Source organism: Caballeronia sp. GAWG2-1, assembly GCF_023631405.1.
Lineage (GTDB): Bacteria > Pseudomonadota > Gammaproteobacteria > Burkholderiales > Burkholderiaceae > Caballeronia.
Genome location: NZ_JALQDD010000022.1, coordinates 56,257 through 171,599, shown reverse-complemented (window position 1 = coordinate 171,599; position 115,343 = coordinate 56,257). Strand labels below are relative to the sequence as shown.

Genomic DNA, 115,343 nt, shown 5'->3' with positions numbered 1-115,343 from the left:
GTCGCATGCGTAGCCGAACATCAGGCCCTGGTCGCCCGCGCCTTGATCGAGGTTGTTGTCGTGCGCCTTGTTCACGCCTTGCGCGATATCCGGCGACTGCTTGTCGTAAGCGACGAGCACCGCGCAGCCGCGATAGTCGATACCGTAGTCGGTGTTGTCGTAGCCAATGCGCTTGATGGTGTCGCGCGCAACCTGGATGTAGTCGACATTGGCCGTCGTGGTGATTTCGCCCGCAAGGACGACGAGGCCGGTGTTACAGAGCGTTTCCGCTGCGACGCGCGAGTATTTGTCCTGACTCAGGATTGCGTCGAGGATGGCGTCGGAGATTTGATCGGCGACCTTGTCCGGGTGGCCTTCGGAAACGGATTCGGATGTAAACAGATAGTCGTTCGACACGCTTCAGACTCCAATTAAAGTACGTTGTGGTTTGCTCACGTAGCCGACTTCGTTCGGAGTCTGAAGCGGCGACGCTTTAGCGGATGTCATTAAACTCCAGCCCTTCTCCACAGATTGCATGAAGGCCGGCCGGCTTCGCCCCGCAAGTTGTCCATTAACTCGGCGAAGGTCTTATTATACCGGTTTCCCGTGTTTTTACTGAGCCGAACGCTTGTCCCCATTCGTCCCGAAACAATCTTCTGTCCATAGTTCACCTCCGTCTGTTCGCTGGAGCACCTCATGTTAGGGCGCATTGGCGTGGCGCTCGCCTTCGGCTTTCTCAAGTTTCTGGCGCTCATCCCTTACGGCATCACGGCACGTTTCGGCGACGGACTCGGCTGGCTGCTCTATCAGATCCCGAGCAGACGCAAGCGCATCGTACATACGAACCTCGCGCTCTGCTTTCCGGACTGGTCGCCCGAGCGCCGCGAGGAAGTCGCACAGCAGCATTTCCGCCACGCCATCCGCAGCTATGTGGAGCGCAGCGTGCAGTGGTTCGGCTCGGCCAAGAAACTCGAAAAACTGATCGAGGTGGACAGCGCCGTCGATCTCTCCGACCCGAACCTGCCGCCCACGCTCTTTCTCGGCCTGCATTTCGTCGGCATCGAGGCGGGATCGATCTTTCTGAACTACTCGCTGCATCGGCAATGCGGGTCGTTGTATCAACCGTTCTCGAATCCGCAGGTCGAGGAAATCGCGAAAGCGCAGCGCGCCCGCTTCGGCGCGGACATGGCGAGCCGTGCGGACAGCGCGCGTATCGTGCTGCGCTGGCTGCGCGACCGCAAACCGGTGATGCTCGGCGCGGACATGGACTACGGCATGCGCAATTCCACCTTCGTGCCGTTCTTCGGCATTCAGGCGTGTACGTTGACGGCCGTCGGCCGGCTGGCGAAAGCGGGCAAGGCGCAAGTGGTGCCGTTCATCGGCGAGGTGCTGCCGAACTACAAGGGATATCGGCTGAAGATTTTCGAGCCGTGGCAGAACTACCCCACTGGCGACGACGAAGCCGACGCGCGCCGCATGAACGAGTTCCTCGAAGAGCAGATTCCGCACATACCGGAGCAGTATTACTGGGTGCACAAGCGTTTCAAAACGCGTCCGCCGGGCGAGCCGGGCTTCTATTGAGCGCGCATAGCGCCGTGGTGGCGCAGATCGTCGCGAAACGTCATGAAACGTGACGGTGAGGCTCACATACAATAGCGCCATGAAACTCAAATTCACCAAGATGCAAGGCGCGGGCAACGACTTCGTCGTGCTCGACGGCTACACGCAGGCGCTCGATCTGAGCGCGCAGCAAGTGCGTGCGCTCGCCGACCGTCATTTCGGCGTGGGCGCGGACCAGTTGCTGCTGGTGGAAAAGCCGACCATCGAGGGCGTCGATTTCAAATACCGCATCTTCAATTGCGACGGCGGCGAGGTCGAACATTGCGGCAACGGCGCGCGCTGCTTCGTGAAGTTCGTGCGCGACCGCAAGCTGACCGACGCTGCAACCGTGCGCGTGCAGGTGCAAAACGGCGTCATCACGCTGACCATGCAAGCCAATGGCGAAGTGACGGTCGACATGAGTACGCCGGTGTTTCATGCGCCCGAAGTGCCTTTCGACGCGCACGGTCTCGAAGGCCGCAACGAAGGCAACGACACGCTCTGGCCGCTCGATCTGAACGGCTATGCGAATGAACCGCGCTGGATTTCCGTCGTCTCGATGGGCAATCCGCACGCCGTGCAGATCGTGGATGACGTGGAAGCGTATCCCGTGCTCGTCGAAGGTCCGCTGATCGAGCGTCACGCGCGCTTTCCGAAGCGCGTCAACGCGGGCTTCATGCAGATCGTCGATCGTCATTCGGTCAAGCTGCGCGTCTACGAACGCGGCGCGGGCGAAACGCTCGCGTGCGGCACGGGCGCGTGCGCGGCGGTGGCGGCAGGCATCCGGCGCGGCGTGCTCGACACGCCGGTGCGCGTCGAGACGCACGGCGGCACGCTCACCATCAGCTGGGACGGCGCACGCGACGAATCCGCGCCGCTTTTCATGGCCGGACCCGCCGCGACGGTTTTCGAAGGCGAGATCGACCTCGACCGCATCGCCGGCTGAGTTTGCATACGCATCGCATCATTACGACCATCGACCATGAATCCACGCGAAGTCGCCGATTATCTGCTCGACAACCCCGATTTCTTCATCGAGCACGCTGAACTGCTCGGCACGATCCGGTTGTCCAATCCGCATGGCAAGTCCGCCGTGTCGCTGCAGGAACGCCAGATGGAAATGCTGCGCGACAAGAACAAGCAACTCGAACGGCGCCTCGCCGAACTGCTGCGCTACGGCCACGAAAACGACAGCATCTCGACGAAGTTCAACCGCTGGACCGTGCGCGTGATCGCGCAGCGCGATCCATACGCGTTGCCCTCGACCATCAGTCGCGGCCTGTGCGAAGTCTTCGACGTTCCGCACGCCGCGCTGCGCGTCTGGGATGTCGACGAAGGGTATCGCCAGGCCGACTTCGCACGTCAGGTCGGCGAGGAAGTGCGCATCTTCGCGAATAACCTCGAAGTGCCGTATTGCGGCGCGAACAGCGGCTTCGCGGCGGCGCAGTGGCTTGGCGCGCCGAACTCGGCGTCGGCTACGACCGTTGCCGGAGAAGGCGCCGCGCAGCGCAAGATCGAATCGATCTCGCTGATCGCCCTGCGCGATCCGCAAGCCGGTCCGGATGCGCCCACCTTCGGCCTGCTCGTCATGGGCTCGCCCGATCCGCGCCGCTTTCACGACGGCATGGCGACCGACTTCCTCACGCAGATCGGCGCATTGGCCAGCGCGGCTTTGAGCCGTCTGATGCCTTACTGAGATCGCCATGGACACCGCCGAAGCCATCGCCACGTATCTTTCGATGCTCGAACACGAGCGGCGTCTGTCCGAACACACTTTGCGTGGCTACACGTACGAACTGAGCGAACTGCGCGCGCTCGCCAAAGACCGTCCGCTCGAATCACTAACCGCGCTCGATATGCGCGGCGCGGTGGTCAGGGCGCATTCGGCGGGGCTGTCGTCGCGCTCCATCGCGCATCGGCTGTCGGCGTGGCGGGCGTTTTATCGATGGTTCGCGCAGCAAGTCGACATGCCCGCGAATCCGGTGGCGACCATTCGCGCGCCCAAGCGCGAGAAGAGCTTGCCGAAGGCGCTTTCCGTCGATGACGCCATGGCGCTCATGGACGCGCCCCAGGCCGGCACAACCGAAGCCGCGCGCGATCACGCGATTCTCGAACTCTTCTACTCGTCCGGCTTGCGACTCGCCGAACTAGTCGGGCTGGACGTGCATTTCGTCGAGACCGCCGAATACCGCTCGCAAGGCTGGCTCAATCTCGCGCACGAGGAAGTGACGGTGCTCGGCAAGGGCAACCGGCGGCGTTCGGTTCCGGTCGGCCGCAAGGCAGTCGATGCCTTGCGCGCGTGGATCGCGGTACGCGGCGAATTCGTCAAGCACGACCCGCACGCGCTCTTCATTTCGGTGCGCGGCAACCGCATGGCGCCCGGCGTGGTGCGCGAGCGCGTGAAGCGCATGGCGCTGCTCGCGGGCATTCCGTCGAACGTACATCCGCACGTGTTGCGGCATTCGTTCGCCACGCATGTTCTGCAATCGAGCGGCGACCTGCGCGCCGTGCAGGAGTTGCTCGGTCACGCGAGCATCACGGCCACGCAGGTCTATACATCGCTGGATTTTCAGCATCTCGCTCGCGTCTACGATTCAGCGCACCCGCGCGCGAAGAAGCGCGATTAACCTGCGGGCGCTTGCATGAGCGCCCGCGCCTGACATTCTCATGCATACCATCACGCTCAAAGCGGCGAAGGACAGGTCGCTCGTTCGCCGCCATCCGTGGATTTACGCCAACGCCATCGCGCGGATCGACGGCAATCCCGCGCCTGGCGCGACCGTCGCCGTGCGCGCGGCCGACGGCCGCTTTCTGGCGCGCGCGTCGTATAGCCCGCATTCGCAGATTCGCGCGCGCGTCTGGTCTTTCGACGAAGCCGAACCTGTGGATCACGCGTTCTTCAAGCGTCGCGTGCAGCGCGCGGTCGCGCATCGGCAGACGATGGTGCGCGATACCGGCGCCACGCGTCTCATTTTCGGTGAAGCGGACGGCTTGCCCGGCTTGATCGTCGATTACTACGTCGCCGACGAAGGCGCGCGCGCGCAACTCGTTTGCCAGTTCATGGCGACGGGCGTCGAAGCTTGGAAAGAGGCGATCGTGCAGGCGCTCATCGACGCCACCGGCTGTCCAAATGTCTACGAACGCTCGGATGTGTCGATTCGCCAGAAGGAAGGTCTCGAGCAAACCACCGGCGTGCTCGCCGGCGACGCGCCGCCCGAGACGCTCATCACGAACGAATGCGGCGTGCGCTATCACGTCGATGTCATGCACGGCCACAAGACAGGCTTCTATGTCGATCAGCGCGACAACCGCGTACTGGTTCAGCAAAACGCGGAAGGCCGCGAAGTGCTCAACTGCTTTTGCTACACGGGCGGCTTTTCGCTCGCGGCGCTCAAGGGCGGCGCCACGCGCGTGGTGTCCGTCGATTCGTCCGGCGACGCGCTCGCCCTGGCGCGCGCCAACGTCACGGCAAACGGCTTCGACGCCGAACGCGCCGAATGGCTCGACGCCGACGCGTTCAAGACCTTGCGCCGTCTTTACGACGAAGGCCAGCGCTTCGACCTGATCGTGCTCGATCCGCCAAAGTTCGCGCCGTCGAAGGAAAGCGTCGAGCGCGCCGCGCGCGCTTACAAGGACATCAACCTCAGCGGTTTCAAGCTGCTACGTCCGGGCGGGCTGCTCTGCACGTATTCGTGTTCCGGCGCGATCGATTCGGACCTCTTCCAGAAGATCGTCGCGGGCGCGGCGTCGGACGCGCGTGTCGATGCGCGCATCCTCAAGCGGCTCGGCGCGGGCGTCGATCACCCTTTGCTGACGGCTTTTCCCGAAGGCGAATACCTGAAAGGGCTGCTGTTGCAAATTGCGTGAGCGCCCTTATCTAGCGGCCACGTAACCGGGTCGCACGGAGCACCGGTTCGGCAAATATGTTTCAATATTCGACTCATTGCGCCTGCCGCGGCCCGCGCAATCCCCGAACACAGACAAGGACACAGGCGACACCATGATTCCCGTAACCATCCTGACCGGCTTTCTGGGTAGCGGCAAAACCACGCTGCTCAAGCGCATTTTGAACGAGCAGCACGGCATGAAGATCGCCGTGATCGAGAACGAGTTCGGCGAAGAGAACATCGACAACGAAATCCTCGTGCAGGAAACGAACGAGCAGATCATCCAGATGAGCAACGGCTGCATCTGCTGCACGATTCGCGGCGATCTGGCGCGTGCGCTGGAAGACCTCGCTAACCGCAAGAAGGCGGGGACGCTCGATTTCGACCGCGTGGTGATCGAAACGACGGGTCTCGCGAATCCGGGCCCCGTGGCGCAGACGTTTTTCATGGACAACACGGTTGCCGACGAATTCCTGCTCGACGCGATCATCACCCTCGTCGATGCAAAGCACGCGAACGCGCAGCTCGACCAGCACGAAGTGGTGCAGCGGCAGGTCGGTTTCGCAGACCGCCTGTTCATCACCAAGTCCGATCTCGTCGATGCCGCCGCGCTCGAAGCGCTCAAGCATCGCCTGCTGCACATGAACCCGCGCGCGGCCATTCGCGTCGTCAATTTCGGCGATGCGGACATCAAGGAAATCTTCGACCTGCGCGGCTTCAATCTGAATTCGAAGCTCGAGATCGACCCGGATTTCCTCGCGGAAGACGACCACGAACACGATCACGGCCATGACCACGCGCACGATCACGGCGACGACCACGATCACGCCACTTGCGGTCACGATCATAGCCACGACCATGAGCATCATCATCACCATCACGCGCATCACGACGACAAGATCAAGTCGTTCGTGTATCGCAGCGACAAGCCGTTCGATCCGAACCGCCTCGAAGACTTCCTGGGCGGCATCTTGCAGATCTACGGCGAGCGTCTGTTGCGCTACAAGGGCGTGCTCTATATGAAGGGCGTGGATCGCAAGGTCGTGTTCCAGGGCGTGCATCAGATGATGGGCAGCGACCTCGCCAGCAAGTGGATGCCGATCGAGAAGAAGAACAGCAAGATGGTGTTCATCGGTATCGAGTTGCCGAAGGATCTAATTTTCGACGGCCTCGACGCCTGCCTCGTCAAGTAGATTGGCATGCATATCGCTTGATAGCCGCGGTTCCCGTCTTCAGGAAGCGTGCGCGAAAAGCTGGAAACGCCGCCGCGGCCTATCGCGCGCGGCGTTTTTCGTAGCGTGACTTTCGTGCGGCGTGTGTAGTCGCGACCACGAAGCAGCATCGCTTTTTGTACGTCCACGCGTTATATTTTTGAAATTCCGACATAAATTGACAGGGTTTTCTCGTTGTCGTCGGAAATTGCGGTTCAGTTACAATACAGCCCCACTGGAGAAGGGCAAATCCGTTTGGCGCATGGCTTGAAGTCACATCTGAGCCTTACGCTGTCGGATGTCAGGAGAAGGGATGGCCTGTTTTGCGTTATCTCGATTTAGCGGGGGAAGGCGAATCGAAACAACGCAGGAAGGCCCGGAACGCGGACATGCAAAAAAATGCCCCGCGTACCGGACACATCCGTAATCGGTTTCCAGAGGAGTTCGGCCCCGCATCGACGTGTCGTGTGATGCCATGACGCTGCATGCGGGTAATGTAGTCGGGGCGTTGCGGAAGACTTCGCCTTACATTGAAGAAGCAAGCAGATGACAACGAAACTCTTGACCGAAGCCGAAATCCTGAAGATGAGCGAGAAGGACTACATGAACGAGGAACAGCTCGCCTTCTTCAAGAACCGGCTCGAACAGTTGCAAGCCGACATTCTCAAGAATGCCGGACAGACGACCGAGAACCTGCGGGAAACGGTGATCGTGCCGGACCCGGCGGATCGCGCGACCATCGAGGAAGAGCATGCACTGGAACTGCGCACGCGTGACCGCGAACGCAAGCTCCTGAAGAAAGTGCAGCAGTCGCTCGCGCGCATCGAGTCCGGCGATTACGGCTGGTGCGAGGAAACCGGCGAGCCGATCGGCATTCCGCGTCTCATCGCGCGCCCGACCGCCACGCTCTCGCTCGAGGCACAGGAACGCCGCGAACTGCGTCAGAAGCTGTTCGGCGACTGAAGCGCGTCTCTCTCGGCGAACGTCGCGGGGCCGCCCGCCACGGGGAAGACGCCGCCGCGAAATTCGCATGTTCGAACGCTCCGGTACACGCAAGGCACACGCATCCGCGTGTGCCTTTTTGTTTGCGCGGCGCGTCCTGCGCATCGCGTGTCTTGATAAATTCCCCATCGCCCTAAAATGAATCCGACGCGCCCGTTCACGACGACGGCGCGTGCGCGGCGCCGGACGCTCGTCTTTTCGAGTCGGGCGGAACCCCGCGCCGTGCACTCCATCGAATTCTCGACTGCGTGGCGGTTCTTTAGATCGAGCCGCCCGCGTCCTTCGTTTTCTCAAGGAACGCACATGGAACAATTTCACGGCACGACCATCGTCTCCGTGCGAAGCGGCGGCAAAGTCGCGTTGGGCGGCGATGGTCAGGTGACGCTCGGCAATATCGTCATGAAAGGCGGCGCGAAGAAAGTGCGCCGTATCTATGGCGGCAAGGTGCTGGTCGGCTTCGCCGGCGGCACGGCCGACGCGTTCTCGCTGCTCGACCGCTTCGAAGCGAAGCTGGAAAAGCATCAGGGCAATCTCACGCGCGCAGCCGTCGAACTCGCCAAGGACTGGCGCACCGACCGCATGCTGCGACGTCTCGAAGCCATGCTGATTGCCGCCGACGCGCAAGCCACGCTCGTCATCACCGGCAACGGCGACGTGCTCGATCCCGAAAACGGCATCTGCGCCATCGGCTCGGGCGGCGCGTACGCGCAAGCCGCGGCACAGGCGCTCGCCGAAAACACCGAACTCTCTCCGCGCGAAATCGTCGAGAAGGCGCTGACCATCGCCGGCGACATGTGCATCTACACCAATCACAATCGCGTCATCGAGACGATCGAGTAAGCGCACGCGCGCAAAGGACCAACGATGACCACCATGACTCCCGCCGAAATCGTCTCGGAACTCGACAAACACATTATTGGCCAGGGCCGCGCGAAGAAAGCGGTCGCGGTCGCGCTGCGCAATCGCTGGCGCCGTCAGCAAGTCGCCGAGCCGCTGCGTCAGGAAATCACGCCGAAGAACATTTTGATGATCGGGCCGACGGGCGTCGGCAAGACCGAGATCGCGCGACGTCTAGCGAAGCTCGCGGACGCGCCGTTCATCAAGATCGAAGCGACCAAGTTCACCGAAGTGGGCTACGTCGGCCGCGACGTGGACAGCATCGTGCGCGATCTGATCGAGATTTCGGTGAAGCAGACGCGCGAATCCGAGATGAAGAAAGTCCGCACGAAGGCCGAGGATCGCGCCGAAGACCGCATTCTCGATATTCTTCTGCCGAGCGCGCGGCCGGTTGGCTTCGGCGCGTCGAGCGCGGCGGAATCGGCCGAGGACAGCAACAACGTCACGCGTCAGACCTTCCGCAAACGGCTGCGTGAAGGCGCGCTCGACGACAAGGAAATCGAACTCGATGTCGAACAGCCGCAAGTCGGCATGGACATCATGGGTCCGCCGGGCATGGAAGACATGACCGAGCAGATTCGTTCGATGTTCGCGAACATCGGCGGCGGCAAGAAGACGCGCCGCAAGGTGAAGGTGAAGGAAGCGCTCAAGTTGCTCACCGACGAGGAAGCCGGCAAGATGCTCAACGACGAAGAGGTCAAGAGCCGCGCGGTGCAGAACGTCGAGCAAAACGGCATCGTGTTTCTGGACGAGATCGACAAGATCGCGTCACGCAGCGAAACCGGCGGCGCGGAAGTGTCGCGCGCAGGCGTGCAGCGCGATCTGCTGCCGCTCGTCGAAGGCACGACCATCAACACGAAATACGGGATGATCAAGACAGATCACATTCTGTTCATCGCGAGTGGCGCGTTCCATCTGGCCAAGCCGAGCGATCTGATTCCCGAACTGCAAGGGCGTTTTCCCATTCGCGTCGAGCTGGATTCGTTGTCCGTGCAGGACTTCGAGTCGATCCTGAATTCCACCGATGCAAGTCTCGTCAAGCAATACAAGGCGCTGCTCGCGACCGAAGGCGTGGAACTCGATTTCGCCGATGACGGCATCCGGCGTCTCGCCGAAGTCGCATTCTCGGTGAACGAGAAGACGGAGAACATCGGCGCGCGGCGGCTTTACACGGTAATCGAAAAGTTGCTGGAGGAAGTGTCGTTCGCGGCGGGGAATCACGCGGGCACGCCGGTGCGAATCGACGCGGCGTATGTGGATCGCGCACTGAACGATGTGGCGCAGGACGAGGATCTTTCTCGCTACGTGCTGTGATGTAACTCGGTAAAAACGAACCGGGCGAGCTTCAGACGCCCGGTTTTTTTACGCCCGAAAGCCACGCGGTGCGCGGCATCGCGAAAAACGACAGACGAAAAAAAGCCCGCCTAGTTGGCGGGCTGAATCCATATCAGGAGGAGACATGGAGGAGACAGTTCCAATACTACACAGCCACTTGATGCGACGCAATAGTTTTTTTAGTAAAAACCCCTATGGCGCCGAAGTGTGGCATCTGTGCGTCACAATTCTGAAATTGCTGGACGCGGCGCGCGATGACAGCGCAAGAAACGGCGCGTAACCTTTCTCACAGGGCCTTACAGTGGATTCACGCCCTTCCACTGGAGCAGCCATGAACATCGCGGAAACCTTTCATATCGTCCCTGATTTCGATACCGACGCCGGCCGCTGGCAAGCCGTGGTCGATCGCGACGCGCGCGCCGACGGCGCTTTTTTCTTCGCGGTGCGCACCACGGGCGTATTCTGCCGTCCGTCGTGCGCGTCGCGGGCGCCGCGACGCGAGAACGTCGAGTTCTTCCAGACGACGGATGCCGCCGCCGAGGCGGGTTATCGGCCATGCAAGCGTTGCCAGCCGACCGGCCTGCCGCGCGAACTCGCGATTGTCGAGCGCGCGTGCAAGGTACTCGACGCCGATCCGCAGCGGCGCCTGACGCTCGCGCAACTGAGCGATGCCGTGCACGTCAGCCCGTTTCATTTGCAGCGCTTGTTTTCGCGCATCGTCGGCGTATCGCCGCGGCAGTATCAGGCGGCGAGGCGCGCAGGCGTGCTGCGTGAAGCCTTGCAGCACGGCCGGGACGTCACCCGTGCGACCAACGACGCCGGTTTCGGCTCGCCTTCGCGTCTGTACGACGCCGTTCCCGCCGAACTCGGCATGACGCCATCGGCCTACAAGCGCCGTGGCGCGGGCTCGACCGTGCGCTATACGACGGCCGACACGCCGCTCGGCGTCGTGTTGGTCGCGGCAACCGACAAGGGCATCTGCAAGATCGCTTTCGGCGACGATGGCCGCGCACTCATCGATCAATTGGCGGTGGAATTCGCCATGGCCGAGCGAATCGAGGATGCCACGCGACTGCAGCCCTTCGTCGCGCAAGTTCTGGCCTACGTGCAGGGCACGCGCAAACGCTTCGATTTGCCGCTCGACATCGGCGCCACGGCGTTTCAAGGGCGCGTCTGGGAAGCGTTGCGCAACATTCCCTACGGGCAGACGCGCACCTATTCCGAGATCGCCGAAGCGCTCGGCGCGCCGCGCGCGGTGCGGGCGGTGGCGAACGCGTGCGCGTCGAATCCGGTGGCGCTCGCGATTCCCTGCCATCGCGTGATTGGCAAGGACGGCGCGATCACGGGGTATCGCTGGGGTGTGACGCGCAAGGAGGCCCTGCTCGATACCGAACGCGCGCAAAGGGACGCGAAGTCCTGAGCGCGGCCGCCCCGCAAACCCCGGAAATCCCCGCAAATGCCCGTCGCCATTGGGCCCAAGCACATCGAACACCGAGATGTTAAAGTGCCCGCTACCCGAAAATAAGACCGGGCGCGAAACACCTGCGCTCCTCGCTCAACGGCTTCAATGGCAAACCAGCAATCCGCTCACCCCAAGGCCGGCGCCTATCAGCGCCGGCTCGCCGCGCTCGCGTCCGGACCGCACGCCAACGCGTTGCGTCAAGGCTTGCGCGGCATCGAGAAAGAAAGCCTGCGCGTGACGCCCGAAGGCAAGCTCGCGACGACGCCGCATCCGCGTTCGTTCGGCTCGGCGCTGACGCATCCGCTCATCACGACCGACTATTCGGAAGCGCTCGTCGAACTCATCACGCCAGCGGAAACGGATATCACGCTGACGCTCGATCGTCTCGATCTGCTGCATCGTTTCGCCTACGCGCATCTCGGCGACGAGTTGCTGTGGAACGATTCGATGCCCTGTTCGCTGCCGCCGGAAGACGACATTCCGCTCGGGTTTTACGGCACGTCGAACATCGGTACGCTCAAGCACGTGTACCGGCGCGGGCTGGCGCTGCGCTACGGCCGCACGATGCAATGTATCGCGGGCATCCACTACAACTATTCGCTCGACGAAAACGTCTGGCGCGCGTGGCAAGCGCTCGATCCGTCGAGCACGCTCTCGGCGAAAGACTTCCAGTCGGAGCGTTATTTCGCGCTCATCCGCAATTTCAGGCGCACGAACTGGCTGCTGATGTATTTGTTCGGCGCATCGCCCGTGCTGAACCGGCGCTTTATCGAAGGCAAGGCACATAGCCTGGAAGCGCTCGACGCGGACACGTTCTATCTGCCGCACGCCACCAGTCTGCGCATGAGCGATCTCGGCTACACGAACAATCCCGCGCAGGCGGATTTGCTGCCGAGTTACGACAATCTCGCCGCGTATGTCGACGTGCTCGCGAACGCCGTGAGCCAGCCATATGCGCTTTATCAGGCCATCGGCACGCAGCGTAACGGCGAGTGGGTGCAGATCAACACCAACGTATTGCAGATCGAAAACGAGTTCTACTCGACCATTCGGCCTAAGCGCGTCACGCGTTCGGGCGAGCGTCCGCTGCATGCGCTGGCCGATCGCGGCGTGCAGTACATCGAAGTGCGATGTCTGGATATCGATCCGTTCGAGCCGACCGGCATTTCCCTCGTCACTTCGCGCTTTCTCGACGCCTATCTGCTTTACTGCGCGCTCGAAGACAGCCCGTTGCTCTCGCGCGAAGCGAATCTCGAAGCGAACGGCAACTTCACCAAGGTATCGAAGGAAGGGCGCAAGCCAGGACTGACGCTTACGCGCGACGGCGCGTCCGTGTCGATGCAGCAATGGGCCGAGGAATTGTTCGACGCCATTGCGCCGGTTGCGAAGATCCTCGATCAACTCGACGGCACGAACGACACCACACGCGTGCTCGAAGCACTGCGGCCGCGCATTCGCGATGCATCGCTAACGCCTTCGGCACGCGTGCTTCAGACGATGCGCGACAAGCAGCAATCGTTCGATGCCTTCGCGCTCGACTTGAGCCGCCAGCATGCGGAGTTCTTCCGCGAGCGTCCGCTTTCGCCCGAAGAAGCAGGCGAGATGGCCGCGCTTGCCGCGAAGTCGCTGGAAGAGCAAGCCGAGATCGAACGCAATCAAACCGAAACGTTCGACGAATTCGTCACCGCGTATCGCGACTACAAGGCGGGCGCGCGCTGAACCGGCGCGTAGTTTTACCTTGCCCGCGCCTCGTGCGCGTGGCAAGCGTTACGCGTGTTTGAAACAACCCGAAACGCGCAGAAACGCCGCCCGGCGGGATCAGTCAAAATGATCAAGGACTTATCGACTAGCGGGGATGCAATGAGCACCAAATTACTGAAGGCCGTATCGGCGACGGCAGCGCTGGTTCTGCTCGCGAGCTGCACGAGCGAAGGCCAGGTCAGCAGTCAGACGATGGAGCAGGCCACCGCGCCGCTCACCTGCATGAGCAAGCTGGAATGCGACGCCTGGTGGGCGCGCGCGCAAGTCTGGGTGACGAATCATTCGGAGTACAAGCTTCAGGCAATCACGGATTCGATCATCCAGACGGCAGGACCGTCGAGCGGCAAGCGCGCGCTTGCTTATCAAATCACCAAGACGCCGAGCAACGAAGGCACGGCCACGATCGGTTTCGCCGCGCATTGCGACAGTCCGCTCGGCTGCCAGCCGGGTCCGTGGCAGGCGGGCGCCGATTTCAAGCAGTTCGTGCGCAATGGCGCGACGCGCCCCGTGAGCGCAACGCCGCAAGCCGTGCAGACGAATCCGCAGCCTGTACCGCTCAATCTCGACAGCCAGCCGGGCCAGTCGGGCGAACCGCTCACGCCGCAATAGGCGTCAGTGTCCCGTCGTCGCCGACGCGCCTTTCCTCGGGCGCGTCAGCCAGACCATCGCGGCGAGCACGAGAAACGCATAGAAGGAAATGCGGAAGAAGTCGTTGGTCGACATCATGTACGCCTGCGCCGACACCACGCGGTCCAGTTGCGCCGTCAGTGCCTGCCCTGAAAGCCCCAGTCCCGAGAGAAGGTCCGAATAAGCGGTCGTGCCCTGGGAATAGGCGCTCACCGACTCCGTGAGCACAGAATGATGGCGGATCATGTCGTTCTCCCAGAAGGTCGTGCTGACCGCCGTGCCTATCGCGCCCGACAAGGTCCGCAGAAAATTCGACAGCCCCGCCGCGCCCGCGAGCCGTTCGTCGGAGACGCTCGATAGCGTGATGGTCGTCATCGGTACGAAGAAGCACGCGACGCCAATGCCCTGAATCAGACGAGGAAAGATGATGTGGCTAAAAGGCGTATCGAGCGTGAAGGTCGAGTTCCAGTACGACACGAACGCAAACACGATAAACGCGAAGCTCGCGACCACGCGCAGATTCATGCGATGCATGTTTTGCCCGATCATCGGCGAGAGCACGAGCGCGAGTATGCCGACCGGCGCGGTTGCAAGACCCGCGAGCCACGGCGTATAGCCGAGCACGGTTTGCAGCCACAGCGGCAACACCACGACCGAGCCGAAGAACGCGAGAAAGCCCAGCGAAGTGATCATCACGCCCATTGCGAAATTGCGGTCGCGGAACAGCGACAGGTCGATCACCGGTTCTTTTTCCGTCACTTCCCACGCGAACATGACCGCGAGCGATACCGCCGCGACGAGCGCCAGCGTGACGATGAACGTCGAGTTGAACCAGTCGCGGTCCTTGCCGAGATCGAGCATCATCTGCAGGCTCGCGACGCCGATCACGAGCAAACTGAGCCCGACGGCGTCGATGCGCTGTCGCGTCGTCTTGGTCTCATGTCCGCGCAGGAGAAAGTACGCAATCGCCGCCGAAAAGATGCCGATCGGCACATTGATATAGAAGATCCATGGCCACGTGTAGTTGTCGGTGATGTAGCCGCCCATCACGGGACCGAAAATTGGCGCGACGATGACAGTCATTGCCCACAAACCGAGCGCGAGTCCGCGTTTTTCCGGCGGATAGCTGCGCATGAGGATGGTTTGCGACAGCGGCACCATGGGGCCGGATACGAGGCCTTGCAGCAGCCGAAAACCGATGAGCGATTCGAAGTTATGCGCGAAGCCGCAAAGCGCCGACGCCACGGAAAACAACAGCACGGAGATAGTGAACAGTTTCACTTCGCCGACGCGGCGCGCGAGCCAGCCGGTGAGCGGCACGGCGATCGCGGATGCAACCGAGTACGAGGAAATTACCCACGTGCCTTCGCTCGTCGCGACGCCCAGACTTCCTGAAATGGTCGGCACGGCAACATTGGCGATGGATGTGTCGAGCACTTCCATGAAGGTGCCGAGCGCCAAGCCCATTGTCAGCAAGGCGAGGATGCCGCCCGTGAGCGGACGCGGCGCGGGCGTGGCGGGTTCGGCAGTCGCGGTCGTCGACATATCTTTTCTCTTATGCGTTCGAAAGTCCGTGCCGCGGCATTCTCTGCCCAGACAGCGAAATGCGCGGCTTTTGGCGGCTACGTTGCCGCTGCTTGGTCACTCCTCGGCGTCTTCCGCACATCCGACACAACCTGCGCGGCCAGCACCAGGCGAATTGCCGATGATGCGCGCTAGCATCGACGTCAGAAGATCGAGTTCGGCCCGGCTGAAGCCTGCCAACTGCTCGTTCAGCACCGCAGCGCCAAGCGCGGGCAGTTGCGCGGCGGCGGCGCGGCCACGGTCCGTCAGATTCAGTTCGACGATGCGCCGGTCCGCGTCGCTACGCGTGCGGCCGATGAAACCCTTCTTCTCCAGCCGGTCTAGCATGCGCGTCATGGAACCGCTGTCGTAAGACATCTCGCGCGACAGTTCCAGCGGCGTGCGCGCTCGACCCGCTGCCAGGAAAAGCAGCACGCCGATTTGTTGCGACGTCAGATCGAGCGGCCGCAGCGCTTCGTCAGTTCGCGCGATCAACACGTTGCGAGCCTTCGCAAGGTAGTAGCCAAGGCTGGTGTCGAGTTGAATCGTGGCCGGATCGTAAAGCGGTTCGCTGGTCATTCGACAGTCCGTGGGACGACGCGCAAAGCCATGCAACGTCCCGGAAAAGCAACATTCCGAAAAAAGCAATCGGTAGTATCTTGAAAACTACTTGCATAGTCAATATTATTTAACGCACCGAGTTACGCGCGACATGCGCCACCCGAGACCATGTTCTGATCGCCCGATGCGTCGTTCGCGACGCCCCAAGGACCCTTCGATGACCCGCTTTGCCCGCACCGCCGGCCGACGTTTCGGCCAAGTCAGCAGCTCGATCGCCAACGCATCCCGTCAGTTCGTTCCGCCGAATCTGAACTCGTGGAAATTCGCGTTGTATCTGATCGTGTTCCTGATGCCGGGCGGTTCGTTCATCGTGCTGGCCATGGGATGGTTCGAGAATCGGCAGCGGCGCAAGACTGAAAAGCCGGCGCGTGCATCCAACCGCACCTTGCTTCCCGCGCCGTGCGCTTGCTCCAGTAGCGGCGGAGCAGGCGGCGCCTGAAGCGCGTAACGCGTCGTAACCGATTTCCGCCACCGCGTAACACCCACCTTACGCCGAAGCCGTTACCCTAACGTCTGCCTGACGCTCGCACGCAAATCCCACGACCTGCTTCGCGAGCGTTCCGTTACCATCTCGGCAGTCGCATTCGTCGTATCGGACGAAGCGCCGCCGACAGGAATTTCGAAAGCAGATGCCGTCTCGCCTCGCTGTTTCATCCTCGCTGCGCCTTTCCGCCACTGCGCTTGCGGCCACGCTGGCGTTGTCATTCGCCGGTTGCGCGGTCGGCCCCGACTATCAGCGCCCAACCACGGCAATGCCCGCGTCCTATAAGGAAGCGCCCGAAGGCTGGAAAGTCGCGCAGCCCGCCGATCAAACCGATCGCGGAACGTGGTGGACCATTTACGACGACGCAACGCTCAACGACCTCGAAGCGCGGCTGAATCAGTCGAACCAGACGGTTGCGCAATATGCGGCGGCCTATCGGCAGGCGCGGGCGCTCGTCGGCGAGGCGCGCGCGGCATATTTCCCGACCATCGGTGCGTCGGCTTCGGGATCGCGCTCTGGGCAAGGTGCGGGCACGCGTTCCACGAGCACCTCTACGTTCGGCAACAGTTCCAGCACCGTCGGCAACAGCTTCAGCGCGTCGCTCGATGCCACTTGGGAGCCTGATCTCTGGGGCAGCGTGAGCCGCACGGTATCGGCGCAGAAGGCCGGCCAGCAGGGCGCGGCAGCCGATCTTGCGAACGCGCGTCTGTCCGCGCAAGGCACGCTCGCGCAGACCTACTTCCAGTTGCGCTCGCTCGACGCGCAACAACGGCTTCTGGACGATACCGTCGCCGCTTATCAGCAGTCGCTGAAGCTCACGCAGAATCAGTATGGGCAGGGAATCGTCGCGCGCTCGGACGTGATTCAGGCGCAGACGCAGTTGCAGTCGGCGCAGGCATCGGCAATCGATAACGGCGTCGCGCGCGCGCAGTACGAGCATGCCATCGCCGTGCTTATCGGCGAGGCGGCTTCGACCTTCTCGCTGGCGCAGATGCCGCTCGAAGCCACGCCGCCGACCGTGCCCGCGCAGATGCCATCCGCGATTCTCGAACGGCGGCCGGATATCGCATCGGCCGAACGGAAGGCTGCGGCGGCGAACGAACAGATCGGCGTGGAAATCGCGGCGTACTTTCCCACGCTCACGCTCTCCGCGCAGGGCGGCTTCGAAAGCTCGGTGTTGTCGCAATTGCTGCGCGCGCCGTCGCGTTTCTGGACGCTCGGCCCGGACATCGCCGCAACCATTTTCGATGGCGGTTTGCGCGCCGCCCGCACGGACGCCGCGCGTGCCGCTTACGACCAGAATGTCGCGACGTATCGGCAGACGGTGCTGACGGCGTTTCAGGATGTCGAAGACAATCTCGCTTCGCTGCGCATTCTCGAGAAGGAAGTCGTCGTGCAGCAGCAGGCGGTGGAGTCGGCGCAGCAGGCGCTCGCGATCATCAACAATCAGTACAAGGCGGGGACGGTCGCGTTCATCAACGTGCTGACCGCGCAAACCACGGCGTTCACGGCGCAGCAGAAGCTGGCGAATATCGCGGGACAGCGGATGGTCTCGTCGGTGGGATTGGTGAAGGCGCTAGGCGGCGGGTGGGATGTCGCGCAGATGGATCAGGAAACGGGGGCGGCGCAGGCGCCAGCTTCGGCTTCGGCTTCGGCTTCGGCTTCCGATATCGTCAGTCAGACGCTATCGGCTAACGACAAGCGCGCGTCAGCCGACTAAAACGCCCGTGCAAGCTCGAACGCATGCGTGTTGCCTGGTGCGCCGCGTTGCGGGCAAGCAAGCACAAGCCAGCTGAGCAAAAAATCTCGCGAGCGCAAGCGGTGCGCTCAGTGCGCCTTCGTTGTTCAACGTGCGCGCACGAACCGCTCAATCCGAAGCGCCGTTGGAAAGACAACTTGCACAACCGCACCGGCACTAAAGACATCGGAAAGCCAGCACCGCCTCACCGCACCAAGGTCAGCGCCACCGTATCCTGATCCGTATGCCGGCCTAGCAGATTCAACAGTCCCGCCAGATTCTCGCGCTGCTCGGGCGCCGCCGTCGCGGTGCCGTTGAACGCCGTCGATCCCTGCGACACCGTGCCGTTTCCCTTCAGCAGGAGCGGGCCACGCGTAGTCGTGAGATCGATTTCCGCCGATTCACCCTGCGCCTGCAACGCCACCCGATACGACCCGAGCGGCTTCACCCGCGATACTCTCGACGACATGTCGTCAAGCGTGACGACCACCTGACCATACGCATTCCTGCCGAGCACGCGGAACTCGGTCCATGTGAGCCGCACCGAACCATCGAAGTTCAGCGTGTTGAACGGCGCGCCGAGCCCGGAAAGCAACGTAGCCGGCACGGCGATCCCGCCAGCCGAAAGAAACGCGCCGCGCGGCGTGGCATCGACGATCACGGCGTCGGGCATCGCTTCGCTCTGGCGCATGCTCATGTGAACGCGGCCCGTGAAAAGCGGCCAAAACGCCGTCGTCCACTCGATACGCCCCGGCAGCAGCGTCGCGCCGGAAACGTCGCCGCCCGTCGCGAGCATGAGCGTGGCTGAACCGCGCCAGAGCGAACCCGCCGGATCGACGAGATTCACGCGGCCGCCCGTTACGCGCGCGAATTGCGGCGTGATCCAGGCGGCGGGCAGCATTACAAGCAGCGTGCCGGCGACCGACAAGATCATCACAAAAAAAGCCGGCAGCGCGTACCGGATTCGGCGAGTCCAATAGCTCATGTCACTTCACGCTCGCCGGTTGCAGCGATGCCGTCAGATCCACCTGGCCATCCGGCTGAAGCGCCGTGACATGCGCCTCCGACACTTGCACCTTGAACTGCTTGCGGGCGTCGTCGAGCCACAGCGTCCAGTTCGGAAACGACGTGTTCTTCAACTGAATCTGCACCGCCGCGCCGATCACCTGCACCTGCGTCGCCTGCATGCCGCTGTCCGCCAGCGACTTGGTGAGCGCATCGCGCAAGGCGCCGCCCGTCGGCGTCACGCTATCCGAATTGCCCGCGAGCGAGCGCGCCTCGTTGGCTTGCGCGGTCATCGTCGCGAGCTGGCGTTGCATGGCGGGCAGCGTGTCGCGCAAGCGGCCGCGTCCTTCGAAGGCAGGCGCCCACAGCACCAGATACACGAGCGCGAGTCCGAGAACCAGTCCGCCCCAGAACAGCAGGGCCTTTTCGCGTGCCGTGCGCGCCTCCCAAAACTCCCCGAGCGAACGTCCGAGTTCCGCTTTCATTGACCGCTCCTGATCGTCCACTTACCCGTGTTGCTGTCGATTGCACCGTTCAGCCCGTTCGCCGAGAGACGCCGGGAAAGATCGCCGTCGACCTTCGTCTCTGGTTTGAACGTCACTTCGAGATGCCGATCGCGATAATCCAGCCCCGCGATGCCGTTCACCGGCACCGGCCCGAGCGAACGCGCGAGGCCATCGGCGAGTGTCAGAAAATCCGATGGCGACAGCTCGCCCGACGCCACGCGCAGACGATCGAGATTGCGCGTCATCTGATCGGGCGCGTCGAGCACGACGGTGGTTTTAGGGAAGGCGTTGAGCAGCAACTCCGTCATCTGCGCGCTGATCGCGTCGCGCTGACGCGCAAGCTGAATCCACTGCACGTTGATCCCGATGATCGACACGACGATCGACGCCACCACGAGCGCGATCGGCACGCGCAGACGGCGCATCGTCGTGCGGTCGAGCCGCCACGGCTGCGCGGCGAACTCGAACTGGCACAGATCGAAGCGGCTCGCGAGCGCATTGCGTGCGAGCGACTCGAACGCGAGCGGCTCTGCGCCGACGATGCTCGCCGCCGCCCGCGACGATGCGAGACGCGGCTCGTCGCCCGGAAGATCGAGAAGCGAATACACGGTGACCGGCTGATCGCCCGCGAGAGCGTCGAGCGTCGCGGCTATGGAGTCGGACGGCAAGGCGAGTCCCTCGCCGAGCGCCGCGTGTTCGCCGCGCGCAATCGCCACTTCCATGCGCGGCGTGACAAGCGCGGCCGGCGCGGCCACTTCGCCGATCAGCGCGGGCGCGGTCGAAACCACATGCCCGAGCAGTCCGGCGACGAACGGTGGCGCGGCAAGCGTTTCATCGGCTTCGCGGGACGGAATCGGCAGGCAACGCATGGCGGGCACCGCCTTCACATTGCGATGCCCCGCGCCAGAGAATGCCTCGCGCACGAAGCGGAACCAGCCGCGATCGATGACCGCGAGCACGCGCCGGCCATCGGCGAGCGCGACGGGATCGACGGCGATATGGCAAGTCTGCGCGTCCTGGATCACCTGATCCTCGATCACGTTCGGCAGCGCCTGACGCAAGCGCGGCCCCTTCAGCGGCGGCACTTGCGCGGCGAGCAGCAGCGTGTCGCGCGCGGCGACGATCAGCACGGTCGCGTTCGCACGCGGCAGCAAGCCGAGCGAGGCGCGGCCAGCGCGCTGAGTTTCGCCGCGCTTGTCGAGCAGCACGAACGGCAGGTCGGGCAGATGCCACTCTTCCGAGCGCACCGCCGGATCGCGCGGCGGTAGTAGAACGATCAGTGTGCTCAAAGGCCACTTCCTCTCATTTAAAGCGCGTCGCGCGTATAGACGATGCGCGTCGTATGCGTGGTCGGATCGCGGTACACGAGCGTCGAGCGCTCCAGCTGCGCGCGCTCATGTTCGACGCGCCCACGGATCACGAAATAGCGTGTGGTGACATCGAGCTCGCTGGGATCGATCGATGTCGCGGTCTTCACGCCCGCGCCGGTGAGCGCGAGCTGCACGTTGCCGGTATCGTGAAAGAACACCGTCTCGCGGCGCGCGACGAACGCCTGCGCCTGCGAGAGATTCATTCCCGGCACCACGGCCGCGACCACTTCGGCGGGCGCGGTGTTCATGTTCACGGCGGTCGTCGTCGGCAGAACGGTGACGAACGGCCTGAGCTTCGCGACGGCTTCCGGCGAGAAACCCTGCACGTCGAGCAGCGAGTCGACGCTGATCATCTGCAAGGGCGCGACGGGCGCGTCGGTATCCGCGTCCTTCAGGCCGGGATCGTCGGTGAAATTGCCGCCGCCCGTGCCGCCGCCCTGCGCAATCGCCGCGATGGTCGCTTCCGGCGTGGTCGTGCTCGTCGTGGTGCTGTTGCCCGTTTGCGTCTGAAAACGCGTCGCGGACCGCGCGAGACCCGCGCGTATCTGCAGCGCCACCGTTTTCGCGAGCGACCCGTTGATGCCGAGAAGCGTAAGCAGCCGCTGGAACGCCTGAATCTGTTCGACGTTGATGGTCAGTACGCCCGGCGTTGGCGTCGACACGAGGTTGCGCAGATTGAACTTCGCCTGCGCGTCTTCAATGGATCCGGACAGAAACGTCTGCGCGCCTTCCTGCGAACGCACTTCACCGATCTGCCCGAGAAAGTCCGACAGCTTCGTCTTCGCGATGGGCACACCCCACACGCCGCCGAGATACGTGACGGTCGGCGAAGTATCGGCTTCCGAGCGCAAAATGAGGCGCGTCCAGTCGAGCGCGCTACGCGAAATCCACTGCGCCTGCGCGAGCAGCCGCTGATTTTCGATACGACGCACCTGCACCTGCTGACGCCACAACATGCCCGACACCAGAATGGCCGACAGCGCGACCACCAGCAACGCGCTGATGATCGCGACTCCGCGTTCTTTCCGGCTTCTGGCGCGCATCGTCATTCTCCGACCATGAATACACGCGTGATCGGCACGGCGAGATTGCGCGCGCCGACCGCCACCTGAATTCCCGAAACCGCGCGCGGCAGCGGCGCGTTGCCGAGCTGCGGCACCTTCAGGTTGTTGTCGTTCTCGTTGATCTGCGAGAACACGTCGTTCATCCTCGTGGTCCAGCCTTTCTGCGGAATATAGAGGCGCGAGGCGAGCGAAGCCACGCCGCCCATCAACTGCACCGCGTTCCAGCCGTCCGCCGTATCGCTCGATGACAACGCGCGCCGCACTTCGCCCACATTTGCGAGCGGCGGCGACGCGAAGCGCACGATGCGTCCGTCCGACAAACGGTAACGCACCACCTGCAAGCGTGGCGGCGCACCGACCGCGAACATGCCGCGCACGATCTGCAGCGAGCCGTTGTCGATCGAGACCGCGGGTTGACCCGCTTCGTCGTCGGTGGCGGCCTGACGCGCGTCGATACGCATCTGGTCGAACAACTGCGCGACCACGCGCTCGTCTTCCATCGAATTGGTGATGGTCGCACGGGCGCGGATGATGGAGTCGAGCCCGCGCCACGACAGCACCGCGATCACCGCCAGAATGGCGATGGCGATCAGCATTTCCAGCAGCGTAAAGCCGCGCTGCCTCGCGGCGTCAGAGGGAGCGGTTCGTTTCATTCGCCACCACCGTGACCATTTGCGCGAGATAGCCCGAACGGCCCGGCGTCGTGACGAACATCTCGACGCGCCGGAAAATCGGGTTGGGCGTCGCGGTGACGCGCTGCGTGCAGACCAGCTTCAGGTTGCCCTGCGAACATTCGAAGGTGCGCGAGCCGATCTCCGGGAACGTGTGCGCCAGCCGAATCTGCGCGAGTTCGTTGTCCGCGCTCCAGCCGGCAAGCAGACGCCGATGCAAATCCGCCTCGCCGTTGGCAATCGCGCCGACCGCCCTCAGCGACGCGGCAAGCGCCACCGCGATGATCGCCAGCGCAACCAGCACTTCGATCATCGTGAAGCCGCGTTCCTTCCGCCGGGTGCACATCACCGCACCTGAAAGCGGCCATTGCCGCTGCCGACGATGGTCGCGCGCCCTGCCGGCGAAACGAGCGTGACTTCCATGGGCGTGTCGATGGCTTCGGTGCCGAAGACGAGGCGGCTCGCCGACTTGTCGGAATCGAGAAACTGGATCGTCGCGCTCGTCACGCCGCCTTCCCACGGACGCGGCCGCAGCAGATCGTCGCGCAGCGGACGCCAGCCGTCCTCGGTGCGGATATCGAAGCGAAAACCGCCGTCGTAAGGCTGCCACGCGATGGGCCGCGCGCGCACTTGCGCTTCGTCGCCCGCGGATTCGAACAGGAGCGCGAGACGCTGCGCTTCCTCGTTGAGGTCGGTGCGCGGATTGCGCGTGAGCTGCAACGAAGCCAGCGACACGAGCAGACCCGCGATCACCAGCACGACGAGCATTTCCAGCAGCGTGAAGCCTGCTTCACGGCCTCTATGCATATCGCGCCTGCCCACGATCATTCCTTCGATGAGATTACTGCCACGAACCGACGTCGGCGTCGTTGCCGTCGCCGCCCGCCTTGTTGTCCGCGCCGTAGCTGAACACGTCGATTTCGCCGTGCACGCCCGGATTCAGATATTGATACTGCGCGCCCCACGGGTCGGCCGGCAGACGTTCCAGATAGCCGCCGTCCTTCCAGTTGTTCGGCGCCGGTTCCGTGGTCGGCTTCTCGATCAGCGCGCGCAAACCCTGCTCTTGCGTCGGATAACGGCCGTTGTCCAGGCGATACAGCTTCATCGCCTGCATGATGGTGCCGATGTCCTGTTTCGCGGCGACGCGGCGCGCCTCGTCCGGACGACTCATGATCTTCGGCACGATAAGCGCGGCGAGAATGCCGAGAATGGCGATCACCACCATGATTTCGATCAGCGTGAAGCCGCCCTGACGGCGCGCCTTTGCAACGTTCATGCGGCGTTGTGTCCACAATTGCATGACTACTACCTCTTGATATGAATCCGGGGCTTGCGCCCGCTGTTATTGAAAATTCCCGCCGAGCATTCTAGCGAGCGCGTTCGCATGAACACGCGAACGAACCCGCCGCGCGGCGCTTTAGCGCACGTAGATCGTCGGTCCAGGAGGCATCTGCGGCAGGAAGATCTCCGACTTCGAGCCGTTACGATCGATGATGATCGAACGCGCGCGCACTTCCGAAAGCTTCACGCCTTGCGTGAGCGGACCGCCGAGCGAGATCGCGCGGGCCGGCTCGCCGCCATAACTGACGATAGCCGCCGCGCCGTGCTGCAGGGCCAGGATGCCGAACAGATGCACATCCTGATTCGCTTGCCGTTCCAGTTGTCCGCCGAAAATAGTCGCGGCCTGTTCCACCGACGGCGTGCGCGTGGCGGCGGCAGCGGGCAAGGGCGCGGTCTGCCGCGAGGTCAGCGTGACGACCCAGTACGTCACGGTCACGCAAAAGAGCGCGAGGGCGGCGAGCGATATCAGGCGAATTTGCAGGCTGTTCATTACTGCACCAGATTGTTCAGTTCGATGATCGGCAGCATCACCGCGAGCACGATCACCAGCACGACGCCGCCCATCGCCAGAATGAGCAGCGGTTCGAGCAGACTCGTCAGGAACATCGTGCGACGTTCGAGTTCGCGCGCTTCGCCTTCGGAGGCGCGATCGAGCATGGTGGTGACGTCGCCGGTGGCTTCGCCGGAGCGGATCAGATGCACCAGCACGGGCGGAAACGTCTTCGTGTTGCCGAGCGCGCGCGACAGCGACGAACCTTCGCGCACGCGCACGATGGCGTCGTCGACGTTATTGCTCATTGCCCGGTTGCTCAGGGTTTCGCCCGCGGCCTGCAGCGCGCGCAGGATCGGCACGCCGGCGGCCGTCAGAATGGCGAGCGTGCTGGCAAAGCGCACGGTGTTATAGCCGCGCACCAATTTGCCGATGAGCGGCGCGGTGAGCAGCCAGCGGTCGAACGCCATGCGCGGCCCGGGCCGCGCGAGAATGCTCTTGACGATCCACGCGAAAAGCGCGACGCCGACCAGCATGGCCCACCAGTAATTCCGCACGAACGCGGAGAGCGCCATCATCATCACGGTGAGAACGGGCAGCGCCTGCTTGGTGCTGGCGAACACGTTCACGACCTGCGGCACGACATAACTCAAAAGAAACGTGACGATGCCAAGCGCGATGATCGTCACGATACCCGGATACGTAAACGCCAGAATGATCTTCTGTTTCAGCGCGTTGCGTTGCTCGATGTAGTCCGCGAGACGCGAGAGCACGAGACCCAGCTTGCCGGTATGCTCGCCCGCCGCGACGAGCGCGCGATAGATCTCGGGGAAGTCTTTCGGATGCTGCGCCAGCGCATTGGCGAACGAATGCCCGCCGAGCACTTCGGCGCGAATCGCGGCCATGAGTTCGCGGATGTAATCGCGCTCGGACTGCTCGGTCAGAACCGCGAGCGTTTCGCCGAGCGGCAAACCCGCGATCAAGAGGCTCGCGAGCTGACGCGTGAGAATGGCCTGCTCGCGCTGCGACAGACGACGCCCGAGCGAAAGGCGTTGCTGCCGTTCGCCGCGCGTCCGCGTACCCGCCGCCTCGACGATAAGCGGCGTCAGACCTTGCGTGCGCAACTGGCTGCGCGCGGCGCGGGCGCTGTCGGCATCGAGCACGCCCTTTTGCGTCTTGCCCGCGTGGTCGATCGCTTCGAAACGGAAAGCCGGCATACGCGTTAATCTCCGCCCGTCACGCGCAGCACTTCTTCGAGCGACGTCACGCCGGTCGCCAGCCAGCGGTTGCCGTCCTCGCGCAGCGTGCGCATGCCTTGCTTGCGGCCCGCCGCGAGAATTTCGGCATCGGCGGCGTTGCGGTGGATCAGCGGACGGATTTCATCGTCCATCAGCAGAAGTTCGTAGACGCCGCGGCGTCCTGCGTAACCCGACTGGCCGCAGCGGTCGCAGCCCACCGGATGCCAATGCGTCACGCCGTCTTCCTCGACGCGCTCTTCCTTGCACACCGGACACAGTTGCCGCACGAGCCGCTGCGCCAGCACGCCGAGCAGCGACGATGCGAGCAGATACGGCTCCACGCCCATATCGGTGAGACGCGTGACGGCCGAAGCGGCGTCGTTCGTGTGCAAGGTCGCAAGCACCAGATGACCCGTGAGCGACGCCTGCACCGCGATCTGCGCCGTCTCCAGGTCGCGAATTTCCCCGATCATGATGATGTCCGGGTCCTGCCGCAAAATGGAACGCAGCGCGCGCGCGAAGGTCATGCCGATGCGCTCGTTCACCTGCGTCTGGCCAATACCCGACAAGTCGTATTCGATCGGATCTTCCACCGTCATGATGTTGGTGGTGGTGGTCTCAAGCCGCGACATGGCCGCATAAAGCGTCGTGGTCTTGCCCGAGCCCGTCGGCCCGGTGACGAGCACGATGCCGTGCGGACGGCCGATCAGCTTGTCGAAGTTGACGAGCGTGTCGCGCGCCATGCCGAGCTTTTCGAGATTCAGGCGTTGCGCGTCTTTTTCGAGCAGACGCAGCACCGCGCGTTCGCCGTGTCCGGTCGGCAGCGTCGACACGCGCACATCGACGGGACGCCCGCCCACGCGCAAGGTAATGCGCCCGTCCTGCGGCAGACGTTTTTCGGCGATATCGAGCTGCGCCATGATCTTGATCCGCGAGATCAGCGCGCCGTGCAGCGCTTTCTTCGGGCGCACGACGTCGCGCAACGTACCGTCCACGCGAAAACGCACGACCGACGCGTTCTCGAACGGCTCTATATGTATGTCCGACGCCTGTTCGCGCGCCGCCTGCGTCAGAAGCGCGTTGATCATGCGGATGATCGGCGCGTCGTCTTCCGATTCCAGCAGGTCCTCGACTTCCGGAATGTCCTGCATCAGGCGCGAGAGATCGACTTCGCCCTCCACTTCGCCGACAACCTGCGCCGCGCTGCCGTCGTTGCGCGCATAGGCGGAATTGATGGCGGCGGCCAGTTCATCGGCGGATTTGCGCTGGATGGACAGCGCGCCGAAATTGCGCGCGACCTCCGCGAGCGCGGCGTCGGACGTGCGCTCGCTGATCCAAACCTCGATGTTGTCCGCATGCTGATGCGCGAGCAGTATCTGCCCGGTTCGCGCGAAGCTGTAAGGCACGAGCCTGGCCGCGAGCGGCGACGCTGCGGCCGGCGCTTCAGCGTTGTGGGCGAGATTCGTGCGATCGGCTTCGGCGTTCAGCGTATTCACGGCCGTGCTCCTGACGAACTGTTCGAATTGTTCGAACTGTTATCCAGCGGCGTGGTGCTCGGCTGATTGTTGGGCACCGCGTAATTGGTTGGCGCATTGCCGTACGGCGGCTGCTGCGGCTGCGGCAACTCCGAACGCTGCGGCGCTTGCTGATACGGCTGCGGCGCGGGACCCGCGTTCGGGTCCTGGGGCAGCGTCGTGCTCGGCGTACCGCGCGTCAGGTTGCTCCAGTCCAGCAGATTCTGGGCCGGGGCGCCACCGCCTTCGCTCGGTCCAAGCGGCTTCGGCGGCATGACCGGCACGTTCTGATCGCGAATCAGGCGGTTGTCCGTGGTCGAGCCGTATTGTTGCTGGCGCATGTAGTCGTAGCGCGTGTTGGCGATCTGCGAAGCCGTCGCCTGATCGCGCACGATCACTGGGCGCAGGAACACCATCAGGTTGGTCTTCGTGCGCGTCTTGCTTTCGCTGCGGAACAGGCTGCCGATGAACGGGATGTCGCCCAGAAGCGGAATCTTGCTGTTGTTATTGTTGTACTGATCCTGCATCAAGCCGCCCAGCACGACGATTTCGCCATCGTCCGCGAGAATAGTCGACTGCACGGAGCGCGTGTTGATGGTCACGCCGCCCGGATCGGTCTTGGTCGTGGCATCGACGCTCGAATCTTCCTGATAGATCTGCATCTTGAGCACGCCGCCGTCGGTGATCTGCGGCTTGACGTGCAAGGTCACGCCAACGTCGCGGCGGTCGAACGTGTTGAACGCCGTCACCGACGTCGCGGCGTTGGCGGTCGGCGTGGCGTAGGAGCCCGTCACCACCGGCACGTTCTGGCCGACGACGATTTTCGCTTCCTCATTGTCGAGCGTGATCAGGTTTGGCGTGGAGAGGATGTTGGCGTCGGCGGACGTGGACAACGCCTGCAAGAGACCGCCGAGACCGAACAGATTGCCGAAGCGGTGCAGCAAGCCAATGTTCAGGCCGTTCGCCAAAAGACCCGTCGAAGCGGTGATCGCCGACGTGTTTTGCGCGACGGCTGCGCCCTGCACGGTCAAATCGAAGATGTTGGTATTGCCCGAGCCGAAGCTCGTGCTGCCGTACACCGCGTTGTTGCCGCCGTTCGAAAGCAGCAGACCCTGCCATTGAATGCCGAGATTGGCCCCGGTGGTGGCCGAGAGTTCGACGATCAGCGCTTCGATATAGACCTGCGCGCGGCGCGCGTCGAGCTGGTCGATCACGGCGCGCAGGTTCCGATAGACCGGGTCCGCTGCGGTGATGATGAGCGAATTCGTCGCCGAATCCGCCTGGATCATGCCGCCGCCCGAGTCGTTGCCGTTGTCGCTGTCCTTGTTCGACGAGAAACCGCTGTCGCGATTGCCGCCCGAACCCGACATCGGGTTACTGCCGCTGCCCGAACTGCTGTTGCCGCCAAAACCGCCTGGCAACGGCGGCACGCCCGACGTGCCGGTGGAGTTCGACGAATTGCCGAGCCCGCCGCTCTGGCCGAACGAATTCGACGAGTTCGAGTTCGAATTGCTCGACGAGTTGTCGTTGCTGCTGCCGTTGCCCTTGCCCATCATGCCGCGCAGGGTTCTGGCAAGACGCGTGGCGTCGGCGTTGCGCAACGCCACGACGTGCATGTTGCCCGGCTGCGAAGTCGGCGAGTCCAGCTTCTTCGCTAACGTTTTCGCGGCTTCGAGCCGCGCGCTGCTGGAAGCGCGGAACATGAGCGAGTTGGTGCGCGGGTCGGCGGTGACGACGACCTTGAGCGTGGCGTCCGTGCTGCCGATCGTGCCGGGGTCGAGCAGCTTGTTCATCTGGTCGGCCACGTCGATCGCGTTCGCGTTCTTCAGCTGGACCAAGTCCACCTCGCGCCCGGCGGCGGTATCGATACCCGCGATGATTCCGGCGATCCGCCGCACGTTGTCGGCGTAGTCGGTGACCACGAGCGTGTTGTTGCCGGGATAGGCCGCGATGGTGTTGTTCGGCGAGATCAGCGGGCGCAACACCGGCAAAATGTTATTGGCCGATTCATTGCGTAACTGGAACACCTGCGTGATGACCTGATCGCCTCGCGCGGCAGGCGAGTTGCCGACATAGGTCGGCACGCCCTGCAGCTTGGCGTCGGCCTCGGGCACGACTTTCAATACACCGTGATCCTGCACCAGCGCAAAACCCTGCATGCGCAGTGAGGCTTGCAATGTCTTCAGCGCCTGATCCTCGGGTACCGGATTTTCCGAGACGAGGTTCAACTGCCCCTTCACCCGGGGATCGACGATGATTGTCTTGCCAGTGGCGGCGCCGATCGCCTTTGCGACCTGGTCGATATCGGCGTTGACGAAATTCAATGTCACTTGCGCGTGCGCGGCTTGCGCGACGATAAGTCCCGCCGCCAGCAGTGCCGTCGCGATGCGACGCAGTGCGATAGGTTGTCTTCTCATGAATGTGTTGTCTAAGCGAACTTCTCGGGTAAAGCCCGCTAAGGCAGCACCGCTCGTCAAGCAGAGGCGCCGCCGATCGTTTCCGGGCTAGCTTGCCCGGGCGACGATCATTTCAAAAAATTGTGACGATAGCAGCAACGCGTAACGAAATTATTCAAAAAATCGTTCAAGACCAGAATTTTCTCTAGCCGCCTTCGCTTACTGAATTCCGCCGCTCTCAAGCTTTCAACGAACTTGCCGATAAACCGCCTGTGAAGCCTTCACAGGCTGGCCCATGCGCGCGGGAGACGAATTGTAACCCGACTCGAAGTCTTATTATTCAGACGTTTAAGAACGCCTTCCGCCGCGCGGCTGGCGGAAAACGGCTGACCTATGGCGCGCCCTCGCCGGGGTGTATGTCTGGTGGCTAACTTATGGCGTCAAACTTCAGCGGGTATGATACGGGCGGTTCCGCATTCCGGGCGGCGACATCGGGGGTGGGTTTTCCCGATGCCATACGACTGCGAGCGTGCTTTGACTGGCGCCGACGCGGATGAATGACGTTAGGCGCCCGGTCGCCGAAATGGCGGCGTGACGCTTTTCCGCGTGGGCGGATGGAGTAGAAAGAAGATGAAGAGATTCCTGCGATTACTTGCGATGGCCGGCGGCGTGATGCTCGCGGCTGCTTCCGCACACGCCGACTGCTTCGACGAGGCAGCGAAGTATCAAAAGGTCAATCCGCTCATCTTGCGCGCCATCGCCTGGCAGGAATCGCACAACAAACCCGACGCCATCAACAAGAACGCCAACGGCTCGACCGACTACGGTCTGATGCAGATCAACTCGATTCATCTCAACACGCTGGCTCAATACGGTATCTCCAGCGGCACGTTGATGGAACCGTGCAAGGCCGTGTACGTGGCCGCATGGCATCTGCGCCAGAAGATGAACAAGTATGGCAATTCATGGCAGGCCGTCGGTGCTTACCATTCCGAAACACCCGCATTGCGCGACAAGTATTCCTCGCAGATCATCGATATCCTGCGTCGCTGGAAGTTGCTTCAGGCTTCCAAGTAAGTTCGGCCCGGCGCTCAGGCGCTTGCGTCCTTGCGCCTTTCATCTGCATTTGATGCAAAATCCCTTCTCCGACAGCGCGCACCGTTGACCATTGTCCGGCGTGTCGCTTCGCCTGTGCGCGGGTTTGCCGTTTGCCGCGTGTCCGCCTGCCTCCCAAATGCCGCTCGCCGGTCATCATCGCAATGAACTCAACGCCACTCCCAATCACCGTGATTTCCGGATTCACCGGCGCGGGAAAGTCCGCGCTCGTCAATGCCATGCTCGCCAACGACGAAGGCGTGCGCGTTGGCGCCGTTAGCGTCGCTCACGAAGCGGACCCGGTCGAAGCAATCGAGCGAGACATCGCAGCGCTTGCCGAACAGCAGCGATTCGATGCGATCGTCGTCGAGCTGCCGCCGTTCGTGAACCCGCTCGATATCGCGGAGCAACTTGCTTTCGGCGACGACGAGCAAGCGACGCTCGGCGGTCAGGCCGTGCTCGATACCTTCGTCACCGTGATCGATGCGGCGAGCTTCCTGCGCGATTACGCATCGACGGATTCGCTCGCGCAACGCGGCCTTGCATCGCACGATGACGCGCACGACGAAGGCAGGACGGTGGTCGAGTCGCTCATCGAGCAGATCGAATTCTGCGATGTCATCGTGATCAACAAGATCGACCTCGTCGACGAAGAGGCGCTCGAAACGCTCGCGAGCATTCTTCATGCGCTCAATCCGCGCGCGCTTCAGGTGCCGACGCAGTCAGGCAAGGCGCCCATAGCCGACGTGCTCGATACGAACCGCTTCGATTTGGACAACACGGCAAGCGCGCCTGGCTGGCTCGCGATTCTCAACGACGAGCATCCGTCGAACGGCGAGCCGGATGCGTCGGGTGTCGGGCATCTCGTCTATCGCGCGCGCCGGCCTTTTCATCCGCAAAGACTGTGGGAACTGCTGCATCGCGAATGGACGGACGTGTTGCGCGCCAAGGGATTCTTCTGGCTCGCCACGAGAAGCGAAGTGGGCGGGGCGTTGTCGCAAGCGGGCGGGACGCTGCGGCATGGTCCGGCGGGCGTGTGGTGGGCGGCGCAGGATCGCAGCGAATGGCCAACGGACGATCCCGAGCTCGAAGCGGATATCGTCGCGGAATGGTTCGGTGACCCGGATGACAACAGCGTTGGCGATCGCAGGCAAGAGCTGGTGCTGATCGGCCTCGATCTCGACGTGGCGGCATGGGACGCCAACTTCGATGCATGCCTGCTCACCGACGAGGAATGGCTGCTCGGCTCGGACGGCTGGCGGCATCTGAACGATCCGTTTCCTGCATGGGATATCGACGATCACGAGCATGAACACGGCGATCACGATCACGAGCACGGTCCGGATTGCGGCTGCGACGGCCACACGCACTAAGCCAAACCGCACGAGTCGAGCGCGCGAAAAAAAACCCGCCGAAGGCGGGTTTATGTGTTGCTGCGGTCTGTCTGCGCGCACGCGGATTAACCTGATTCCGAGGCGCCGCGCTAAGAGCGCGTAGCGCCACAATCGGCAAGAAACTTACCGCTTGTTCACTGCGTCCTTGAATGCCTTGCCAGCCGTGAACTTCACCGTCTTTGCGGCCGGAATCTTGATGGACTCGCCCGTCTTCGGATTACGGCCGGTGCGCGCTGCGCGCTTGCCCGAACCGAAGCTGCCGAAGCCGATCAACTGCACTGCGTCACCTTTCGAGACAGCCTTCTTGATCACTTCGAGCAGGGTGTCCAGCGTTTCGCCGGTTTGAGCTTTGCTTGCGCCGGTCTGAGCGGCTACGGCGTCGATCAATTCCTGTTTGTTCATTAAGGTTCCTTTATCAGTTTAGGTTGACACGAACAGCGCGAACGCGCCGATTATACGTGCGCGGGCCGTGCAGTCGAGTAGGGACGGCCTTCCGGCGCGCCTTTGCGACGAACTGGCGTTCTTTCGCGCCACTTCTACGGCCATGCTTCGCTTCATTGCCCTCGCGCCGCCTCTATACGCGGCGCTTGGTATGATAGCGCAGCGCAAACCCAATCAGGACAAGGGTTTCAAAGATTTACCCTTATATTTTCCGGGCTTGCGGGCGGTTTTTTTGAGCATAGAACTCCGGGGTGCGGTCCATGCTACGCGAGCTGATCATCGAATACGGGCTGCCGTTGGTTTTTGCCAACGTTCTGCTGGAATGCCTTGGTCTGCCGCTGCCAGCCTTGCCCACATTGGTTCTGACGGGCGCCATCGCAGTCACCGCGAGCCTCGGAAGAAGCGGTCTCACGGCCATGTTTCCCGCCTCCGCATTCGCGCCGCTCGTCGCTATCGTGGTAGTCGCAAGCACCGCCGCGTTGCTCGGCGACACACTCTGGTTCTGGCTCGGACGCCGTTATGGCAGCCGCGTGCTGGGCGTTCTGTGCAAGCTTTCCATCTCGCGCGACACGTGCGTGAACCGCAGTCTCGACTTCTTCGGCCGCTTCGGCGTGCGTATTCTCGCGGTATCCAAGTTCATCCCCGGCCTTTCAACGCTGGCCATTCCCGTGGCGGGCGCGACCGGCGTCGGCTTCGGCACCTTTCTGTTTTATGACGCACTCGGCGCGATTCTTTGGTCGGGACTCGGCGTGACGTTCGGCGCGATGTTCGCCGATCTCGTCGATAAGGCGCTCGCCCTGCTCGACTGGCTCGGTCGCGGCGTCCTGGCAATCGCGGTCGTCGTGCTCGCGCTATATCTCGGCGCGCGCTGGTGGCGGCGCGTCACGTTGTTGCGACGCCTGCGCATGGCGCGCATCGAGGTTGCGGAGTTGCGCGCGTTGCTTGCGAGTGAACCACGGCCGCTCGTCATCGATGTTCGTCGCGGCGAGCGTCGCGCGATGGACCCGTATGCCATTCCGGGCGCGCTGCTGCTCGATCACGGCGGCATCGCGGCGCAGCTTGCGGGCATCGAGCGCGATCTCAAGATCGTGACCTACTGCGATTGTCCGAACGAAGTATCCGCGGCGTTGGCGGCAAAAGACCTGATCGCGCATGGTTTCGACGATGTCGCGCCGCTCTTCGGCGGTCTCGAAGCATGGCGCGCCGCCGGTCACGCGGTCGAACCGATTGCGCTCGAAGGCACGATGCCCAACGCCTTGCATGCGGCCAAAGCGCCGTCTGTCTAGTACATGCTCGATGTCTTGCCGTCTTCGTCCGGTATAGCGGACGCCTTCGCTTCCCTTCCCTTTTTCGCATGACCGAATCATCGTTGCCTACGGACAAGCTTTTCGAGCTGCACGATCTTCCCGCGCGCTGGCGGCATCGGCGCGTCTTTACTTTCGTCGATACGCAATTCGCGCACACCAACCGCTTTCTCGACATCTGGCGACGTTGGCGCGATGACAACGCGCGTTGCGAACGTCTGCATGTAGTCGTGATCGCGCCGTTGCATGCGCTCGATGCAGCGCCGTCGAAGAACGGCGACCCGCTCGCGGACGCACTGATAAACGCCTGGCCGATGCGCGTCTCCGGCATGCATCGGCTCGAATTCGATGCAGGGCGCGTGGTGCTGACCCTCGCCATCGGCGATGCGAACGACATGCTGTCGAGACTGTGGCTGCGCGCCGATGCCTTCCATCTCGACGCCGCCGCCTTCGACAATCCGCAATGGTTGTGCAAGGGGATCGCGCGGCTCGCGGGCGACGATGCAACCGTATCGGCGACGAACATCGCGGACGCCGCCTCGCTTCGACGCGCATTGGAGGCATCGGGTTTCACGTGTGCCGACGACCGAAGCGCGCGCTTCGCCCCGCGCTGGCGCGTGCGTCGTCACGAACCGCCGTGCGCGTCCGCTGTCCAGTCGCGCGAAGCCATCGTGATCGGCGCGGGACTCGCGGGCTCTGCAATGACATCGCGTCTCGCGGCGCGCGGCTGGCATGTCACGCTCATCGACCGGCACGAGCTGCCCGCGCGCGACGCGTCGGGCAATCCGGCTGGCGTGTTTCATCCCATCGTCTGGCGCGATGACAGCGTCGCCGCGCGGCTCACCCGTGCGGGCTTTTTGTTCGCGCTGAGTCAGTGGCAAGCGCTCGAAGCGCGCTCATACGACTTGCAACGTAGCCGCGATGGCTTGCTGCAAATCGCGGACACGCCCGAAGACGCCGCCGCGATCGCCGACGCCATCGCCCGTTTCGCGTATCCGCGCGACTACGTGAGTTCGGTATCCAGCGCCGATGCATCGCGTATCGCAAGCGTGGATGTCGCGCGCGGCGGATGGTTCTTCCCGCACGGCGGCGCGATCTCGCCGGCATCGGTCTGCGCGGCGCAGCTTGCCGATGCCGGCGCCGCGCTAACGACGCGAATGAACACGGAAGTGGCGCGCATCGAACGTGATGGTGACAACTGGCGCGTCTTCGACACGCACGACGCGGAGGTCGCGCGAGCGCCGATTCTCGTGCTGGCGAACGCGCATGAAGCTGCGCGACTCGCACATCTCGATGATGCAACGACGAGCAGCGTGCGCGGACAACTCAGCATCCTGGACAGCACCACGCTCGATGGATTGCGCGTTCCCGTCATCGGCGAAGGTTATGCGGTGCCTTTGGGCGAACGAGGCACGCTGATCGGCGCGACCTATGACATCGACGATCCCGATATCGAAGTTCGTGACGCAGGGCATCGGGAAAACATCGAGCGCGTTGGAGCCATGCTTCCGGCACTGCAAGCGACGGCGCATGTGAAGCAAGGCCGCGTCGCGTTCCGTTGCGTGACGAGCGACCGCATGCCGATGATCGGCCAGTTCGCCGATGAAGCCGCCGCGCGCGCCGACGCCGCCCGCCTCAAAGGCGCGTGGCCGCTCGACCTGCCGCGCATGCCGGGTTTGTATGGCGCGTTTGCCTTCGGTTCGCGCGGGCTCGTCTGGGCGACGCTCGCCGCGGAACTCATCGTCTCGCAGATCGAAGGCGAACCTTGGGTCATCGAACGCGAACTCGCCGAGTCGATCGATCCCGCGCGCTTTTTATTGCGAGCGCTGCGTCACGGTCAATTCGAAGCAACGTAGTTATCCAAGCCGGGTTGTGGATAAGACCCGGGTTTACCGAAGAACGAGTTGTGGACTCGTTGTGCACGTAAACGGGACAACCCTCGCGAGTGCCCGAGCGTCCCGAAAGTTGTTCAAAGTTGACCGCCATGCCTGAACATGTTTACCGCTGCGTTCTGCTTTCCACAATTGCTTGTTTGGAAAGGAGAAATTGGTCTTATCCACAGGTGAGGCAGGTGCTTGTTAACTACTACTACATGTATATACAGTAAACCTGTAAACACCTGACACAGAGGCTATCGGAAGAGAGAAATCGAATCCGCAAACCGCCCGCCGGTCAGCCTTGCCGCCTTCGCGCGTGCGCGGCTGTCGCTTTTACTTCATAAAAATCATGAGCCTGGACTTCCCTGTCACGGTCATCGAGGTATGGCACAATCGCGCTTCTTCCCGCGTCGCGCCGTTCAGACGGCGACCGCTTCAACGGAACGATGAGCGCGCGCCACGAATCTGATCAACCAGGCCGCGCTGTCGTCTGGCCGTCGGCCCGCCTCCGGGCAAGCGCCGCTTGTCTTGCCCGCATCCGTCACCATCTCAATGCGCGCGAGTCGTAAGCCGCGCGATGGCGAGCCGGGTGCGTCGTCTAATTCGTGCACGGCTGGTTCCGTGACGCCGTGTTCGTTCGCTTTCGTTTCATTTGAATGAACTCATTCGCCTGAACAGGCGAGCCGCTCGGATGCGCCGCGCGCGCAAAGTCACGCAACAGAACGTGCATCCTCTGCTGCAACGAAGGAGAAGCAAACACGATGAATTCGGCCTTTTCGTTTTTGCCCGCCTGGCCGCTCGAACCCAATGCCATTCTTTGGGCAGGTCTTGCGCTCGTCACCGCCGGCCTCGCCGGAGAATTGCTCTGGCGCGCATGGCGTCTGCCGCGTATCACGGGCTATGCGGTCATCGGGCTGATCGCCGGTAACGCGGGACTCGGTGTGATCGACGTAAGCGCAGGCGCCATCTCACGGCCTCTGCTGGATGTCGCGCTCGGGCTATTGCTCTTCGAACTCGGCGGCCGGCTCGATTTGCGCTGGATCCGCCGCAATCCGTATCTGATTCTGTCGAGCATCGCCGAAGCCACGCTTACCTTCGGCTTCGTGTTGATTGCGTTGATGTTATGCAACGTGCCGACAATGCCTTCGATCGTCATCGCGGCCATCGCCATGGCGACGTCGCCCGCAATGGTCATCCAATTGAAGACCGAATTGCGCGCCGAAGGACAGGTTACGCAGCGTCTTCTCACGTTGACCGCGTTGAACAGCATGTACGCGGTGATCGTCGAAAAACTCGCGGCCGGCGTGTTGCATCAGGAAATTTACGGCAATGCGTTTGCAACCATTCTGCAGCCGCTTTATCTGCTGATCGGTTCGCTCGTGCTGGCCTTCCTGCTCGCGCGTGCATGCAACCTGTTGTATCGGCGTCTGAATGCGAACGACGAGCACTCCTTCGTCGCGTTGTTCGGTCTCGTGCTGCTGGCTATCGCGATCGCGCATATCTTCAAACTGTCGATCATTCTTGCGCTGCTTGCAGCAGGCATCATCGTTAAGAACGCTGATGAAAAGCCGCAACTCTGGCCTACGCATTTCGGTTCCGCTGGATGGCTGCTGACCGTCATTCTTTTTGCGCTGACACTGACGTCGTTCGAATGGCGCGATATCGCGCTTGGCGGTGTAGCGGCGCTCGCGCTGATCGTCGCGCGCTTCATCGGCAAGCTGGCCGGCGTGATGATTTTCGCAAAGCCGAGCGGCCTCGACTGGAAGCAGGGCGCGGCATTGGGCGTCGCGCTCACGCCGATGTCCGCGCTTGCCTACCTGCTCGTCGACGACATGTACGTGCTTTATCCGAGCTACGACCCGACGCTTCGCGCGATCGTCATGTGCTCGATCGTCGTGCTGCAAATCGTGTCGCCGTTCCTGGTGTACCGTAGCCTGTCGGCGGTGGGCGAGCGGCGCGAATAGGCGCCGCACCGCACCGCACGGGCATTGAATTTTTTAGAGGCGTCATGGCACTCGAACCATTTATCGACTCCGAGCCGTTCACCTTCGGCGTGGAGCTTGAGATCCAGGTCGTCAATACGCACGACTACGATCTGACCCGCGCCGCGTCGGACCTCATGCGTCTCATCAAGGACGAAGAGATTCCGGGCAACATCACGCCCGAAATCACCGAAAGCATGATCGAGCTTTCGACCGGCATCTGCACGACGCATGAACAGGCCGTCACCGACCTGCGAAAGATTCGCGATACGCTGGTCGCGGCGGCGGATCAACTCAATGTCGGCCTTGCCGGTGGCGGCACGCATGCTTTTCAGCAATGGAGCGACCGGCAAATTTACGACGCGCCGCGCTTCCAGTACATCTCCGAACTCTATGGCTACCTGGCCAAGCAATTCACGGTGTTCGGCCAGCACGTGCATATCGGCTGTCCGGATCCGAATAGCGCGCTGTTCCTGTTGCATTCGATGTCGCGCTATATTCCGCACTTCATAGCGCTTTCGGCATCGTCGCCATATATCCAGGGTGTCGATACCGGCTTCCATTCGGCCCGGCTTAATTCGGTATTCGCGTTCCCGCTTTCCGGACGCGCGCCGTTTGTCCTCACGTGGGACAGCTTCGAGGAATACTTTTCGAAGATGGTGCACACGGGCGTCGTGAACAGCATGAAGGACTTCTACTGGGATATCCGGCCGAAGCCGGGTTTCGGCACCATCGAGGTTCGCGTGATGGATACGCCACTTTCTGTCGATCGCGCTGCGGCGATTGCTTGCTATATACAAACGTTGTCGCGGTATTTGCTGCTCGATAAACCGCTTACGCCGCAAGAAGACGATTACCTCGTCTATACATTCAATCGTTTCGAAGCTTGCCGCTTCGGTCTGGAAGGCACTTGCGTGCATCCGCAGTCGGGTGAGCGGCACACCATCGGCGAAGATATTCTCGCAACGCTGGATGTACTTGCACCGCATGCCGAAGCATTGGGTTCGCAAGCGGCGCTCGCGCAAATCGCGGACATTGCACGCGGTGGCATGAATGACGCCACTTGGTTGCGCGGCGTTTTCGACAAAGAGAAGTCGCTCCATGAAGCCGTACGTCAGCAATGCCTGCAATGGCGCGCATGACGCTGCCCTTACACACGCGTTGAAGTGAGAATCAAGACGAAAGGCCGTTTCGATGAAAGTCGAAACGGCCTTCGTGCTTTGAAACTTCGGTCTCGCTATGTTGTGTATGAAACGCGTGCATGCGGAACTTAGGAATAAGCTCGTTGCCTGAACGTTACGTGAATCGTTACGGCATCTCTAAGGTTTCCCGTGAGAAGTCCGTATACCTACGTAATAGAAGGTAACGAGGGCTGCGCGACGCTATGGAAAACGTTAAAAAGCGCTGCAAGGTCAACGAATTGGAAAAACGATAAGGCGGTGAATCAAAGTTGAATGGATGCGCGCGGCCAAGGATAAGACAAAGGGTGGTCGAAAGATGCCTTGGCTTATCGAGAATTCGCTCACAACCAAACGCTACGTTTTTCCACGGGTTATCCACAGTTTTGCGTGAATAATTAAGGTGTACGTTTGTTCTAGGTCGCTTAGAATGGCGACGTTGCCGACGGCGCGTCATAGTCGGCAAAAACATAGCGCCGCAACCGGTCACTTTGGACGCAAAGCAAGATTGTCGAGCAGGGTGGTGAAGTGGCTGGTGACAAGATGGCGCATAACGAAGAGGGTTGCATGTCCCCCATTCAGGCAAAGCGAATTGGCTTGGTACGCCTGAATTTTGAGACGGCGGGGACCACGACCTGAAGGCGGTCTTTGGAATACTGACAGCAGTGCACAGGCAGCAGGTTCCTGGGGCGGCTTAGGGGACGTGGTGTTCGTTGGTTAGCGAACATGCCGTCAAAACCCATAAGCGGAACAACAAGCGAAAGATCATGAGTGAAGGTTTATACGGAGAGCAGGCGACGGGGCGGGTGACCCACGGCCTGCTGAGGCTGAGCACAGCGATGCGCAGCCAGGCCTGGGAATGGGCGGAAGGCGCGGGGCTTACGCCAACCCAGGGTGAAATTCTCGTACTGCTGATGCAGCGCAAGGGGCCTATGCGCCTCGGCGAGATTGCACGGGAAACCGCGCTGACCGCCGCGACCACCAGCGACGCCGTGAGCACGCTCGAAGGCAAGGGGCTCGTCGAAAAGCGCCGTGCACTCGACGACGGTCGCGCACTGGCGGTGCGTCTGACCGCACGCGGCCGCACGGCCGCCAAGCGCGCGCTGCAATGGCCGGACTTCCTCGCGAAGGCGGTCGGCACATTGCGTGAGGAAGAGCAAGCGGCGCTTTACCGCAGCTTGCTCAAGACCATCCGCCAGCTCGAAACACAACAGCAGATTCCGGCGCATCGGATGTGTCTGTCGTGCGCGCATTTCCAGCCGAGCAAGAATCCGAAGAAGGTGCTGCATCATTGCGCACTGCTTCAGATCGACATGGCGGATACCAATCTGCGTCTCGACTGTTCGGTATACGAAGAAGCCGACGTCGCCACGCAGAAGAAGAGCTGGAAGGTCTTCGCGCAAATCGCCTGAACGGCAACGGCCCGGGACAACCCGGGTCGATCGGTGCAAAGGTACGCTGTGAGGCCGCGTCGAGTCGGTTAGACTGTGCGCGTCGCGCCTCCTGGCGAGGCGCGGCTCGTCTCTACTCCGCAGTCCGAGCCACGGAAACCCGCCGATGAAACGTGAAGTCCTGGCGATTCGCCACGTCTATTTCGAAGATCTGGGCAGCCTCGAACTGGTCCTCGGCGACCGCGGCCATCTCGTGCGTTATCTCGACGTGGGCCGCGGACGCATAGACGCGCCCGATCCGCTCGATGCATCGCTCATGGTCGTGCTCGGCGGGCCGATCGGCGCCTACGACGATGCGCAGTATCCCCATCTGGCTCCGCTTTTGTCGATGCTCGAAAAGCGCATTGCGGCGGGCTTGCCGACCATCGGCATCTGTCTTGGCTCGCAGCTGATCGCGCGTGCGCTCGGCGCGCGCGTGTATTCGTCGGGAAAGCTGGAGCTCGGCTGGTCGCCGCTTGCGCTGACCGACGCCGGGCGCGCGTCGCCGCTGCGTCATCTCGAAGCCGATGGCAAACCCATTCCCGTATTTCACTGGCACGGCGACACCTTCGATTTGCCGCAAGGCGCGAGCTTGCTTGCATCGACGGAAGCTTGCGCGCATCAGGCGTTCTCGTGGGGCGAGCATGTGCTTGCGCTGCAGTGCCATCCCGAAGTGCTGCCAGACCGGTTCGAGAGCTGGCTCGTCACCTATCCCGCGGATATCGCCAGGAGCGGCGCCACGGCCGTCACGCTGCGTGAAGAGACGGCGCGCCACGGTCCCGCCCTCGAACGCGCGGCGCGCGCCATGTTCCACGAATGGCTCGACAAGTTTCCCTGCACCGAACGTCAGGGCTGAAGATCAAGGCGCGGATTGCGGCGGGTGGCACCGCATGCATCCTGCACGGAAGAAATCCCGATGCTATTCTCGATCGCATCTTTTCTCACCGAGCCTTCGACATGAGCGCGCTTTTCACTCCCAAGACCTTACGCAGCCTTCAGCTTCCCAATCGCATCGTCATTTCGCCGATGTGCCAGTACTCCGCCGAACGCGGCGAGGCCACCGCGTGGCACATGATCCATCTGGGCCAACTCGCGCTCTCGGGCGCGGGCATGCTCGTCATCGAGGCGACCGCGGTCGAGCCTGACGGCCGCATCACGCCCGGCGATCTCGGTCTCTGGGACGACGCGACCGAAGCCGCGCTGCGTCCGGTCCTCGCGGCCATCCGCCAGTATTCGGATATCGCCGTGACCATGCAGCTCGCGCACGCGGGCCGCAAGGCGTCGAGCAACAAGCCGTGGGATGGCGGCCAGCTGATCCCGGTTGCCGACGGCGGCTGGATGACGCACGCACCTTCGGCCATTCCGCACAAGGAAGGCGAGACGCCGCCGCTCGCGCTCGATGCGGCCGGCCTCATTCGCGTGAAGGAAGCGTTCGTCGCATCGGCGAAACGGGCGGCGCGGCTTGGTATCGACGGCATCGAAGTGCATGCGGCGCATGGTTATCTGCTGCATCAGTTCCTGTCGCCGCTCGCCAATCAGCGCACCGACGAATACGGCGGTTCGCTCGAAAATCGCATGCGTTATCCGCTCGAGATTTTCGAGGCCGTGCGCGCCGCGTTTCCCGCCGACAAGCCCGTCGGCGTGCGCGTGTCCGCGACGGATTGGGTCGAGGGCGGCTGGACCATCGAGGACACGATCGCGTTCGCGGCGGAACTGAAGAAGCGCGATGTCGACTGGATCGATGTCTCGTCGGGCGGCGTATCGCCGCTGCAGAAGATCACGCTCGGGCCGGGCTATCAGGTGCCGTACGCACAGGCGGTCAAGGAAGCCACGGGCGTGACGACCATCGCGGTCGGTCTCATCACGGAGCCGCAGCAAGCCGAGGCGATCGTTGGTAGCGGCAAGGCGGACTTCGTCGCCATCGCGCGGGCCGCGCTGTACGATCCACGCTGGGCGTGGCACGCCGCCGCCGAGCTTGGCGCGACCGTCACGGCGCCGCCGCAATACTGGCGCTCGCAGCCGCGCGAACTGAAGAACCTGTTCGGCGACGTGGCGTTCGGCCAGCGCTAACCAACAGCATCAGTCGATACCCACGGATACTCACGGGCCAGTTGTTCGACAGCGGCCCGGGAGTGTACGATAACGATTGAGTTGAACAGCACGTTCAACCATGCCAACGCGGCGCCTCAGCGGCCACCGCGTTTTTTTTATCCGCTTTCGTCGAGACGATCCAAGACGAAGTGGACATGAAGCCAACCCCACACCTCGTTTATTAAGGATTCGTTCGATGAGTTCACGCAGGATCACCGTCCGCCGCTCGGGAGTACATGGCAAGGGCGTATTCGCCGTGAAGCACATCGCGGCGGGTGAGCAGGTGATGGAATACAAGGGCGAGCGTATCTCGTGGAAGGAAGCGCTGCGCCGGCATCCGCACAATCCGGATGAGCCGAATCACACGTTCTACTTCGCGCTCGACGACGGCAGCGTGATCGACGGCAAGATCGACGGCAACAGCGCGAAGTACATCAATCATTCGTGCAAGCCGAATTGCGAAGCCGAGGAAGTGGAAGGGCGCGTGTTCATCCACGCCCTGCGCGACATCGAGCCGGAAGAAGAGCTCAATTACGACTACGGCCTCGTGATCGAAGGCCGCATCACGAAGAAGCTCAAGAAAGAATACGAATGCCGTTGCGGCGCGAAGAAGTGTCGCGGAACCATGCTCGCGCTGAAGAAATAGGCGCTTGCAACGCCATGGTAAAGAAGCCACTGCATGGAATCATGCCGTGGCTTCTTATTTTGCGGCGGCTGGCGCCGCGCCGTCCTTGAGCGGCATACGCACGATGAAGCGCGCGCCGCCTTCCGGAGCGTCTTCGTAATGCACCGTGCCGCCGTGCAGCGAGATGATGTCGTGAACGATGGCGAGCCCGAGTCCCGCGCCGCCTTCCACCATCTGACCGTCGCCACGAAAGAAGCGCTTGAAGAGATCGGGTTGCTGATCCGGCGGCACACCGGGACCGTTGTCCTCGATGACCACTTCGCCGAAACGCTTGCCTTGCGCATCGTGCCAGTCGCCGATGGTCAGCGTGATGCGCGAACCTTCATGACGCGACGGCGGCACATACTTGAGCGCGTTGTCGATGAGATTCGCGATCACCTCGCGCGTCAGCACGATATTGCCGCGCGCCATCATCGGATGTTCGTTGTCGGGGTCGTCGAGACGCTGAAAGCCCAGATCCACGCCCGCCGACAACGCGCGCGGCACCCATTCCGCGCCGGTTTCGAACGCGAGCGTGGCGAGATCGAAGTCCGTGAAACGCGCGGCTTGTTCGCCCGGTTCGGCGCGCGCGAGCGAAAGCAGTTGATTCGACAAACGCACCGCGCGATCCGCCGATGCGCGCAGTTCCTTCACCGCTTCGATGGCCTTCGCCGGATCGCGCGAACTAAGCGCTTGCTCCGCGTGCAGCTTGACGGCGGTAAGCGGCGTGCGCAATTGGTGCGCGGCATCGGCGATGAATTTGCGTTGCGCATCGAGCGCGGCCTGAAGGCGCACGAGCAAGCCGTTCATGGCGCTCGTGAGCGGACGGATTTCGCTTGGCACGAAGGTTTCGTCGACGGGTTCGAGCGAGATGTGGGTCTGCTGGTTGAGCGTGTCGGCGAGATCGGTGAGCGGGTTCAATTGCTGATTCACCACGCGCCATACGATCACCCAGCCTGCGAGCAGCAAAAGCAGCAGCGGCATCATGATCGCGAAGAGAAACTCCACCGCGATTCTGTAGCGCGAGCCCACGCGCTGCGCCACTTCGACCACGATAGGATTGCCCGTCGGCTGCGGCACGCGCACTTGCGCGGCGCGCACGCTCACGCCCTGATAGTGCGTTTCGAAAACGTATGCATAGTGGATGCGCCGCACGGCGGTGCCGGTCAGCGGCAGATCGGGCTCGCCGGCAATTTCCTGGTCGCCGGTGCTGATGCGATAAACGAGCTGCTCCACCGGATCGGAGAACATCGCCTGGGCGAGCGGCGGAACGGTGACGGGGGCATCGACGCCCGCGAGCTGAATCTGCTTGGAGATGGCGGTGGCGAGATCCGCGAGAGAACGGTCCACCACGTGCTGCGTGTACTGCCACGCGAGCCAGTACGCCATCAGGCCGCTCATCAGCGCGAGCAGGGACAGCGGCGCGGCCAGGCGGCGCAACAGCGTGCGCCGCAGGCTTGGTGACGCGGGAACTTCGGTGGCCTTAGATCGCGCCAGATCGAGCCAATCTTCGCGGGCGAAACGCTGATCGCCCGCGCGCCGGGTGGGAAGTCGCAAACCGTTCTACCGCCGGGACGTCACGCCGCCTGACGGATCTCCTGAAGCAAATAGCCGAAGCCGCGCACCGTCACGATTTCCACGCGCGTGTTTTCCAGCTTTTTGCGCACGCGATGCACATAGACTTCGATGGCCGTATCGCCGAGATCGCCGCCGAAATGCGTCAGGTGATCCTGCAATTGCGCCTTGCTGACGACGCGGCCATGACGCAGCAGCAGCATTTCCAGCACGGCGAATTCGCGCGGCGACAGTTCGAGCGGACGCTCGTCGTTAAAGATGCGGCGATCCACGCCCGACAGACGCAAGCCGCCCAAGGTGACTTCGGGGCGCGGCACGTCGCCGTGCGGGCCGCTACGGCGCATCACGGCGCGAATGCGCGCTTCCAGTTCCTGCGGCTCGAAGGGCTTGAGCATGTAGTCGTCGGCGCCGCTGTTCAGCCCCTGCACGCGGTCATGCAGTTCGTCGCGCGCGGTGAGGATGATGACCGGCGTATGCCGGTTGCTCTGGCGAAAGCGCGCCAGAAGCGTCATGCCGTCGATGCCCGGCAGGCCCAGATCGAGAATGACCAGTTCGTGGCGGTTCTGCGCGAGCGCTTGCTCGGCGAAGATGCCGTCGTGGACCATATCGACCGTGAAGCCCGACTGTTCGAGGCTGCTCTGGATGCCGCGCGCAATGGGGCGGTCGTCTTCAATCAGAAGGATTCGCATGAACTCGCTCAAGTACGATGGGTTTAACCCGAGCCGGCGCCCAAGCCGGTGACATGCACGACGCGGCGGCGCGGGTTCGAGCCGGATCAAATCCGTTGATTCTCATGCGGCGTCGCGCGAACGTAACCTCGAGCCGCGAGCGGCCGTACACCGGATGACTTTCTGCCTGAACGTTGCCCAGGCTAGTTGCGCTGCTGATTGTACAGCGTCAGTCAGAAGTGCCGGTCGATCGGCCGGGTCCACGGGCGCGCGTCACGCGGCTACATTACACGACCTTATAAATCAGCCTGCACGACCGAAAGATTTCAGCACGATTTCTTTCTCCAAGCTTCGCATCGGCTTCCATCCATGACGGGAAGCTGGCAAAAGGCGCTTTTCGATCCTTTCGATCATGTCACGGTTGGTAATACGGCTGTTACCTTGTCGGTTGCCGTAAGCATGCGTTAAGCTCCGCGCGAAACGGCCCTTCGGCGCGTCGGGTATGTGAGCGATGACACTTTCATGCGCTAAAGTCGCATCTTCGTTTTCGCTTTCGCTCGCGCCCAATCATGCTGGAACTCGATCATTTCGATCTCGCTTTGCTCGATGTGCTGCAACGCTTCGGCCGCGCCACGCATCAGCAATTGGGCGAGCAGGTGCCGCTGTCGCCGTCGCAGATCGGCCGTCGACTGCAGCGGCTCGAAGCGACCGGCGTGATCGAAGGATATCGGGTGGTGTTGCGGCCAGAAAAGCTCGGCCTCGGTGTGACCGCGTTCACGAGCCTGAAACTCAAGCATCACGGCGATTCGATCATCGAGGAGTTTCAGCAGCAGATCGAGACGCTGCCCGAAGTGCTCGAATGCCACGCGACCGTCGGCGATGCGGATTACCTTCTGCGGATCGTCGCGCCCGATCTGAACGCGCTGTCCACCTTCGTGATGAAGAAGTTGATGCGCGTTCCCGGCGTCGATAGCGTGCGCTCGAACATCGTGCTCACGACATTCAAGCGCAACGGTCCGCTGCCGCTAGGTCACTTGTCGACCGATTCCGCCTGAAGCGTCGGATTCAGCAAGTCGACATAAGCAACCGGCACCAGATCCGTCTGTTCCACGCCAAGACGCGCGAACATGGCGTGCGCCTCTTCCTCGCCGCCGGCTTCGTCGTCTTCCTGACCCAGCAGCACTTCGAGTTCGATGAAGTCCCCAAGCCCATCCACGCGATCCAGATGGATGCGCGTGCGCCCGACCAGATAGACATGCCTTTCCTTCGTGACGATGCCGCGCGTGGTCAGCGCCTGCGCGAGCAGCGTATGCATGGCTTCGGGATTCGTCACGGGACTGCGCGAGTAATACGAGACTTTCGGGCCGTCGCGGTCGTCGCGCTGATAGAAGATCAGCTCCGATGGCGTGCCGTCGTCGAACTGGCGCAGCTTGAGACGGCCGGTGGGCACGTCGTAGAAGAAGTCCTGCTGGCGAAACACCAGCGGCCTGTCGGTGGCGAGCGCGGCGGCGCGCTCACGCAATTGGTCGAACTGATGAGCGCGTGCCTTGATTTCGATGTTGCGTGCCATGGAGGACTCCGGTTGAGCGGTTTGCCTTGAATGAAACATCTGCGCTCAAGCCTAGCAAAGTTTCGATGAAGGCCGCTTGAACTTCGCCTTACATCGACCATTGGGCGTCGATGAGCCGCAGCGCCGCCGCAATCGCCGGTTCCTCGCGGCGTTCGGCGAGCGTCACGAACGACAATTGTGTCGATACCGTGACGCCCTCGACGATGGTCAGCGCATGCGCGTGCGCTTCCCGAAGCGCGATCGAATCGCGGGCGAGCGAAAGGCCCACGCCCGATTTGACGAGATCGAGCATCGACGGCTCCTGATCCACTTCGGCGACGATGGTCGGCGACGCGTTGGCGTCGCGGAAAATCTGCGATAGCAGCCGGTTGTGTGCGGATTCCGGCGGCGTCCAGATCCACGGCAACCGCGCGAGCGTCGCCCAGTTGCGCTTTCCCTTGTTCACGCGGTTATGCCAGCCGGCGGGCGCGAGCACGCGATAGTCGAAGGGCGTCAGCCGCACGACATGAAAGCGCTCGCCATCGCGCGTGCCGTCCGCCGCAGGGTCGCCGATGTAGTAGCCGACATCCAGTTCGCGCGACTTCACGCGTTCGAGCACCCAACCCGACATGCCATGCCGCAACGCCGTTTCAATGCGCGGATACGCTTCCACGAGCTGCCGCAGAAAGCCGCCAAGGCGCAGAAATTCGGGGTCGAGAATCGTCCCGATGCGCAACGTGCCGCTCACTTCGTCGCGCAATGCGGCGGCGGCGCGTTGGACATCTGCGGCGGCGACGAGCGCGCGTTCCGCGTGCGGCAGCAGCGCTTCGCCGTCGCGCGTCAACAAAAGTCCGTGCGATGTCCGCGAAAACAGCACGACGCCGAGCATCTCCTGAAGATTCTTGATCTGGAGACTGACCGCTGGCTGAGTGACATGCAGTTGCGCCGCCGCGCGCGTGAGATTGCCTTCGCGAGCGACGGTGATGAAAGCGCGCAGAAGTGTGTAGTCCATGCGCTGATATTAGCGCGACTTATATCGCCGATGAACATATCTCATTGGATTTGCTGCGGCTTGCGGCGTTACTCTCGCCAGACCATGCCGCGACAGACGGCATTGCCGGCCATCAGGAGACAGCGATGAAACAGGACGCCCGCAAGCTGGAAGGTGAATTCGACTACATCATCGTCGGCGCGGGCACGGCCGGATGCGTGCTCGCCAATCGCCTCAGCGAAGACCCCAACGTGAACGTGCTGCTGCTCGAAGCGGGCGGCAAGGACGACTATCACTGGATTCACATTCCCGTCGGCTACTTGTACTGCATTGGCAATCCGCGCACGGACTGGCTGTACAAGACGCAAGCCGAAGCGGGTCTGAACGGGCGCACGCTGTCTTATCCGCGCGGTCGCGTGCTCGGCGGATGTTCATCCATCAACGGCATGATCTACATGCGCGGCCAGCGCGAAGACTACGACGACTGGGCGCATATCAGCGGCGACCCGAACTGGTCGTGGGATTCCGTGCTGCCCATCTTCAAGCGCAGCGAGGATCATCACGGCGGCGCGAATCAGTGGCATGGCGCGGGCGGCGAATGGCGCGTGGAAAAACAGCGTCTCAAGTGGAAGATTCTCGAAACCTTCTCGCAAGCCGCGCAGCAAAGCGGCATTCCCGCAACCGATGACTTCAATCGCGGCGACAACACAGGCGTCGGTTATTTCGATGTGAACCAGCGCGGCGGCATTCGCTGGAACGCCGCCAAAGCATTCCTGCGTGAAGCGATGAAGCGCCCGAACCTCACGACGATCACTGGCGCGCACACGCAACGGCTCGTGTTCGAGGGCATGCGGTGCTCGGGCGTGGAATATCGCGGCGGCGACGTCGATTACATCGCGCGGGCGCGTTGCGAGGTGATTCTCAGCGCGGGCGCGGTCAACTCGCCGCAGATTCTCGAGCTCTCGGGCATCGGCAATGGCGCGCGGCTGCAGCGGCTCGGCATCGATGTCGTGCGCGATCTGCGCGGCGTCGGCGAGAATCTGCAGGACCATCTGCAATTGCGCATGGCATACAGAGTAAACGGCGTGCGCACGCTCAATACGTTGTCGGCCAAATGGTGGGGCAAGCTTTTCATCGGCATGCAATACGCGCTCTTGCGCAGCGGCCCCATGTCGATGGCGCCGTCGCAACTCGGCGCGTTCGCCAAATCCAATCCCGACGACGCATCCATCAAGCGCTCCGATGTCGAATATCACGTTCAGCCGTTGTCGCTCGAACGCTTCGGCGAGCCCTTGCACGCGTTCAATGCGTTCACGGCGTCCGTATGCAATCTGCGGCCTACGTCGCGCGGCAGCGTGCATATCGGCTCGCCGGATGCGCACGCGGCACCGCTCATCGCGCCGAATTATCTTTCCACGGAACACGACCGCGAAGTTGCCGTCAACGCGTTGAAGCTCACGCGGCGTATCGTCAACGCCCCCGCGCTGGCGCGACATGCGCCCGAAGAGATTCTGCCCGGCATCCAGTTCCAGACGCAGGAAGAACTGATCGAAGCGGCAGGCAATATCGGCACGACGATTTTTCATCCGGTCGGCACATGCCGCATGGGTACGGACAACGATCCCGCCGCCGTGGTCGATAGCCGTCTGCGCGTGATCGGCGTGCGCGGATTGCGCGTGGTCGATGCATCGGTGATGCCGGTCATCACCTCCGGCAACACGAATTCGCCCACGCTGATGATCGCCGAACGCGCAAGCGACATGATTCGCGAAGACCGGCGCGGCATGGAAGCGCAAGAGGTCATCGCAACCGCGCTTGCATGACCGCACGATGAACGGCGCGTTTGGCGGCCTCGCACGAGACGGCGTCATGCGAGGCCTTCGCGTGTCCGACAGTCCGAGCTTTCAACGGCGTAAGTAAGTGCAAATCCCAATGATTGCGCTGCATCATTGCGGCGACAATGGCCTCGAATCAGGTGATGCTCGGCTTATCGCGCGCACACTTTTGTGCAACCGCAACAGCGGCGCACGAGGCGAAGCGGTATCGGCGCGAAACCCGCGTCCGGTATGCGCGGATAAAAAATAAGGCGCAGGCGAAGTCATCCGCTTAGCGTTTCACTTCGCATGGAAGGGGACATGATTCTCGGCGACACCATTCTGGAAACGCGAGGGCTCACGAAGGAATTCAAAGGCTTCACGGCCGTGAATGGCGTGAACCTGCGCGTGCGCCGCGGTTCGATCCACGCGCTGATCGGTCCCAACGGCGCGGGCAAGACGACCTGCTCCAACCTTCTCACCAAGTTCCTCGAACCCACCGCGGGCCAGATCGTCTTCAACGGCACCGACATCACGCGCGAACGCCCGGCGCATATCGCGCGGCGCGGCATCATTCGTTCGTTCCAGATTTCCGCCGTGTTTCCGCACTTGAGCGTGCTGCAGAACGTGCGCGTCGGCCTGCAGCGGCAGCTCGGCACGTCGTTTCAGTTCTGGCGCAGCGAGCGTTCGCTCGATGCCCTCAACGACCGCGCGATGGATCTGCTCACGCAAGTGGGCCTGACCGATTTCGCCGATACGAAAACCGTCGAGCTTTCATACGGCCGCAAGCGCGCGCTGGAAATTGCCACGACGCTTTCGATGGAACCCGAACTCATGCTGCTCGACGAACCGACGCAAGGCATGGGGCACGAGGACGTGGATCGCGTGACGGCGCTCATCAAGAAGGTCTCGGCGGGACGCACCATTCTGATGGTCGAGCACAACATGAACGTGATCGCTGGCATCTCCGACACCATCACGGTGCTTCAGCGCGGCGAAGTGCTCGCGGAAGGCAGCTATGCGGAAGTATCGAAGAATCCGCTCGTGATGGAAGCCTACATGGGCAGCGCCGATGCAGCGCTCACCGGAGCGCACGCATGAGCACGATCGTGGAAGCGGGCCGCTCGCAAGAGGCGAACGGCGCAGCGGATCATGTGCCCGCGCTGGAAATAGCAGGCTTGCAGGCGTGGTACGGCGAATCGCACATTCTGCATGGTGTCGATCTGAAGGTGAATCGCGGCGAAGTGGTCACGCTGCTCGGCCGTAACGGCGCGGGGCGCACGACCACGATGCGCGCCATCATGGGATTGACCGGGCGGCGCACGGGCTCTATCCACGTGGGCGGACGCGAGACCATTGGGCTTGCCACACACAAGATCGCGCATCATGGGGTCGGCTATTGTCCGGAGGAGCGCGGCATTTTCTCGAGCTTGTCCTGCGAAGAAAATCTTCTCCTGCCACCGGTGACCGGCAATCCGAAAGAGGCGATGCCGCTGGACGAGATCTACTCCATGTTCCCGAATCTGAAGGAGCGGCGCGCGAGTCAGGGCACGCGGCTCTCGGGCGGCGAACAGCAAATGCTCGCGGTGGCGCGCATTCTGCGCACCGGCGCCAATTTGCTGCTGCTCGATGAGATATCGGAAGGGCTTGCGCCCGTCATCGTGCAGACACTTGCGCGCATGATCCTCATGCTGAAGGGGCGTGGCTACACCATCGTCATGGTCGAACAGAATTTTCGTTTCGCGGCGCCGCTCGCGGACCGCTTCTATGTGATGGAGCATGGAAACATCGTCGAGCATTTCGGCGCGGGGGAACTCGAAGCGAAGATGCCGGTGCTGCACGAATTGCTCGGGGTGTAATCGTTCTTAAATCGACAAACGCGGCACGTTGAAGCGGCACGTAAAGCGGCACGGCTCAGGCAGCACGCAACAACCAAAAACTCACGGAGACTGCAATGAAAATGAAGACCCTCGCGCGCCTTTCCACTTTTTGCTTTGCGGCTGCGGCGGCGAGTGTGGCGTCCATGAACGCTGCTCACGCGGCCGACGGCAACACGGTGAAGATCGGCTTCATTACCGACCTGTCGGGTCTCTATGCCGATATCGACGGCCAGGGCGGTCTCGAAGCCATTCGCATGGCGATTGCGGACTTCGGCGGCAAGGTGAACGGCAAGCAAATCGAACTCGTGTATGCGGATCACCAGAACAAGGCGGATATCGCGGCATCGCGCGCGCGTGAGTGGATCGACCGCGATGGCGTGAACGTGATCATCGGCGGCACGAACTCGGCTACCGCGCTTTCCACCAATCAGGTCGCGGGCGAGAAGAAGGTTCCGTACATCAACATCGGCGCGGGCGCGGACAACCTCACGAACGAGCAGTGCACACCGTACACCGTGCACTATGCGTACGACACCATGGCGCTCGCCAAGGGCACCGGTTCCGCCGTGACGAAGCAGGGCGGCAAGTCGTGGTACTTCCTCACCGCCGACTACGCGTTCGGCAAGGCGCTCGAAAAGAACACGGCCGATGTGGTGAAGGCCAACGGCGGCCAAGTGCTCGGCGATGTACGCCATCCGCTGTCGGCGTCGGACTTCTCGTCGTTTCTGTTGCAGGCGCAAGGATCGAAGGCGCAGGTGCTCGGTCTTGCGAACGCGGGCGGCGACACCATCAACTCGATCAAGGCAGCGAAGGAATTCGGCATCAACAAGTCGATGAAACTCGCCGCGTTGCTGATCTTCCTGACGGACATCCACAGCCTGGGACTCGAAACCACGCAAGGCCTCGTGGCGACGGATAGCTGGTACTGGAACAAGGACGACAAGACGCGCGCGTGGGCCAAGCGCTACTTCGACAAGATGAAGAAGATGCCGACGAGCCTGCAGGCCGCGGACTATTCGGCTGTCACGACGTATCTGAAGGCCGTGCAGGCCACGGGCACGACCGACAGCGACAAGATCATGGCGCAGTTGAAGCAGACGAAGATCGACGACTTCTACGCGAAGGGCACCATCCGCCAGGACGGCGCGATGATCCACGACATGTATCTCATGGAAGTGAAGAAGCCGTCGGAGTCGAAGGAGCCGTGGGACTACTACAAGATCACGGCGACGATTCCCGGCGATCAGGCATTCGGCACGAAGGCGGAGTCGCGCTGCGCGGCGTGGAAATAAGCGCACACGGTTGATGCGGCAAGCGGCTGTCATTGGCCGCTTGTCGCGATGACTTAATCGACCCATTCCTGACGGCAGGTTCAATGGAAATTTTCGGCATCCCGCTCGCCGCGATGATGAGCCAGTTGCTCCTCGGACTGGTGAACGGCTCGTTCTACGCGATCCTGAGTCTCGGGCTCGCGGTGATCTTCGGCTTGCTCAACGTCATCAACTTCGCGCACGGCGCGTTGTTCATGCTTGGCGCCATGCTCGCGTGGATGGGCGCCTCGTATCTCAACGTGCCCTATTGGGCAATGCTCGTGCTCGCTCCGCTTATCGTCGGCCTCTTCGGCATGGTTATCGAACGCTCGATGCTGCGTTGGCTATACAAGCTCGATCACCTCTACGGCTTGTTGCTTACGTTCGGCCTCACGCTCGTGATCGAAGGCGTGTTCCGTTCCATCTATGGTTCGTCGGGTCAGCCTTACGACGTGCCCTCGCTTCTGACGGGCGCGACCAATCTCGGCTTCATGTTCCTGCCGAACTATCGCGCGTGGGTCGTCGTGGCATCGCTCGCGGTGTGCTTCGCGACATGGTTCGTGATCGAGAAGACGCGCATTGGCGCTTATCTGCGCGCGGGCACGGAGAATCCGAAGCTCGTCGAGGCATTCGGCATCAACGTGCCGCTCATGATCACGCTCACCTATGGCTTCGGCGTCGCGCTTGCGGCCTTTGCGGGGGTGCTGGCCGCGCCGGTGATTCAAGTGTCGCCGCTGATGGGCCAGTCGATGATCATCACCGTGTTCGCGGTCGTGGTGATCGGCGGCATGGGTTCGATCATGGGCTCGATTCTCACGGGTCTTTTGCTCGGCATCATCGAAGGCCTGACGCGCGTGTTTTATCCGGAAGCGTCCGCGACGGTTGTCTTCGTCATCATGGCGCTCGTGCTGATGGTGCGGCCCGCCGGACTCTTCGGCAAGGAAAAATGATGCAGAGAAAAGCGCTTTACGGCTTGTTGCTGATCGCTTTGATCGTCGCGCCCTTCGCGGGCGTGTATTCGGTCTTCATGATGAAAGTGCTGTGCTTCGCGTTGTTCGCGGCGGCGTTCAATCTGTTGATCGGCTATACGGGCTTGCTGTCTTTCGGGCACGCGATGTTTCTGGCAAGCGCGGGTTACACCGCGGGCTATGCCATCCAGACATTGGGGTTGACGCCCGAACTCGGCGTGATCGCGGGAACGGCGGTGGCGACCGTGCTTGGATTGATCGTCGGTCTTCTGGCGATTCGCCGCCAAGGCATCTACTTCGCGATGGTCACGCTCGCGCTCGCGCAGATGGTCTACTTCGTGTTCCTGCAGGCGCCGTTCACGCATGGCGAAGACGGCTTGCAAGGCGTGCCGCGCGGCAAGCTCGTCGGCGCGTTGAACCTCGGCAGTGACATCACGCTCTATTACGTCGTGCTCGTCGTCATGTTGCTGGCGTTCGCGTTGATCGTGCGTATCGTGCATTCGCCGTTCGGACAAGTGCTGATCGCGATCAAGGAGAACGAGCCGCGCGCGGTATCGCTCGGCTACGATACCGCGCGCTACAAGCTGCTTGCGTTCGTGTTGTCGGCGGGTCTTGCAGGGCTGGCCGGTGCGCTGAAGACGCTCGTGCTCGGCTTCGAAACTCTCGGCGATGCCTACTGGACGATGTCCGGCCTGGTTGTGCTGATGACGCTCGTCGGCGGCATGAGCACCATGTTCGGTCCGTTGCTCGGCGCGGCGATCATCGTTGCGCTGGAAGACCGGCTCGGCGATATCGGCGGCGGACTTGCGCGACTCACCGGCGTGGACTGGTTCAATTCGCTGGGTGAATCCGTGACTATCGTGACGGGCCTGATTTTTATCGCATGCGTGCTCGCATTTCGGCGCGGCATTGTGGGTGAAATCGTGGCGCGTGTCAGACCGCTACAGGGTTAACCATTTAGTTGGATATCCGAACAAATACTGTTCAAGCAACGACACGCGCGCAATGCACGGTTAACGACCTCGAAATCGCCCACTTAAGGTGCTTTTATGCACCACTAGGGTAAATGCTAGGTTGTTGCGAAACGATACAGTCGATAACATTCTGCTTAGTTCTGTTGCACCCAGATTTTTGAGGTGGAGAACGAGGAGACATGAGGCACCAAGTGCCCGACCGAAAGCGCTGTTGGATGATTCCAACAGCGCTTTTTTATTGGCTGTTTTGTTTTACGTCGATATTTCGCGTCGCCGAAATATAATCCGCATACCGTTTCGGCGGATTCAAAAAACTCGATTCACACCCGGTCGCAGCTTACGTTCGACAGCCGTCATAAGCCCTGCAAAACGCTTGCTGTGCATGACGCCCCTCCGCTAAACTGCATTTCCCGACCCATCGGTCGGTGAAAAGACGCGGGCTTCAAACTGGACGTTTCACGATCAAGACAGGGCGCAAATCAATGAAGTGGGCTTTACGCGTTAAGACGGTCGCAATGGCTGTCGCGGGTTTATCGGCGGTATTCAGCACTCAGGTTTTCGCGGACGTAAAGATAGGCGTGACGGTTTCGGCAACGGGCCCGGCAGCTTCGCTCGGCATTCCGGAAAAGAACACCATCGCGTTGCTGCCGAAGGAAGTGGCGAGGCAGAAGGTGCAGTACATCGTGCTGGATGACGCCACGGATTCCACGCAAGCCGTGAAGAACGCGCGCAAGCTCACGAGCGAAGACCACGTCGATGCGCTCGTCGGTTCGACGGTCGTTCCCAATTCCCTCGCGATGATCGACATCGCCGCCGAGACCACCACGCCCATGATCTCGATGGCGGCCGCGGCCAGCATCGTCGAACCCATGGATGCGAAGAAGGCGTGGGTCTTCAAGACGCCGCAGAACGACATCCTCATGGCGACCGCCATCGCGCAGCACATGTCGAATCATGGCGTGAAGACGGTTGCCTTCATCGGCTTCTCAGACGCCTACGGCGAGAGCTGGTTCAAGGAGTTCACGAAGGCGGCGGAACTCGCGAAGATTCGCGTCGTGGCCAACGAGCGCTTCGCGCGCAACGACGCATCGGTCACGGGGCAAGTGCTCAAGATGATGTCGCAGAACGCGGATGCGGTGCTCATCGCCGGTGCTGGAACACCCGCCGCGCTGCCGCAGAAGACGCTCAAGGAGCGCGGCTACAAGGGCAAGATCTATCAGACGCACGGCGTTGCCAACAACGACTTCCTGCGCGTATGCGGCAAGGATTGCGAAGGCACGTTCCTGCCCGCCGGACCGTTGCTGGTCGCCGAGCAACTGCCGGACAGCAATCCGGTGAAGCAAGCCGCGCTCACTTACAAGAAGGCTTATGAAGGCTCATACGGCGCAAGTTCGGTCTCGACGTTCGGCGGTCATGCGTGGGACGCGGGTCTCATTCTCCAGCGCGCTATTCCCATTGCCTTGAAGAAGGGTCAGCCAGGAACGCCCGCGTTTCGCGAGGCATTGCGCGCGGCTATCGAAGGCACCAGGGACTTGCCTGCATCGCACGGCATCTTCAACATGAGCGCGAACGATCACTCTGGTCTTGATCAGAGTGCTCGCGTGATGGTGGAGATCGTCGGCGGCAAGTGGAAGCTCTCGGGCAACTGAGCATGTGGAATCACGCAAACGAAGAAGGCGCGTCTGTCATGGTCGCGCCTTTTTTTCTGCATGCCGTAATTGAAGAGAAGAGGGCGCGAAAACCCCATGCAGCGCCTGCCGACGGTCAGGGAAAACCAGCCTAGGCACGTGGTTTCGCGGTACATAGATTGGGGCGGCTATTCAGACGGCAGTAAGCAAGCTTCATCGATAACAACTCGCAGCGGCGCGTACAGCCGGTCGCGTTTGGAGACAAGCAATGAAAACGAAGCACACATGGATCAGGGCAAGCGTCGCGCTCGCCATCGCGGGTGGCGCGCTCGTAAGCTCGGGCGCGGCCTTCGCGCAAGTGAAGATTGGCGTGACGCTCTCGGCCACGGGACCGGCGGCATCGCTCGGGATTCCCGAGAAAAATACCATCGCGTTGTTGCCAAAGGAAATTGGCGGCAAGTCCGTCGAGTACATCGTGCTGGATGACGGCTCCGACACGAGCCGCGCCGTGCAGAACACGCGCAAGCTGATAGACGAGGATCATGTCGATGCAGTCGTCGGTTCAACGGTCACGCCCAATTCGCTCGCGATGATCGATGCCGCTTCGGCTTCGAAGACACCGATGATCTCGATGGCGGCATCGGCTTCCATCATTGCACCGATGGATGGCAAGAAAGCGTGGGTCTTCAAGACGCCGCAGAACGACGCGCTCATGGCCGACGCCATCGCCAGTTACATGGAGAAGCACGGCGTGAAGACAGTGGGCTTCATCGGCTTCGCGGATGCCTACGGCGACGGCTGGTACAACGTCTTCAACGCAGCGGCGAGCGCGCACAAGCTCAAGATCGTCGCGAACGAACGCTATAACCGCACGGACACGTCCGTCACCGGTCAGGTGCTCAAGACGGTGGGCGCCAATCCGGATGCCGTGCTGATTGCAGGCGCGGGAACGCCGTCGGCGCTGCCGGCGAAGGCGTTAAAGGAGCGCGGGTACAAGGGCAAGGTTTATCAGACGCACGGTGTGGCGAACAACGACTTCCTGCGCGTATGCGGCAAGGATTGCGAAGGAGAGATCCTGCCTGCCGGGCCGGTTCTCGTGACCGAGCAACTGCCGGAAAACAATCCGGTGAAGAAGTCCTCGGCGGCGTACAAGAACGCCTATGAGAAGGCCAACGGGGCGGGTACGCTTTCCACCTTCGGCGGTCACGCGTGGGACGCCGGTCAGATGCTTCAGCGTGCGATCCCCGAAGCGCTGAAGAAAGCGCAGCCAGGTACGCCCGAGTTCCGTGAAGCGCTGCGCGCCGCGTTGGAGAATCTGAAGGACTTGCCCGTCGCGCACGGCATCATGAACACGACATCGAACGATCACAACGGCTTCGACGATCGCGCGCGTGTGATGGTGCAAATCTCCGATGGCAAGTGGAAGCTGCTCAACGACTGATCGGACTTGAGCGCGGGCTCTGCTAAAGGCGCGTTCTTTTCTCCGATTTTCAAGATAGCAAAGCGGTGCGCCGATGTATGCGGCGCGCCGCTTTTTCCCATGTTCACGGGCTGATCCGGCAGCCCGACCTTTTTGCGGAAGCTCTGAAGAGGAAGTATGGACTTATCGATTGCGGCGATCCTCGCGCAAGACGGGATCACCACGGGCGCGATCTATGGATTGCTCGCGCTCGCCCTGGTGCTCGTGTTTTCCGTGACTCGCGTCATTTTCATCCCGCAAGGGGAGTTCGTCGCTTATGGCGCGCTCACGCTTGCCGCGCTGCAGACGCAAAAGCTGCCGGCGACGTGTTACTTGCTCATCGTCATGGGCGCGGGTTGCTTCGTCGCCGAACTTGCGGGGATCGTGCAGCATCCGACGCGGTATCGGCAGATTGGACGGCTGCTTGCAACGCTCGCGGGAAAGTATGTGCTGTTTCCCGTCGGCGTATGGGTACTGACGCAGTCAATCTTCGCGCAGCCCTTGCCGATGTTCGTGCAGATCGCGCTGACGCTGTTGATCGTCGTGCCGATGGGACCGTTCGTGTATCGACTCGCCTACGAGCCGATCGCGGAGGCAAGCACGCTGTTGCTGCTGATCGTCGCGGTGGCCGTGCACTTCGCGATGGTCGGGCTCGGGCTCGTCATGTTCGGCGCGGAAGGATCGCGCACGACGGCGTTCTCCGACGCCACCTTCAATCTCGGCAGCGTGTCGATCTCCGGGCAGAGTGTGTGGGTGGTGGGCACGGCGGTCGTGCTGATCGCGGCGCTCTACTTCTACTTCGACCGGACCATTTCCGGCAAGGCGTTGCGGGCGACGTCGGTGAACCGTTTGGGCGCGCGACTGGTCGGCATCGGCACGACGCAAGCGGGGCGGCTCGCGTTCACGCTGGCGGCGGGGCTCGGCGCGTTGTGCGGCGTACTCGTCGCGCCCATCACGACCATCTATTACGACTCGGGATTCCTGATCGGCTTGAAGGGCTTCGTCGGGGCAATCGTGGGCGGTCTGGTGAGTTATCCGCTGGCGGCGGCGGGGTCGCTGCTCGTCGGCTTGCTGGAGTCGTATTCGTCGTTCTGGGCGAGCGCGTACAAAGAGGTGATCGTCTTCACGCTGATCATTCCAGTGCTGCTATGGCGAAGCCTGGCAAGCCCGCATTCCGATGAAGACGAGGAGTAACGCAATGGCATTCCTTCATCGATACCGCTTCTTCTGGCTGTTCCTCGTCGTGGTCTTTGCGTTGCCCGTGTTGCCGAAACCGGTGGCCGTGCCGGAGTACTGGATAACGCTGCTCAACTACATCGGCTTGTATTCGATTGTCGCGATAGGGCTCGTCTTGCTGACGGGCATAGGCGGGATGACGAGCTTCGGGCAGGCCGCGTTCGTCGGCGTAGGCGCGTATGCAACGGCGTTTCTGACGACCCAATACGGTGTGTCACCGTGGCTTGCGTTGATCGCGGGCGTGGTGTTGACGGCAGTCATCGCGCTGTTTCTGGGCCTCATCACGATGCGGCTTTCCGGGCACTTTCTGCCGCTCGGCACAATCGCGTGGGGACTGTCGTTGTTTTATCTGTTCGGAAACATGGAGTTGCTCGGCAAGTACGACGGGATCAATGGAATTCCTGTGTTGAACCTTTTTGGATGGCACTTGGAGTCTGGGCGCAGCATCTACTACCTGATTTGGGTCGTCGTGCTGCTCGCCGTCGTATCTGTTCAGAATCTGCTTAATAGTCGTCCGGGCCGCGCTATCCGCGCGTTGCGCGGCGGCGGCACGATGGCGGAGGCGATGGGTGTCAATACCGGCTGGATGCGCGTCGTTATCTTTGTCTATGCGGCGGTGCTTGCATCCATTTCCGGCTTTCTTTACGCGCATTTACAGCGTGCGGTGAATCCGACGCCGTTCGGGCTTAATCATGGCATCGAGTTTCTGTTCATGGCGGTGGTTGGCGGAGTGGCGCATGTCTGGGGTGCGATTCTGGGCGCGACTATCCTCACCGTTCTGCAAGATTATCTACAGACGCTGCTGCCCAAGTTGCTCGGTGCGAACGGAAACTTCGAGGTTATTGTCTTCGGCGTGTTGATGGTGCTGCTGCTTCAATACGCGCGTCAGGGAGTGTGGCCGTTTGTGGCGCGTTTGTTTCCAAGCGCTCCGCGAGCGCGCGTGCCGGAGCGCGTCGAAGCGTTGCCGCAGCGCAGCAAGCCGGCGGCGGGCGAATCGCTTCTTGTCGTCGATAACGCGCGCAAACAGTTCGGCGGGCTTGTTGCAGTGAACGACGTGAGCTTCGACATAAAAGCAGGGGAGATCATCGGGCTGATCGGGCCGAACGGCGCTGGAAAATCCACCACTTTCAATCTTGTAACCGGCGTGCTTCAGGCTACGAGCGGCGCGATCAGCTTTCGGGGCGAGCGTATCGAGAAGCTGACATCGCGGGAGATCGTAAAGCGCGGCATCGGGCGAACCTTCCAGCACGTGAAGATGCTTCCGGGTATGAGCGTCTTGGAAAATGTTGCGATCGGCGCGCATCTGCGGGGAAACACCGGAGTTTGGCGGAGCGTCGCGCGTTTGAACGGTGCGGAGGAAAGTCGGCTGATGGCCGAGGCGGCGCGACAGATCGAACGCGTCGGCCTGGAAAAGCATGTATTCAGTGAGGCCGGAAGTCTGGCGCTGGGGCAACAACGCATCATGGAAATCGCGCGCGCGCTGTGTTGCGATCCGACGCTTTTGCTTCTCGATGAGCCAGCAGCTGGTTTGCGATACCAGGAGAAGCTTCAGCTTGCCGACCTGCTGCGTAGGCTTCGCGCAGAGGGAATGAGCATCCTGCTGGTCGAGCACGATATGGACTTCGTGATGAATCTCACCGACCGCCTTGTCGTGATGGAGTTCGGGACGAAGATCGCAGAAGGTTTGCCGTCAGATGTTCAGAAAGATCCTACTGTGCTCGAAGCGTACCTTGGTGGAGTGGAGTGATGCAAAAAAGTGTGCCGATTCTTCAAGTCGATGGTTTATCCGTCCGATACGGGAAAGTCGAGGCGCTGCACAATGCGACGCTTACGGTCAGCGCTGGACAAATCGTGTCCGTGATCGGTCCAAATGGTGCGGGAAAATCCACCCTGTTGAATGCAATCATGGGGGCATTGCCGCAGACAGGATCGTCTAACGGTGTGATTCGGTATCTGGACGAGGATGTCGCTGCGCTGCCTATCGAGCGTCGTGTTTCACGTGGAATGTGCCTTGTCCCTGAGCGCCGGGAACTGTTTGCTTCGATGTCGGTTGAGGACAATCTCGTCCTAGGCGCCTATCGGCGCAAGCGAGCGGGGGAGCGAAATTTCTTGGATCAGCTGGAACCAGTCTTTCGCCTTTTTCCCCGATTGAAGGAACGCCGCACGCAGGCGGCAGGAACGCTATCCGGCGGTGAGCGGCAAATGCTTGCTGTGGGTCGAGCGTTGATGGCCAAGCCAAAATTGTTGATGCTCGATGAGCCTAGTCTGGGTCTGGCACCTTTGATCGTGAAGGAGATTTTTCATATCGTTAGCGCGCTTCGCGAGACGGGCGTCGCAATACTTTTGATCGAGCAAAACGCACGCGCGGCACTACAGATATCTGACTTTGGCTACGTTCTTGAGACAGGCGAATTCGCCCTGAAAGGCCCCGCGCAAGATTTGCAACACAATCCCCAAGTCATTGAGACTTACCTCGGGTTGGTAAAGAAGGCTGTTTAGCGGGTTGCGTCAAATCTCGAAGGCGTGTTTCACGTGAAACACGCCATTTTTTTCGCCTTTTCCGGGTCGTTGGAAAATCGGCGGACGAGAACCCGATATAATTCGTCGATATTCTTTCTTCAGGTTCGCATCGCTCGATGCGAGATCTTCATGCTTTTTCCCTCAGAATTTGATGTGATCGTCGTTGGCGGTGGTCACGCGGGCACCGAAGCGGCGCTTGCATCGGCGCGAATGGGCTGTCGGACGCTGCTCCTGACGCATAACATCGAGACGCTTGGCCAGATGAGCTGCAACCCGTCGATCGGCGGCATCGGAAAAGGACATCTCGTCAAGGAAGTCGATGCGTTGGGCGGTGCGATGGCTGCCGCCACCGACGAGTCCGGTATTCAGTTTCGCATTCTCAATTCGTCGAAGGGTCCTGCAGTGCGAGCCACGCGCGCTCAAGCCGACCGCATTCTTTACAAGCAGGCAATACGCCATCGGCTGGAAAATCAGCCGAATCTCTGGCTGTTCCAGCAAGCCGTTGACGATTTGATGGTGGAAGGCGACCGCGTCGTTGGTGCCGTTACGCAAGTCGGGCTGCGGTTTCGCGCGCGCGCCGTGGTTCTAACGGCGGGGACGTTCCTCGACGGCAAGATCCACGTGGGGTTGAACAACTACGTGGGCGGCCGCGCGGGCGATCCTGCTGCGATATCTTTATCCGCACGTCTTAAAGAGTTGAATTTGCCGCAGGGCCGACTAAAGACGGGGACGCCACCGCGCATCGACGGCCGCACGATCGATTTTTCGAAGCTTGAAGAGCAGCCGGGCGATTTGGATCCGGTTCCGGTTTTCTCTTTTCTTGGCCGCGTTGAGCAGCATCCGCGTCAGGTGCCGTGCTGGGTGACGCACACGAACGTTCAAACGCACGACATTATTCGATCGGGCTTGGATCGGTCGCCGATGTACACAGGGGTAATTGAAGGCGTTGGGCCGCGCTACTGCCCGTCGATTGAAGACAAAATCCATCGGTTTGCGTCGAAGGACGCACATCAAATCTTCCTGGAGCCGGAAGGGCTGACTACGAACGAGTTCTATCCCAATGGAATTTCGACGAGTCTGCCTTTCGATGTCCAGTTAAATCTTGTGCGTTCCATGCGTGGTCTCGAACACGCCCATATCTTGCGTCCTGGCTATGCAATCGAATACGACTACTTCGATCCGCGTGCGCTGAAGGCTTCGCTGGAGACGAAATCCATCAGTGGGCTATTCTTCGCCGGACAGATCAACGGCACGACGGGTTATGAGGAAGCTGCCGCGCAGGGACTATTAGCCGGCATAAACGCAGGGCTTCAAGTGCAGGGCAGGGATGCCTGGACACCGCGCCGTGATGAAGCGTACTTGGGTGTATTGGTCGACGATTTGGTAACGCGCGGAGTCTCTGAACCGTATCGAATGTTCACGAGCCGTGCGGAATATCGTCTGTCTCTACGTGAAGATAACGCGGATATGCGCCTGACCGAAACAGGGCGGGAGCTTGGAGTCGTAGACGACGGCCGTTGGGATGCTTTCAGCCGCAAGCGCGACGCTGTTTCACGTGAAACAGAGCGTCTGCGCTCCACTTGGGTGAACCCTAAGACGCTTCCGGCTGAAGAGGCGACCGCGTTACTCGGCAAGCCGATCGATCACGAATACAGTTTGGCCGACCTGCTACGACGCCCTGGTGTCTCGTACGATGGCGTCTGCGCTCTGCGCAACGGGGAATGCGGTTCAGCCGAATCGCTTGCCGATGATCCAGTTCTGCTCGCGCAGATCAAAGAACAGATCGAGATTGGCGTGAAGTACCAAGGATATATCGACCGGCAAGCGGACGAGATCGTGCGCAACGGAGCGCAAGAGAACACGCGTTTACCAGAGGCGATCGACTACAGCGAAGTGCGCGGCCTTTCGTTTGAGGCGCGACAAAAGTTAACGCAGCATCGTCCAGAAACGATCGGGCAGGCTTCGCGTATTCAGGGCATCACGCCGGCTGCCATCTCACTGCTCATGGTGCATCTCAAGCGCGGCCTCGGCCGGCGCGGACGCGGCACAGGCAGCGATCAGGATCAGGCCAGCAGCAACCCGGTGGTTCAATGAAGGACCAAAACGAATTGCTGGCTAACTTGCTCGACCGAGGTACGGCTGAACTCGAGCTTGGGTTGACGTCATCGCAGAAACAGCAGCTACTCGATTACGTTGCGCTGCTGGGCAAATGGAACGCCGTCTACAACCTGACGGCGATCCGCGACCCGAAGCAAATGCTCATTCAGCATATTCTCGATTCGCTCGCCATCGTTCCGATGCTCGTGGCGCGCCAACCAAAATCGATTTTGGATGTCGGTTCGGGCGGCGGCCTGCCGGGCATCGTGCTAGCAATTGTCTTCCCCGACGTTAAAGTGACACTGAACGACATCGTTCACAAGAAGACCGCCTTCCAGTCGCAAGCGAAGGTTCAGTTGGGGTTGGCGAATCTTTCCGTTGTGACAGGGCGCGTCGAGAATCTGCGGCCGGGTTGCGAAGTCCCGGGGAAATTCGACGTAATTGTCTCGCGCGCGTTCGCAGACCTCGCGGATTTCGTTACACTTGCGCGTCATCTGGTCGCGGACAACGGCCGGATTCTCGCGATGAAGGGCTTGCAGCCGGACGACGAAATCGCGCGTCTGCCAAATGGCGCGACGGTGGAGCGCATCGAGCGTCTGCAAGTTCCGATGCTCGATGCCGAGCGCCACTTGATCCATGTAGCCGTCGGCGCGCAGTAACACGTCGCGGGCGCTTTCGTCACGGCCGTAAACGGCAGCTGATCTTCTGACAGCGAAGAAACGAGGACATAAAACGATGGCAAAAATCTTCTGCGTCGCAAATCAGAAGGGCGGCGTTGGAAAGACCACCACGGCGGTCAATCTCGCGGCAAGTCTCGCGGGCCTTGATCAACGCGTTCTACTCATCGATCTGGACCCGCAGGGAAACGCGACGATGGGCAGTGGCGTCAATAAAGGCGCATGCGAGAAGACAATCTACGAAGTGTTAGTCGACGGGGTGACACTACGTGAGGCGGTAGTGCGACCGGAGAGCGTGGGATATCACGTTCTGCCTGCGAATCGTGAACTCGCTGGCGCGGAAGTCGAGCTTGTGGATATGGACGACCGCGAGCACATTCTTCGCTCGGCCATCGCGAAGATAGTCGATGACTATGATTTCATCTTGATCGATTGTCCGCCTGCATTGTCGCTGTTGACATTGAACGCGTTGTGCGCAGCACATGGCGTCGTCATTCCAATGCAGTGTGAATATTTCGCGTTGGAAGGCTTGTCGGATCTGGTGAGCACCATCAAGCAGATCCACGCGAACCTCAACCGCGATCTGAAAGTGATCGGACTGTTGCGTGTGATGTTCGATCCGCGCATCACCTTGCAGCAGCAAGTGTCCGAACAGTTGAAGGAACACTTCGGCGACAAGGTTTTCGATGTCGTCATTCCACGCAACGTGCGCCTTGCCGAGGCGCCAAGTTACGGCCTGCCAGGCGTGGTGTTCGACAAGTCGTCGCGTGGCGCGCAGGCGTATATCCAGTTCGGCACGGAAATGATCGAGCGCGTACGCGCGCTGTAACGCAAACCCATTCGATCTGGCGGACGACGCCAACGGAGGAATCGAAATGAGCGCTGTGATGAAGAAGAAGGGTTTGGGCCGAGGCCTGGATGCATTGCTCGGCGGCAGCGTCGACATTACCGAAGCCGTACGCGGCGAAGGCACGCCGTCAGTCCTGTCGCTCGACAAGCTGCAGGCGGGCAAGTATCAGCCGCGTACCCGAATGGACGAGGGCGCGTTGCAAGAGCTCGCCGCGAGTATTCGCGCGCAAGGCCTCATGCAGCCGATTCTCGTGCGCTCCGTCGGCCCGGATCAGTACGAGATCATCGCGGGCGAGCGACGTTTTCGTGCGGCGCGTCTGGCTGGGCTCGACGAAGTGCCGGTGCTGGTGAAGAACGTGCCCGATCAGGCTGCCGCCGCGATGGCGCTGATCGAAAACATCCAGCGGGAGGATTTGAATCCGCTGGAAGAGGCGCAGGGTATCCAGCGCCTGCTCGACGAATTCACGTTCACGCACGAGCAGGCGGCGGAAGCGGTCGGGCGATCGCGTAGCGCGGTATCGAATCTGCTGCGTCTCTTGAACCTCGCCACGCCCGTTCAGACGATGCTGCTCGCAGGCGATCTCGACATGGGCCACGCACGCGCGCTGCTCGCCGTCGATGCCGCCACGCAGATTCAATTGGCTAATCACGTGGTGAATCGCCGCTTGTCGGTGCGTGAAACGGAGCGCCTCGTCGCCGCGACGACGAAGGAGGCGCCGGCAGTCAAGGCGCGTCCCGCGAACGATGGCGGCCGTGACACGCGCAGGCTCGAAGAAGAGTTGTCGGATCTGCTCGCGGCGAGCGTGAAGATCAAGCTGGGCGGACGAGGACGCGGCAAGGTGATGATCGATTTCGGCAACCTCGACGCGCTCGAAGGCATTCTGAGCAAACTACGCGGCAGCATTGAAGCGCCTAATTCGGCTGCGTGAGTCTTGTCGGAATACAACGTCAAGCAATCGCGGTCCGACCTCCTGGCGCGCGTCTGGAGGACCGTCAGTAAAGAGCCGGTCCTCGCCATTCTCGTGCTCGCGCTCGGCGTGCTGCAAGTGGTTCATCCGCGCTCGTGGGCTTCGCTGCCAGGTCTTGTGGATTGGCAGACCGTGCTCACGCTCGCCGGCCTGCTCATCCTGACCAAAGCGATCGAATTGTCAGGATTCCTGATGTGGGCCGCGCATCGGCTGGTGCATCACATCCACGGCGAACGCGGCCTGGCGCTGCTCCTCGTCGCGCTGGCGGCGGCGCTGTCCACGGTGCTGACCAACGATGTCGCGTTGTTCGCGGTCGTGCCGCTCGCGCTATCGCTGCATCGGCTCGCGCCCTTGCCCATCAAGCGTCTCGTTATCGTGATTGCGTTGTCGGTGAACGCGGGATCGATCCTCACGCCGCTCGGCAATCCACAAAACCTTTTCCTCTGGCAGACGAGCGGCGTCTCTTTCGGCGCGTTCGTCTGGGCGTTGCTGCCGCTTTGCGCGGTCCTCATGCTCATGCTCGGCGCCGTGACTTGCGCAATGTTTCGCAACGCGCCGCTCGACCTTTCTGGCGATGCCGAAGAGCACGGCGTCGACCGTGTGTTATGCGGTGTGAGCGTGCTTGCGTTCGCTGGCTTCGTCGCACTGGCCGACGCGCATCATGCCGGGCCCGGCCTCGCCGTCCTTGCTGTCGCGTTCCTGCTTTGGCGCCGCGAAGTCGTCTTGAAGATCGACTGGCTGCTTCTGCTCATCTTCATGCTGATGTTCATTGTGCTGCGCAGCGCAGCCGCGTTGCCGGCCATCCACGGCTTCATCGCGCAGTTGGGCATCGGCACGCCGATGCGTGCTTATGCTGCGGGCGCGGTGCTGTCGCAGGCCATCAGTAACGTGCCGGCGGCCATCGTGCTCGCCGAGTTTTCGAAGGACTGGCGCGCGCTTGCGTTCGGCGTGAGCGTCGGTGGTTTTGGGGTGGCAATCGGCTCGCTCGCCAATCTCATCGCCGTGCGTCTGTCGGGCGAGAAGGGCTTGTGGGGTCCGTTTCACCTCGTTTCGATCCCTTTCTGGTTTGTTGCAGCGCTTGTTGGATGGGCGCTCATCTGAGTTTCGCGACGCAATCTCACGTCGTCTGAAAATCTGCTTGTAACCGCAAGAAAAGTCTCGCTTTCGAGACCATTTTTTAAGCTTTGTCCGCTTGGCTTTTGACGCACCTAAACTATTGAATCCCCGAGGACAATCGCTTACAATCCCCCGGATTTATCAGCTAGGCCACCTAGAAAGCGCGGCGAAAGCGCAGGGTGGTTTCCGAACTGTCGGTTGATGTGTTGAAGGGGTTTGAAGACGGTGCGAGAGCAGAATCGAGCGCCGGTGGGCGGGCAAGACAGCGCTCAAAACAAACGCGGAGACATTCACGCTTCAGGAAATCAGCCCCGCAGTTTGTCTGACGACTCGTGGGACGCCGAGGCGCAAGATAACAATATCGTTCCGCTCACGCGGGGCCAGGCAGAGAAGCTGTTCGGTCCTGATGTGAGTCGTCCATCGCGGGTCACGCCTTTCAAGGTAGTGGCCGCGCAAATGGTTTTGTCCCTGGGTGCGACGCTGTTGTGGTGGCTGTTCTACAAGCCGCCGGGCGATGCTGCGCTGTCCGCCTTCCTCGGAGGCGCGATCTGCTGGCTGCCCAGTGCACTGTTCGCGGCGCGCCTGAAGGCGAAGAGCGGAGCCGAGACCATCATGAGTTGGATGATCGGCGAAGCGATGAAAATGGGAGCGACGATTGCTATGTTCGTAGCGGTCGCCTTCTGGTACAAGAGCGCGCTGTGGTTGCCTTTGCTCGTTACGTACATCGTCGCGTTGAAGACTTACTGGCTGGCCATGGCTTTGCGTTGACCTCCAGGGTAATCGCCAGCCCGAAGTCAAGTATGTAGCATCACACATGAAAGCGCGGTTATGAACGCCGCGCTCGGGCCGGACGCCCGGAGCCGCAACGCGAAGCGGTGGCTCGGATAAGCGTCTGGCGACGAAAGATTTTTGACAATTTGGGTGGCTTTAACGATATGGCAGCTAGCGAAGGAACGCACGCTCTGGACCCGTCCGAGTACATTGCGCACCACTTGCAGAATCTTTCCACGCACACACAGACGTCGATTTTCGACATCCACGTCTGGAATCTGGACACGCTGTTCTGGTCCATCGTGTGCGGTCTCCTGACCATCGTCATTCTCGGTATCGCGGCGCGCCGCGCGACGTCCGGTGTTCCCGGACGTTTCCAGTGCGCGATCGAGATGCTCGTCGAAATGGTCGAAGATCAGTCGAAGTCGATGATCCACGGCAGCCGCCGCTTCATCGCTCCGCTCGCGCTGACCGTGTTCGTCTGGGTCGCCCTGATGAACTCGCTCGACTTCATCCCCGTGGATCTGCCAGGCCGCGTGATTGGCTGGCTGGGCCTCGAACAAGTGCTGCCGCATCATCGCATCGTGCCCACGGCCGATCTGAACGGCACGCTCGGCATCGCGCTCGGCGTGTTCGTGCTGATGATCTACTACAACCTCAAGATCAAGGGCGCAGGCGGCTTCGTGCACGAGCTGCTGTCCGCTCCGTTTGGCGCGCATCCGCTTCTGTGGATTCCGAATCTTGCGCTGAACATCATCGAGTTCGTCGCCAAGACGGTTTCGCTCGGCATGCGGCTTTTCGGCAACATGTACGCGGGTGAGCTGCTGTTCCTGCTGATCGCGCTGCTCGGCAGCATGTGGCACTTCGGCGCGGACGCCTCTGTACTTGGCTTTATCGGCCATGTGGTCGCGGGTACGGTCTGGGCGATCTTCCACATTCTGATCGTGCTGCTGCAAGCGTTCATCTTCATGATGCTGACGCTCGTGTACATCGGTCAGGCGCACGACTCTCACTAAAGAGCGTTCGCGGCAGGTCCAGAATCGCTTAGTTTTTAGTTTTCAATTTTTATAAATCCAGTTCCAAAGTCTTTAATCAAAGGAGTGAACATGAACGCTTTCATCGCCAACATCCAGGGTCTGACCGCCATCGGTATCGGCATCATCATCGGCCTGGGTGCAATCGGCGCCTGTATCGGTATCGGCCTGATGGGCGGCAAGTACATTGAAGCATGCGCCCGCCAGCCGGAACTGATGAACCCGCTCCAGACCAAGATGTTCCTGCTGGCTGGTCTGATCGACGCGGCGTTCCTGATCGGCGTTGGTGTGGCAATGCTGTTTGCGTTCGCGAACCCGCTGCTCTCGAAGCTCGCAGGCTGAGGTTCCTCGGAAGTGTGCGTCTCTTCTTGCGATGAGACGCAAGACGGAACGGGTGAGGCGCTGATCGAGCACAACGGGCCGATGAGCGCCTTTTAACCGTTTCACTCTCCGACTAAGCAACGTTTAAGGAAACACCGTGAATCTCAACGCAACCCTGTTTGCGCAAATGGTCGTGTTTCTGATCCTCGCGTGGTTCACGATGAAGTTCGTGTGGCCGCCGTTGATCAATGCCCTCGACGAGCGCTCAAAGAAGATTGCCGACGGCCTCGCCGCCGCCGACAAGGGCAAGGCGGAACTCGAAGCCGCGCACAAGCGCGTCGACCAGGAACTCGCGCAGGCTCGCACGGACGGTCAGCAACGCATCGCTGACGCCGAAAAGCGCGCCGCAGCCGTCGCCGAAGAAATCAAGGCCAACGCTCAGGCTGAAGCCGCGCGCATCGTCGCGCAAGCCAAGGCGGACGCCGAACAGCAAGTCGTCAAGGCGCGCGAGTCGCTGCGCGCCGAAGTCGCGGCCCTGGCCGTGAAGGGCGCCGAGCAAATTCTGAAGCGCGAAGTCGATCAGAAGGCTCACGCCGATCTGCTGAATCAACTCAAAACCGAGCTCTGATCATGGCCGAACTTGCAACCATCGCTCGTCCTTACGCAGAAGCGCTGTTCCGCGTAGCCGAGAGCGGCGATCTTGCGGGCTGGTCCACTTTCGTCGAGGAACTGGCTCAGGTTGCGCGTCTGCCCGAAGTGCAGTCGGTCGCCTCGAGCCCGAAGGTGAGCCGCGATCAAGTAGCGGATCTGCTGCTGTCCGCAGTGAAGTCGCCTTTGGCTCAAGGCAATGTACAGGCGAAGAATTTCGTCGGCATGCTGGTGGACAATCATCGTCTGTCGCTGCTGCCTGAAATCGCCGTGCAGTTCGACGAGCTGAAGAACGCCCGCGAAGGTGCTGCCGATGCGCTGATCGTAAGCGCGTTCCCCTTCGAAGGCGAACAATTGAACGACCTAGTCGCAAGCCTCGAACGCAAGTTCGAGCGCAAGCTGAAACCGACCGTCGAAGTCGATCAGTCGCTGATCGGCGGCGTTCGCGTGACGGTTGGCGACGAAGTGCTCGATACCTCGGTCCGCGCGCGCCTCGCCAGCATGCAGACGGCTCTGACCGCCTGACGCTTCGTTAGAAGCGAATCGCTGGCACGCAACAGAATTGACTATCAGGAGCGAATAATGCAACTCAATCCCTCTGAGATCAGCGAGCTGATCAAGAGCCGGATCCAGGGCCTTGAAGCGAGCGCGGATGTTCGCAACCAGGGCACCGTGATCTCCGTGACCGACGGTATCGTGCGTATTCACGGCCTGTCGGACGTGATGCAGGGTGAAATGCTCGAGTTTCCGGGCAACACCTTCGGCCTCGCGCTGAACCTCGAACGCGACTCCGTCGGCGCCGTTATTCTCGGCCAGTACGAGCACATCTCGGAAGGCGACATCGTCAAGACGACGGGCCGCATTCTCGAAGTGCCGGTCGGTCCGGAATTGATCGGCCGCGTGGTCGACGCGCTGGGTAACCCCATCGACGGCAAGGGTCCGGTCAACGCGAAGATGACCGACGCAATCGAAAAGATTGCTCCGGGCGTGATCTGGCGTAAGTCGGTGTCGCAGCCGGTGCAAACGGGTCTGAAGTCCATCGACTCGATGGTGCCTATCGGCCGTGGTCAGCGCGAGCTGATCATCGGCGACCGTCAGTGCGGCAAGACCGCGGTGGCTGTCGACGCGATCATCAATCAGAAGGGCAAGGACCTTTTCTGTATCTATGTCGCGATCGGCCAAAAGGCTTCGTCGATCATGAACGTGGTGCGCAAGCTCGAAGAAACCGGCGCAATGGCTTACACCATCGTCGTGGCGGCTTCGGCTTCGGAATCGGCCGCGATGCAATACCTCGCGCCGTACGCCGGCTGCACGATGGGCGAATACTTCCGCGATCGCGGCCAGGACGCGCTGATCGTTTATGACGATTTGACCAAGCAAGCATGGGCGTATCGCCAGATTTCGCTGCTGCTGCGCCGTCCGCCGGGTCGTGAAGCGTATCCGGGTGACGTGTTCTATCTGCACTCGCGTCTGCTCGAGCGTGCGGCTCGTGTTTCGGAAGACTACGTCGAGAAGTTCACCAATGGCGAAGTGAAGGGCAAGAGCGGTTCGCTGACGGCACTGCCCGTCATTGAAACGCAAGCCGGCGACGTGACCGCGTTCGTTCCGACGAACGTGATCTCGATTACCGACGGCCAGATCTTCCTGGAAACCGACTTGTTCAACGCCGGTATCCGCCCTGCCATCAACGCGGGCGTTTCGGTGTCGCGCGTCGGTGGTGCGGCTCAGACCAAGGTCATCAAGAAGCTGTCGGGCGGTATTCGTACCGACTTGGCGCAGTATCGTGAACTGGCTGCGTTCGCGCAGTTCGCGTCGGACCTGGACGAAGCCACCCGCAAGCAGTTGGAGCGCGGTCGCCGCGTGACGGAACTGCTGAAGCAGCCGCAGTATCAGCCGCTTCAAGTGTGGGAACTCGCTGTGGCGCTGTTCGCGGCTAACAACGGCTACCTCGACGATCTGGAAGTTGCGCAAGTGCTGCCGTTCGAAAAGGGCCTGCGCGAATACCTGAAGACGAGCCATGCCGATCTGGTTAAGCGCATCGAAGACAATAAAGACTTGTCGAAGGACGACGACGGCGCACTGCATACCGCGCTGAAGGACTTCAAGAAGTCGGGCGCTTATTGATCGGGACTGAGGAGCAACGCGCGGTGCATCGACCGATGAACACCGCGCGGCTTCGATCAAGGAGTAAGCAATGGCTGGAATGAAGGAAATTCGCGGCAAGATCAAGAGCGTGCAGAACACGCGCAAGATCACGAAAGCGATGGAAATGGTCGCCGCATCGAAGATGCGCCGCGCCCAGGAGCGCATGCGTTCCGCCCGTCCGTATGCCGACAAGGTCCGTGCAATCGCGGCGCACATGAGCGCGGCGAACCCTGAGTATCGTCACCCGTTCATGGTGAAGAACGAAGGCGCGAAGACGGCCGGCCTGATCCTCGTCACGACCGACAAGGGTTTGTGCGGCGGCATGAACACAAACGTGCTGCGTGCGTCGTTGCAGCGCATCAAGGAGCTGGAGCAGACCGGCGTGTCCATCGAAGCGTCGGCTATCGGCGCCAAGGGTCTCGGCTTCCTGAACCGGCTGCGCGCCAAGGTCGTGTCGCAAGTCACACATCTGGGCGACACGCCGCATCTGGAAAAGCTGATCGGCGCGGTGAAGGTGCAGCTCGACTTGTATTCGGAAGGCAAGATCAACGCGGTGTACCTGGGGTACACGCGCTTCGTCAATACGATGAAGCAGGAAGCGGTGATCGAGCAATTGCTGCCGTTGACGGCCGAAGATCTGCAGCAGAAGGCAGACGAAGCCGCGATTGCGAACGACACGCCGAAGACCTCGTGGGACTACATCTACGAGCCGGACGCTCAAACCGTGGTGGACGAATTGCTCGTGCGCTACGTCGAGGCGCTGGTTTATCAGGCGGTGGCGGAAAACATGGCGTCGGAACAATCGGCGCGCATGGTCGCAATGAAGGCCGCGTCGGATAACGCGAAGACCGTGATCAACGAACTGCAGCTCGTCTACAACAAGAGCCGCCAGGCCGCGATTACGAAAGAATTGTCGGAAATCGTCGGCGGCGCCGCTGCGGTCTGATCTTGATGACCGCGTGAAAGAACACAGTATCTAAAGGAAATGCGATGAGTACTACTGCTTTGGTAGAAGGCAAGATCGTACAGTGCATCGGCGCCGTTATCGACGTGGAATTTCCGCGCTCGCACATGCCGAAGATTTACGACGCGCTCATTCTGGAAGGCACCGAGCTGACGCTGGAAGTCCAGCAGCAGTTGGGCGACGGCGTGGTCCGCACCATCTGTCTGGGTGCATCCGACGGCTTGCGCCGCGGCACGATCGTGAAGAACACGGGCAACCCCATCAGCGTGCCGGTCGGCAAGCCGACGCTTGGCCGCATCATGGACGTGCTCGGCCGTCCGATCGACGAAGCCGGTCCTATCGAATCGACCGCCACGCGTTCGATTCACCAGCTCGCGCCGAAGTTCGACGAGCTGTCGCCTTCGACCGAACTGCTCGAAACGGGCATCAAGGTTATCGACCTGATCTGCCCGTTTGCCAAGGGCGGTAAGGTTGGCCTGTTCGGCGGCGCCGGCGTGGGCAAGACCGTGAACATGATGGAACTCATCAACAACATCGCGAAAGAACACGGCGGTTATTCCGTGTTCGCCGGTGTGGGTGAGCGTACCCGCGAAGGGAACGACTTCTATCACGAAATGAAGGACTCGAACGTTCTCGACAAGGTCGCGCTGGTGTACGGCCAGATGAACGAGCCGCCGGGCAACCGTCTGCGCGTGGCGCTGACCGGCCTCACGATGGCCGAGCACTTCCGTGACGAAGGTCTCGACGTGCTGTTCTTCGTCGACAACATCTACCGTTTCACGCTGGCGGGCACGGAAGTGTCGGCACTGCTCGGCCGTATGCCGTCGGCAGTGGGCTATCAGCCGACGCTGGCTGAAGAAATGGGCAAGCTGCAAGAGCGCATCACGTCGACCAAGACTGGTTCGATCACGTCCGTTCAGGCCGTGTACGTCCCTGCGGATGACTTGACCGACCCGTCGCCGGCTACGACTTTCGGCCACTTGGACGCAACGGTCGTGTTGTCGCGTGACATTGCATCGCTGGGTATCTATCCGGCAGTGGACCCGCTCGATTCGACCTCGCGTCAGATCGACCCGAACGTGATCGGCGAAGAGCACTACTCGATCACGCGCGGCGTGCAGCAAACGCTGCAGCGTTACAAGGAATTGCGCGACATCATCGCGATTCTGGGCATGGACGAACTCGCGCCGGAAGACAAGCTCGCCGTGGCGCGCGCTCGTAAGATCCAGCGTTTCCTGTCGCAGCCGTTCCACGTTGCTGAAGTGTTCACGGGCTCGCCGGGCAAGTACGTGCCGCTGAAGGAAACCATTCGCGGCTTCAAGATGATCGTTGAAGGTGAGTGCGATCATCTGCCGGAGCAGGCGTTCTACATGGTTGGCACGATCGACGAAGCCTTCGAAAAGGCCAAGAAGATTCAGTAACGGTCGGGTGTAGACGAAGCGGGCGCGGATCTCAAAACTCCGCGCCTTCGTAATACGCTCAGGAGTCGATATGGCAACCATCAAAGTAGACGTCGTCAGCGCGGAAGAGCAGATCTTCTCGGGCCAGGCGAAGTTCGTCGCGCTGCCGGGCGAAGCAGGTGAACTCGGCATTTTGCCGGGCCACACGCCGCTTATCACGCGCATTCGTCCGGGCGCGGTGCGCATCGAAGCGGAAGACGGTTCGGAGGAGTTCGTTTTCGTCGCAGGCGGAATCCTCGAGATTCAGCCGGGCGTCGTGACCGTTCTTGCCGATACCGCCATTCGCGGCGCCGATCTGGACGAAGCGAAGGCCGAGCAAGCAAAGAAGCGCGCGGAAGAAGCGTTGCAGAACACGGGCTCGAACCTTGAATACGCGACCGCGCAAGCGGAACTCGCGTACGCAACGGCACAGCTCGCCGCCATTCAGCGTTTGCGCAAGCTTGGCTCGAAGCACTAAGCCAGCGCGCTTGTAGCGAATCGAAGAAAGCAGCCTCCGGGCTGCTTTTTTTATGGCGAGTCCGGGTTGCTTCCCGGCAAATCTGCATGACCGTTGTGCACCCGATTGCGGGTAACACTTGATGCCAGCGCCGCTTGCCACCGTGCAAAATAGCCTTCCAAACAGCCTACGTCCTTGAGGCTGCATATCTTGCACGGTCGATAGCGGAGACCCTTCGATGGCAACTCAACCGACGCAGGCCAGCGCGCAAGTCGAACCGCGTGACGGTCTTTCCTACGTCCGCGGCGTGACCGACACGCCCTTGAGCGACGCCACCGTTTCGCGCTTTCTTCTCGATACCGCGCGCCGCTTTCCCGGGCGTCCCGCTGTCGTGTTTCGTGAGCAGAACATCCGCTGGACCTGGCGTGAGTTCGCCGACGAGATCGACGTGCTTGCGAGCGGCTTGCTTGCGCTTGGCATCGAAGCAGGCGACCGCGTCGGCATCTGGTCGCCGAATCGCGCGGAATGGCTGCTGACGCAATTTGCGACGGCGCGCATCGGTGCCGTGCTGGTGAATATCAATCCGGCTTATCGGCTTGCCGAACTCGAATACGCACTGAACAAGGTCGGCTGCAAGGCGATCGTCGCGGCGGAGCAGTTCAAATCGTCGAAATATCTGGAGATGTTGCAGACGCTCGCGCCGGAGCTCGCCCATGCGCAACCGAACGCGCTAAATGCGGCGAAGCTGCCGGACCTGCGCGCCATCATCCGAATGGGCGAAGGCAAGACGCCCGGCATGCTCAACTTCGACGCGTTGATGGAAGAAGGCCGCGCGCTCGTCGATACCGCCAAGCTCGATGCGCTCGAAGCCAAACTCGCCGCCGACGAAGCGATCAACGTCCAGTTCACGAGCGGCACGACGGGCAATCCGAAGGGCGCGACGCTTACGCATCGGAACGTGGTGAACAACGCGCGCTATATCGCGATGGCCATGCGCCTCACCGAGAACGACTCGCTGTGCATTCCCGTGCCGCTTTACCACTGCTTCGGCATGGTGCTCGCGGTGCTGGCGTGCGTATCGACCGGCTGCGCGATGGTGTTCCCCGGCGAGGCATTCGATCCCGCCGCGACGCTCGCCGCCGTGCACGAGGAGCGTTGCACGGCGCTACACGGCGTGCCGACGATGTTTATCGCCGAACTCGATCATCCCGAGTTCGCGAATTACGACTTGAGCCGGCTGCGCACGGGCATCATGGCGGGCTCGCCGTGCCCCATCGAAACGATGAAGCGTGTGGTCTCCACCATGCATTTGGACGAGATCACCATCGCTTACGGCATGACGGAGACAAGTCCGGTTTCGTTTCAAAGCTCGACCACCGACCCGCTCGACAAACGCACGACCACTGTCGGGCGCGTTCAGCCGCATCTGGAGGTGAAGATCATCGGCCCGCTCGGCGAAATCGTGCCGGTCGGCCAGACGGGCGAACTGTGCACGCGCGGCTATTCGGTGATGAAAGGCTATTGGGGCGACGACGCAAAGACGCGCGAGGCAATCGTCGATGGCTGGATGCATACCGGCGACCTCGCGACGCTCGACGCCGAAGGGTACTGCAAGATCGTCGGACGCCTGAAGGACATGCTGATTCGCGGAGGCGAAAACGTCTATCCGCGCGAGATCGAGGAATTCTTGTTCCGCCATCCGAAGGTGCAGTCGGTGCAGGTGTTCGGCGTCCCGGATGAAAAGTATGGCGAAGAGGTGTGCGCCTGGGTCGTGCTGCGTCCGGGCGAGATCGCCAGCGCCGACGAGATCCGCGACTTTTGCCAAGGACAAATCGCGCACTACAAGATTCCGCGTTACATCCGGTTCGTCGACGAATTGCCGATGACGGTGACAGGCAAGGTCCAGAAGTTTGTGATGCGCGCGCAGATGATCGACGACCTGAAGCTTGCGGAAGCCAAAACGGCGTAATTGAAACGACGAAGGGAGCGCTATTAAGCGCTCCCTTCCTGTCATGGCACGAAACGTTCGGCGGCGAAACTCGCAACTAGCGCAAACGTTTGTGCAGGCGAAAAAAAAGCGGGCCTGGAGCCCGCTAAAAACCACACGCTACGGGGTTAGCGCGAGGAGACCAAAGGTGGGATTCGATTCAACGTCAAATCGACGAACGATCCCAACACTGATGTCCCTTTCAGAGATTCGCCCAAGGCGACCACCGGAAAACGCCGCATTTGCAACCGCGCGCCCGGACACATCCGTGTTGAAACCGTTTGAACAGATTGTGGGCGAATTGATTCTGACCCGCCGTAACAAAGTGTTTCAGGTTGTAACCCCCGTCCCATAAGGCTCTCGTTAAATTTTCGGTCGCGGATGCGTACAAAGCCGTGCAGATATTGTCAGTTATTAAGCTGATTTATTCGATCCGCTAAAACTCCCGGAGTTTTTCCGGTTATATGGGCCGCTGCGTTAATCGGCATTTTCCGGGAAAATCGAACGGGCGCACGTATGAAATCGATACTCATTCGGCCTGAACCGCCAAAACTTCCCGTAAAAGACGCACTTGGAGACTCGTATGACCATTGACGCCGCTCTGCTTCGCTACTACGCCACCGTCGCCGAAGCTTTTCCGCCGCTCGGTCCCGATGCCGACGCGAAGGCAGTGCGCGAGCGCTTCAGCGAAGTGGCGAAAGCCTACGCCCCGGCCCCGGACGAAACCATTTTCGTCGAGGACATCGAAATTCCGCTTGCCGGGCGCACGCTTGCCACGCGCATCTATAAGCCGAAGTCGGCGAACGGTCCGCTGCCGCTAATCGTCTACTTTCACGGCGGTGGCTGGGTGGTCGGCGATATCGAGACGCATGATGCGCTGGTCGCCCGCCTCGCGCGCGATTCGCAGTGCGCAGTCGCGAGCGTCGATTATCGGCTGGCGCCGGAGCATCCATTTCCCGCGCCTTGCGACGATGCCCTCGACGCGCTGATTTGGCTCGCCGAACATCGTTCGCGGCTTGGCTTCGCGACGGACCGGCTGGCTGTCGGTGGCGATAGCGCGGGTGCGCATCTCTCGGTGGTCGCGGCGCGCGGCGCGAACGAGCGCGTGGCCGGTCTCGTCAGTCTCCAGCTTCTGCTGTATCCGGTGATGCGGCGGCAATTCGAGAGCGCGAGCTGTCTTGCAAACGCGAACGGCCCCGGCCTCACCAACGACGAGATGAAGTGGTACTGGACTCAGTTCCTGTCCGGCGTGATGCCCGACGCCCATGATGTGCGCGCCTTTCCGCTCGCCGAGCCGTTCGAGCGGACGCCTGCGCCCGCGTTGATCGTCGCGGCAGCCTACGACCCGCTTTACGACGATGCCCACGAACTCAAGCGCTTCCTCGAAACCAACGGCGGCCGCGTCGAATTGATCGACGCTGCGGACATGACGCACGGCTTCGCCCGCATGCATCCGCGATCCGAAGCCGCGCTTGCCTGGCTGCGTCGAATCGGCGAGCGCGCGGGCGAGTGGTTGCGCGCCGCGCGCTGATCGTTCATTTGAGCCACTTGTCCACTACAGCCTGAAACTCGCCCGAACCGCGCGCGAGGTGCAACCACTGGTCGACATACTGCTGCCAGACGACATCACCGCGCGGCAGCAGATACGCCTTTTCGCCGAACTGGAACGGTTTGTCCGGATGCACGGTGCATAGGCCTGGATTGAGCTTCTGCTGAAGCAGCGTTTCCGAGGCATCGGTGACCATGACATCTGCCTTGCCGTCCAGAATCTGCTTGAAGATCGTGACGTTGTCCGGGTACTCAATCAATTGCGAATGCGGGAAGAACTGCTTGGCAAAGCGCTCGTTCGTGCCGCCGGGATTCACGATCGTGCGCACGTTCGGCTGATCGATCTGTTCGACGGTCTGATACTTGTCCACGGCATCGCAGCGAACAATTGGCGTTTTGCCGTCCTCCATATATGGCGCGGTGAAGAAGGCGCGCTTCTGCCGGTCGAGTGTCGTCGATACGCCGCCGACCGCGATATCGCACTTGTCGATGAAATCGTTCATCAGGTTCGACCACGAAGTCTTCACGTATTCCGCCTTGGCGCCAAGCGACTTCGCGAGGCTTTCCGCCAGGTCGATGTCGATGCCTTCGAACTGTCCGTCCGTACGCAGGAACGTGTACGGCTTGTAGTCGCCGGTCGTGCAGACGCGCAGCGTGTGGCGCCCGAGGATGTCGTCGAGCCGCGTGGGCGGCGCGACGGGCGGCGGAGGCGCGGGCACGGTGCCGACACTTCCCGCTTGCACCGTTTGAGCAAGTGCGGTGGTGGACATCGACCCGGCAAAGACGGCGATTGCGACACTAATGGACGTTAAAAAAAACGCGCGTTTCATCGATTCTCCGTGTTCTATTCGTATTGGTTGCCGCCGTCGATCATAACGAGCGCGCGTGAGTCTGAACATCACTCACAGCCGCCGATGACGCGCGCATCGTCCGGTAGAATGGACGATTCCTCGCATTCAGCATCGAGCGCCGTGGCCCACACTCTTCTGAACGACACCTTTCTGCGCGCGCTCTTGCGGCAGCCGACCGAATACACGCCGATCTGGTTAATGCGTCAGGCCGGGCGCTATCTGCCCGAGTACAACGCCACGCGCGCACGCGCCGGCAGTTTCCTCGGTCTTGCGAAGAATCCCGATTACGCCACCGAAGTGACGCTTCAGCCGCTCGAACGTTATCCGCTCGACGCGGCGATCCTCTTCTCCGACATCCTCACCATTCCCGACGCAATGGGCCTCGGGCTGAACTTCGTGCAAGGCGAAGGTCCGCGTTTCGAACGCACGGTGCGCACCGAAGACGACGTAAAGCGCTTGGCCGTGCCGGACCTCGACGCCACGCTGCGCTATGTCACGGACGCCGTCGGCCAGATTCGCCGCGCGCTCACCGACGCGGAAGGCCGTCAGCGGGTACCGCTCATCGGCTTCTCGGGTAGTCCGTGGACGCTTGCGTGCTACATGGTGGAAGGCGGCGGCTCGGACGATCATCGCACCGTGAAATCGATGGCTTATTCGCGGCCCGATCTCATGCACCGCATTCTCGATGTGAACGCGCAAGCGGTTGTCGCGTATCTCAACGCCCAGATCGAAGCCGGCGCGCAGGCGGTCATGATCTTCGATACCTGGGGCGGCGCACTCGCCGACGGCGCGTATCAACGCTTCTCGCTCGACTACATCGCGAAGGTCGTTGCAGGCCTCAAGCGCGAGCACGACGGCGCGCGGGTCCCGGTTATTACGTTCACGAAGGGCGGCGGGTTGTGGCTTGAGCAGATCGCGTCAATCGGCGTGGATGCTGTCGGGCTGGACTGGACAGTGAACCTCGGCGCGGCGCGCGAGAAAGTGGGCGCTCGCGTGGCGTTGCAGGGCAATATCGATCCGAGCGTGCTGTTTGCGCCGCCCGAGGCGATTCGTGCCGAAGCGCGTGGTGTGCTGGAAAGCTTCGGCAATCATCCGGGACACGTCTTCAATCTCGGCCACGGCATTTCGCAGTTCACGCCGCCCGAACACGTTGCCGAGCTGGTCGATGAAGTCCATTCGCACAGCCGGGCGATGCGCGCGGCCACGTTGGTACGCTAAGCGGTATGTTGCAGTGCAGCGCGATACGGTCGGGTGCAGCGTTTTAGAAATTGTCGGATTTGTCTGAAACGCCCGCCCTTGGTGGGATCGAAAGATGTCAAGACAGCAGTTATACACATTTTGTACGTTGCGGCGCGCCATCAGACATATCGCCATCCGCGATCAATTAAATGTCGCTATTTGTTGCGTAAGTGCCTGTTTGCATTAATGTTTGTTGTGGTCTGCCCGAAATGTGGGCCGACGCACATAAGTGATTGGCGACACGGTTTGCGGCAGCCCGTAATGCACTTCTCAACAAAGTTATCCACAGGCCTGTGGAAAGCATCGGAAATCTAAAAATAATCTTCGGTTTACCAGCGATTCTGATGTTTTACTTTAAGTTCGTCGCGCGAAGCCTGATGTCATTGTCGGAAAGCCCGCCGTGGCTTGCCGAAAGGCGTCGCGTGGCATGAGCGGCCTCTATGTACGCGTCGCTATCGATCAGCCGATGTCCGTGCTGTTCGATTACGTCTATCAACTCGACGTCGAGCCTGTGGTCGGCTCGTTGGTGCAGGTGCCGTTCGGGCGGCGCGACGTCGTTGGGCTCATCTGCGAGATCGCGACCTCAACCGACGTCCCCGCCGACAAACTGCGCCACGTAAGCGCCATCTGCGATGCCTGCGCGCCGCTTTCCGCCGAATGGATCGGGCTCGCGACGTTCGCGGCGGAATACTATCAACGCGGGCTCGGCGAAGTTGCGCTGCCCGCTTTGCCGCAAGCTCTACGCGACGCATCGCGCTGGAACCGCCTATTCGCGGTCGAGCCGCGTTACCGCATGCTGGCAGCCGGACGAGCCGAACTTCCGGGTGCCTTGCCCGCGCGGGCGAGCGCGTTGCGGCGGCTGGCGGAAGCGCTGGGATCGAGCGAGACGCTGGGTTTGTCCGAAGCGCGCGCCGTACATCCCAAGGCAAGCGCGACTTTCGACGAATGGCTGACGCGCGGCTGGATCGAAAGCGTTGAAGACGCATCGCCGGCGGATCACGCGCCGACGCTCGCGGCGACCGAAGCGCCGCCGCGCCTGACCGACGAGCAACGCGAAGCCGTCGATGCCATCGCGAGCGCGCAAGGCTTCGCGCCTTTTCTGCTGCACGGCGTGACGGGCAGCGGCAAGACCGAGGTGTATCTGCACGCGCTTGCCGCGCTGCTCGCCAGACAAGCGGATGCGCAGGCGCTCGTGCTCGTGCCCGAAATCAACCTGACACCGCAGTTCGAGACGGCGTTCCGCAATCGTTTTTCGATGCTTGCGCCCGGTTCCATCGTCACGATGCACAGCGGTCTTGCCGAGGGCGAACGCGCCCGCAACTGGCTCGCGGCACACACGGGAAGCGCGCGCATCGTGCTTGGCACGCGCCTCGCGATCCTCGCGTCGCAGCCAAAACTGGCGATGATCGTCGTCGATGAAGAGCATGACCCGGCGTACAAGCAGCAAGAAGGGTTGCGTTATTCCGCGCGCGATCTGGCCATCTATCGGGCGAAGCAGCTTGGTATTCCCGTCGTGCTCGGGTCGGCGACGCCATCGCTCGAAACCTGGTGGCAGGCGGAGCAGGGCCGCTACACGCGCCTGACGCTCAAGCGCCGCGCCGTCGCTGATGCGGCGTTGCCAAGCGTGCGGCTCATCGATCTCGAAGAGGAAAGGCAGCGCGGGCGCGCGTCCGTGGAAGGCTTGTCGGGCCCGCTCATCGCAGCGCTGAAGGCGCGTCTGGAGCGCGGCGAGCAGAGTCTCGTGTTCCTGAATCGGCGCGGCTATGCGCCGATTCTGTCGTGCGACGCCTGCGGCTGGGTCGCGGGCTGTCCGCGATGCAGCGCCTACGCCGTGCTCCACAAGCCCGAGCGCGCGTTGCGCTGTCACCATTGCGGCTGGGAATCGCGCATTCCAAAGGCATGCCCGGAATGCGGCAACATCGATATCGCGCCAATGGGACGCGGCACGCAACGCGTGGAGGAAACACTCGCGAGCGTGGTTCCCGGTGCACGGGTGTTGCGCATCGACGCGGACAGCACGCGGCGCAAGGGCAGCGCGCAGGCGCTTTTCTCGAATGTCCATGCGGGCGAGGTCGATATTCTCGTCGGCACGCAGATGATTGCGAAGGGCCACGACTTCCGCCGTGTGACGCTCGTGGGTGTCCTGAACGCCGACACCGCGCTTTTTTCTCACGACTTTCGCGCAAGCGAACGGCTTTTCGCGCAACTGACGCAGGTGAGCGGCCGCGCGGGTCGCGCCGGACTTCCCGGCGAAGTGATGATTCAGACGCGATATCCGCGTCACGCGCTGTATCAGGCGTTATCGCGGCAGGACTACGTGGGATTCGCCAACGCGACGCTCGCGGAACGTCGCGACGCGCGTCTGCCGCCATTCGTCTATCAGGCCATGCTGCGCGCGGAAGGCCGCACGCTCGAGGCGGCGCTGGCGTTTCTCGGGCAGGCGGCGGCCGCCTTCGCGCCCTTGCCGGGCGCGGACCGCGTGACGGTCTACGATGCCGTGCCGCTGACCATCGTGAAAGTGTTCAACGTGCACCGCGCGCAATTGCTGCTCGAAAGCAGCTCGCGGGCTGCGCTTCAATCCGCCCTGCGCGCGTGGCAACCGGCGTTGCGCGCGCTGAAGGGCGTACTGCGCTGGAACGTGGAAGTGGATCCGCTGGACGTCTAATACTCGGCGCGCGTGGCGCTTCCAGATGCGGATTCGAGGTCGTCGTGCAGATCGTCCGAACGGCCTACATGCGGCGATGCGCCTCGCACAAACAAGACGACGCACACTGCGAACATCACCCAAACGCTGGCTATCACCATCCAAGTGCTCATGCTCGTTATTCTCCGAGAGCCCCGCGGTGGTCCTCCGCGGAATGTGGCGCCGACGGCGCGCATGGCGTTTATATCGGCTGCACTCGGGCAATTACTTAGGGCATGTCCCAAAATAAAAACGCCTAGGGAAACTACTAGGTGATTTCCGCCAATGTCCGCGCGGCGTTGCATCGCGCAAAGCCTTGTCCCACAAGGGTTCCAACATGGTGCAACCCTCTCGAAATTGTCGGTTGCACCTTTTATTTCAGCGGAGTACGATTCGCCAACTTTTAGGTCTACGGCCGGGTGAGCACGTCCGGCAAACGAAGGAATCATGGCGAGCACAACCCTTGGCGTCAAAGTCGACGATCTGCTGCGTTCACGGCTCAGAGATGCCGCGACCCGGCTCGAGCGCACTCCTCACTGGCTCATCAAGCAGGCGATCTTTGCCTATCTGGAGCGTATCGAGCATGGTCAGCTTCCGCCGGAACTCTCGGGCACGAACGGCTCGGGCGAACCCGGCGAGACCGTAGCCGTCGAGGGCGATGACGACAGCGCGCCGCAACCTTTCCTCGATTTCGCGCAGAACGTGCAACCGCAGTCGGTGTTGCGCGCGGCGATCACGGCGGCGTATCGTCGCCCGGAACCCGAATGCGTGCCGTTCCTGATCGGACAAGCGCGCTTGCCGGCCAGCGTTTCCGCCGATACCGAAAAGCTCGCGACCAGACTCGTCGAAGCCTTGCGCGCGAAGAGCACGGGCGGCGGCGTGGAAGGGTTGATCCACGAGTTCTCGCTGTCGAGTCAGGAAGGCGTTGCGCTGATGTGTCTCGCCGAAGCGCTGCTGCGCATTCCCGACCGCGCGACCCGCGACGCGCTCATCCGCGACAAGATCAGCAAGGGCGACTGGCGTTCGCACATGGGCCAGGCGCCGTCGCTGTTTGTGAATGCGGCGACGTGGGGCTTGATGATCACCGGCAAGCTCGTCACGACGAATAGCGAGGCCGGTTTGTCGTCGGCGCTGACGCGCATGATCGGCAAAGGCGGCGAGCCGCTGATCCGCAAGGGTGTGGACATGGCGATGCGCCTCATGGGCGAGCAGTTCGTCACCGGCGAGACCATCTCCGAAGCGCTCGCGAACAGTCGCAAGTTCGAGGCGCGCGGTTTCCGCTATTCCTACGACATGCTGGGCGAAGCCGCGACCACCGAGGAAGACGCGCAGCGTTACTACGCTTCCTACGAGCAGGCGATTCACGCTATCGGCAAGGCGGCGGGCGGGCGCGGCATCTACGAAGGCCCGGGCATCTCGATCAAGCTCTCGGCGCTGCATCCGCGTTATTCGCGTTCGCAGCAGGAACGCACCATGAGCGAACTGCTGCCGCGCGTGCGCGCGCTGGCGCTGCTCGCGCGTCGTTACGACATTGGCCTGAACATCGACGCGGAAGAAGCGGATCGCCTTGAAATCTCGCTCGATCTGCTCGAAGCGCTGTGCTTCGACCCGGCGCTCGCGGGCTGGAACGGCATCGGCTTCGTGGTGCAGGGTTATCAGAAACGCTGCCCGTTCGTGATCGATTACCTGATCGACCTGGCGCGTCGCAGCCGGCATCGGCTGATGATTCGTCTCGTGAAGGGCGCGTATTGGGATACCGAAATCAAGCGCGCGCAAGTGGACGGCCTCGAAGGCTATCCGGTTTATACGCGCAAGATTTATACGGACATCTCGTATCTTGCTTGCGCGAAAAAACTGCTGGGCGCGCCGGATGCCGTCTATCCGCAGTTCGCGACGCACAACGCGTTCACGCTGTCGGCTATCTATCACCTCGCGGGACAGAATTACTATCCCGGCCAGTACGAGTTTCAGTGCCTGCACGGCATGGGCGAACCGCTCTATGAAGAAGTCACGGGCCGCGACAAGCTGAACCGGCCATGCCGCGTATATGCGCCGGTCGGCACGCACGAAACGCTGCTCGCGTATCTCGTGCGGCGTCTACTCGAAAACGGCGCGAACACGTCGTTCGTGAATCGTATTGCCGATGAATCCATCCCCGTGAAGGAGCTCGTCGAAGACCCGATCGACGAAGCGCAGAAGATCGTGCCGCTCGGCGCGCCGCACGCGAAGATTCCGCTGCCGCGTCAGTTGTACGGGGACGAGCGGCCCAATTCGATGGGTCTGGACTTGTCGAACGAGCATCGCCTGGCGTCGCTGTCGTCGGCGTTGCTCGCGAGCGCGAATCATCAGTGGCGCGCCGAGCCGATGCTCGAAGGCGACGATCCGCACAACGGCGTCGCACGCGACATTCGCAATCCCGCCGATCTGCGCGATCTCGTCGGCACGGTGGTGGAAGCGTCGAAGGAACAAGTCGGCGCCGCGATCGCCAACGCCGTGGCCGCCGCGCCGATCTGGCAAGCGACGCCCGTCGATGACCGCGCCGACTGCCTCACGCGCGCCGCCGACTTGCTCGAAGCGCAGATGCACACGCTGATGGGCCTCGTCGTGCGCGAAGCGGGCAAGTCGCTGGCGAACGCGGTATCGGAGATTCGCGAGGCTATCGACTTCCTGCGCTATTACTCCGCACAGATTCGCGAGGAATTTTCGAACGACACGCATCGTCCGCTCGGACCGGTGGTCTGCATCAGCCCGTGGAACTTCCCGCTCGCGATTTTCATGGGTCAGGTCGCGGCGGCGCTCGCGGCTGGCAATCCGGTGCTCGCGAAGCCAGCCGAGCAAACGCCGCTGATCGCCGCGCAAGCCGTGCGCATTCTGCGCGAAGCGGGCGTGCCGCCGGGCGCCGTGCAACTGTTGCCGGGCAACGGTGAAACCGTGGGCGCAGCGCTCGTCGCCGACCCGCGCACGCGCGCCGTGATGTTCACCGGCTCGACCGAAGTCGCGCGCCTCATCAACAAGACGCTGTCCGAACGGCTCGATCCGGACGGCCGCCCGATTCCGCTCATCGCCGAAACCGGCGGCCAGAACGCGATGATCGTCGATTCCTCGGCGCTTGCGGAACAGGTCGTCGCGGACGTCATGCAGTCGTCGTTCGACTCGGCGGGTCAACGCTGCTCGGCGCTACGCGTTCTTTGTCTGCAAGACGATGTCGCGGATCGCACGCTCGAAATGCTGACCGGCGCGATGAAGCAACTCGCGGTGGGCAATCCTGACCGGCTGTCGGCGGATGTCGGTCCCGTGATCGATGCCGACGCGAAGCGCGGCATCGACGCGCACGTTGCGCAGATGCGCGAGAAGGGCCGCAAGGTCGTGCAACTGCCGCTGCCGGACGGTTGCGCGCAAGGCACATTCGTGCCGCCGACGCTGATCGAACTCGACGGCATCGACGAACTCAAGCGCGAGGTCTTCGGCCCGGTGCTTCATGTGGTGCGTTACCGCCGTTCGTCTCTTGATAAACTCCTCGACCAAATTCGGTCGACCGGTTATGGACTGACGCTTGGCATCCATACGCGGATCGACGAAACCATCGCGCATGTCATCTCGCGCGCGCACGTGGGCAACATCTACGTGAACCGCAATGTGATCGGCGCGGTGGTCGGCGTGCAGCCGTTCGGCGGGGAAGGTTTGTCGGGCACGGGTCCGAAGGCGGGCGGCGCGTTGTACTTGCAGCGCTTGCTGGCCAAGCGTCCCACTGGATTGCCGAAGTCGCTGGCAAGCGCGCTCGTGGTGGACAAGGCGGCATCCGCCGATGCCCCGACCGCCGCTCTCACGGCGCTGCGCGACTGGTCCATCGGCGAACGCGATCCGCAGACTGCGGCGCGTTGCGACGGTTATCTGCAACACGTGCTCGCAGGCGCGACGGCCGTGCTGTCCGGTCCGACCGGCGAGCGCAACACGTACACGCTCGGCGCGCGCGGCACGGTGCTGTGCGTGGCGGCAACCCCGAGCGGCGCGCGGGCGCAGTTTGCCGCCGTGCTGGCAACGGGCAACAAGGCGCTGTTCGCCGGTTCGGCTGGCGAGCAGTTGGCGGCGTCGCTGCCGGCATCGCTCAAGCCGTATGCCGCAGTCAGGAAAGACGCGGCGGCGGAGTTCGACGCCGTGCTGTTCGAAGGCGACAGCGATGAACTGTTGTCGCTCGTGAAGGAAGTCGCGAAGCGCCCGGGACCGATCGTATCGGTGCAGGGCGTGGCGGCGGGAACATTCGCCGATGCTGATCATGACGGCGAAGACTATGCGCTCGAACGTCTGCTGACGGAACGCTCGGTGAGCGTGAACACGGCGGCGGCGGGCGGCAATGCGAATTTGATGACGATCGGTTGAGAAGTATCCTCTCGCGCTCGATTCAAACAAACGGCAGCAGGCACGGCGATCCCGGCGACGAGCTGCCATTCACACTGGTACTAGGAGAAGCTATGAAGCACACGATGAACAAGCTGGCAGCCGCCCTGACGCTCGCCGGCCTGTCGCTCGCGGGGACTGCGTTCGCGCAAACAGCAGAAGATGTGAAGGTCGGCTTCGCCGGGCCGATGACCGGTGCGCAGGCGCACTACGGCAAGGATTTCCAGAACGGCATCACGCTCGCGGTCGAGGACTTCAACGCCACGAAGCCGGTGATCGGCGGCAAGCCGGTTCGCATCGTGCTCGATTCGGCGGACGATCAGGCCGACCCGCGCACGGGCACGACCGTCGCGCAGAAGCTCGTCGACGACGGCATCAAGGGCATGCTCGGCCACTTCAACTCGGGCACGACCATTCCGGCATCGCGCATCTATGCGAATGCCGGCATCCCCGAAATCGCGATGGCAACCGCGCCGGAGTACACCACGCAAGGCTTCAAGACGGCCTTCCGCATGATGACGTCCGACACGCAGCAAGGCTCGGTCGCGGGCGAGTTCGCGGTGAAGACGCTGAAAGTGAAGAAGATCGCCATCGTCGATGACCGCACGGCTTACGGCCAGGGTCTCGCCGACCAGTTCGAGAAGGCAGCGAAAGCGTCGGGCGGCAATATCGTCGTGCGCGAATTCACGAACGACAAGGCTGTCGACTTCAAGGCGATTCTGACCAAGATCAAGTCGTCGAATCCTGACCTCGTCTACTACGGCGGCGCGGATTCGCAAGCCGCGCCGATGGCCAAGCAAATGAAGACGCTTGGCTTTCGTGCACCGCTGATGGCGGGCGAGATGGTCAAGACCGACACCTTCATCAAGATCGCGGGCGACGCGGCCGATGGCACGGTGGCATCGCTTGCCGGCCTGCCGATGGACCAGATGCCTGGCGGCGCGGACTACACGGCGAAGTACAAGAAGCGCTTCAACGAAGACGTAGAGACGTACTCGCCGTACGCCTACGACGGCGCAATGGCCATGTTCAACGCAATGAAGGCGGCCAACTCGACGGACCCGGCAAAGTATCTGCCGCTGCTTGCCAAGACCGACATGCAAGGCGTGACCACGAAGCATCTGGCGTACGACTCGAAGGGCGATCTGAAAAACGGCGGTATCACGCTGTATAAGGTCGTTGGCGGGAAGTGGACGACGCTGCAGAGCGTGGGTGGGAAGTAAGGTTTAGTGGCTGTTTTGGATGGCCCGGTCGTGTGCGACCGGGCCGTTTTCGTTTGGACGGGGCTAACCGGCTGAACCAGCCCTCAGCGCTTCCCCTGCTCCCGAATCTGTTCGAGCGTCGCGCCCGGCGTGCTCTGATCCGCCGGAATCCGAATCTCGATCACCGCGGGCAATCCCGAACTCACAGCGCGCTCGAACGCCGGCATGAACTGCTCCGTCGATTCGACCCGCTCGCCGTGCGCCCCGAACGCGCGCGCATAAGCCGCGAAGTCGGGGTTCGTCAGCCCCGTGCCATGGACCCGATGCGGGTAGTGCCGCTCCTGATGCATGCGGATCGTGCCGAACTGCCCGTTGTTCACGACCACGAAAATCACCGGCAGCTGGTACTGCATCGCCGTGGCGAGTTCGTGGCTCGACATCATGAAGCAGCCATCGCCCGCGAACGCGATCACCGTGCGCTGCGGATACAGCGACTTCGCCGCGATGGCCGCAGGCACGCCGTAACCCATCGCACCGCTCGTCGGCGCAACTTGCGAGCGGAAGTGCCGATACGAATAATGCCGATGCAGCCAGGTCGCGTAATTGCCCGCGCCGTTGGTGAGAATCGCGTCTTCGGGCAGGCGCTCCGAAAGCGTGCGCATGATCTCGCCGAGCTGGACATCGCCGAGCATGGGGCGCGGCTTGCGCCATTCGAGATACACGGCGTGCGCCGTCTCGGCGCTGCCCGACCACGCGATCTGCGCGGGCGGTTCGAGCGCGGCGAGCATCGACGCAATCTCGGGCATGCCGGAGACGATCGGCAGATCGGCGCTATACACGCGGCCCAGTTCCTCCGCGCCCTGATGCACGTGAATCAGCGTCTGCTTCGTCTTAGGGATGTCGAGCAGCGTGTAGCCGCCCGTCGTCGATTCACCCATGCGCGGGCCGAGAACGAAGAGCACGTCCGCTTCGCGCACGCGCGCGGCCAGCGCCGGATTGATGCCGAGCCCGACATCGCCCGCGTAATTCGGATGCTCATTATGCAGCGTGTCCTGATAGCGGAACGCGCATCCCGCCGGCAACTGCCAGCGCTCGATGAAGCGCGCGAAGTCCTGCGTCGCCTCGGCGGTCCAGCCGCTGCCGCCCGCGATCACGAACGGCGTCTTCGCATTGGCGAGCAGTTCGCGCACGCGCTCGATCTGCGCCTGCGACGGCGCCGCCGCGACGCGCTGATAGCGCGGCACGGGCGCCGCCGCGTCGCACGCTTCGGTCAGCATGTCTTCGGGCAACGCCAGCACGACCGGGCCGGGACGTCCCGCCGTCGCGACATGGAACGCGTGGCTCAGATACTCCGGCACGCGGCGCGGATCGTCGATTTGCGCGACCCACTTCGCCATCTGCCCGAACATGCGCCGATAGTCGATTTCCTGAAACGCCTCGCGATCCATGTGGTCCCGCGCGCATTGGCCGATGAGCAGGATCATCGGCGTCGAGTCCTGGAAAGCGGTGTGCACGCCGATGGACGCGTGCGTCGCGCCCGGCCCGCGCGTGACGATAGCCACGCCCGGACGCCCCGTCAGCTTGCCGACCGCCTCGGCCATGTTTGCCGCGCCGGCTTCGTGGCGGCAGACGATCGTCTGAATCTGGCTGGTTTCGTCGTGCAGCGAATCCAGGACGGCGAGAAAGCTCTCGCCCGGCACGCAGAACACGCGTTCGATACCGTGATGAACGAGCGCATCGACAACCAGACGCGCGCCGGTGGTCTGGCCATGAGAAGCGGATGCCATGCGAACAAGTCTCCTTTGTCAGTGAGCATCGGTGAGCCCGGGTTTCGAGCCGCAGACCGTAGCTTACGCCGCTGGATGGGACTCTGGCTGATGCAGTCCGGCCGCCTTGGCGCGCGACGCGCCTGCCGCCGCGCGCCTCACAGCGGACAAACCGCCAAGCGACATCTCTCGTCCCGTCGCGTCGATCGTGCCAGACCGGCATTTTTTCCCGCATGACGCGCGACGCAATCCGCACGGCCGGGTTGTTTCCATCAGTCGAAATACCCCTCTTTCACACCCTTTATCCAGCGATAGGCCCGAAGTGATCTTCGCAATAATGGCTTCACTGAAAAGCGGGCACGGAAATAACCAAAGGGTGCTCGCCTCGCAAATATCGCTGCATCTATCCTCATCGGGGGCCAGTTTGAACATTCGTAAATTCATCGGCGCGAACAGTCGTGACGCTCTGCGCCAGGTCCGTGAAGCGCTCGGACCCGATGCCGTGGTGTTGTCCAACCGCACGCTCGACGATGGATCGGTGGAAATCGTCGGTGTCGCGGATAGCGATCTCGCTTCGATCTCGCCCGCGAAGGCCGCACGCGAACAAGCAGCCGCCGCGCCGTTCGCCAGCGCCACGCCGCGCGCCGCGCTTGCACAAGCCGCAGCCGCCGCGATGAAGCAGCAGGCCGCCGCTCCCAGCTCTCCGATGAACCCTTACGCCAGCGGCGATGTTTTCTCCTCCGTCTTCGGCAACACCGCCGACGCCGACGATTTCGACGAGCAAGCCGACGAAGAGCGCATGGAAGCACCGCGCACGATGGCCGATTCCAATCCGTGGTTGATCGAACATGCGCGCCGTATCGCGCAACAGGCTTCGGTGCCGTCGAACCGGCCGCTGACGCCGTCTGCCGCAATTGCACGCGGCATGGGCGTGCCGGTATCGGTCAAGGCAGCCGACGCACCGCGCCAGCAAGCGCCGCGTGCACAAGCCGCCGCGCAGCCGGTTGCCGCCGCGCCTGCCGCACCCGCTGCGCAAGCGCACGCAAAGATCGAAACGCCCGACTGGGCGCGTGAAGCCGCGCAAGTCGCCGCACGCCGCGCCGCACAGAAGATCAACGCAGCACCGCAAGCCGCCGACGAAGCGCCGGCCGCATCGGGCAATTTCGAAGGCTTGCCGGCTAATGCCGCAGCCGTCGTGACCGAAGCCATCCGCACGCGCATGGAGCAAGTCGTCAACGAAACGGTGATGAACGAACTCTCGTCGATGCGCGAGATGATGGAAGAGCACTTCTCGGGTTTGCTGTGGGGCGACCGCCAGCGCCGCAACCCGACCAACTCGGCCTTGACCAAGCGCCTCTTCGCCGCCGGTTTCTCCGCGCAACTCGTGCGCATGGTGATCGACAACATGCCGTCGATGGAGAACGTGGAAAACGCGCTCGAATGGGTGCAGCAAGTTCTCGAATCGAATCTGCCGGTGATGCCGAGCGAAGACGCGTTGATGGAACGCGGCGGCGTGTTCGCGCTGATGGGCCCGACGGGCGTCGGCAAGACGACGACCACGGCAAAGCTCGCGGCGCGCTGCGTGATGCGCTTCGGCGCCAGCAAGGTCGCGCTCCTGACGACGGACAGCTACCGGATCGGCGCGCATGAACAACTGCGCATCTTCGGCAAGATTCTCGGCGTCTCGGTGCACGCGGTAAAGGACGGCGCTGACCTGCAACTCGCGCTCTCCGAACTGCGCAACAAACATATCGTGCTGATCGACACGATCGGCATGAGCCAGCGCGATCGCACGGTCTCCGACCAGATCGCGATGCTGTGCGGCACGGGTCAGCCGGTGCAACGCTTGTTGCTGCTGAACGCCACGAGCCACGGCGACACGCTCAACGAAGTCGTGCAGGCTTACAAGAGTGCGCCGGACCAGCCGCCGCTCGCGGGCTGCATTCTGACCAAGCTCGACGAGGCGACCAACCTCGGCAGCGTGCTCGATACGGTCATCCGCTACAAGCTGCCGGTGCATTACGTATCGACCGGTCAGAAGGTGCCGGAGAACTTGTACGTCGCAACCAAGCGTTTCCTCATCAAGAGCGCGTTCTGCATTCCGCGCGATGGCTCGCCTTTCGTGCCGCAAGACGACGATGTGCCGGCGCTTCTGTCCGCACTGTCCGCACGCGCCACGACCGAACTGCATGGAGTCCATTTTGGATAAGTTCGTGCTCGATCAGGCTGAAGGCCTGAGAAGGCTGCTGACGCGCGCCAGTTCTCGCGTGGTGGCTGTAGTGGGCGGACCGGCGGGCATCGGTTGCACGTCGGCGGTAGTGAACCTCGGCGCGGCGTTGTCCGTGCATGGCAAGGATGTGCTCGTCATCGACGAGCGGCATAACGCGGGCTCGGTCAGCCGCATGGCGGGTGTGGATGGCGCGGGCGCGCTCTCGGCGGTGATGTCCGGCCGTCGCGAACTGCAGGATGTCGCGGTGCGCACGCCGATGGGTTTTTCGCTGATCGCCGCACCGCGCGATGAACGTATCAGCCACGACGCGGCGCAAGCACGCGCGCTGCTCGACGGCCCCGCGGATATCGTGCTGATCGATGCGCAACTCGATCGTAATGGCGCGCTCTCGTCGCTCGCGGCGCAGGCGCATGACTTTCTGATAGTGACGCGGGTAGCCGCGTCGGCGATCACCGAGGCGTATGCGTGCATGAAGCGCTTGCACTACGCCCACGCGATCGGCCAGTTCCGCGTGCTGATGAATCACGTGCAGGACGCAGCCGATGCAGCGGTCGCGTTCGACAACCTCTCGGGTGTCGCGAGCCGTTATCTGGCCGTTTCGCTCGTGCAGGCAGGGTATGTGTCCGAGGATGCGCGCGTCGCTCGGGCGAGGGAGCTCTCTCGGTGTGCGGTGGAAGCGTTTCCGGCTACGGCCGCGGCGCGCGACTACCGCTACATCGCAGCCGAGCTGCTGCACTGGCCGATGCGTCCCGCGCCGTTTTCGCGCGGCGACGAAGCGAGCCAGTACGACGCGCACATTCCGGTTGGCGAGTCTGGTGAAAGCGGACGGAAAGCGGCGCACCGAGCGGCGGCGTTTTCCGATCATGCAATGAGCAGCACGGCGTCGATGTGATATTGAAAGGTGAACAGGATGTATAACGCCCAAGGCAAACTCTCGCAGTCCGACGTGCTTACGAAATATGCGCCGCTCGTTCGCCGCCTCGGACTCCAGCTCGTCGCCAAGATGCCGGCGAGCGTCGATCTCGACGATCTGATCCAGGCCGGCATGATTGGCCTCCTCGATGCGGCTAGCCGCTACAAGGAAGATCAGGGCGCCCAGTTCGAAACCTACGCAAGTCAGCGTATTCGCGGCGCCATGCTCGACGAGTTGCGCGCCAACGACTGGTTGCCACGCAGCATGCGCAAGACATCGCGCGAAGTGGAGTCGGCGGTACACAAGGTGGAACAGAACCTTGGCCGTTCGGCCAGCGAGACCGAAGTCGCCGAGCACATGAAGATGCCGCTCGACGAGTATCAGTCGATGCTGCAGGACTTGCACGGCAGCCAGTTGATCTATTACGAAGACTTCGACCGCTCGGCGGACGACGAGCCGTTCCTCGACCGTTACTGCGTCGATCGTTCGGACCCGCTGTCGGCGCTTCTGGACGACAGTCTGCGCGGCGCGCTGATCGAAGCCATCGACAAGTTGCCGGAGCGCGAGAAGCTGCTCATGAGCTTGTACTACGAGAAGGGCCTCAACCTGCGCGAAATCGGCGCGGTGATGGAAGTGAGCGAGTCGCGCGTGTGCCAGTTGCATAGCCAGGCCGTGGCGCGTTTGCGTGCGAAGCTGCGGGAACAGTCGTGGACTAGCGTCGAGGCTTGAGTTCCGAGTTGTAGAGGCGCGCGAAGCCCCGAACCGGGGCCGCGCGCTTTTTGCTTTTGCCTTTGCAAAGGCGCTCGAATGCGCGCGGATGGGCTCAATGCATCTCGAAGTCGCGCGCCTCGGCGAACACCGTCTTGCCTTCGCCGAGACTCTTTGCGCGATACATCGCGCGATCCGCGGCTCTCAGCACGGCGGTGATATCGGCGTCATGCGCTTCTGCCGCGCTCGACAGCAAGCAGGCGCCGATACTCGCCGATACGCTCACTGGCCGCTCCTGCACCAGCGTGAGGTCGGCGAGCGCCGAATGGATGCCATCGGTGAGCGTGAGCACCGCGCTGCGATCGCGCATGTTGCGCGCGAGCACGACGAACTCGTCGCCGCCCAGCCGCGCGATGGTGTCGGTCTTGCGCATGCGCCGTGCAAGCAATTGCGCGAACGACTGCAACAGCACGTCGCCGACCGCGTGACCGTAGGTATCGTTCACGCCCTTGAAGCCGTCGAGGTCGATCAGTAGCAGTGCGCTGGTATTCGCGTCGGCGGCTTCGGGCGCGGACATCGCGCGATTCACGGTTTGTTCGAGCGCGTAACGGTTATAGAGGCCCGTGAGCGGGTCTGTCGATGCCTGCCGCGCCAGCACGCGATTCGCGCTGCCAAGCCTGTCGACCAGCACACTCAGATACACCGACGCGCCCAGCACGCTCAGCGCGAGCCCGAGCGCGGCGGCGCGGTTTGCCACCCACCACGGTTGCCACAACGCCAGCGCGACGATCGCGACGAGCGCCATCGCGCACGAAATGGCGAGCGTGCGCTTGCCGTAGCGGCATCCCGAGCCGATCAGAAACCAGAACACCACCCACAGCAGCGGCAAGGCGAGCGTGCCGCAGAGAAAGAGCATGGCGCCGAGCAACGCCTGATCGAGGATAGTGGTGATGACGAGCCGGACGTTGGACAGCGCCATCATCCGGCTGACGAGCAATAGTGTGATTGCACCGTAGGACACGTAGAGCGCGATCAACCGCGTGATCAGCGACGCGTTGGCCGAAGGGTGCCGCCACGCATACACCGCATAAGCCAGCAGAACTGCCGCTCCCATCCCGATACGCAGCATGGCTTGCTCGCGTTCGGGATTCCGGTTGCCGGACCATGCGAAGGCATAGGCCCGGCGTGCCGGTTGATGCGCCTGCTCCATACTGAACCCCTGGTGGTGATTTCTTGCTGTTATGGTCTTTTGCGCGTGTCTTTGCTGTCGCGCTTTTGTCTTATTGCGGCCCCGTCGCGATGTTCGTCTCCGACGACTGGTATTTTGCAACGTTTTGCCAAGCTGCTGTGAATCGTGTAAGAACGCATCTCGGACAGATGATTAACGGCGTTTTCTGCGGATGCTTCAGTGCTATGAGCGACGACTTTTCTCTCGCTGGCGAATGGCTGGCGGTGTGTAATGGCGATGACGTGCCGGCGGGTTCGACGCGAGCGTTCATCGTCGCGGATGAGCGCATCGTCGTATGGCGCGATGCCGAAGGTGTTGCGCATGTCTGGCGTGACTACTGTCCGCATCGCGGCGCGCAACTGTCGCTGGGGGCGGTGACGAACGATCAGCTCGTGTGTCCCTATCACGGCTGGCGCTACGACACGCTTGGTCAGTGCGTGCTGATTCCGTCGAATCCGTCGCTTCGGCCTTCGAAACGCGCGTGCGCCACCGCGTTCGTCGCCGGGGAGAAATACGGCGTCGTGTGGATGTGCTTCGGCGAGCCCGCGCACGCGCTCGATTTCTTTCCCGAAGCCGCCATTCCGGGCGGACGGCGCATCAACCTTGCGCCGCAGACGGTGAAGTCGTCCGCGCCGCGTGTCGTCGAAAACTTCCTGGACATGGCGCATTTTTCGTTCGTGCACGTGGGCATTCTCGGCGAGGATGCGCATACCGAAGTGCCGGACTATGAAGTCGTGGAAAGCGCCGACGGACTCGAAGCGCGCCAGTGCCGTTTCTGGCAGCCGGCGGGTTTACCGGGGCAGGGCGGCGCGATGATGGATTACGTTTATCGCGTGAAGCGGCCGCTGGTTGCGAAGCTCACGAAGATGGCGTCGGGGGCAATGGGCGCACTGCATATCATGCTGGTGGCGTCGCCCGTGACGCAGACCGAGACCCGCGCGTGGCTCGTTTCCATTCACGAAGACGAGACTTCGCACAGCGACGAGGAGCTGTACGACTTCAACATGGAGATTCTGCTGCAGGACACGCCGATCGTGGAGTCGCAATGGCCGAAGCTGCTGCCGCTCGCGCTCGATGCGGAGTTGCATCAGAAGTGCGACCGGATGTCGGTGGCGTATCGGAGATGGTTGGCGGGGATGGCGTTTGGGTGGGAGACGACGAGCGCGTGATTCGATGGCCGGTAAGCCACCGCATCAAACACGCTTGATGAGTCGACCCAGCACGTTCGCCAAGTCGCCGCCGGGCAGGCGGATGCCGAACTCGTCTTGCAGCACGGTCATCAGTTCGTCGGTGCAGGAAATCTGACGGCGCTCGGCGACCGCATCGAGATGATGGACGCCGTAGTTGCCATCGACGAGACTCTTGCGTCTTCCCTCGTCCGTGCGCGCAACGACCAATTGCGACGCAAGCGGTGACGCCGGATGCGTCGAGATGAACCAATTTCCTATCTCGAAGTCGATCTGTTCCTGACGTTGCAAGTCGAATACATATAGCGCGCGCCAGACGCCGTTTATCCGCGCCTGAAGCACGTAATCGGCCTCGCGACGCAGCAGCCTGAAACGTTCGAGCGATGTCGTTTGCTCGGCATCCGTATCGAGCCGCAGCGGAGTCGTCGGCACCATGCGGCCGAAGCCCACATCCGAGATGTAGTCGTCGCCCGGTCCAAACGTCACGAGAATCGACATATGCGTTCGCGGCGCCCACGCGGTTTCCGGGCCGCCCATGACGACGCGTCCCGTCAGGCCGCGCGCGTCGAATCCCAACTGCCTGAGCAATGCGAGAAAAAGCAGGTTGAGCTCGTAGCAGTAACCGCCTCGCCCGCCGAGCACGATCTTTTGTTCGAGCGATGCCACGTCGATGGACGTAGGCTCCTGCAAGAGCGTCGACAGGTTTTCGAACGGAAAGCGGCGGGTGTGGCGTTCCTGCAAGGTCCGCAACGTGGCGAGCGTCGGTTCGGGGCTGGCGCGACAGCCGAGCTGCGACAGGTAACCGTCGATGTGTTCAAGCCGCGCAGCCGTTTTAACGCGTGCCATGTTAACGCTCGTTGCCCACTTCGCCGATGACCATCGCCGGATTGCCGAACACTTTGGTACGCGCCTTCACGCGTCGCAAGACCACGCTGCCCGCGCCGACATACGCGCGGTCGCCGACGTTGCACTTCGGCAGCAGCGTCGCGCTGCTCGCGATAAACACTTCCTCTCCCACGTTGACGTGACCGTTCAGTTGGCATGCGCCGCAAATCTGCGTGTAGCTGCCGATAGACGTGTCATGCGCCACGCTGCTGTGAGTGCCGATAAACACGTGGCGGCCCACGTCGATATCACACGACATCTGCGTGAACGGACAGATGATTGAGCCCGCGCCGAGTTTCACGTCCCTGCCCACGAGCGCCGTCGGATGCACGAGGATACCGAACTCCGCGCCCTTGTCTTCGAGCAGGGTGACGTAGGCGCGCTTCTGCGACGGATCGCCTATTGCGCAGAGAAAAATGTCGTCGTCGAGCGGCAGATAAGCTTCAGGCGAGCCGATGATGCGCGCGCCGCACGCAAAGCCGTCGAGCATGTCGGTGCGGCTGTCGAGAAACCCCTTGACCTTCCATGGCGTTCCCGCAGCGATGGCCTGTTGCGACCAGACGAGCACTTCCCGCCCCAACGCGCCCGCGCCCACGATAATGAGATTTTTGATGCCGGTCACGGCTGCGAGCGTGTGTGTCATGCGGAAATGTTCACCGAGCGGCCGCCATCGACCACGAGTTGCTGGCCCGTGATCCAGCGTGCATTGTCGGACAACAGGAATTCGGCCATGCCGGCTATGTCGCTTTCACGCCCGAGACCTAGCGGATACGACTCCGCCATGCGCTCGCGCACTTGCTCGTTGCCGAATATCGAATCCGTCATGGGCGTATGAACCGCGCCGGGCAGGATGGAGTTGACGCGAACCGATGGCGCCAGTTCGACGGCGAGCGCGCGCATATAGGCATCGAGCGCGCCCTTGCTCGCGCAATAAACCCCGAGTCCCTTGGCGCCGAACTGACTCGCGGTACTCGACACGAACACGATGTTGCGGAGCGCCTTGTCGTTCACCTTGCGTCGCACGAGCAGGCGAGAAATTTCCATGGCAGACATGAAGTTCACGTTCATGACTTCCACCGCGCTCGCGCGCTCGAGCAAACGAAGCGGGCCGATGATCCACGCGCCGGCGCAGTGGACGTAGTTCTCGATACGCATGCCGCGCGACGAAACGAAATCGACGAAGCCGGACTCGATCTCGTCCAGTTCGCGAAGATCCTGCACCCACAATGCGTGAGCGTCGGGGTTAGCGCAAAGCTGTCGCGTCTCCTCCAGCCGCGCCCGGTCCCTGCCGTGCAACACGAGCGACCGCGTGGAGGAAAGCTGAATGGCCGTTGCCCGGCCTATGCCCGATGAGGCGCCCGTGATCAGGCTATGAAATTCGTGGCTCATGACTGTCTCGCTCAGGACGCGGTGTAGCCGCCGTCGCAGACCAGCACCGAACCGGTGATCCAGCGACCGGAGTCGGCAACGAGAAAGGCGGCCGCATTGGCGATGTCTTCGGGCGTGCCCAGACCCAGCGGATGCGCGGATTCGATCTGCTTGCGCTGCTCTTCACTCCAGTGCCGGGAGTTTTCGTCGAACATCGCGGTCTTGACGAATCCGGGAGCAATGCAATTGACGCGGATACTTCTCGGCGCAAACTCCAGAGCCGCCGATTTTGCAAGGCCGGTGAGCGCGGCTTTCGACATGGCATAAGCCGACGCACCGGCGGAGCCGACGATGCTCATGACCGACGAGATGAACACCACCGAGCCGCCATTTGCGCGGCATACGCTGCGGTGCTGAAAGCCGCGCAGCAACGCGAGCGCAGCTTCGGCATTCACGCTGAACACTTCACGATAGCGCGCGGGCGTCAGCAAGCGGGTAGGCGCAATGGAACTGATTCCCGCCGCGTGCACGAGCCCGGAGAACGGTCCCCCGGCTTGCGCCAACTCGGCGAAGAGGCCGGGCAGGCGTTCGGTATCGAGAAGATCGAAGGTCACCGTCTTCGCGTTGAGGCCGGCGCTTGCTTGCTGAAGCCGCGCATCGTCACGATCCAGCATGACGACGGCCGCGCCCAGCGCGCTGAACAACTGGCTGGTCGCGAGACCGATGCCCGACGCCGCACCCGTGACGAGGATTCGTTGACCTTCGAGGTTCAGAGGATTCGACATGAATGCTCAGGCGTGCTGTTTTTCGAGCGCGGCGAACAAGTCCGCGGCGCAAGCGAATTCGCTGATGCCCTTGGCGCTGATCGAGACGCCAAGCTCCTTGTCGAGCCACGCAATCAATGCGAGCGCGGTCAGGGAATCCCAGTTGTCGTAATGGTCGAGCGGCAGGTCTGGGTCGACCGAATCGACTTCGAGCAACTCGGCGAGGTTGGTGTAAAAAGCATCTTTCATTTGGAAACTCCTGTCAGGAATATTGCACCATTTCACATACGTCCAGCGGTCCGAGACGCATGAGCATCGATCCCCATGTGAGACCGACGCCGAATCCGGCGAGACATACCAGCGCCTCGTGCTGCGTCAGGACTTCGCGCAGGTTTTCGACGGTTGCCATTGGAATCGTCACGCCGCTGCTGTTGCCGTACTTTTCCACCACGTTCATGGGCAGCTTGCCGTACGGAATGCCTATCTTGTCCGCGAGCTTTTGCAGCATGAAGCGGTTGGGCTGGTGGAACAGAAACCAGTCGATCTCGTCGATGGTCGTTTCCGCCTGATTCATCAGCGCCGTGATCATCGGCGGGACCTCCGTCTGGACGAACGTGAAGACCTCCGAGCCTTCCATCTTCAAATGATCCAGCGCACGAAAATTGTGATCGCCTTCGTCCCGCAACTCGGCCGTTGCCGGCGAACACGGCATGCGCATTCCGCCGGCGGGAATCATCAGGGCCGCGTGTCGCGTGCCGTCCATCTTCAGATTGGCATGGACCACGCGATCCGGCGCCGCCGATTCGACAATGGCGATGGACGCCGCGTCGCCAACCAGCGGATAGCTGTTGCGGTCCCTGGGCGAAGTCCTGCGGCTCATCACGTCGGCGTTGACGAGTGCGACGCGCCGGATATTCGGTTGTTCGAGCAGCATGAACGCCTGAATGAGACCGACGACGAAGCCCGCGCATCCCTGGTTGATGTCCATGCAGAACATGTCCTGCTTCAGGCCGAGTCGTCCCTGCACGATGCTGCTTGTCGGCGGCATCAGGTAGTCGGGCGTTTGCGTGACGAGCACGAGGGCATCGATTTCGTCACGAGCGATCACCTTTCTCGCGAACAACTGCTCCAGCCCGAAGACGGCGAGGTCCGACACGCAGGTATCGGCATCGACGAGACGGTGCTTGTCGTAGCCCATGACCTGCATGAGTTTGCGCGAGCGCGCCTCTGGAAAGTCGAAGCGCTTCATGTCCTCGACGAACGATTGCTCGCGAGCGGGCACGACGGTCAGCAGACTGCTGATGCGCTTGCCCTTGAAGAACAGGTTCACTGCGTTACTCCATATCTCGCGATGAGCAGGGAAATGGCCTGCACGTTGCGAAAGTGGTCGGGCACGATGTCGAGACCATCGATCGAAATGTCGAATTCGTCGTCGATGGTCGAGACCAGTGTCAGCATGTCGAACGAATCGAGCAAACCGTCTTCGAGAAAATCCTCGGACCGCGAGAAGTCGCTTTCCGGGCGCACGCTCTTGAGCAAGTCCATCAACTTTGCTGCCAACATAAATTCCACTCCGTGTTCGAATACCGGCGCCAATGCGACTTCTGTCGCGGCAAATCCAGCCTGTTTCACGCCTCGACGGCCGGGCGCGGCGCCGCTTGCTTTTGCGAGAGCGCGAGCCTGTCTATCTTGCCGTTGGGGTTTCGCGGCATGCTGTCGATACGCACGAAGGCGGTCGGCAGCATGTACTTCGGCAAGCGCGCGCCGAGCGCCGTGCGGATGGCGGCGGCGGAAACGTTCTCGTCCGATTCGAAATACAGCGCGATCTGTTTCTTCGCCGAGTCGTACACCACACATGCCTGCGCAATGCCTTCGATCTGCAACGCGGCGTGCTCGATTTCGCCAAGCTCGATGCGATAACCCAAATGCTTGATCTGATAGTCGCGGCGGCCGACGAACATGATCTCGCCGCGCTCGTTTCGATAAACCGTATCGCCCGTGCGATAAAGGCGGTCGGGATAATGCGGCTGCAGCGGATTCATCGTGAAGGCATCCGCCGTTTTCCGCGGATTGTTCCAGTACCCGAGCGCGAGCGAACTGCCACGCACGCACAACTCACCGTGCTCGCCGATGCGCGCGGCGCGCCCCTCGTCGGTCAGGATCAGCACATCCGAATTGCGGCAGGGAAAGCCGATCGGCAGCTTCTCGTCGTCGCCGAAGTCGCGCTCGACGATGAAGTACGTGCAATCCACCGTCGCCTCGATCGGCCCGTACAGATTCACGAACATGGCTTGCGGCAAGTGCTTGCGCCAGATGTTCAGCGGCCGCGTGGGGAATACTTCGCCTGCGAAAAGAATCTTCTTCAGCGCGACGGGCGGCAAGCGTTCGAGCAGCGCCTGATTCGCGATGTTCACCATGATCGTGGGCACCCAGAAAATGAAACTGATGTTCTGATCGATCAGGTGCTGGAGAAGCGAAGCCGGGAAAGCCGCGATCTGTTCCGGGATCAGCGAGATGGTCGCGCCCTTCGCGAGACACAGGAAGAGTTCGAGCGAGTAAATATCGAAGTACAACGGAGACAGGCTGCCGATTGTCTCGCTGCCATCGAGCGCCAGACGTTCGAATGCCCAGTCCATGAAGTCGATGGTCGCGCGATGATTGAGTGCAACGCCTTTTGGCACGCCCGTGGAACCCGACGTGTGGATGATGCAAAGCGGGTCCGTGTCGATGATATTGTCGAGGCACCAATCCAGTTCGACGTTCGACGAAGCGTGGTCCGTATGCCCCACGTCGTCGATAAGGAGAATGTGCTTGTCATCGATTCCGACTGCGTTCAAGGAAGACGCCAGCGCGGCGTTCGTCACGATGAGCGGTGCGTCCAGATTATCGAGAATTGCCTTGAGGCGGATGGCGGGCAGCTTGATGTCGAGATTGGCGTAGCAGTTTCCCGTGTAGACGATGCCCAAGTCGGCGAAGATGGTTTCGGCGCACTTCGGCAGAAACACGGCAATCGGATTGCGGGTCGCATCGGTACGCGCGCGAATGGCGGCGGCGAATGCCTTCGCATGAACTTCGAGCTCGCGAAAGGTATAGCGCTTGTCGGCATCGACGATGGCGGTCTTTTCCGGCATGCGTGCCAGCGCACCTCCTTCGAAATATTCGAGCACGTTGATCATCATGGTGCGGCCTGCGTCCTGAAAAAAGCATCGATAAAAGCGGTCGGGCTGACGCGCGTCGTCGTCATGCGGAAAACATCTAGCGCCGTGCGCCTTGCAGCCCGACTCTCAGGGAAAATTCTGCCATGTCGCTGCACGACCTCATCGCGCGAACAGACGGTGATTTGACGGTCATTTCAGGTCGTGAGAGCGGCCGTTTGCAGCGCTCAAGATCGTCTCGACGACGAAGGCGACATGCTCGTCGCTCAAGGCCGGGTAGATCGGCAGACACAGTACCTTGCTGGCCGCATTGGCCGCGACCGGCAGATTCGCGCGGCTCGCCGAGGGAAGTCCGCGGTACATCGGGAAATCGGAGATAAGCGGATAAAAATAGCGCCGCGCATAGATCTGCCGACTGCGCAGATGTTCGTAGAGCGCATCGCGGGTGAGCGAGAAATCGGCTTCGACGAGTATCGGAAAGTACGAGCAGTTGGCAACGGTCTGCGAGCCTCTTGGCAGGCAACGGATACCCGGCACATCGCGCAGCATTTCGCGGTACAGCGCGTCTATCTCTCGCCGGCGCGCGAGCGCATCTTCTATGTGTTCGAGTTGAACCAGGCCGAACGCCGCGTTGATCTCGCTCATCTTCGCGTTGATGCCGCTCGCCACCACCGTCGTTTCGTCGACGAAACCGAAGTTCTTGAGCTGGTCTATGCGCAGCTTGGTCTTTGCGTCCGGACAGACGATTGCGCCGCCTTCAAAAGTGTTGAACACCTTTGTCGCGTGGAAGCTGAGAACGGACAGATCGCCGTGCGCCAGGATGCTGCCCGCTTCGGTCTGCACGCCGAAGCCATGGGCGGCGTCGTAGATGACCTTCAGGTTGTAGTTGTCCGCGATCCGCTGGATTGCATCGACATCGCACGGATTGCCGTAGCAATGAACCGGCAGGATCGCCGTGGTCTGAGGCGTTATGGCCGCCTCGATCTTCGCGGGGTCGAGATTCAGCGTGACAGGATCGACATCGACGAATACGGGTTTGACGCCGTTCCACAACAGCGAATGCGCGGTCGCCACGAACGAGTACGGCGTCGTGATGACTTCGCCCGTGATGCGCAGCGCCTGGAGCGCCGTGACGAGCCCGAGCGTGCCATTGCTGAACAGCGAAAGATGCCGGACGCCTAAGTGTTCGCCGAGCGCCTGTTCGAAGCGCTGGTGGAACGGCCCGCCGTTGGTCAGGACCTTGCTTTCCCAGATTTGCTCGAGGTAGGGCAAAAATTCCGCAAGCGGCGGCAGATGCGGCTGCGTGACGAACATTCGCTCCAGCGGCAGCGCGGAAACTGATTCGGGAGGCAGGCTGGCTGTCATGTCTTTCGTGTTCCGAGGGTGATGTTGTCGCCGCGCGGCTGGCGGCGTCCCACGCGCCAGCCGAAAACACCTATGCCGGCCTGTCAGGGCGATTCCGATGAATTATCTGGTCAAGGCCGCGCAGGCAATGCGGCGAGATAACGTGCCAAAACCGGTCTGTTCGCGTGATCGACGGAACTCGTCTGCCTGCAGACTTCACGCTCGGGAAGATCGACCGCGAAGTGCCGGCGCTCCTCCTCATCCATTCGTCGAACCGGCCGAAAGCCAGCAACCAGACCGCAGGGTAGTGCCACATGAACATCGCCAGCACCAGAGCTTCACGCAAGGGGCATCCGTACTACATCTATGCGCCGGCTTACCGGGAGTCATCGGCCGGGATCGTCGTGATGCACACGCTCTGTCACCTGCTCAATCGCGAGGGATACGACGCCTATATCTCCGCGACCGATGTCGTCAACCCACGGTTCGACACGCCGCTTGCCACATTCGAGGTGCAGGCCCGACACAGGTTGGAGGGCCGCATGCCGATCGTCGTTTATCCGGAGATCGTGTCGGGCAACCCGATGAATGCCGATGTATGCGTCCGCTATATCCTCAACCACATCGGGTTCCTGTCGGGAAAGCCGCTCAACGAGGGCAAGGACGATCTGGTCTTCTATTTTTCGGAGAACTTCCTCGGTAGCGCGAACAAGAAGGACGTCGATTTTCTGTTCCTGCCCGTCATCGATACGGAGCTGTTCAAGCCCGATCCCACGGTCAAGAAGGACCGGACGTTCGTCTTCCATTACCGGCATCCGCTCGACAAGATCGACTTTTCGCTTTTCCCGCCCGGCACCGAACTACTGTCGATGGCGAACCCCGTGACGCTTCCCGAACTCGCGAAGAAGCTGCAAGGCGGCCGGGTGCTTTACTCCTACGAGCAGTCGTCTGTCTGTAACGAGGCCATGGCGTGCGGCTGCCCTGTCATCTACCTGCCCGAGGGCGGATTGAAGGCCGTGCCGGATCAGTTCGCCTTCGGCGTCAACGGGGCGGCCATGGCGAACGAGAAGAATGGCTACGCGCGCGCCCTGGCGACCGTGGACACGATATATCCGACCCTGGTGGCGCTCGGCAATGTGTTCCGGGCGGACCTGCCCGTGTTTCTGGAGAAGACTCAGGATGCGGCGCGAAAAGCGCTTCGGCGCCCGGCCGAACTGCGGGTTGCCTCGTCGAACGTGCCGAAGACCCCGAAACGGCGGATCGCGGCACTGACGACCGAGCCGGTCGCGCACCGCTGGTCGACATCGCGCGTCAAGAAGCCGTTCGAACTCCTGGCCGACCATTGGGAACTGATCTGGCCGATCCAGAACACCGAGGAGAAGATTGCGTCGGCCGACATCGTTTTGATGCAGCGGCGCTTTCCGATGGCCGCCACGCCCGAGCAACTCGAAGCGATCTTCGGGCTCGGCAAGCCGGTAATCTACGAGACCAACGAGCCGTATCACGACCTTCCCGAGACCCATCCGCTGCACTTCTTGAGCCGGCGCGCGGGCGAAAAGGTCGAGTACGTCATGCGCCGTGCGAACGCGCTGATCGTCACGACGCCGGCGCTAGCGGAGGCGATGCGTCCGTGGAATGGCAACATTCACGTGTTGCCGACGGGCGTGGACTTCGACCGCTTCTACAGTCCGGTCAGAATGAACGAGGACAAGGTACGCATCGGCATCATGGGTTCGGCGACGAAGCCGTGCAATTTCGCAGTCATCGAACCGGCGCTCATGGCGCTTCGCGCGCGCTTCGCTGGCGACGTGCAATTCGTGTTCGTCGGCGCGCCGCCTCCGCCGGACTGGATGGGACAGCCGGATGTCACCCTGGTTGGCGTAGCCGAAACCTACGAGGAGCACGCGAAGGTCTTCCGGCAACTCGAACTCGATATCGGCCTCATGCCGCGTGCCGCGTCGGAAGTCGACAATGGCGAAGCGCGGACGGAATGGCTCGAATACGCGGCGGCAGGCGTGGCGACGCTCGGCAGCGAGCATCCCGCATACAGCGACCTGGTGCGCGATGCCTGTTCGGGCGTGCGTGTGGATTCGGTATCGGCCGATGCCTGGGTCACTGCGATCGCGAATTTGATCACCAACCCGGCGCAGCGCCGTAGCCTTGCACGTACGGCGCAATCCATCGTCTACAAGAGCGGTTCAGTGCAGTCGCAACTGGCGCAATATCACGAAGCGTATTTGCGGGGCCTGGGGCTCAAGCTCGGTGGAGCGTCGGCAAGTGGACCGGAGCGGATTCCAGCCGTGTTGATTCTCGACCCGGAAGGCGATGCGCGGAAGGTGCAGGACAGCTTGCGACATCATGCGCGAGGTCCGCTCAGGAATCATATGACCGTGGTGCTGACGACGCAGGAGGGCGAGGTGCCGGAGTGGAGCGACAACCTGCGTTATCTGCAAGCCACGGTGGGCGAATTCTCGAGCGCGATGGAGCAGATTTGCGGGCATGATGAATTCGACTGGAAGGTCGTCACGGAAGCGGGCGTCGAGTTGATCTGAACGGCATTGCCGAGAACTACGTGGTGCGCCCGGCTGGGATCGAACCAGCAACCCCTGCCTTCGGAGGGCAGTACTCTATCCATTGAGCTACGGGCGCGTTGACGAGGATCTTGGCTGCGGGGGACGCTGGAGAAGCGTCTGCAAGACCCATGCGAATCCGAGAGAATACCTGTTTTCGATGAATCCGTCCATCGCGCGGCCTGCGCGAGCGCCTTTCGTGGAAGCTCGGAACCCGCGCCGGTTCGGGTAAACGCGCGTGAAACCAAAGCAGGCGGCCCACGCCCTGCGTTAAACGTTCCGTCTATAATCGACCGTGCCCTCATACAGAAGGAGGGCACTCGCGGTAGCCACACGCTGTCACTGAACCGACTCACCTAGAAAAAACGGGAGACGAGACAAGCATGAGCGAAGCACCCCACGGAGCCCCAATAAAAACACCCGGCCAACTCATCGCGGCGGTGATCGCAGGGTTTGGTATACCGGTCGCCATCATCATCCTGCTCGCGGTCTATGTGAATAACTCGACTCGCACCGGCGCCGGCACCGACCTCGAAGCTTCGGTCAAGGAACGTATCGCACCGGCCGCTCAAGTCGATATCCGCGATGCCAACGCGCCACGCGTCTACAAGACCGGCGAACAAGTCTTCAAGGCCGTGTGCTCGGCTTGTCACGCGGCGGGAACCGCAGGCGCGCCCAAGTTCGGCGATGCCAGCGCCTGGGCCCCGCGCATCAGCGAAGGCTACGACACGCTTCTGCATAACGCGCTCAACGGCAAGGGCGCCATGCCCGCGCGCGGCGGCACGAGCCCCGACGACTATAGTGACTTCGAAATCGCTCGCGCAGTCGTCTACATGGCCAACGACGGCGGCGCCAAGTTCCCCGAACCGCCTCAACCCGCTTCTGGCGCAACGGCAGGCGCCGCGGCTCCCGCAGCCGGAGCATCCGGCGCGGCGGCTGGCGCGAGTTCGACGGAGAACGCTCAGGCTGCGGCGGCAGTCGCCGCGCTGGCATCGGTGCCGCAGGCGGCTGCTCCGGCAGCGGGCGCGCAAAGCGCCGATGCATCGCAAGCCGGCAAGGCGCTCTATGAGCAGGTTTGTCAGGCGTGCCACGCGGCCGGCGTGCTCAACGCACCGAAGTTCGGCGACAAGGAAGCATGGGCGCCGCGCTTGAAAGATCCGATGGACACCGTCTACAACTACGCGCTGCACGGCAAGGGCGCAATGCCGGCGAAAGGCGGGTCGAATGCATCCGATGCGGACGTGAAAGCCGCCGTCGATTACATGGTGAATGCTTCGAAGTGAATGGCGGCGGTAAAAGCCCTGCGTGCGTGTGAGCGTCGCGGGGCTTTGCTTTTACAACGCGATATTCGCCGAACGAGGAGTTAGCCGGCTTGTCGTTCGACCGTAGCCACCGGGACCGCGTCTGCAGCTTTATAGAGCAGAAAAATCTCGTGCATACGCTCGACGCGCTTCAAGACTGCCGAACGCGCCAGCGCTCATCACCCCTTCTGCAACATCGCCTTCAGCATCGCCATCCGATCCTTCGGCGACAACGGCGCTTCTTCGGCCGTCGGCGGCGGTGCATCGTCGAGCAGCATCTCGGGGATGAAGCGCGATGGCTCGCACACCACCGTTTCCCGCGCGCGCTTGCGCTTCTTGCACCAGTTCAGATGCAGGCTGCGCTGCGCCCGCGTGATCGCCACATACATGAGCCGCCGTTCTTCTTCGATACGCGCGGAATCCACTGGCGCGTCATCGTCCGAACTGCCGCGATGCGGCATGATGCCTTCCTCCACGCCCACCAGAAACACGTGCGGATATTCGAGCCCCTTCGACGCATGCACCGTCGATAGCCGCACCGCGTCCGGATCTTCATCGCGGCCTTCGAGCATGGACATCAGCGCGACGGTTTGAATCAGGCCGAGCAGATTCTTGCCGTCATCCGAAAGACCGTCGGCCGTATCGAACCCGGTCTGTTCCGCTTCCGCCGATGGCTCCGGCTTCGTGCCCTTGCGCTTGAGCCACTCGCAGAATTCGAGCACGTTCTGCCACTTTGATTGCGCCTGCCGTTCGTCGTAGGCATCGTAGAGATACGCTTCGTAGTGGATCGCTTCCATCATGTCGTCGAGCACGGTGCTCGCCGGATCGCGCGCGGCGCGGTCCGACAGCCTGCGAATCCACTCGCAAAACGTGCGCAGCGGTTCCACTTGCCGCGCCGACAAGCGCGCCTCGATACCGCCCATGAACACGGCCTCGAAGAGCGACACCTTCGCCGCGCCGGCGAACGCGCCGAGCGCTTCGAGCGTCGTGTTGCCGACACCGCGACGCGGCGTCGTGATCGCGCGGATGAACGCGGGATCGTCGTCGGGATTCGCGATCAGCCGCAAATACGCGATGATGTCCTTGATCTCGGCGCGGTCGAAAAACGACTGCCCGCCCGACAGCACGTACGGAATGCGCTCACGCCGCAAAACCTGTTCGAAGATGCGCGCCTGAAAGTTGCCGCGATACAGAATGGCGTAGTCGCGAAACGCCGCGCGCCGTTCGAACTTGTGCGCCGACAGCCGGAACACGACGGACTCCGCTTCATGCTCTTCGTCATTGCAACCGGTCACGGTGATGCTGTCGCCCATGCCGTGCTCGGACCAGAGCTTCTTCTCGAACAGTTTGGGATTGTTGGCGATCACATTGTTCGCCGCTGTCAGAATCCGCACCGTCGAGCGATAGTTTTGCTCCAGCTTCACCACATGCAGTTTCGGGAAGTCCTTGCTCAACTGCCCGAGGTTTTCCAGCGTGGCGCCACGCCAGCCGTAAATGGCCTGATCGTCGTCGCCCACGGCGGTGAAGGCGGCGCGCGGACCAGCCAGCAGCTTCAACAACTCGTACTGACAGGCGTTGGTGTCCTGATACTCGTCGATCAAGAGATATCGCAGACGGTTCTGCCACTTGTCGCGAACCTGCTCGTTTTCGGCGAACAGTTGCGCGGGACGCAGGATGAGATCGTCGAAATCCAGCGCCTGATATGCATGCAAGGTCGCCGCGTAGCTCCGATAAACAATCGCCGCCTGATGCTCGTCTTCGTTATTCGCGAGCACGGACGCCTGATCGGGCGAGACCATCGCGTTCTTCCACAGCGAGATGATCGACTGCACCTTGCGGATCAAGCCCTTGTCAGTCGTGCCGAGCTGCTCCTGAACCATGCCGAAGCAATCGTCCGAATCCATGATGGAGAACTGCGGTTTGAGGCCGACATGTTCCGCTTCCTGACGCATGATCTGCACGCCGAGCGAGTGAAACGTGCAGATGGTCAACTGATTCACGGGCACCTTGCGGCCTTCCTTGCCGGGCGTCGTGAGCGTTTTGCCTTCGAGCAGCTTCGCGGTGCGCTCGCGCATTTCGAGCGCGGCCTTGTTGGTGAAGGTGAGGGCGGCAATGTGCCTAGGCTCGAAGCCGCGTCCTTCGATCAAATGCGCGATCTTCTGCGTGATCACGCGCGTCTTGCCGCTGCCCGCACCGGCGAGCACGAGACAGGGACCGTCGAGATAGCGCACGGCTTCGCTTTGCGCGGCGTTCAGACCTGCGGACATCGTTTTGGACTTTGAGTTGAGGCTCGCGGCGGCGCCGGTGCCTGATGGACTGCGCGCATCGCAGCGACGCGCGTGCGACCGCAAAAAATCCGCGAGAGCGCGATGTTAACACGATAGAACGCGACGGGTTTTGGCCCTCGTTCGTTCGGACGATGGGTGGCGCTCGCGATTGCGTCATGTCGCCAAGCGGAACCATAGTCCGTCAATTGGCGGATGATCGTGACGCCGCCGTGAACGACGCATCGAGCGCGCCGCGTCCAACTGACATGCCACAATATCCAGCCGGATTACCGATTCAAAGGACGCCAAGCATGAGTTCAAAACTGAAAGTCGGCGTGATGGGCTATGGTCTGGCGGGCGCGACGTTTCACGCGCCGGTCATCGAACACTGCGGCCGCGCGGAGGTAACGGCCATCGCGACGAGCCAGGCCGAGCGCGCCGAGGCCGATTATCCCGATGCACGGATCGTCGCCGATTTCGATGCGCTCCTCGCCATCGACGCGCTCGATTGCATCGTCATCGCCACGCCTAACGACACGCACTTCGACCTCGCGCATCGCGCGTTGTCGGCGGCCAAGCATGTGGTCGTCGACAAACCCGTGACGCTTTCCTCGCGCGATGCCCGCACGCTCGCCGATCTCGCCGCATCGCGCGGGCTTCTGTTCGCGCCGTTCCACAATCGCCGTTGGGATGGCGATTTCATGACCGTGCGCGCGTTGATCGAAAGCGGGCGGCTTGGACGCATCACGCATTACGAATCGCATTTCGACCGCTTTCGTCCGAAAGTGCCGCAGCGCTGGCGTGAGGAAGCATCGCGCGGCGGCGGCTTGCTGTTCGATCTCGGGCCGCATCTGATCGATCAGGCGCTCACGTTGTTCGGCGCGCCCGCGACGGTGACGGCGTTCGTGAAGGCGCATCGCGACCACGCGCATGCGCCGGATTACGTGCATCTCGTGCTCGGCTATGCGGATAAGGAAGTCGTTCTGCATGCAAGCGCGCTCGCGGCGCTCGATCCGCCGCGTTTCACGATTCACGGCACGCGCGGCAGTTATGTGAAGAGCGGGCTCGATGTGCAGGAAGATCAACTGCGCTCCGGCATGCGGCCGGGGCATTCGGAATTCGGCAAGAACCCGCCGGGCTTGCTGCGCGAAGTCGATGGCGATCACGATCTGCGTCAGGCTTTCGCCACCCGCGACGGAGCGTATGTGGAGTTTTATCGGGCGCTAGCGGGGGCCGTGTTGGACGGCAAACCGTTCCCCGTTAAGCCGCAGGATGCGGTGGATGTGATGGCGATCATCGAGCTGGCTATTCAGAGTGAAAAGGAAGGGCGGCGGGTGGAGTTTGTTCGACATTGACGAAGCGGCCTTTGCGCTCACTCGAACGATTGCGGCAATAATTCCGTGCCTTCCAGCAGGGGCATTTAATTCACATTAAAGAGACAAACGCCTGGCGCGATCGAGGCGGTAGTATTTCGAATCGACCGCAAACGAATATCCGGAGTGCGTTCCCTGAATGTCCCGAAAGCTGTTGCAACAGAATGACTATGCGATCTGATCGATATGGTGATCACGGCGCAGAGCAACGAATTCCAGGTAAGGCGCATCGAGCGAGAAGCGCTTGCGTTCTTGAGCAAGGGCCGCGAACGTCCTGAGATATGTTGGCTCGTACTCGCATTCACCGCGTTCCTCCGTGGTGATCGCGACGAATGCGTTCGTTGCTCCGAAGCCGCGCAGGCACTAGCGAGGCATGACGTCACCATTCTGACCAATGTGGCGTCGCTAACGTGCGATCTCGGAGAGCCGCGCATGGCGGTGAACTACGCGCGCTTGCTCGCCGATACGCAGCGTAGCGACCCGACAAGCCGGATCAAGGCAGCGCGTGTATTCGTCACGGCGCTGCGTGCCGAAGAGGCGGCGGCAATCATGCTTGCTCATGATCTCAATGCAACCGTTGCCGAAGGCGATGCGGAGCTACCGCGCGACATCGAAGCGACGGCACAGATCTTTATACGTTGCGGCGTCGATGCCGAGCAACGGCTTGCTTTGTTGGAAACGGCGGTCGAAGCAATCCGCTCGCAGGGCTGCATGATTCGCGGCAGCAGGTTGATGATTTACGACGACACAACGAGATACGAGCTTTATGTCGACGAAACTGCAAGCCAGTGTGGAAACGTCAACTTCGCGATTGCCGAGGTATTGACCACGACCTTCGATAACGCGTACCCAGAGGTGATTACCTTCGTCTGTCGCCCTGTTGGTTCGCTTAGTGCGCTTGCCTCCCGCAGTGCGCTAATGGAGGTGGTGGAATGAGCATCGAGGTTTCCGATCTGCTGCATCTGGCGCAGCAGTTGTCGGCAGGCAATAGCGAATGCGAATGGCGATCCGGCGCGTCGCGAGCTTATTACGCCGCTTATCACAAAACGCTTGCCGTGGCGGACGCCTGCTTGCCGTCAACGCGCGAGGTTGCCGGTCAACATGAACGGCTGACAAATCGGCTCATGACCGTAGGGAACAAAGGCCGCGCGCTGGCCTACGTGCTCATCGACCTAAAAAAAGTGCGTACGCACGCGGATTACCATCTCACGAAGCCGTTTAGTCAGCACGACGCCACCGACCTCGTCGCGAACTGTCTGGCGTTCTTGCCGAAAACCGATGCATTTCAGGGGCAAATCAACTCGACCCTGTCAACGACGTTCTGAGGCCGACGCATGGCAAGGCATCGTCGCCAGCCACAACCCGCTCCACCGCACACTCAGCCCCGTCCGAATCCGTTTGACAAGCCTAATTCGGTCGCGTAAATTCGGCCGCACGCGTCGGGAGAGCGCGTGGCTTTTGTCGATTTCAAAATCGCCAAGCGAGCCGCGCCGCCGAAGGGGCACACCCACAAACTCTCAGGCAAAAGGACCGGCCGCGTCGAAGAAGTCGCCCTTTCGGGCAATTTTTTCGCACTCTGGAGAGCGGCAGCGGCATCGAACGATGTCAGCAGCCCACCGAAGGGGCGCGCGACGGATTTTTTTGATCCGCGCAATCTCTCAGGTACCGAGGACAGAGGGGTCACGCATCGCAACCGCCAGCCGGTATGCGCTTTGCGCTGCTGAAAGTCAGCGAGCAAAGGCATAGTCCGCGGCGAAGGCAGATATCTGCGCGCTGCGTGGCCTTTTTTGTTTCGCGAACCGAGGCCCCGATGACCGCTCTTCAACACACGCCCTTGCATGCCGCCCACCTCGCGCTCAACGCGCGCATGGTCGATTTCGGCGGCTGGGACATGCCCGTCAACTACGGTTCGCAAATCGACGAACATCACGCCGTCCGCACCGACGCGGGCATGTTCGACGTATCGCACATGCGCGTCGTCGATTTCGAAGGCGACGCCGTTCGCCCCTTCTTCCTGCACGCCATCGCCAATAACGTCGACAAGCTGACGACGCCCGGCCGCGCACTGTATTCGTGCCTGCTCAAGACCGACGGCGGCGTCATCGACGATCTGATCGTCTACTACTTCTCCGAAACGAGTTTCCGCGTGGTCGTGAACGCGAGCACGGCGGATAAAGACATCGCGTGGTTCCAGCAACTGAACGCGGAAGGTGGTTTCGATCTGTCGATCCGCCCGCGCGGCGATTTCGGCATCATCGCGGTGCAAGGTCCGAATGCACGCGAAAAGGTCTGGCAAGTGCTGCCGCAGACGCGCGCCGAAACCGAATCGCTCAAACCCTTCAATGCGGCGAAGTTCGCAACCACGCCCTTCGGCGAACTGATGCTCGCGCGCACCGGCTACACGGGCGAGGACGGCTTCGAGATCGTGGTTTCCGCCACGAACGTGGAAGCGCTGTGGAACGCGCTCCGTGAAGCCGGCGTGAAGCCCGCAGGCCTCGGCGCACGCGACACCTTGCGTCTCGAAGCCGGCATGAATCTCTACGGCCAGGACATGGATGAAACCGTGTCGCCGCTCGACGCCGGCCTCGCCTGGACCGTCGACCTGAAAACCCCGCGCGATTTCGTCGGCCGCGCCGCGCTCGAAGCGAACGGCTCGCAGTCGAACTTCGTCGGGCTCGTGCTCATCAAGGAGAACGGGCGTGCGGCTGGCGTGCTGCGCGCGCATCAGAAGGTCGTCACGGCGCACGGCGAAGGCGAGATCACGAGCGGCACGTTTTCGCCGTCGATGCAGGAGTCGATTGCGTTCGCTCGCGTCCCGACGCAAGTGGCGATCGGCGATACGGTGCAAGTGCTCATCCGCGACAAGCAAGTTGCCGCGCGCGTGGTAAAACTTCCGTTCGTGCGCAACGGCAAGACGCTCGTGAGCCTTTGAGGCCCGACAGCGGACGAACGTGGCGCGCGCCATCCGATCACGAACCCCACGAACGAATTACGCAAGGAGCATCCAATGAGCATCCCGGCCGATCTGAAATATACCGAATCGCATGAATGGGTCCGCACCGAATCCGACGGCACGCTGACCATCGGCATTACCGATCACGCGC

Annotated in this window: 100 protein-coding genes, 1 tRNA gene and 2 riboswitches (2 of these 103 only partly in view); of the genes, 67 read left to right on the top strand and 34 right to left on the bottom strand. The window is 61.9% G+C overall.

The features are described 5' to 3' along the window. Positions 1–396, bottom strand: partial view of a methionine adenosyltransferase gene (gene metK, locus NCR98_RS13765; RefSeq protein ID WP_244826665.1) — the start only. The gene continues 792 nt to the left of window position 1, outside the view; the window shows 396 of its 1,188 coding nt (coding positions 1–396); its start codon is at positions 394–396; its stop codon lies beyond the left edge, outside the window. Between the two features lie 279 nt (positions 397–675). Here metK and NCR98_RS13760 point away from each other — a divergent pair, with 279 nt between their 5' ends. The 12 genes from NCR98_RS13760 (at position 676) to NCR98_RS13705 (ending at position 13,742) form a co-directional block, all read left to right on the top strand. Further along, on the top strand, positions 676–1,560 hold the full coding sequence (locus NCR98_RS13760; RefSeq protein WP_244826664.1) for a lipid A biosynthesis lauroyl acyltransferase: 885 nt from the start codon (positions 676–678) through the stop codon (positions 1,558–1,560). A gap of 79 nt (positions 1,561–1,639) precedes the next feature. Next, positions 1,640–2,524 (top strand): diaminopimelate epimerase, encoded by an 885-nt coding sequence (gene dapF, locus NCR98_RS13755; RefSeq protein WP_250526432.1) that lies wholly within the window; start codon positions 1,640–1,642, stop codon positions 2,522–2,524. Positions 2,525–2,560: 36 nt separating this feature from the next. After that, on the top strand, positions 2,561–3,274 hold the full coding sequence (locus tag NCR98_RS13750; RefSeq protein WP_250526431.1) for a DUF484 family protein: 714 nt from the start codon (positions 2,561–2,563) through the stop codon (positions 3,272–3,274). A 7-nt stretch (positions 3,275–3,281) separates the two neighbouring features. After that, on the top strand, positions 3,282–4,205 hold the full coding sequence (gene xerC, locus NCR98_RS13745) for a tyrosine recombinase XerC (protein ID WP_250526430.1): 924 nt from the start codon (positions 3,282–3,284) through the stop codon (positions 4,203–4,205). A 40-nt stretch (positions 4,206–4,245) separates the two neighbouring features. After that, positions 4,246–5,445, top strand: coding sequence for a class I SAM-dependent rRNA methyltransferase (locus NCR98_RS13740; RefSeq protein ID WP_250526429.1), 1,200 nt, complete (start codon positions 4,246–4,248; stop codon positions 5,443–5,445). A 133-nt stretch (positions 5,446–5,578) separates the two neighbouring features. Further along, positions 5,579–6,658, top strand: coding sequence for a CobW family GTP-binding protein (locus NCR98_RS13735; protein ID WP_250509697.1), 1,080 nt, complete (start codon positions 5,579–5,581; stop codon positions 6,656–6,658). Between the two features lie 564 nt (positions 6,659–7,222). Beyond that, complete coding sequence (gene dksA, locus NCR98_RS13730) at positions 7,223–7,639, top strand: RNA polymerase-binding protein DksA (RefSeq protein ID WP_035962045.1); 417 nt, start codon at positions 7,223–7,225, stop codon at positions 7,637–7,639. A gap of 342 nt (positions 7,640–7,981) precedes the next feature. Continuing rightward, positions 7,982–8,518 (top strand): ATP-dependent protease subunit HslV, encoded by a 537-nt coding sequence (gene hslV / locus NCR98_RS13725; protein ID WP_244826658.1) that lies wholly within the window; start codon positions 7,982–7,984, stop codon positions 8,516–8,518. A 24-nt stretch (positions 8,519–8,542) separates the two neighbouring features. Continuing rightward, on the top strand, positions 8,543–9,889 hold the full coding sequence (gene hslU / locus NCR98_RS13720; protein WP_244826657.1) for an ATP-dependent protease ATPase subunit HslU: 1,347 nt from the start codon (positions 8,543–8,545) through the stop codon (positions 9,887–9,889). 352 nt (positions 9,890–10,241) lie between these two features. Continuing rightward, the gene (ada, locus tag NCR98_RS13715; RefSeq protein WP_250526428.1) at positions 10,242–11,330 is read left to right on the top strand and encodes a bifunctional DNA-binding transcriptional regulator/O6-methylguanine-DNA methyltransferase Ada; all 1,089 of its coding nucleotides are present in this window, start codon (positions 10,242–10,244) and stop codon (positions 11,328–11,330) included. 147 nt (positions 11,331–11,477) lie between these two features. After that, positions 11,478–13,091, top strand: a complete 1,614-nt coding sequence (gene gshA / locus NCR98_RS13710) for a glutamate--cysteine ligase (protein ID WP_250526427.1) — start codon at positions 11,478–11,480, stop codon at positions 13,089–13,091. A gap of 141 nt (positions 13,092–13,232) precedes the next feature. Continuing rightward, positions 13,233–13,742, top strand: coding sequence for a hypothetical protein (locus tag NCR98_RS13705; RefSeq protein WP_250526426.1), 510 nt, complete (start codon positions 13,233–13,235; stop codon positions 13,740–13,742). Positions 13,743–13,745: 3 nt separating this feature from the next. Here NCR98_RS13705 and NCR98_RS13700 read toward each other — a convergent pair whose 3' ends face one another. Both NCR98_RS13700 and NCR98_RS13695 read right to left on the bottom strand, forming a co-directional pair. Continuing rightward, positions 13,746–15,305 (bottom strand): DHA2 family efflux MFS transporter permease subunit, encoded by a 1,560-nt coding sequence (locus tag NCR98_RS13700; protein ID WP_250526425.1) that lies wholly within the window; start codon positions 15,303–15,305, stop codon positions 13,746–13,748. Positions 15,306–15,401: 96 nt separating this feature from the next. Then, positions 15,402–15,902, bottom strand: coding sequence for a MarR family winged helix-turn-helix transcriptional regulator (locus tag NCR98_RS13695; protein ID WP_250466233.1), 501 nt, complete (start codon positions 15,900–15,902; stop codon positions 15,402–15,404). 199 nt (positions 15,903–16,101) lie between these two features. Between NCR98_RS13695 and NCR98_RS13690 the strand changes: the two genes are divergently transcribed. After that, entirely contained in the window at positions 16,102–16,383 is a 282-nt protein-coding gene (locus NCR98_RS13690; protein WP_244826651.1) for a hypothetical protein, read from the top strand. A gap of 190 nt (positions 16,384–16,573) precedes the next feature. Next, the gene (locus tag NCR98_RS13685) at positions 16,574–18,148 is read left to right on the top strand and encodes an efflux transporter outer membrane subunit (protein ID WP_250526424.1); all 1,575 of its coding nucleotides are present in this window, start codon (positions 16,574–16,576) and stop codon (positions 18,146–18,148) included. Between the two features lie 223 nt (positions 18,149–18,371). Here the strand turns inward: NCR98_RS13685 and NCR98_RS13680 are convergent, their stop codons facing one another. The 12 genes from NCR98_RS13680 to gspD all read right to left on the bottom strand — a co-directional run bounded on the left by NCR98_RS13680 (position 18,372) and on the right by gspD (position 29,767). After that, on the bottom strand, positions 18,372–19,151 hold the full coding sequence (locus tag NCR98_RS13680) for a type II secretion system protein N (protein WP_250492855.1): 780 nt from the start codon (positions 19,149–19,151) through the stop codon (positions 18,372–18,374). 1 nt (position 19,152) lies between these two features. Continuing rightward, positions 19,153–19,656, bottom strand: coding sequence for a type II secretion system protein M (locus NCR98_RS13675; RefSeq protein ID WP_244826648.1), 504 nt, complete (start codon positions 19,654–19,656; stop codon positions 19,153–19,155). Continuing rightward, entirely contained in the window at positions 19,653–20,966 is a 1,314-nt protein-coding gene (gene gspL / locus NCR98_RS13670) for a type II secretion system protein GspL (RefSeq protein WP_250526423.1), read from the bottom strand. Before gspL ends, NCR98_RS13675 begins: the two co-directional genes overlap by 4 nt. 17 nt (positions 20,967–20,983) lie before the next feature. Beyond that, positions 20,984–22,096, bottom strand: a complete 1,113-nt coding sequence (gene gspK / locus NCR98_RS13665; RefSeq protein ID WP_244826646.1) for a type II secretion system minor pseudopilin GspK — start codon at positions 22,094–22,096, stop codon at positions 20,984–20,986. Continuing rightward, positions 22,093–22,764 (bottom strand): PulJ/GspJ family protein, encoded by a 672-nt coding sequence (locus NCR98_RS13660; protein ID WP_250526422.1) that lies wholly within the window; start codon positions 22,762–22,764, stop codon positions 22,093–22,095. The genes gspK and NCR98_RS13660 overlap by 4 nt, the downstream gene beginning before the upstream one ends. Beyond that, on the bottom strand, positions 22,742–23,128 hold the full coding sequence (gene gspI / locus NCR98_RS13655; RefSeq protein ID WP_244826644.1) for a type II secretion system minor pseudopilin GspI: 387 nt from the start codon (positions 23,126–23,128) through the stop codon (positions 22,742–22,744). Before gspI ends, NCR98_RS13660 begins: the two co-directional genes overlap by 23 nt. Continuing rightward, positions 23,128–23,610: a GspH/FimT family pseudopilin gene (locus tag NCR98_RS13650; RefSeq protein ID WP_244826643.1), complete on the bottom strand. Its 483-nt coding sequence runs from the start codon at positions 23,608–23,610 to the stop codon at positions 23,128–23,130. Before NCR98_RS13650 ends, gspI begins: the two co-directional genes overlap by 1 nt. A gap of 13 nt (positions 23,611–23,623) precedes the next feature. Then, entirely contained in the window at positions 23,624–24,082 is a 459-nt protein-coding gene (gspG, locus tag NCR98_RS13645; RefSeq protein ID WP_244826642.1) for a type II secretion system major pseudopilin GspG, read from the bottom strand. Positions 24,083–24,199: 117 nt separating this feature from the next. Further along, entirely contained in the window at positions 24,200–24,613 is a 414-nt protein-coding gene (locus NCR98_RS13640; protein ID WP_244826641.1) for a type II secretion system protein N, read from the bottom strand. Continuing rightward, a complete protein-coding gene (gene gspF / locus NCR98_RS13635) occupies positions 24,613–25,830 on the bottom strand; it encodes a type II secretion system inner membrane protein GspF (RefSeq protein WP_250492852.1) in 1,218 nt (405 codons plus the stop codon). Before gspF ends, NCR98_RS13640 begins: the two co-directional genes overlap by 1 nt. A gap of 5 nt (positions 25,831–25,835) precedes the next feature. After that, positions 25,836–27,347: a type II secretion system ATPase GspE gene (gene gspE / locus NCR98_RS13630; protein ID WP_370652050.1), complete on the bottom strand. Its 1,512-nt coding sequence runs from the start codon at positions 27,345–27,347 to the stop codon at positions 25,836–25,838. Beyond that, positions 27,344–29,767, bottom strand: a complete 2,424-nt coding sequence (gene gspD / locus NCR98_RS13625; protein WP_250492893.1) for a type II secretion system secretin GspD — start codon at positions 29,765–29,767, stop codon at positions 27,344–27,346. Before gspD ends, gspE begins: the two co-directional genes overlap by 4 nt. 624 nt (positions 29,768–30,391) lie before the next feature. Here gspD and NCR98_RS13620 point away from each other — a divergent pair. Both NCR98_RS13620 and NCR98_RS13615 read left to right on the top strand, forming a co-directional pair. Continuing rightward, positions 30,392–30,838 (top strand): lytic transglycosylase domain-containing protein, encoded by a 447-nt coding sequence (locus tag NCR98_RS13620; RefSeq protein WP_250492851.1) that lies wholly within the window; start codon positions 30,392–30,394, stop codon positions 30,836–30,838. 182 nt (positions 30,839–31,020) lie between these two features. Then, positions 31,021–32,229 carry a GTP-binding protein gene (locus tag NCR98_RS13615; RefSeq protein WP_250526421.1) on the top strand — a complete coding sequence of 403 codons (1,209 nt, stop codon included), beginning with the start codon at positions 31,021–31,023 and terminating at the stop codon, positions 32,227–32,229. A gap of 144 nt (positions 32,230–32,373) precedes the next feature. On the opposite strand, the gene NCR98_RS13610 is transcribed toward NCR98_RS13615, so the two are convergent. Then, positions 32,374–32,652 (bottom strand): HU family DNA-binding protein, encoded by a 279-nt coding sequence (locus NCR98_RS13610; protein ID WP_008352404.1) that lies wholly within the window; start codon positions 32,650–32,652, stop codon positions 32,374–32,376. Between the two features lie 299 nt (positions 32,653–32,951). Here NCR98_RS13610 and NCR98_RS13605 point away from each other — a divergent pair, with 299 nt between their 5' ends. The 8 genes from NCR98_RS13605 to NCR98_RS13570 all read left to right on the top strand — a co-directional run bounded on the left by NCR98_RS13605 (position 32,952) and on the right by NCR98_RS13570 (position 43,199). Further along, positions 32,952–33,977, top strand: a complete 1,026-nt coding sequence (locus NCR98_RS13605; protein ID WP_250466218.1) for a DedA family protein/thiosulfate sulfurtransferase GlpE — start codon at positions 32,952–32,954, stop codon at positions 33,975–33,977. Positions 33,978–34,045: 68 nt separating this feature from the next. Next, on the top strand, positions 34,046–35,851 hold the full coding sequence (gene mnmC / locus NCR98_RS13600; protein ID WP_250526420.1) for a bifunctional tRNA (5-methylaminomethyl-2-thiouridine)(34)-methyltransferase MnmC2/FAD-dependent 5-carboxymethylaminomethyl-2-thiouridine(34) oxidoreductase MnmC1: 1,806 nt from the start codon (positions 34,046–34,048) through the stop codon (positions 35,849–35,851). Positions 35,852–36,633: 782 nt separating this feature from the next. Further along, positions 36,634–37,836, top strand: coding sequence for a cation:proton antiporter (locus NCR98_RS13595; protein ID WP_250466215.1), 1,203 nt, complete (start codon positions 36,634–36,636; stop codon positions 37,834–37,836). A gap of 44 nt (positions 37,837–37,880) precedes the next feature. After that, positions 37,881–38,996, top strand: a complete 1,116-nt coding sequence (locus NCR98_RS13590) for a YbdK family carboxylate-amine ligase (protein WP_244826634.1) — start codon at positions 37,881–37,883, stop codon at positions 38,994–38,996. Positions 38,997–39,799: 803 nt separating this feature from the next. Further along, entirely contained in the window at positions 39,800–40,444 is a 645-nt protein-coding gene (locus NCR98_RS13585) for a MarR family winged helix-turn-helix transcriptional regulator (RefSeq protein WP_244826633.1), read from the top strand. Positions 40,445–40,589: 145 nt separating this feature from the next. Continuing rightward, a complete protein-coding gene (locus NCR98_RS13580; RefSeq protein WP_250526419.1) occupies positions 40,590–41,318 on the top strand; it encodes a glutamine amidotransferase in 729 nt (242 codons plus the stop codon). Between the two features lie 101 nt (positions 41,319–41,419). After that, positions 41,420–42,532, top strand: coding sequence for an NADH:flavin oxidoreductase/NADH oxidase (locus NCR98_RS13575; protein WP_244826631.1), 1,113 nt, complete (start codon positions 41,420–41,422; stop codon positions 42,530–42,532). Between the two features lie 217 nt (positions 42,533–42,749). Next, positions 42,750–43,199: an SET domain-containing protein gene (locus NCR98_RS13570; protein ID WP_244826630.1), complete on the top strand. Its 450-nt coding sequence runs from the start codon at positions 42,750–42,752 to the stop codon at positions 43,197–43,199. 54 nt (positions 43,200–43,253) lie between these two features. On the opposite strand, the gene NCR98_RS13565 is transcribed toward NCR98_RS13570, so the two are convergent. Continuing rightward, complete coding sequence (locus NCR98_RS13565; protein ID WP_370652049.1) at positions 43,254–44,774, bottom strand: sensor histidine kinase; 1,521 nt, start codon at positions 44,772–44,774, stop codon at positions 43,254–43,256. Positions 44,775–44,794: 20 nt separating this feature from the next. Next, positions 44,795–45,481: a response regulator transcription factor gene (locus NCR98_RS13560; protein ID WP_250526418.1), complete on the bottom strand. Its 687-nt coding sequence runs from the start codon at positions 45,479–45,481 to the stop codon at positions 44,795–44,797. Between the two features lie 548 nt (positions 45,482–46,029). On the opposite strand from NCR98_RS13560, the gene NCR98_RS13555 reads away from it, so the two are divergent. Beyond that, positions 46,030–46,515, top strand: coding sequence for an Lrp/AsnC family transcriptional regulator (locus NCR98_RS13555; protein ID WP_244826627.1), 486 nt, complete (start codon positions 46,030–46,032; stop codon positions 46,513–46,515). Here NCR98_RS13555 and NCR98_RS13550 read toward each other — a convergent pair. Then, positions 46,491–47,030, bottom strand: coding sequence for a class IV adenylate cyclase (locus tag NCR98_RS13550; RefSeq protein WP_244826626.1), 540 nt, complete (start codon positions 47,028–47,030; stop codon positions 46,491–46,493). The two genes, NCR98_RS13555 and NCR98_RS13550, sit on opposite strands and share 25 nt — an antisense overlap. Before the next feature lie 88 nt (positions 47,031–47,118). Further along, a complete protein-coding gene (locus tag NCR98_RS13545) occupies positions 47,119–48,021 on the bottom strand; it encodes a LysR family transcriptional regulator (RefSeq protein ID WP_250526417.1) in 903 nt (300 codons plus the stop codon). Between the two features lie 125 nt (positions 48,022–48,146). Between NCR98_RS13545 and NCR98_RS13540 the strand changes: the two genes are divergently transcribed. The 27 genes from NCR98_RS13540 (at position 48,147) to NCR98_RS13410 (ending at position 78,793) form a co-directional block, all read left to right on the top strand. Further along, on the top strand, positions 48,147–49,823 hold the full coding sequence (locus tag NCR98_RS13540) for a GMC family oxidoreductase (RefSeq protein WP_250526416.1): 1,677 nt from the start codon (positions 48,147–48,149) through the stop codon (positions 49,821–49,823). Positions 49,824–50,135: 312 nt separating this feature from the next. Continuing rightward, positions 50,136–50,915, top strand: coding sequence for an ABC transporter ATP-binding protein (locus NCR98_RS13535; RefSeq protein WP_250526415.1), 780 nt, complete (start codon positions 50,136–50,138; stop codon positions 50,913–50,915). Further along, positions 50,912–51,673 (top strand): ABC transporter ATP-binding protein, encoded by a 762-nt coding sequence (locus tag NCR98_RS13530; protein ID WP_250526414.1) that lies wholly within the window; start codon positions 50,912–50,914, stop codon positions 51,671–51,673. The genes NCR98_RS13535 and NCR98_RS13530 overlap by 4 nt, the downstream gene beginning before the upstream one ends. 95 nt (positions 51,674–51,768) lie before the next feature. Further along, a complete protein-coding gene (locus NCR98_RS13525; protein WP_244826621.1) occupies positions 51,769–52,986 on the top strand; it encodes an ABC transporter substrate-binding protein in 1,218 nt (405 codons plus the stop codon). Between the two features lie 83 nt (positions 52,987–53,069). Continuing rightward, positions 53,070–53,954, top strand: a complete 885-nt coding sequence (locus NCR98_RS13520) for a branched-chain amino acid ABC transporter permease (RefSeq protein WP_244826620.1) — start codon at positions 53,070–53,072, stop codon at positions 53,952–53,954. Beyond that, entirely contained in the window at positions 53,954–54,925 is a 972-nt protein-coding gene (locus tag NCR98_RS13515) for a branched-chain amino acid ABC transporter permease (protein ID WP_250526447.1), read from the top strand. The genes NCR98_RS13520 and NCR98_RS13515 overlap by 1 nt, the downstream gene beginning before the upstream one ends. 503 nt (positions 54,926–55,428) lie before the next feature. Beyond that, a complete protein-coding gene (locus tag NCR98_RS13510; RefSeq protein ID WP_250526413.1) occupies positions 55,429–56,595 on the top strand; it encodes an ABC transporter substrate-binding protein in 1,167 nt (388 codons plus the stop codon). A gap of 247 nt (positions 56,596–56,842) precedes the next feature. Continuing rightward, complete coding sequence (locus NCR98_RS13505) at positions 56,843–58,015, top strand: ABC transporter substrate-binding protein (protein WP_250466197.1); 1,173 nt, start codon at positions 56,843–56,845, stop codon at positions 58,013–58,015. Positions 58,016–58,171: 156 nt separating this feature from the next. After that, a complete protein-coding gene (locus NCR98_RS13500) occupies positions 58,172–59,227 on the top strand; it encodes a branched-chain amino acid ABC transporter permease (protein ID WP_250526412.1) in 1,056 nt (351 codons plus the stop codon). Positions 59,228–59,231: 4 nt separating this feature from the next. Beyond that, the gene (locus NCR98_RS13495) at positions 59,232–61,016 is read left to right on the top strand and encodes a branched-chain amino acid ABC transporter ATP-binding protein/permease (protein ID WP_250526411.1); all 1,785 of its coding nucleotides are present in this window, start codon (positions 59,232–59,234) and stop codon (positions 61,014–61,016) included. Continuing rightward, a complete protein-coding gene (locus NCR98_RS13490) occupies positions 61,016–61,768 on the top strand; it encodes an ABC transporter ATP-binding protein (RefSeq protein ID WP_250526410.1) in 753 nt (250 codons plus the stop codon). The genes NCR98_RS13495 and NCR98_RS13490 overlap by 1 nt, the downstream gene beginning before the upstream one ends. A gap of 150 nt (positions 61,769–61,918) precedes the next feature. Further along, on the top strand, positions 61,919–63,883 hold the full coding sequence (mnmG, locus tag NCR98_RS13485; RefSeq protein WP_250526446.1) for a tRNA uridine-5-carboxymethylaminomethyl(34) synthesis enzyme MnmG: 1,965 nt from the start codon (positions 61,919–61,921) through the stop codon (positions 63,881–63,883). After that, positions 63,880–64,545 (top strand): 16S rRNA (guanine(527)-N(7))-methyltransferase RsmG, encoded by a 666-nt coding sequence (gene rsmG, locus NCR98_RS13480; protein WP_250526409.1) that lies wholly within the window; start codon positions 63,880–63,882, stop codon positions 64,543–64,545. The genes mnmG and rsmG overlap by 4 nt, the downstream gene beginning before the upstream one ends. A 76-nt stretch (positions 64,546–64,621) precedes the next feature. Then, the gene (locus tag NCR98_RS13475; RefSeq protein WP_250526408.1) at positions 64,622–65,392 is read left to right on the top strand and encodes a ParA family protein; all 771 of its coding nucleotides are present in this window, start codon (positions 64,622–64,624) and stop codon (positions 65,390–65,392) included. Positions 65,393–65,438: 46 nt separating this feature from the next. Continuing rightward, entirely contained in the window at positions 65,439–66,341 is a 903-nt protein-coding gene (locus NCR98_RS13470; RefSeq protein ID WP_244826612.1) for a ParB/RepB/Spo0J family partition protein, read from the top strand. 3 nt (positions 66,342–66,344) lie between these two features. Beyond that, positions 66,345–67,481, top strand: a complete 1,137-nt coding sequence (locus NCR98_RS13465; RefSeq protein ID WP_250526407.1) for an SLC13 family permease — start codon at positions 66,345–66,347, stop codon at positions 67,479–67,481. Between the two features lie 303 nt (positions 67,482–67,784). Further along, positions 67,785–68,264 (top strand): ATP synthase subunit I, encoded by a 480-nt coding sequence (locus NCR98_RS13460; RefSeq protein WP_250526445.1) that lies wholly within the window; start codon positions 67,785–67,787, stop codon positions 68,262–68,264. A 167-nt stretch (positions 68,265–68,431) separates the two neighbouring features. Beyond that, positions 68,432–69,283 carry a F0F1 ATP synthase subunit A gene (atpB, locus tag NCR98_RS13455; protein ID WP_244826610.1) on the top strand — a complete coding sequence of 284 codons (852 nt, stop codon included), beginning with the start codon at positions 68,432–68,434 and terminating at the stop codon, positions 69,281–69,283. Positions 69,284–69,373: 90 nt separating this feature from the next. Then, a complete protein-coding gene (atpE, locus tag NCR98_RS13450; protein ID WP_244826609.1) occupies positions 69,374–69,643 on the top strand; it encodes a F0F1 ATP synthase subunit C in 270 nt (89 codons plus the stop codon). 136 nt (positions 69,644–69,779) lie between these two features. Beyond that, on the top strand, positions 69,780–70,250 hold the full coding sequence (locus NCR98_RS13445) for a F0F1 ATP synthase subunit B (protein WP_244826608.1): 471 nt from the start codon (positions 69,780–69,782) through the stop codon (positions 70,248–70,250). Between the two features lie 2 nt (positions 70,251–70,252). Then, positions 70,253–70,795, top strand: coding sequence for a F0F1 ATP synthase subunit delta (locus NCR98_RS13440; protein ID WP_250466184.1), 543 nt, complete (start codon positions 70,253–70,255; stop codon positions 70,793–70,795). Positions 70,796–70,852: 57 nt separating this feature from the next. Next, positions 70,853–72,394 (top strand): F0F1 ATP synthase subunit alpha, encoded by a 1,542-nt coding sequence (gene atpA / locus NCR98_RS13435; RefSeq protein WP_244826606.1) that lies wholly within the window; start codon positions 70,853–70,855, stop codon positions 72,392–72,394. Between the two features lie 70 nt (positions 72,395–72,464). Next, entirely contained in the window at positions 72,465–73,361 is an 897-nt protein-coding gene (atpG, locus tag NCR98_RS13430; RefSeq protein ID WP_244826605.1) for a F0F1 ATP synthase subunit gamma, read from the top strand. A gap of 44 nt (positions 73,362–73,405) precedes the next feature. Further along, entirely contained in the window at positions 73,406–74,800 is a 1,395-nt protein-coding gene (gene atpD / locus NCR98_RS13425; protein ID WP_244826604.1) for a F0F1 ATP synthase subunit beta, read from the top strand. Between the two features lie 70 nt (positions 74,801–74,870). Next, on the top strand, positions 74,871–75,296 hold the full coding sequence (locus NCR98_RS13420) for a F0F1 ATP synthase subunit epsilon (protein ID WP_244826603.1): 426 nt from the start codon (positions 74,871–74,873) through the stop codon (positions 75,294–75,296). A 217-nt stretch (positions 75,297–75,513) separates the two neighbouring features. After that, positions 75,514–77,244: an AMP-binding protein gene (locus tag NCR98_RS13415; protein ID WP_250526406.1), complete on the top strand. Its 1,731-nt coding sequence runs from the start codon at positions 75,514–75,516 to the stop codon at positions 77,242–77,244. 601 nt (positions 77,245–77,845) lie between these two features. Continuing rightward, a complete protein-coding gene (locus NCR98_RS13410) occupies positions 77,846–78,793 on the top strand; it encodes an alpha/beta hydrolase (RefSeq protein ID WP_250526405.1) in 948 nt (315 codons plus the stop codon). A 4-nt stretch (positions 78,794–78,797) separates the two neighbouring features. On the opposite strand, the gene NCR98_RS13405 is transcribed toward NCR98_RS13410, so the two are convergent. Beyond that, positions 78,798–79,580 (bottom strand): transporter substrate-binding domain-containing protein, encoded by a 783-nt coding sequence (locus tag NCR98_RS13405; protein ID WP_502799747.1) that lies wholly within the window; start codon positions 79,578–79,580, stop codon positions 78,798–78,800. A gap of 201 nt (positions 79,581–79,781) precedes the next feature. Here NCR98_RS13405 and hemE point away from each other — a divergent pair, with 201 nt between their 5' ends. The 4 genes from hemE (at position 79,782) to NCR98_RS13385 (ending at position 89,201) form a co-directional block, all read left to right on the top strand. After that, complete coding sequence (hemE, locus tag NCR98_RS13400) at positions 79,782–80,879, top strand: uroporphyrinogen decarboxylase (protein ID WP_350029510.1); 1,098 nt, start codon at positions 79,782–79,784, stop codon at positions 80,877–80,879. Positions 80,880–81,327: 448 nt separating this feature from the next. Next, on the top strand, positions 81,328–83,565 hold the full coding sequence (locus tag NCR98_RS13395; RefSeq protein ID WP_250526402.1) for a primosomal protein N': 2,238 nt from the start codon (positions 81,328–81,330) through the stop codon (positions 83,563–83,565). A 465-nt stretch (positions 83,566–84,030) separates the two neighbouring features. Continuing rightward, the gene (gene putA / locus NCR98_RS13390) at positions 84,031–87,960 is read left to right on the top strand and encodes a trifunctional transcriptional regulator/proline dehydrogenase/L-glutamate gamma-semialdehyde dehydrogenase (RefSeq protein WP_250526401.1); all 3,930 of its coding nucleotides are present in this window, start codon (positions 84,031–84,033) and stop codon (positions 87,958–87,960) included. 92 nt (positions 87,961–88,052) lie between these two features. Then, the gene (locus tag NCR98_RS13385) at positions 88,053–89,201 is read left to right on the top strand and encodes a branched-chain amino acid ABC transporter substrate-binding protein (RefSeq protein ID WP_244826596.1); all 1,149 of its coding nucleotides are present in this window, start codon (positions 88,053–88,055) and stop codon (positions 89,199–89,201) included. 83 nt (positions 89,202–89,284) lie between these two features. Here NCR98_RS13385 and NCR98_RS13380 read toward each other — a convergent pair whose 3' ends face one another. Continuing rightward, a complete protein-coding gene (locus tag NCR98_RS13380; protein WP_250526400.1) occupies positions 89,285–90,967 on the bottom strand; it encodes a thiamine pyrophosphate-binding protein in 1,683 nt (560 codons plus the stop codon). Between the two features lie 403 nt (positions 90,968–91,370). On the opposite strand from NCR98_RS13380, the gene flhF reads away from it, so the two are divergent. The 3 genes from flhF to NCR98_RS13365 are packed head-to-tail and all read left to right on the top strand — an operon-like array spanning position 91,371 to position 94,818. Beyond that, a complete protein-coding gene (flhF, locus tag NCR98_RS13375; RefSeq protein WP_250526399.1) occupies positions 91,371–93,155 on the top strand; it encodes a flagellar biosynthesis GTPase FlhF in 1,785 nt (594 codons plus the stop codon). Beyond that, entirely contained in the window at positions 93,148–94,068 is a 921-nt protein-coding gene (locus NCR98_RS13370; protein WP_244828138.1) for a MinD/ParA family ATP-binding protein, read from the top strand. The genes flhF and NCR98_RS13370 overlap by 8 nt, the downstream gene beginning before the upstream one ends. Before the next feature lie 18 nt (positions 94,069–94,086). Then, positions 94,087–94,818, top strand: coding sequence for an RNA polymerase sigma factor FliA (locus NCR98_RS13365; RefSeq protein WP_244826590.1), 732 nt, complete (start codon positions 94,087–94,089; stop codon positions 94,816–94,818). A gap of 94 nt (positions 94,819–94,912) precedes the next feature. On the opposite strand, the gene NCR98_RS13360 is transcribed toward NCR98_RS13365, so the two are convergent. Then, on the bottom strand, positions 94,913–96,007 hold the full coding sequence (locus NCR98_RS13360) for a GGDEF domain-containing protein (protein ID WP_244826589.1): 1,095 nt from the start codon (positions 96,005–96,007) through the stop codon (positions 94,913–94,915). A 203-nt stretch (positions 96,008–96,210) separates the two neighbouring features. Here NCR98_RS13360 and NCR98_RS13355 point away from each other — a divergent pair, with 203 nt between their 5' ends. Further along, positions 96,211–97,194, top strand: coding sequence for a Rieske 2Fe-2S domain-containing protein (locus NCR98_RS13355; protein WP_250526398.1), 984 nt, complete (start codon positions 96,211–96,213; stop codon positions 97,192–97,194). Positions 97,195–97,218: 24 nt separating this feature from the next. On the opposite strand, the gene NCR98_RS13350 is transcribed toward NCR98_RS13355, so the two are convergent. The 9 genes from NCR98_RS13350 to NCR98_RS13310 all read right to left on the bottom strand — a co-directional run bounded on the left by NCR98_RS13350 (position 97,219) and on the right by NCR98_RS13310 (position 104,749). Continuing rightward, positions 97,219–98,058: an arylamine N-acetyltransferase family protein gene (locus tag NCR98_RS13350; RefSeq protein ID WP_250526397.1), complete on the bottom strand. Its 840-nt coding sequence runs from the start codon at positions 98,056–98,058 to the stop codon at positions 97,219–97,221. 1 nt (position 98,059) lies between these two features. Next, the gene (locus NCR98_RS13345) at positions 98,060–98,740 is read right to left on the bottom strand and encodes an acetyltransferase (protein ID WP_250526396.1); all 681 of its coding nucleotides are present in this window, start codon (positions 98,738–98,740) and stop codon (positions 98,060–98,062) included. Beyond that, on the bottom strand, positions 98,737–99,486 hold the full coding sequence (locus tag NCR98_RS13340; RefSeq protein ID WP_244826585.1) for an SDR family NAD(P)-dependent oxidoreductase: 750 nt from the start codon (positions 99,484–99,486) through the stop codon (positions 98,737–98,739). The genes NCR98_RS13345 and NCR98_RS13340 overlap by 4 nt, the downstream gene beginning before the upstream one ends. An 11-nt stretch (positions 99,487–99,497) precedes the next feature. Next, positions 99,498–100,250 (bottom strand): SDR family NAD(P)-dependent oxidoreductase, encoded by a 753-nt coding sequence (locus tag NCR98_RS13335; RefSeq protein WP_244826584.1) that lies wholly within the window; start codon positions 100,248–100,250, stop codon positions 99,498–99,500. Between the two features lie 6 nt (positions 100,251–100,256). After that, on the bottom strand, positions 100,257–100,478 hold the full coding sequence (locus tag NCR98_RS13330; RefSeq protein ID WP_250466152.1) for an acyl carrier protein: 222 nt from the start codon (positions 100,476–100,478) through the stop codon (positions 100,257–100,259). Between the two features lie 13 nt (positions 100,479–100,491). Then, positions 100,492–101,559: a 3-oxoacyl-ACP synthase III family protein gene (locus NCR98_RS13325; RefSeq protein WP_250526395.1), complete on the bottom strand. Its 1,068-nt coding sequence runs from the start codon at positions 101,557–101,559 to the stop codon at positions 100,492–100,494. Next, positions 101,556–101,792, bottom strand: coding sequence for an acyl carrier protein (locus tag NCR98_RS13320; RefSeq protein ID WP_250526394.1), 237 nt, complete (start codon positions 101,790–101,792; stop codon positions 101,556–101,558). The genes NCR98_RS13325 and NCR98_RS13320 overlap by 4 nt, the downstream gene beginning before the upstream one ends. A 65-nt stretch (positions 101,793–101,857) precedes the next feature. Further along, on the bottom strand, positions 101,858–103,408 hold the full coding sequence (locus NCR98_RS13315) for an amino acid adenylation domain-containing protein (protein WP_250526393.1): 1,551 nt from the start codon (positions 103,406–103,408) through the stop codon (positions 101,858–101,860). A 168-nt stretch (positions 103,409–103,576) separates the two neighbouring features. Then, positions 103,577–104,749 (bottom strand): DegT/DnrJ/EryC1/StrS family aminotransferase, encoded by a 1,173-nt coding sequence (locus NCR98_RS13310; protein ID WP_244826579.1) that lies wholly within the window; start codon positions 104,747–104,749, stop codon positions 103,577–103,579. A gap of 293 nt (positions 104,750–105,042) precedes the next feature. Here NCR98_RS13310 and NCR98_RS13305 point away from each other — a divergent pair, with 293 nt between their 5' ends. Beyond that, a complete protein-coding gene (locus NCR98_RS13305; RefSeq protein WP_250526392.1) occupies positions 105,043–107,280 on the top strand; it encodes a glycosyltransferase in 2,238 nt (745 codons plus the stop codon). Between the two features lie 21 nt (positions 107,281–107,301). Here NCR98_RS13305 and NCR98_RS13300 read toward each other — a convergent pair. Continuing rightward, positions 107,302–107,377: transfer RNA gene (locus tag NCR98_RS13300), tRNA-Arg, on the bottom strand. Positions 107,378–107,681: 304 nt separating this feature from the next. Between NCR98_RS13300 and NCR98_RS13295 the strand changes: the two genes are divergently transcribed. Beyond that, positions 107,682–108,581, top strand: a complete 900-nt coding sequence (locus tag NCR98_RS13295; RefSeq protein ID WP_250526391.1) for a c-type cytochrome — start codon at positions 107,682–107,684, stop codon at positions 108,579–108,581. 197 nt (positions 108,582–108,778) lie between these two features. On the opposite strand, the gene NCR98_RS13290 is transcribed toward NCR98_RS13295, so the two are convergent. Then, positions 108,779–110,866 (bottom strand): UvrD-helicase domain-containing protein, encoded by a 2,088-nt coding sequence (locus NCR98_RS13290; protein ID WP_244826576.1) that lies wholly within the window; start codon positions 110,864–110,866, stop codon positions 108,779–108,781. 311 nt (positions 110,867–111,177) lie between these two features. Here NCR98_RS13290 and NCR98_RS13285 point away from each other — a divergent pair, with 311 nt between their 5' ends. The 5 genes from NCR98_RS13285 to gcvH form a co-directional block, all read left to right on the top strand. Further along, positions 111,178–112,221: an oxidoreductase gene (locus tag NCR98_RS13285; protein WP_250509653.1), complete on the top strand. Its 1,044-nt coding sequence runs from the start codon at positions 111,178–111,180 to the stop codon at positions 112,219–112,221. 204 nt (positions 112,222–112,425) lie between these two features. Then, on the top strand, positions 112,426–113,175 hold the full coding sequence (locus tag NCR98_RS13280) for a hypothetical protein (RefSeq protein WP_250526390.1): 750 nt from the start codon (positions 112,426–112,428) through the stop codon (positions 113,173–113,175). Then, positions 113,172–113,564, top strand: a complete 393-nt coding sequence (locus tag NCR98_RS13275) for a hypothetical protein (RefSeq protein ID WP_250526389.1) — start codon at positions 113,172–113,174, stop codon at positions 113,562–113,564. The genes NCR98_RS13280 and NCR98_RS13275 overlap by 4 nt, the downstream gene beginning before the upstream one ends. Positions 113,565–113,669: 105 nt before the next feature. Next, positions 113,670–113,783, top strand: a riboswitch (glycine riboswitch). 22 nt (positions 113,784–113,805) lie between these two features. Then, a riboswitch (glycine riboswitch) is annotated at positions 113,806–113,924 on the top strand. A 125-nt stretch (positions 113,925–114,049) separates the two neighbouring features. Further along, positions 114,050–115,171, top strand: a complete 1,122-nt coding sequence (gene gcvT / locus NCR98_RS13270; RefSeq protein ID WP_250509649.1) for a glycine cleavage system aminomethyltransferase GcvT — start codon at positions 114,050–114,052, stop codon at positions 115,169–115,171. Between the two features lie 75 nt (positions 115,172–115,246). Beyond that, on the top strand, positions 115,247–115,343 hold the beginning of the coding sequence (gcvH, locus tag NCR98_RS13265) for a glycine cleavage system protein GcvH (protein WP_250466057.1). Its footprint extends 284 nt past the window's final position; the window shows 97 of its 381 coding nt (coding positions 1–97); it begins with the start codon at positions 115,247–115,249; the stop codon falls past the right edge of the window.

Coding starts and splice junctions, on each gene's coding strand:
- NCR98_RS13760 (WP_244826664.1), top strand. CDS start 676: ATGTTAGGGCGCATTGGCGTGGCGCTCGCCTTCGGCTTTCTCAAGTTT.
- dapF (WP_250526432.1), top strand. CDS start 1,640: ATGAAACTCAAATTCACCAAGATGCAAGGCGCGGGCAACGACTTCGTC.
- NCR98_RS13750 (WP_250526431.1), top strand. CDS start 2,561: ATGAATCCACGCGAAGTCGCCGATTATCTGCTCGACAACCCCGATTTC.
- xerC (WP_250526430.1), top strand. CDS start 3,282: ATGGACACCGCCGAAGCCATCGCCACGTATCTTTCGATGCTCGAACAC.
- NCR98_RS13740 (WP_250526429.1), top strand. CDS start 4,246: ATGCATACCATCACGCTCAAAGCGGCGAAGGACAGGTCGCTCGTTCGC.
- NCR98_RS13735 (WP_250509697.1), top strand. CDS start 5,579: ATGATTCCCGTAACCATCCTGACCGGCTTTCTGGGTAGCGGCAAAACC.
- dksA (WP_035962045.1), top strand. CDS start 7,223: ATGACAACGAAACTCTTGACCGAAGCCGAAATCCTGAAGATGAGCGAG.
- hslV (WP_244826658.1), top strand. CDS start 7,982: ATGGAACAATTTCACGGCACGACCATCGTCTCCGTGCGAAGCGGCGGC.
- hslU (WP_244826657.1), top strand. CDS start 8,543: ATGACCACCATGACTCCCGCCGAAATCGTCTCGGAACTCGACAAACAC.
- ada (WP_250526428.1), top strand. CDS start 10,242: ATGAACATCGCGGAAACCTTTCATATCGTCCCTGATTTCGATACCGAC.
- gshA (WP_250526427.1), top strand. CDS start 11,478: ATGGCAAACCAGCAATCCGCTCACCCCAAGGCCGGCGCCTATCAGCGC.
- NCR98_RS13705 (WP_250526426.1), top strand. CDS start 13,233: ATGAGCACCAAATTACTGAAGGCCGTATCGGCGACGGCAGCGCTGGTT.
- NCR98_RS13700 (WP_250526425.1), bottom strand. CDS start 15,305: ATGTCGACGACCGCGACTGCCGAACCCGCCACGCCCGCGCCGCGTCCG.
- NCR98_RS13695 (WP_250466233.1), bottom strand. CDS start 15,902: ATGACCAGCGAACCGCTTTACGATCCGGCCACGATTCAACTCGACACC.
- NCR98_RS13690 (WP_244826651.1), top strand. CDS start 16,102: ATGACCCGCTTTGCCCGCACCGCCGGCCGACGTTTCGGCCAAGTCAGC.
- NCR98_RS13685 (WP_250526424.1), top strand. CDS start 16,574: ATGCCGTCTCGCCTCGCTGTTTCATCCTCGCTGCGCCTTTCCGCCACT.
- NCR98_RS13680 (WP_250492855.1), bottom strand. CDS start 19,151: ATGAGCTATTGGACTCGCCGAATCCGGTACGCGCTGCCGGCTTTTTTT.
- NCR98_RS13675 (WP_244826648.1), bottom strand. CDS start 19,656: ATGAAAGCGGAACTCGGACGTTCGCTCGGGGAGTTTTGGGAGGCGCGC.
- gspK (WP_244826646.1), bottom strand. CDS start 22,096: ATGACGATGCGCGCCAGAAGCCGGAAAGAACGCGGAGTCGCGATCATC.
- NCR98_RS13660 (WP_250526422.1), bottom strand. CDS start 22,764: ATGAAACGAACCGCTCCCTCTGACGCCGCGAGGCAGCGCGGCTTTACG.
- gspI (WP_244826644.1), bottom strand. CDS start 23,128: ATGTGCACCCGGCGGAAGGAACGCGGCTTCACGATGATCGAAGTGCTG.
- NCR98_RS13650 (WP_244826643.1), bottom strand. CDS start 23,610: ATGATCGTGGGCAGGCGCGATATGCATAGAGGCCGTGAAGCAGGCTTC.
- gspG (WP_244826642.1), bottom strand. CDS start 24,082: ATGCAATTGTGGACACAACGCCGCATGAACGTTGCAAAGGCGCGCCGT.
- NCR98_RS13640 (WP_244826641.1), bottom strand. CDS start 24,613: ATGAACAGCCTGCAAATTCGCCTGATATCGCTCGCCGCCCTCGCGCTC.
- gspF (WP_250492852.1), bottom strand. CDS start 25,830: ATGCCGGCTTTCCGTTTCGAAGCGATCGACCACGCGGGCAAGACGCAA.
- NCR98_RS13620 (WP_250492851.1), top strand. CDS start 30,392: ATGAAGAGATTCCTGCGATTACTTGCGATGGCCGGCGGCGTGATGCTC.
- NCR98_RS13615 (WP_250526421.1), top strand. CDS start 31,021: ATGAACTCAACGCCACTCCCAATCACCGTGATTTCCGGATTCACCGGC.
- NCR98_RS13610 (WP_008352404.1), bottom strand. CDS start 32,652: ATGAACAAACAGGAATTGATCGACGCCGTAGCCGCTCAGACCGGCGCA.
- NCR98_RS13605 (WP_250466218.1), top strand. CDS start 32,952: ATGCTACGCGAGCTGATCATCGAATACGGGCTGCCGTTGGTTTTTGCC.
- mnmC (WP_250526420.1), top strand. CDS start 34,046: ATGACCGAATCATCGTTGCCTACGGACAAGCTTTTCGAGCTGCACGAT.
- NCR98_RS13595 (WP_250466215.1), top strand. CDS start 36,634: ATGAATTCGGCCTTTTCGTTTTTGCCCGCCTGGCCGCTCGAACCCAAT.
- NCR98_RS13590 (WP_244826634.1), top strand. CDS start 37,881: ATGGCACTCGAACCATTTATCGACTCCGAGCCGTTCACCTTCGGCGTG.
- NCR98_RS13585 (WP_244826633.1), top strand. CDS start 39,800: ATGAGTGAAGGTTTATACGGAGAGCAGGCGACGGGGCGGGTGACCCAC.
- NCR98_RS13580 (WP_250526419.1), top strand. CDS start 40,590: ATGAAACGTGAAGTCCTGGCGATTCGCCACGTCTATTTCGAAGATCTG.
- NCR98_RS13575 (WP_244826631.1), top strand. CDS start 41,420: ATGAGCGCGCTTTTCACTCCCAAGACCTTACGCAGCCTTCAGCTTCCC.
- NCR98_RS13570 (WP_244826630.1), top strand. CDS start 42,750: ATGAGTTCACGCAGGATCACCGTCCGCCGCTCGGGAGTACATGGCAAG.
- NCR98_RS13560 (WP_250526418.1), bottom strand. CDS start 45,481: ATGCGAATCCTTCTGATTGAAGACGACCGCCCCATTGCGCGCGGCATC.
- NCR98_RS13555 (WP_244826627.1), top strand. CDS start 46,030: ATGCTGGAACTCGATCATTTCGATCTCGCTTTGCTCGATGTGCTGCAA.
- NCR98_RS13550 (WP_244826626.1), bottom strand. CDS start 47,030: ATGGCACGCAACATCGAAATCAAGGCACGCGCTCATCAGTTCGACCAA.
- NCR98_RS13545 (WP_250526417.1), bottom strand. CDS start 48,021: ATGGACTACACACTTCTGCGCGCTTTCATCACCGTCGCTCGCGAAGGC.
- NCR98_RS13540 (WP_250526416.1), top strand. CDS start 48,147: ATGAAACAGGACGCCCGCAAGCTGGAAGGTGAATTCGACTACATCATC.
- NCR98_RS13535 (WP_250526415.1), top strand. CDS start 50,136: ATGATTCTCGGCGACACCATTCTGGAAACGCGAGGGCTCACGAAGGAA.
- NCR98_RS13530 (WP_250526414.1), top strand. CDS start 50,912: ATGAGCACGATCGTGGAAGCGGGCCGCTCGCAAGAGGCGAACGGCGCA.
- NCR98_RS13525 (WP_244826621.1), top strand. CDS start 51,769: ATGAAAATGAAGACCCTCGCGCGCCTTTCCACTTTTTGCTTTGCGGCT.
- NCR98_RS13520 (WP_244826620.1), top strand. CDS start 53,070: ATGGAAATTTTCGGCATCCCGCTCGCCGCGATGATGAGCCAGTTGCTC.
- NCR98_RS13515 (WP_250526447.1), top strand. CDS start 53,954: ATGCAGAGAAAAGCGCTTTACGGCTTGTTGCTGATCGCTTTGATCGTC.
- NCR98_RS13510 (WP_250526413.1), top strand. CDS start 55,429: ATGAAGTGGGCTTTACGCGTTAAGACGGTCGCAATGGCTGTCGCGGGT.
- NCR98_RS13505 (WP_250466197.1), top strand. CDS start 56,843: ATGAAAACGAAGCACACATGGATCAGGGCAAGCGTCGCGCTCGCCATC.
- NCR98_RS13500 (WP_250526412.1), top strand. CDS start 58,172: ATGGACTTATCGATTGCGGCGATCCTCGCGCAAGACGGGATCACCACG.
- NCR98_RS13495 (WP_250526411.1), top strand. CDS start 59,232: ATGGCATTCCTTCATCGATACCGCTTCTTCTGGCTGTTCCTCGTCGTG.
- NCR98_RS13490 (WP_250526410.1), top strand. CDS start 61,016: ATGCAAAAAAGTGTGCCGATTCTTCAAGTCGATGGTTTATCCGTCCGA.
- mnmG (WP_250526446.1), top strand. CDS start 61,919: ATGCTTTTTCCCTCAGAATTTGATGTGATCGTCGTTGGCGGTGGTCAC.
- rsmG (WP_250526409.1), top strand. CDS start 63,880: ATGAAGGACCAAAACGAATTGCTGGCTAACTTGCTCGACCGAGGTACG.
- NCR98_RS13475 (WP_250526408.1), top strand. CDS start 64,622: ATGGCAAAAATCTTCTGCGTCGCAAATCAGAAGGGCGGCGTTGGAAAG.
- NCR98_RS13470 (WP_244826612.1), top strand. CDS start 65,439: ATGAGCGCTGTGATGAAGAAGAAGGGTTTGGGCCGAGGCCTGGATGCA.
- atpB (WP_244826610.1), top strand. CDS start 68,432: ATGGCAGCTAGCGAAGGAACGCACGCTCTGGACCCGTCCGAGTACATT.
- atpE (WP_244826609.1), top strand. CDS start 69,374: ATGAACGCTTTCATCGCCAACATCCAGGGTCTGACCGCCATCGGTATC.
- NCR98_RS13440 (WP_250466184.1), top strand. CDS start 70,253: ATGGCCGAACTTGCAACCATCGCTCGTCCTTACGCAGAAGCGCTGTTC.
- atpA (WP_244826606.1), top strand. CDS start 70,853: ATGCAACTCAATCCCTCTGAGATCAGCGAGCTGATCAAGAGCCGGATC.
- atpG (WP_244826605.1), top strand. CDS start 72,465: ATGGCTGGAATGAAGGAAATTCGCGGCAAGATCAAGAGCGTGCAGAAC.
- atpD (WP_244826604.1), top strand. CDS start 73,406: ATGAGTACTACTGCTTTGGTAGAAGGCAAGATCGTACAGTGCATCGGC.
- NCR98_RS13420 (WP_244826603.1), top strand. CDS start 74,871: ATGGCAACCATCAAAGTAGACGTCGTCAGCGCGGAAGAGCAGATCTTC.
- NCR98_RS13415 (WP_250526406.1), top strand. CDS start 75,514: ATGGCAACTCAACCGACGCAGGCCAGCGCGCAAGTCGAACCGCGTGAC.
- NCR98_RS13410 (WP_250526405.1), top strand. CDS start 77,846: ATGACCATTGACGCCGCTCTGCTTCGCTACTACGCCACCGTCGCCGAA.
- NCR98_RS13405 (WP_502799747.1), bottom strand. CDS start 79,580: ATGTCCACCACCGCACTTGCTCAAACGGTGCAAGCGGGAAGTGTCGGC.
- NCR98_RS13395 (WP_250526402.1), top strand. CDS start 81,328: ATGAGCGGCCTCTATGTACGCGTCGCTATCGATCAGCCGATGTCCGTG.
- putA (WP_250526401.1), top strand. CDS start 84,031: ATGGCGAGCACAACCCTTGGCGTCAAAGTCGACGATCTGCTGCGTTCA.
- NCR98_RS13385 (WP_244826596.1), top strand. CDS start 88,053: ATGAAGCACACGATGAACAAGCTGGCAGCCGCCCTGACGCTCGCCGGC.
- NCR98_RS13380 (WP_250526400.1), bottom strand. CDS start 90,967: ATGGCATCCGCTTCTCATGGCCAGACCACCGGCGCGCGTCTGGTTGTC.
- NCR98_RS13365 (WP_244826590.1), top strand. CDS start 94,087: ATGTATAACGCCCAAGGCAAACTCTCGCAGTCCGACGTGCTTACGAAA.
- NCR98_RS13360 (WP_244826589.1), bottom strand. CDS start 96,007: ATGGAGCAGGCGCATCAACCGGCACGCCGGGCCTATGCCTTCGCATGG.
- NCR98_RS13355 (WP_250526398.1), top strand. CDS start 96,211: ATGAGCGACGACTTTTCTCTCGCTGGCGAATGGCTGGCGGTGTGTAAT.
- NCR98_RS13350 (WP_250526397.1), bottom strand. CDS start 98,058: ATGGCACGCGTTAAAACGGCTGCGCGGCTTGAACACATCGACGGTTAC.
- NCR98_RS13345 (WP_250526396.1), bottom strand. CDS start 98,740: ATGACACACACGCTCGCAGCCGTGACCGGCATCAAAAATCTCATTATC.
- NCR98_RS13340 (WP_244826585.1), bottom strand. CDS start 99,486: ATGAGCCACGAATTTCATAGCCTGATCACGGGCGCCTCATCGGGCATA.
- NCR98_RS13335 (WP_244826584.1), bottom strand. CDS start 100,250: ATGTCGAATCCTCTGAACCTCGAAGGTCAACGAATCCTCGTCACGGGT.
- NCR98_RS13330 (WP_250466152.1), bottom strand. CDS start 100,478: ATGAAAGATGCTTTTTACACCAACCTCGCCGAGTTGCTCGAAGTCGAT.
- NCR98_RS13320 (WP_250526394.1), bottom strand. CDS start 101,792: ATGTTGGCAGCAAAGTTGATGGACTTGCTCAAGAGCGTGCGCCCGGAA.
- NCR98_RS13315 (WP_250526393.1), bottom strand. CDS start 103,408: ATGATGATCAACGTGCTCGAATATTTCGAAGGAGGTGCGCTGGCACGC.
- NCR98_RS13310 (WP_244826579.1), bottom strand. CDS start 104,749: ATGACAGCCAGCCTGCCTCCCGAATCAGTTTCCGCGCTGCCGCTGGAG.
- NCR98_RS13305 (WP_250526392.1), top strand. CDS start 105,043: ATGAACATCGCCAGCACCAGAGCTTCACGCAAGGGGCATCCGTACTAC.
- NCR98_RS13295 (WP_250526391.1), top strand. CDS start 107,682: ATGAGCGAAGCACCCCACGGAGCCCCAATAAAAACACCCGGCCAACTC.
- NCR98_RS13290 (WP_244826576.1), bottom strand. CDS start 110,866: ATGTCCGCAGGTCTGAACGCCGCGCAAAGCGAAGCCGTGCGCTATCTC.
- NCR98_RS13285 (WP_250509653.1), top strand. CDS start 111,178: ATGAGTTCAAAACTGAAAGTCGGCGTGATGGGCTATGGTCTGGCGGGC.
- NCR98_RS13280 (WP_250526390.1), top strand. CDS start 112,426: ATGGTGATCACGGCGCAGAGCAACGAATTCCAGGTAAGGCGCATCGAG.
- NCR98_RS13275 (WP_250526389.1), top strand. CDS start 113,172: ATGAGCATCGAGGTTTCCGATCTGCTGCATCTGGCGCAGCAGTTGTCG.
- gcvT (WP_250509649.1), top strand. CDS start 114,050: ATGACCGCTCTTCAACACACGCCCTTGCATGCCGCCCACCTCGCGCTC.